Annotated in this window: 105 protein-coding genes, 2 pseudogenes and 1 other annotated feature (2 of these 108 only partly in view); of the genes and pseudogenes, 74 read left to right on the top strand and 33 right to left on the bottom strand. The window is 56.7% G+C overall.

What is annotated here, in order from left to right; genetic code table 11:
* The 38 genes and pseudogenes from tssB to K7H94_RS03405 form a co-directional block, all read left to right on the top strand.
* Positions 1 to 278, top strand: the 3' portion of a protein-coding gene (gene tssB / locus K7H94_RS03225; protein WP_222951636.1) for a type VI secretion system contractile sheath small subunit. The gene continues 250 nt to the left of window position 1, outside the view; the window shows 278 of its 528 coding nt (coding positions 251-528); its start codon lies beyond the left edge, outside the window; the stop codon is at positions 276 to 278.
* A gap of 2 nt (positions 279 to 280) precedes the next feature.
* Positions 281 to 1777 (top strand): type VI secretion system contractile sheath large subunit, encoded by a 1497-nt coding sequence (tssC, locus tag K7H94_RS03230; RefSeq protein ID WP_141496390.1) that lies wholly within the window; start codon positions 281 to 283, stop codon positions 1775 to 1777.
* Between the two features lie 313 nt (positions 1778 to 2090).
* Positions 2091 to 2573, top strand: coding sequence for an Hcp family type VI secretion system effector (locus K7H94_RS03235; protein ID WP_021313206.1), 483 nt, complete (start codon positions 2091 to 2093; stop codon positions 2571 to 2573).
* Between the two features lie 149 nt (positions 2574 to 2722).
* A complete protein-coding gene (locus K7H94_RS03240; RefSeq protein ID WP_222951637.1) occupies positions 2723 to 3715 on the top strand; it encodes a hypothetical protein in 993 nt (330 codons plus the stop codon).
* Positions 3712 to 4125 carry a hypothetical protein gene (locus tag K7H94_RS03245; protein WP_021506789.1) on the top strand — a complete coding sequence of 138 codons (414 nt, stop codon included), beginning with the start codon at positions 3712 to 3714 and terminating at the stop codon, positions 4123 to 4125. The genes K7H94_RS03240 and K7H94_RS03245 overlap by 4 nt, the downstream gene beginning before the upstream one ends.
* 67 nt (positions 4126 to 4192) lie before the next feature.
* A complete protein-coding gene (locus K7H94_RS03250) occupies positions 4193 to 4594 on the top strand; it encodes a hypothetical protein (RefSeq protein ID WP_141496388.1) in 402 nt (133 codons plus the stop codon).
* Positions 4595 to 4960: 366 nt separating this feature from the next.
* On the top strand, positions 4961 to 6781 hold the full coding sequence (tagH, locus tag K7H94_RS03255; RefSeq protein ID WP_222951638.1) for a type VI secretion system-associated FHA domain protein TagH: 1821 nt from the start codon (positions 4961 to 4963) through the stop codon (positions 6779 to 6781).
* The gene (locus K7H94_RS03260; protein ID WP_021506792.1) at positions 6778 to 7569 is read left to right on the top strand and encodes a PP2C family protein-serine/threonine phosphatase; all 792 of its coding nucleotides are present in this window, start codon (positions 6778 to 6780) and stop codon (positions 7567 to 7569) included. Before tagH ends, K7H94_RS03260 begins: the two co-directional genes overlap by 4 nt.
* Positions 7570 to 7579: 10 nt before the next feature.
* Entirely contained in the window at positions 7580 to 8557 is a 978-nt protein-coding gene (locus K7H94_RS03265) for a hypothetical protein (protein ID WP_058771450.1), read from the top strand.
* A 16-nt stretch (positions 8558 to 8573) separates the two neighbouring features.
* Complete coding sequence (locus K7H94_RS03270) at positions 8574 to 9398, top strand: type VI secretion system accessory protein TagJ (RefSeq protein ID WP_222951639.1); 825 nt, start codon at positions 8574 to 8576, stop codon at positions 9396 to 9398.
* Positions 9388 to 9963: a type VI secretion system baseplate subunit TssE gene (gene tssE / locus K7H94_RS03275; protein WP_021506795.1), complete on the top strand. Its 576-nt coding sequence runs from the start codon at positions 9388 to 9390 to the stop codon at positions 9961 to 9963. Before K7H94_RS03270 ends, tssE begins: the two co-directional genes overlap by 11 nt.
* Positions 9964 to 9965: 2 nt before the next feature.
* Positions 9966 to 11840: a type VI secretion system baseplate subunit TssF gene (gene tssF, locus K7H94_RS03280; RefSeq protein ID WP_222951640.1), complete on the top strand. Its 1875-nt coding sequence runs from the start codon at positions 9966 to 9968 to the stop codon at positions 11838 to 11840.
* On the top strand, positions 11837 to 12883 hold the full coding sequence (gene tssG / locus K7H94_RS03285; RefSeq protein ID WP_058771453.1) for a type VI secretion system baseplate subunit TssG: 1047 nt from the start codon (positions 11837 to 11839) through the stop codon (positions 12881 to 12883). Before tssF ends, tssG begins: the two co-directional genes overlap by 4 nt.
* A 54-nt stretch (positions 12884 to 12937) precedes the next feature.
* The gene (gene tssH / locus K7H94_RS03290; protein ID WP_166711076.1) at positions 12938 to 15547 is read left to right on the top strand and encodes a type VI secretion system ATPase TssH; all 2610 of its coding nucleotides are present in this window, start codon (positions 12938 to 12940) and stop codon (positions 15545 to 15547) included.
* A 29-nt stretch (positions 15548 to 15576) separates the two neighbouring features.
* Positions 15577 to 17034, top strand: a complete 1458-nt coding sequence (locus K7H94_RS03295; RefSeq protein WP_159377909.1) for a serine/threonine protein kinase — start codon at positions 15577 to 15579, stop codon at positions 17032 to 17034.
* A 16-nt stretch (positions 17035 to 17050) separates the two neighbouring features.
* A complete protein-coding gene (locus tag K7H94_RS03300) occupies positions 17051 to 19009 on the top strand; it encodes a type VI secretion system Vgr family protein (RefSeq protein ID WP_222951641.1) in 1959 nt (652 codons plus the stop codon).
* Between the two features lie 24 nt (positions 19010 to 19033).
* Positions 19034 to 20092, top strand: a complete 1059-nt coding sequence (locus tag K7H94_RS03305) for a PAAR domain-containing protein (RefSeq protein ID WP_222951642.1) — start codon at positions 19034 to 19036, stop codon at positions 20090 to 20092.
* A gap of 136 nt (positions 20093 to 20228) precedes the next feature.
* The gene (locus tag K7H94_RS03310) at positions 20229 to 20552 is read left to right on the top strand and encodes a hypothetical protein (protein ID WP_245001391.1); all 324 of its coding nucleotides are present in this window, start codon (positions 20229 to 20231) and stop codon (positions 20550 to 20552) included.
* A 20-nt stretch (positions 20553 to 20572) separates the two neighbouring features.
* Positions 20573 to 21637 (top strand): hypothetical protein, encoded by a 1065-nt coding sequence (locus tag K7H94_RS03315; protein WP_222951643.1) that lies wholly within the window; start codon positions 20573 to 20575, stop codon positions 21635 to 21637.
* A 308-nt stretch (positions 21638 to 21945) separates the two neighbouring features.
* Positions 21946 to 24426 (top strand): type VI secretion system tip protein TssI/VgrG, encoded by a 2481-nt coding sequence (gene tssI / locus K7H94_RS03320; RefSeq protein ID WP_222951644.1) that lies wholly within the window; start codon positions 21946 to 21948, stop codon positions 24424 to 24426.
* A gap of 11 nt (positions 24427 to 24437) precedes the next feature.
* On the top strand, positions 24438 to 24785 hold the full coding sequence (locus K7H94_RS03325) for a hypothetical protein (protein WP_245001392.1): 348 nt from the start codon (positions 24438 to 24440) through the stop codon (positions 24783 to 24785).
* A 216-nt stretch (positions 24786 to 25001) separates the two neighbouring features.
* Complete coding sequence (locus tag K7H94_RS22950) at positions 25002 to 25442, top strand: hypothetical protein (RefSeq protein WP_245001393.1); 441 nt, start codon at positions 25002 to 25004, stop codon at positions 25440 to 25442.
* A gap of 55 nt (positions 25443 to 25497) precedes the next feature.
* A complete protein-coding gene (locus K7H94_RS22955; protein WP_245001394.1) occupies positions 25498 to 25749 on the top strand; it encodes a hypothetical protein in 252 nt (83 codons plus the stop codon).
* Positions 25740 to 26141: a hypothetical protein gene (locus K7H94_RS03335; protein ID WP_245001395.1), complete on the top strand. Its 402-nt coding sequence runs from the start codon at positions 25740 to 25742 to the stop codon at positions 26139 to 26141. The genes K7H94_RS22955 and K7H94_RS03335 overlap by 10 nt, the downstream gene beginning before the upstream one ends.
* A gap of 60 nt (positions 26142 to 26201) precedes the next feature.
* Complete coding sequence (locus K7H94_RS03340; RefSeq protein WP_222951646.1) at positions 26202 to 27161, top strand: hypothetical protein; 960 nt, start codon at positions 26202 to 26204, stop codon at positions 27159 to 27161.
* A gap of 134 nt (positions 27162 to 27295) precedes the next feature.
* Positions 27296 to 27736, top strand: coding sequence for a DcrB-related protein (locus K7H94_RS03345; RefSeq protein WP_127834554.1), 441 nt, complete (start codon positions 27296 to 27298; stop codon positions 27734 to 27736).
* A 2-nt stretch (positions 27737 to 27738) separates the two neighbouring features.
* On the top strand, positions 27739 to 32181 hold the full coding sequence (locus K7H94_RS03350; RefSeq protein WP_222951647.1) for a glycohydrolase toxin TNT-related protein: 4443 nt from the start codon (positions 27739 to 27741) through the stop codon (positions 32179 to 32181).
* A gap of 2 nt (positions 32182 to 32183) precedes the next feature.
* Positions 32184 to 32549 carry a hypothetical protein gene (locus tag K7H94_RS03355; RefSeq protein ID WP_245001396.1) on the top strand — a complete coding sequence of 122 codons (366 nt, stop codon included), beginning with the start codon at positions 32184 to 32186 and terminating at the stop codon, positions 32547 to 32549.
* Positions 32550 to 32969: 420 nt separating this feature from the next.
* Entirely contained in the window at positions 32970 to 33212 is a 243-nt protein-coding gene (locus tag K7H94_RS03360) for a hypothetical protein (protein ID WP_222951649.1), read from the top strand.
* A 298-nt stretch (positions 33213 to 33510) separates the two neighbouring features.
* Complete coding sequence (locus K7H94_RS03365) at positions 33511 to 33717, top strand: hypothetical protein (RefSeq protein WP_222951650.1); 207 nt, start codon at positions 33511 to 33513, stop codon at positions 33715 to 33717.
* Positions 33718 to 33826: 109 nt separating this feature from the next.
* A pseudogene (locus K7H94_RS23285) lies at positions 33827 to 34030 on the top strand (RHS repeat-associated core domain-containing protein); the annotation flags it as partial.
* A 427-nt stretch (positions 34031 to 34457) separates the two neighbouring features.
* Positions 34458 to 34664 (top strand): hypothetical protein, encoded by a 207-nt coding sequence (locus K7H94_RS03375; RefSeq protein ID WP_222951651.1) that lies wholly within the window; start codon positions 34458 to 34460, stop codon positions 34662 to 34664.
* A gap of 426 nt (positions 34665 to 35090) precedes the next feature.
* A pseudogene (locus K7H94_RS03380) lies at positions 35091 to 35669 on the top strand (type IV secretion protein Rhs); the annotation flags it as partial.
* A 296-nt stretch (positions 35670 to 35965) separates the two neighbouring features.
* Complete coding sequence (locus K7H94_RS03385; RefSeq protein ID WP_222951652.1) at positions 35966 to 36232, top strand: hypothetical protein; 267 nt, start codon at positions 35966 to 35968, stop codon at positions 36230 to 36232.
* 29 nt (positions 36233 to 36261) lie between these two features.
* Complete coding sequence (locus K7H94_RS03390; RefSeq protein ID WP_222951653.1) at positions 36262 to 36516, top strand: hypothetical protein; 255 nt, start codon at positions 36262 to 36264, stop codon at positions 36514 to 36516.
* Positions 36517 to 36675: 159 nt separating this feature from the next.
* Positions 36676 to 36921: a hypothetical protein gene (locus K7H94_RS22960; protein WP_245001398.1), complete on the top strand. Its 246-nt coding sequence runs from the start codon at positions 36676 to 36678 to the stop codon at positions 36919 to 36921.
* Complete coding sequence (locus K7H94_RS03400; protein WP_222951654.1) at positions 36918 to 37403, top strand: hypothetical protein; 486 nt, start codon at positions 36918 to 36920, stop codon at positions 37401 to 37403. The genes K7H94_RS22960 and K7H94_RS03400 overlap by 4 nt, the downstream gene beginning before the upstream one ends.
* A gap of 249 nt (positions 37404 to 37652) precedes the next feature.
* Positions 37653 to 38141 carry a hypothetical protein gene (locus K7H94_RS03405; RefSeq protein WP_072209924.1) on the top strand — a complete coding sequence of 163 codons (489 nt, stop codon included), beginning with the start codon at positions 37653 to 37655 and terminating at the stop codon, positions 38139 to 38141.
* Between the two features lie 490 nt (positions 38142 to 38631).
* Here the strand turns inward: K7H94_RS03405 and K7H94_RS03410 are convergent, their stop codons facing one another.
* Positions 38632 to 39306: a YtjB family periplasmic protein gene (locus tag K7H94_RS03410; protein ID WP_021506808.1), complete on the bottom strand. Its 675-nt coding sequence runs from the start codon at positions 39304 to 39306 to the stop codon at positions 38632 to 38634.
* A gap of 107 nt (positions 39307 to 39413) precedes the next feature.
* Between K7H94_RS03410 and serB the strand changes: the two genes are divergently transcribed.
* The 3 genes from serB to nadR all read left to right on the top strand — a co-directional run bounded on the left by serB (position 39414) and on the right by nadR (position 43419).
* Entirely contained in the window at positions 39414 to 40391 is a 978-nt protein-coding gene (gene serB, locus K7H94_RS03415; protein ID WP_021506809.1) for a phosphoserine phosphatase, read from the top strand.
* Positions 40392 to 40404: 13 nt separating this feature from the next.
* The gene (gene radA / locus K7H94_RS03420) at positions 40405 to 41787 is read left to right on the top strand and encodes a DNA repair protein RadA (protein WP_021506810.1); all 1383 of its coding nucleotides are present in this window, start codon (positions 40405 to 40407) and stop codon (positions 41785 to 41787) included.
* A gap of 405 nt (positions 41788 to 42192) precedes the next feature.
* Entirely contained in the window at positions 42193 to 43419 is a 1227-nt protein-coding gene (gene nadR / locus K7H94_RS03425; RefSeq protein ID WP_058781598.1) for a multifunctional transcriptional regulator/nicotinamide-nucleotide adenylyltransferase/ribosylnicotinamide kinase NadR, read from the top strand.
* A 49-nt stretch (positions 43420 to 43468) separates the two neighbouring features.
* On the opposite strand, the gene ettA is transcribed toward nadR, so the two are convergent.
* The 10 genes from ettA to atzF all read right to left on the bottom strand — a co-directional run bounded on the left by ettA (position 43469) and on the right by atzF (position 57940).
* Entirely contained in the window at positions 43469 to 45136 is a 1668-nt protein-coding gene (gene ettA, locus K7H94_RS03430; RefSeq protein ID WP_071813584.1) for an energy-dependent translational throttle protein EttA, read from the bottom strand.
* Between the two features lie 116 nt (positions 45137 to 45252).
* Complete coding sequence (deoR, locus tag K7H94_RS03435) at positions 45253 to 46017, bottom strand: DNA-binding transcriptional repressor DeoR (protein WP_058757230.1); 765 nt, start codon at positions 46015 to 46017, stop codon at positions 45253 to 45255.
* A 113-nt stretch (positions 46018 to 46130) separates the two neighbouring features.
* Complete coding sequence (gene urtE / locus K7H94_RS03440) at positions 46131 to 46829, bottom strand: urea ABC transporter ATP-binding subunit UrtE (RefSeq protein WP_141496370.1); 699 nt, start codon at positions 46827 to 46829, stop codon at positions 46131 to 46133.
* 1 nt (position 46830) lies between these two features.
* On the bottom strand, positions 46831 to 47622 hold the full coding sequence (gene urtD, locus K7H94_RS03445) for an urea ABC transporter ATP-binding protein UrtD (RefSeq protein ID WP_152390462.1): 792 nt from the start codon (positions 47620 to 47622) through the stop codon (positions 46831 to 46833).
* Complete coding sequence (urtC, locus tag K7H94_RS03450; protein WP_152390463.1) at positions 47615 to 48691, bottom strand: urea ABC transporter permease subunit UrtC; 1077 nt, start codon at positions 48689 to 48691, stop codon at positions 47615 to 47617. Before urtC ends, urtD begins: the two co-directional genes overlap by 8 nt.
* On the bottom strand, positions 48691 to 50256 hold the full coding sequence (gene urtB, locus K7H94_RS03455) for an urea ABC transporter permease subunit UrtB (protein WP_152390464.1): 1566 nt from the start codon (positions 50254 to 50256) through the stop codon (positions 48691 to 48693). The genes urtC and urtB overlap by 1 nt, the downstream gene beginning before the upstream one ends.
* Positions 50257 to 50513: 257 nt before the next feature.
* Complete coding sequence (gene urtA, locus K7H94_RS03460) at positions 50514 to 51782, bottom strand: urea ABC transporter substrate-binding protein (RefSeq protein ID WP_031279577.1); 1269 nt, start codon at positions 51780 to 51782, stop codon at positions 50514 to 50516.
* Between the two features lie 30 nt (positions 51783 to 51812).
* A complete protein-coding gene (locus K7H94_RS03465; protein WP_021506818.1) occupies positions 51813 to 52514 on the bottom strand; it encodes a GntR family transcriptional regulator in 702 nt (233 codons plus the stop codon).
* Positions 52515 to 52523: 9 nt separating this feature from the next.
* Positions 52524 to 56141, bottom strand: coding sequence for an urea carboxylase (gene uca, locus K7H94_RS03470; protein WP_222951655.1), 3618 nt, complete (start codon positions 56139 to 56141; stop codon positions 52524 to 52526).
* Positions 56142 to 56143: 2 nt separating this feature from the next.
* On the bottom strand, positions 56144 to 57940 hold the full coding sequence (gene atzF, locus K7H94_RS03475; protein WP_211726654.1) for an allophanate hydrolase: 1797 nt from the start codon (positions 57938 to 57940) through the stop codon (positions 56144 to 56146).
* 256 nt (positions 57941 to 58196) lie between these two features.
* Here atzF and sltY point away from each other — a divergent pair, with 256 nt between their 5' ends.
* Positions 58197 to 60116 (top strand): murein transglycosylase, encoded by a 1920-nt coding sequence (sltY, locus tag K7H94_RS03480; protein WP_222952020.1) that lies wholly within the window; start codon positions 58197 to 58199, stop codon positions 60114 to 60116.
* A gap of 43 nt (positions 60117 to 60159) precedes the next feature.
* Entirely contained in the window at positions 60160 to 60468 is a 309-nt protein-coding gene (trpR, locus tag K7H94_RS03485; protein ID WP_021508685.1) for a trp operon repressor, read from the top strand.
* Here the strand turns inward: trpR and yjjX are convergent, their stop codons facing one another.
* Entirely contained in the window at positions 60469 to 60987 is a 519-nt protein-coding gene (gene yjjX, locus K7H94_RS03490; RefSeq protein WP_021508686.1) for an inosine/xanthosine triphosphatase, read from the bottom strand.
* 51 nt (positions 60988 to 61038) lie between these two features.
* Between yjjX and gpmB the strand changes: the two genes are divergently transcribed.
* Positions 61039 to 61686 carry a 2,3-diphosphoglycerate-dependent phosphoglycerate mutase GpmB gene (gene gpmB / locus K7H94_RS03495; RefSeq protein ID WP_021508687.1) on the top strand — a complete coding sequence of 216 codons (648 nt, stop codon included), beginning with the start codon at positions 61039 to 61041 and terminating at the stop codon, positions 61684 to 61686.
* Between the two features lie 331 nt (positions 61687 to 62017).
* Here the strand turns inward: gpmB and robA are convergent, their stop codons facing one another.
* Positions 62018 to 62893 (bottom strand): MDR efflux pump AcrAB transcriptional activator RobA, encoded by an 876-nt coding sequence (gene robA, locus K7H94_RS03500; RefSeq protein WP_021508651.1) that lies wholly within the window; start codon positions 62891 to 62893, stop codon positions 62018 to 62020.
* Positions 62894 to 63086: 193 nt separating this feature from the next.
* Here robA and creA point away from each other — a divergent pair, with 193 nt between their 5' ends.
* Positions 63087 to 63560 (top strand): protein CreA, encoded by a 474-nt coding sequence (gene creA / locus K7H94_RS03505; RefSeq protein ID WP_022548913.1) that lies wholly within the window; start codon positions 63087 to 63089, stop codon positions 63558 to 63560.
* A 50-nt stretch (positions 63561 to 63610) separates the two neighbouring features.
* Here the strand turns inward: creA and arcA are convergent, their stop codons facing one another.
* Positions 63611 to 64327: a two-component system response regulator ArcA gene (arcA, locus tag K7H94_RS03510; RefSeq protein WP_021508652.1), complete on the bottom strand. Its 717-nt coding sequence runs from the start codon at positions 64325 to 64327 to the stop codon at positions 63611 to 63613.
* A gap of 609 nt (positions 64328 to 64936) precedes the next feature.
* Here arcA and K7H94_RS03515 point away from each other — a divergent pair.
* The 5 genes from K7H94_RS03515 to thrC all read left to right on the top strand — a co-directional run bounded on the left by K7H94_RS03515 (position 64937) and on the right by thrC (position 70667).
* Positions 64937 to 65656, top strand: a complete 720-nt coding sequence (locus K7H94_RS03515; RefSeq protein ID WP_104093702.1) for a tRNA/rRNA methyltransferase — start codon at positions 64937 to 64939, stop codon at positions 65654 to 65656.
* 171 nt (positions 65657 to 65827) lie between these two features.
* Positions 65828 to 65899: a thr operon leader peptide gene (thrL, locus tag K7H94_RS03520; RefSeq protein ID WP_128601299.1), complete on the top strand. Its 72-nt coding sequence runs from the start codon at positions 65828 to 65830 to the stop codon at positions 65897 to 65899.
* Positions 65835 to 65958 (top strand) — a sequence feature (Thr leader region). Its footprint overlaps the gene before it by 65 nt.
* A 27-nt stretch (positions 65959 to 65985) precedes the next feature.
* The gene (thrA, locus tag K7H94_RS03525) at positions 65986 to 68448 is read left to right on the top strand and encodes a bifunctional aspartate kinase/homoserine dehydrogenase I (RefSeq protein WP_222951656.1); all 2463 of its coding nucleotides are present in this window, start codon (positions 65986 to 65988) and stop codon (positions 68446 to 68448) included.
* A gap of 2 nt (positions 68449 to 68450) precedes the next feature.
* Positions 68451 to 69380 carry a homoserine kinase gene (gene thrB, locus K7H94_RS03530; RefSeq protein ID WP_141496455.1) on the top strand — a complete coding sequence of 310 codons (930 nt, stop codon included), beginning with the start codon at positions 68451 to 68453 and terminating at the stop codon, positions 69378 to 69380.
* A gap of 3 nt (positions 69381 to 69383) precedes the next feature.
* Entirely contained in the window at positions 69384 to 70667 is a 1284-nt protein-coding gene (gene thrC, locus K7H94_RS03535; RefSeq protein ID WP_021508656.1) for a threonine synthase, read from the top strand.
* A gap of 119 nt (positions 70668 to 70786) precedes the next feature.
* Here thrC and yaaA read toward each other — a convergent pair whose 3' ends face one another.
* Positions 70787 to 71560, bottom strand: coding sequence for a peroxide stress protein YaaA (gene yaaA / locus K7H94_RS03540; protein WP_222951657.1), 774 nt, complete (start codon positions 71558 to 71560; stop codon positions 70787 to 70789).
* Between the two features lie 213 nt (positions 71561 to 71773).
* Here yaaA and tal point away from each other — a divergent pair, with 213 nt between their 5' ends.
* The 3 genes from tal to K7H94_RS03555 all read left to right on the top strand — a co-directional run bounded on the left by tal (position 71774) and on the right by K7H94_RS03555 (position 74863).
* Positions 71774 to 72727 carry a transaldolase gene (gene tal / locus K7H94_RS03545; protein ID WP_058757131.1) on the top strand — a complete coding sequence of 318 codons (954 nt, stop codon included), beginning with the start codon at positions 71774 to 71776 and terminating at the stop codon, positions 72725 to 72727.
* A 124-nt stretch (positions 72728 to 72851) separates the two neighbouring features.
* A complete protein-coding gene (mog, locus tag K7H94_RS03550; RefSeq protein WP_058771520.1) occupies positions 72852 to 73439 on the top strand; it encodes a molybdopterin adenylyltransferase in 588 nt (195 codons plus the stop codon).
* Between the two features lie 113 nt (positions 73440 to 73552).
* Entirely contained in the window at positions 73553 to 74863 is a 1311-nt protein-coding gene (locus K7H94_RS03555; protein ID WP_058757129.1) for an MFS transporter, read from the top strand.
* Between the two features lie 39 nt (positions 74864 to 74902).
* On the opposite strand, the gene satP is transcribed toward K7H94_RS03555, so the two are convergent.
* On the bottom strand, positions 74903 to 75463 hold the full coding sequence (satP, locus tag K7H94_RS03560) for an acetate uptake transporter (protein WP_136547120.1): 561 nt from the start codon (positions 75461 to 75463) through the stop codon (positions 74903 to 74905).
* A gap of 297 nt (positions 75464 to 75760) precedes the next feature.
* Here satP and dnaK point away from each other — a divergent pair, with 297 nt between their 5' ends.
* The 4 genes from dnaK to K7H94_RS03580 all read left to right on the top strand — a co-directional run bounded on the left by dnaK (position 75761) and on the right by K7H94_RS03580 (position 80685).
* The gene (dnaK, locus tag K7H94_RS03565; RefSeq protein ID WP_021508662.1) at positions 75761 to 77671 is read left to right on the top strand and encodes a molecular chaperone DnaK; all 1911 of its coding nucleotides are present in this window, start codon (positions 75761 to 75763) and stop codon (positions 77669 to 77671) included.
* 103 nt (positions 77672 to 77774) lie between these two features.
* A complete protein-coding gene (gene dnaJ / locus K7H94_RS03570; RefSeq protein ID WP_021508663.1) occupies positions 77775 to 78911 on the top strand; it encodes a molecular chaperone DnaJ in 1137 nt (378 codons plus the stop codon).
* Positions 78912 to 79286: 375 nt separating this feature from the next.
* Positions 79287 to 80060, top strand: a complete 774-nt coding sequence (locus K7H94_RS03575; protein ID WP_222951658.1) for a siderophore-interacting protein — start codon at positions 79287 to 79289, stop codon at positions 80058 to 80060.
* An 85-nt stretch (positions 80061 to 80145) separates the two neighbouring features.
* Positions 80146 to 80685 carry a PadR family transcriptional regulator gene (locus tag K7H94_RS03580; protein WP_021314062.1) on the top strand — a complete coding sequence of 180 codons (540 nt, stop codon included), beginning with the start codon at positions 80146 to 80148 and terminating at the stop codon, positions 80683 to 80685.
* A 5-nt stretch (positions 80686 to 80690) separates the two neighbouring features.
* On the opposite strand, the gene K7H94_RS03585 is transcribed toward K7H94_RS03580, so the two are convergent.
* Positions 80691 to 80978 carry an Rdx family protein gene (locus K7H94_RS03585; protein ID WP_021506610.1) on the bottom strand — a complete coding sequence of 96 codons (288 nt, stop codon included), beginning with the start codon at positions 80976 to 80978 and terminating at the stop codon, positions 80691 to 80693.
* Positions 80979 to 81319: 341 nt separating this feature from the next.
* On the opposite strand from K7H94_RS03585, the gene K7H94_RS03590 reads away from it, so the two are divergent.
* From K7H94_RS03590 to K7H94_RS03610, 5 genes are read left to right on the top strand one after another with little or no spacing between them, the layout of a single operon-like run.
* Positions 81320 to 83686 (top strand): TonB-dependent receptor domain-containing protein, encoded by a 2367-nt coding sequence (locus K7H94_RS03590; protein WP_222951659.1) that lies wholly within the window; start codon positions 81320 to 81322, stop codon positions 83684 to 83686.
* A 50-nt stretch (positions 83687 to 83736) separates the two neighbouring features.
* Entirely contained in the window at positions 83737 to 84768 is a 1032-nt protein-coding gene (locus tag K7H94_RS03595; protein ID WP_222951660.1) for a hemin-degrading factor, read from the top strand.
* The gene (locus K7H94_RS03600) at positions 84765 to 85589 is read left to right on the top strand and encodes a heme/hemin ABC transporter substrate-binding protein (protein ID WP_222951661.1); all 825 of its coding nucleotides are present in this window, start codon (positions 84765 to 84767) and stop codon (positions 85587 to 85589) included. The genes K7H94_RS03595 and K7H94_RS03600 overlap by 4 nt, the downstream gene beginning before the upstream one ends.
* A complete protein-coding gene (locus K7H94_RS03605) occupies positions 85582 to 86583 on the top strand; it encodes a FecCD family ABC transporter permease (RefSeq protein WP_132464509.1) in 1002 nt (333 codons plus the stop codon). Before K7H94_RS03600 ends, K7H94_RS03605 begins: the two co-directional genes overlap by 8 nt.
* Entirely contained in the window at positions 86576 to 87355 is a 780-nt protein-coding gene (locus K7H94_RS03610) for a heme ABC transporter ATP-binding protein (RefSeq protein WP_222951662.1), read from the top strand. The genes K7H94_RS03605 and K7H94_RS03610 overlap by 8 nt, the downstream gene beginning before the upstream one ends.
* Before the next feature lie 17 nt (positions 87356 to 87372).
* On the opposite strand, the gene acuI is transcribed toward K7H94_RS03610, so the two are convergent.
* Complete coding sequence (acuI, locus tag K7H94_RS03615) at positions 87373 to 88365, bottom strand: acrylyl-CoA reductase (NADPH) (protein WP_222951663.1); 993 nt, start codon at positions 88363 to 88365, stop codon at positions 87373 to 87375.
* A gap of 560 nt (positions 88366 to 88925) precedes the next feature.
* Between acuI and K7H94_RS03620 the strand changes: the two genes are divergently transcribed.
* Entirely contained in the window at positions 88926 to 91073 is a 2148-nt protein-coding gene (locus tag K7H94_RS03620; protein ID WP_222951664.1) for an ornithine decarboxylase, read from the top strand.
* Between the two features lie 68 nt (positions 91074 to 91141).
* On the opposite strand, the gene mltC is transcribed toward K7H94_RS03620, so the two are convergent.
* From mltC to mutY, 3 genes are read right to left on the bottom strand one after another with little or no spacing between them, the layout of a single operon-like run.
* Complete coding sequence (gene mltC, locus K7H94_RS03625; protein ID WP_021506619.1) at positions 91142 to 92221, bottom strand: membrane-bound lytic murein transglycosylase MltC; 1080 nt, start codon at positions 92219 to 92221, stop codon at positions 91142 to 91144.
* 54 nt (positions 92222 to 92275) lie between these two features.
* A complete protein-coding gene (locus K7H94_RS03630; RefSeq protein ID WP_010617014.1) occupies positions 92276 to 92548 on the bottom strand; it encodes an oxidative damage protection protein in 273 nt (90 codons plus the stop codon).
* A complete protein-coding gene (gene mutY / locus K7H94_RS03635) occupies positions 92548 to 93633 on the bottom strand; it encodes an A/G-specific adenine glycosylase (protein ID WP_104093692.1) in 1086 nt (361 codons plus the stop codon). Before mutY ends, K7H94_RS03630 begins: the two co-directional genes overlap by 1 nt.
* Positions 93634 to 93787: 154 nt before the next feature.
* Here mutY and trmB point away from each other — a divergent pair, with 154 nt between their 5' ends.
* From trmB to K7H94_RS03660, 5 genes are all read left to right on the top strand, one after another.
* Complete coding sequence (gene trmB / locus K7H94_RS03640) at positions 93788 to 94507, top strand: tRNA (guanosine(46)-N7)-methyltransferase TrmB (RefSeq protein ID WP_021506621.1); 720 nt, start codon at positions 93788 to 93790, stop codon at positions 94505 to 94507.
* Positions 94507 to 94833: a YggL family protein gene (locus K7H94_RS03645; RefSeq protein ID WP_021313105.1), complete on the top strand. Its 327-nt coding sequence runs from the start codon at positions 94507 to 94509 to the stop codon at positions 94831 to 94833. Before trmB ends, K7H94_RS03645 begins: the two co-directional genes overlap by 1 nt.
* Before the next feature lie 172 nt (positions 94834 to 95005).
* Entirely contained in the window at positions 95006 to 95722 is a 717-nt protein-coding gene (locus K7H94_RS03650) for a YggN family protein (RefSeq protein WP_222951665.1), read from the top strand.
* A 211-nt stretch (positions 95723 to 95933) separates the two neighbouring features.
* On the top strand, positions 95934 to 96779 hold the full coding sequence (locus tag K7H94_RS03655) for an Ig-like domain-containing protein (RefSeq protein ID WP_222951666.1): 846 nt from the start codon (positions 95934 to 95936) through the stop codon (positions 96777 to 96779).
* Between the two features lie 323 nt (positions 96780 to 97102).
* A complete protein-coding gene (locus K7H94_RS03660) occupies positions 97103 to 98188 on the top strand; it encodes a hypothetical protein (RefSeq protein ID WP_222951667.1) in 1086 nt (361 codons plus the stop codon).
* 70 nt (positions 98189 to 98258) lie between these two features.
* Here K7H94_RS03660 and hemW read toward each other — a convergent pair whose 3' ends face one another.
* Genes hemW through K7H94_RS03680 form a run of 4 tightly spaced genes read right to left on the bottom strand, consistent with a single transcriptional unit; the run spans position 98259 to position 101270 of the window.
* A complete protein-coding gene (gene hemW, locus K7H94_RS03665) occupies positions 98259 to 99389 on the bottom strand; it encodes a radical SAM family heme chaperone HemW (protein ID WP_059011655.1) in 1131 nt (376 codons plus the stop codon).
* The gene (locus K7H94_RS03670; protein ID WP_059011651.1) at positions 99382 to 99975 is read right to left on the bottom strand and encodes an XTP/dITP diphosphatase; all 594 of its coding nucleotides are present in this window, start codon (positions 99973 to 99975) and stop codon (positions 99382 to 99384) included. The genes hemW and K7H94_RS03670 overlap by 8 nt, the downstream gene beginning before the upstream one ends.
* A gap of 20 nt (positions 99976 to 99995) precedes the next feature.
* A complete protein-coding gene (locus K7H94_RS03675) occupies positions 99996 to 100550 on the bottom strand; it encodes a YggT family protein (RefSeq protein ID WP_021506626.1) in 555 nt (184 codons plus the stop codon).
* 12 nt (positions 100551 to 100562) lie between these two features.
* The gene (locus tag K7H94_RS03680; protein WP_222951668.1) at positions 100563 to 101270 is read right to left on the bottom strand and encodes a YggS family pyridoxal phosphate-dependent enzyme; all 708 of its coding nucleotides are present in this window, start codon (positions 101268 to 101270) and stop codon (positions 100563 to 100565) included.
* A 16-nt stretch (positions 101271 to 101286) separates the two neighbouring features.
* Between K7H94_RS03680 and K7H94_RS03685 the strand changes: the two genes are divergently transcribed.
* Positions 101287 to 102279: a type IV pilus twitching motility protein PilT gene (locus tag K7H94_RS03685; protein ID WP_222951669.1), complete on the top strand. Its 993-nt coding sequence runs from the start codon at positions 101287 to 101289 to the stop codon at positions 102277 to 102279.
* 66 nt (positions 102280 to 102345) lie between these two features.
* Here K7H94_RS03685 and ruvX read toward each other — a convergent pair whose 3' ends face one another.
* The 7 genes from ruvX to K7H94_RS03720 all read right to left on the bottom strand — a co-directional run bounded on the left by ruvX (position 102346) and on the right by K7H94_RS03720 (position 108054).
* The gene (ruvX, locus tag K7H94_RS03690; RefSeq protein WP_058757113.1) at positions 102346 to 102762 is read right to left on the bottom strand and encodes a Holliday junction resolvase RuvX; all 417 of its coding nucleotides are present in this window, start codon (positions 102760 to 102762) and stop codon (positions 102346 to 102348) included.
* Complete coding sequence (locus K7H94_RS03695; protein WP_021506630.1) at positions 102762 to 103325, bottom strand: YqgE/AlgH family protein; 564 nt, start codon at positions 103323 to 103325, stop codon at positions 102762 to 102764. The genes ruvX and K7H94_RS03695 overlap by 1 nt, the downstream gene beginning before the upstream one ends.
* 85 nt (positions 103326 to 103410) lie before the next feature.
* Entirely contained in the window at positions 103411 to 104355 is a 945-nt protein-coding gene (gshB, locus tag K7H94_RS03700) for a glutathione synthase (protein ID WP_222951670.1), read from the bottom strand.
* A gap of 96 nt (positions 104356 to 104451) precedes the next feature.
* Positions 104452 to 105183, bottom strand: a complete 732-nt coding sequence (rsmE, locus tag K7H94_RS03705; protein ID WP_222951671.1) for a 16S rRNA (uracil(1498)-N(3))-methyltransferase — start codon at positions 105181 to 105183, stop codon at positions 104452 to 104454.
* Between the two features lie 73 nt (positions 105184 to 105256).
* The gene (gene endA / locus K7H94_RS03710; RefSeq protein WP_021506633.1) at positions 105257 to 105964 is read right to left on the bottom strand and encodes a deoxyribonuclease I; all 708 of its coding nucleotides are present in this window, start codon (positions 105962 to 105964) and stop codon (positions 105257 to 105259) included.
* Between the two features lie 78 nt (positions 105965 to 106042).
* Positions 106043 to 106555: a SprT family zinc-dependent metalloprotease gene (locus K7H94_RS03715; protein ID WP_222951672.1), complete on the bottom strand. Its 513-nt coding sequence runs from the start codon at positions 106553 to 106555 to the stop codon at positions 106043 to 106045.
* Positions 106556 to 106659: 104 nt separating this feature from the next.
* Positions 106660 to 108054, bottom strand: a complete 1395-nt coding sequence (locus K7H94_RS03720) for a sugar porter family MFS transporter (protein ID WP_031279461.1) — start codon at positions 108052 to 108054, stop codon at positions 106660 to 106662.
* Between the two features lie 499 nt (positions 108055 to 108553).
* Between K7H94_RS03720 and K7H94_RS03725 the strand changes: the two genes are divergently transcribed.
* From K7H94_RS03725 to K7H94_RS03735, 3 genes are read left to right on the top strand one after another with little or no spacing between them, the layout of a single operon-like run.
* Positions 108554 to 109012, top strand: a complete 459-nt coding sequence (locus K7H94_RS03725; protein WP_159377984.1) for an Hcp family type VI secretion system effector — start codon at positions 108554 to 108556, stop codon at positions 109010 to 109012.
* 14 nt (positions 109013 to 109026) lie between these two features.
* Complete coding sequence (locus K7H94_RS03730) at positions 109027 to 109803, top strand: DUF3289 family protein (RefSeq protein WP_222951673.1); 777 nt, start codon at positions 109027 to 109029, stop codon at positions 109801 to 109803.
* Positions 109800 to 110255: a DUF943 family protein gene (locus tag K7H94_RS03735; RefSeq protein ID WP_222951674.1), complete on the top strand. Its 456-nt coding sequence runs from the start codon at positions 109800 to 109802 to the stop codon at positions 110253 to 110255. The genes K7H94_RS03730 and K7H94_RS03735 overlap by 4 nt, the downstream gene beginning before the upstream one ends.
* A gap of 160 nt (positions 110256 to 110415) precedes the next feature.
* Here K7H94_RS03735 and metK read toward each other — a convergent pair whose 3' ends face one another.
* Positions 110416 to 111567 carry a methionine adenosyltransferase gene (gene metK / locus K7H94_RS03740; RefSeq protein ID WP_058771539.1) on the bottom strand — a complete coding sequence of 384 codons (1152 nt, stop codon included), beginning with the start codon at positions 111565 to 111567 and terminating at the stop codon, positions 110416 to 110418.
* Between the two features lie 796 nt (positions 111568 to 112363).
* Here metK and speA point away from each other — a divergent pair.
* Positions 112364 to 114343 carry a biosynthetic arginine decarboxylase gene (speA, locus tag K7H94_RS03745; protein WP_071813582.1) on the top strand — a complete coding sequence of 660 codons (1980 nt, stop codon included), beginning with the start codon at positions 112364 to 112366 and terminating at the stop codon, positions 114341 to 114343.
* A 706-nt stretch (positions 114344 to 115049) separates the two neighbouring features.
* Positions 115050 to 115343: the 5' portion of an EAL domain-containing protein gene (locus K7H94_RS03750; RefSeq protein WP_058757107.1), read on the top strand. The gene runs 402 nt beyond the window's last position; only the first 294 of its 696 coding nucleotides appear in the window; its start codon is at positions 115050 to 115052; the stop codon falls past the right edge of the window.

The following is a 115343-nucleotide window of genomic DNA, read 5'->3' on the forward strand; positions in this document are numbered from 1 at the left end:
TTCAGGTGGATAACACGCTCAACGGCGAAGGCAAGCTTAACGTCGAACTGACCTTTAAGAGCATGGACGATTTCTCACCGGATGCGATTGCCCGCAAAGTTGAACCGCTGAGCAACCTGCTGGAAGCGCGTACCCAGCTTTCGAATCTGCTGACCTACATGGACGGCAAAAACGGTGCGGAAGAGCTGATCGGTAAGATTCTGCAGGATCCAACGCTGTTAAAAGCGCTGACCCATCTGCCGAAGCAGGATGAAAGCGCTGAAGGTAAGGAGGAGTAATCATGACCCAGTCTTCGCATCAGCAGCAACAGGGTGCCTTGCACTACAGCGAGAATGAACTCAGCGCCCTGCTGAACAAAGAATTTCGTCCAACCAGCGATCAGGCGCGTGCAGCCGTCGAAAGTGCCGTGAAGACGCTGGCGCAGCAGGCGCTGGAAAACACCGTCACCATCTCGAACGATACCTATCGTACCATCCAGGCGCTGATCGCTGAGATTGACGACAAGCTGTCGCAGCAGATCAACCAGATTATTCATCATGAAGAGTTTCAGCAGCTGGAGAGCGCGTGGCGCGGTCTGAGCTACCTGGTGAACAACACCGAAACCGACGAGATGCTGAAAATCCGTTTCATGAGCATCTCCAAGCAGGAGCTGGGACGTAGCCTGAAGCGTTTTAAAGGCGCTGGCTGGGATCAGAGTCCGCTGTTTAAGAAGATTTATGAGCAGGAGTACGGTCAGTTCGGTGGCGAACCGTTTGGTTGCCTGGTGGGCGATTACTATTTCGATCACAGCCCGCAGGACGTGGAGCTGCTGGGCGAAATGGCGCGTATCAGCGCGGCGGCACACTGCCCGTTTATCACCGGTACCGCGCCGACCGTCATGCAGATGGAATCATGGCAGGAGCTGGCGAACCCGCGCGATCTGACCAAAATCTTCCAGAACACCGAATATGCCGCCTGGCGCAGTCTGCGTGAATCGGAAGATGCCCGTTATCTCGGCCTGGTCATGCCGCGCTTCCTGGCGCGCCTGCCGTATGGCATTCGCACCAATCCGGTGGATAGCTTTGATTTTGAAGAGCAGACCGATGGCTCAAATCACAACGGCTACACCTGGAGCAACGCCGCCTACGCCATGGCAGCCAACATCAACCGTTCGTTCAAAGAGTACGGCTGGTGCACCGCGATCCGCGGCGTCGAGTCTGGCGGTGCGGTTGAAAACCTGCCGTGCCACACCTTCCCGAGTGATGACGGCGGCGTAGACATGAAATGCCCGACGGAGATTGCCATCAGCGATCGTCGTGAAGCCGAGCTGGCGAAAAACGGCTTCATGCCGCTGGTGCATCGCAAAAACTCCGACTTTGCTGCCTTTATTGGTGCGCAGTCGCTGCAAAAGCCTGCGGAATACCATGATGCCGATGCGACCGCCAACGCACGTCTGGCTGCACGCCTGCCGTATCTGTTTGCCTGCTGCCGCTTCGCGCACTACCTCAAGTGCATCGTGCGCGACAAGATCGGTTCATTCCGCGAGCGTGATGAAATGGAGCGCTGGCTGAACGATTGGGTGATGAGCTATGTCGACGGTGACCCGGCGAACTCGTCACAGGAAACCAAATCGCGTAAGCCGCTGGCTGCCGCCGAGGTGAGCGTGGAAGAGCAGGAAGATAACCCGGGCTACTACGCCGCGAAATTCTTCCTGCGTCCGCACTACCAGCTGGAAGGCCTGACGGTGTCACTGCGTCTGGTATCTAAACTGCCTTCACTCAAATCGAACGAGAATTGATTAACTGCATCAGGCCGTCATGTATGGCGGTCTGAATGCTCATAAAGCTTTGCAGTTAACGTGCAGACGCAAAACGCTTATTTGCGAGCCGGCTCCACGTTTCGATATTAATATCGAATAACTAAAGGATTCACTATTTTTATTGCTCCATCCAGTGGGACAATAAAAACACTCTCTGAATAAACCATGTAGCGATATTCAGAAAACGAGGCAGAGGTAAAATATGGACTGTTTTATTCAGCCCCATGCTTTCCTGTTTGCCATAACGATGCTTTATCAAAGCAGAACGTAAATCAAGCAAGAGAAGATAATTATGGCTATTGATATGTTTTTAAAAGTTGATGGTGTGACCGGCGAGTCTAAAGACTCCAACCACACCGGCTGGACTGATATTACCTCTTTCAACTGGGGTGCTAACCAGCCGGGTAATATGTCTGTTGGCGGCGGCGGCGGTGCAGGTAAAGTGAATTTTGCTGACCTGAGCGTAAATGCACTGATTGACAAATCCACCACTGCAATCCTGAAAAATTGCGCCAGCGGTAAGCATATCAGCAAAGTAGAGCTGTCCGTATGCAAAGCAGGCGGCACACAGATTGAATACGCACGTATCACACTGGAAGATGTGCTGGTGTCAAAAGTTGATTATACCGGTGCTGCTAATGGCGATACCCTGAGCGTGACTTACGCGTTCCAGGCTGCCAAAGTGAAGCAGCAATACTGGGAGCAGAGCTCTTCAGGTGGTAAAGGCGCTGAAAGCAGCGCTGGCTGGAACATCAAAGAAAATAAAGAAGCGTAATTGCTTTATTAAGCGGCCCTGTGGGGCCGCTATAAATATTTCAGAATACTTATCTGAAAATATAATTGAGCGGGATACAACTTACAGAAGAGATGTTAATAAGATTATCTTTTAACTAAATAAATATTTAACTGCAAAAGGAGATTGTGATGACAGGTAAAACTTCCATCGAACCGGGATTTTGTGTAGTGCAACGCCCTGGAAGCCTCACCGAGCAAGCGATGTGGCTGTACGGTACGCGCAACATGCCGGCGGCAAATTACTTTTTGCAGTTAAATGCTGATGTCGCATGGGCTAAACCGGGACAAATCCTGATCGTTGCTGATCCGGAAGGAAACAATCATCCTGCGGCAATGAGTGCCCTGGCAACGGCAAAAGCGACAACCAACAATAGTCTGGCGCATCTATCCGTTGATGAGGCTGACTTTTTCAACCGGCATTATGCTTCGATCGCTGCTATTACCAATTATATGGATCATGCTTCGGGTCTGATCGGTGATGCAGGCGAGAAATACTTCTCAGAAATAGCAAATAAACTTACTGCCATTGAAAATGCCTATCGCAACCAGTACCTAACGGCAGGCACACTATTTGGTGAGCAGTTTTTTGTTGAGCGTCGCCGTCTGTTTGGCGAACTCGAACAGCTGCTCAATCGCGTTTCGCGATTGATTCTGAATTTGAGACCCTACGATAAAATTAAACATGCATTGAATTTGTCCAGTTCATCCATTGTGCACGACTGGCAAACCGCTGGAGTGGGAGCAATTCGTGGCTACTCAACCTACGTAGATGGTGCAGCGAAAGCAGCTAAGTTTATGAAAGCCGGGGGGTTGGTAGCTGTAGGATTTGGTGCCTTAAATACGACGAATGAGGTCTATCAGGCTTGTACGGTGGACCGGAAAAATGAGTGTGCTAAAGTTGCCGTAACCGAATACGCTAAATTTGCAGCGAGTACAATGGCAAGCGTTTATGGTGGTACATTTGGTGCAGCCTCAGGTCAGTTTGTTTGCGTTGCTTTGGGAATAGGTACTGGACCGATAGGTTATCTTACATGCTCACTGGTTGGAGCTGCTGTAGGTGGATATGTTGCTGGCGAGGTAGGTGGTTGGCTGACAGGATTTACAATGGATAAAATTTTATGAATTTTCCTGATGCTTTAATTTTTCTATCTGTATTTTCTTTTCTTTTATCGATCGTTTTACAAATTTCTGGCTATGTGATTTTTAGAAGAAATATCAAGAAATTCGAAGTTATTTTGTCTGAATTTCGACAGAGAAATCTTCAGCTTGACATCACGACGAATATTTCCTCTTACTTTAGCGCATCCTTTCATCCGCTTAAAATAGCTTATTTTGCTTATCTTTATAAAGGTGTCATGCTTTATCATAAAAGGAATGAAAGGGTAAACAAGGAAACCTATGATTTCATTCAGTCCCTGCCTAAAGAAAAAATAAACTGGTTGCTGCGTCTGCATACTTTAAATCTGGTTACTGCCTTTTTCATGATTGGCGGAGGCGTGGGGTTTATAATCTGGAGGCACTATTATAGTTAATCAGTCGCAGCATCTGTGATGGACATAGCTCCTGAAGCTGGGGCAGTCATGATTATGGAAAACTACTGTGGACCTATTACTATCAATATCAGCTGCTTTGATAGGCTCGGGTTGCATTTTGCAAGTATGGGCATTTATCCTGTTCAAGAGTAATCAGCGGAAATTTGATTTTATAATGAGTGAGTTTCAGCGTATTAACCTGCAGAACGATATTATCACGCAGGTTGCTAATCATTTTCCATCATTATTTCATCATAACAAGGTCTCATATTTCGCACGGCTTTATAAAGGTGTGACCATGTATCATAAGAAAAATGAGCGGGTGAGTGCTGAAACATATAATTTTGTTCAAAATTTCCCATCTGAAAAGATAAAATGGTTGCTCATAGTGCATAACCTAAACTTAATCAGTGCGCTGCTATTATTTTTAGGTGCCGTAACTATTTTAATTTATAAGCGGATGCACTGATTTCTTCAGTATACTGAATGAAGTTTTCAGAATCATATATGTCTGCTTTCATTGTTTATATTGAATAAATCAGTTGTCGCTACATCCCGGCTAATCGTCTTGATCCGGTGTACTGACACTGCGCCACGCACATATTGTAGCGGCGCGATTCATCGCGCAATAAATGGTGCTGCTACAAAATTGCAATCATTTCTAAGCCAACGAAAATTCTAAATGGCAAATATGACACAACGCATCGCGTTTTAAAGCACAGCATCATTCACCTGATATCGCTCGCAGCATCGTATCACCCGCTTCCTATATTCCGCGTCTTTCCCGGAGAGCCGCGCAATATAGATGCCGAACCGCTAACCGCAGGAACCCGTTATGCGCTTTACGATAATAACGACTAAACCCGGCCACCAGCCGCCGCAAACCCGCTGTGACTTTATGCCGCCCGGCGGCACCATTGGCCGCGGAGTGGACAACAATCTGGTGCTGCCGGATGACGATCGCACCATTTCTCGCCTGCAGGCGATTGTGCACATCACCGCCGCGGGCGAATGCCGCCTCACCAACCGGGGCAACGTGACGCGCGTACTGCTCAATGACATCCCGCTGGAGCGCGGGCGTCAGGTGGAATTACAGGATGGCGACGTGCTGGGCATCGATGATTACCAGCTGCTGGTCAACGATCTCAACGGCGCGCAGCAGCCGCAGGCCGCCACGCAGGCACCGCAGCCGGTGGTGCAGGCGCCGGTAATGGCTGATGCGCCACCGGCGGAAAAGGATGCCAGCACCGCCGCGATCCCCAGCGAGATCTGGGACAGCCTCGCCAAAGAGTTCTCGATCTCTGACGATCTGTCGAAGCGCAAAGCAGCGGCCGAGGTGCTGCCGGAGGCCAATCCGCTCACCGCGCCGGCCAGCCTCGATCGCAACCCGGAGGATCCGCTGGCCCAGCTGGTGAACGATGCGCCGCTGGATATTGGCCAGCAGCCGAAAAACACCAGCCTGTTCGATGAAGGCGATGCGCTATTCGCGCAGGAAAGTATCTTCGACGATCGCACCCCCAGCACGCTGTCGGCGCAGCAGAATGCCGCCGCGCAGCCGCAGGTCGAAAGTGCCACCGAGCTCGATCCGCTCAGCCTGTTTGGCAGCCAGAGCAGCAGCGACGTGCGCAACCACGACGATCCGCTCGGCCTGATGATGGGCAATGCGGTTCCGCTGGCGCAGCCGGAGATCGCGCCGGCACAGACGATTCAACCGCAGCCCGTCGCCCAGCCGGAAACGCCCAGTGAACCCTCGCCGGAGACGGCACCGGTCGGGCTGGCGGATCTCAGCAGTTCGCCACTGTTTGATGACACCGAAACCCAGGCCACGTCGCCGCTGATCGAACCGCAGGCGGAGCAGCCAGAGACGGTCGCGCCGCAGATGGATTACGGCGGCATTACGCTGCCCACGCCGCAGGCGGTGCAACGTGTCCCGTCGCCGACGCCGAAAGGGCGGCTGCGTATCGATCCGGTGGCTTCCAGCCATCAGAACCCGGCACCCGCCAGCCAGGCGACAGCCAGCCACAACAGCGGCGACGCGCTGAAAGGCGAACTGCTGGATGCACTGCTGGAAGGCATGGGATTGCGCGATCTGCAGCCCACGCCGCAGTTCGACCGCGAGCAGATGCTGCAGTTTGGCCAGATGCTCAGCATGTTCTCGCAGGGCACCGTTGCGCTGCTGTCGTCACGCTCGATTCTCAAGCGTGGCGTTAAAGCGGATATGACGGTGATCCTCGATGACGCCAACAACCCGTTCAAACTGCTGCCGTCCGGCAAAACCGTGCTGATGCAGATGTTTGGCAGCCGCATGCCGGGCTTCATGCCGCCGCGTCAGGCGGTACGTGATGCCCTGATCGATCTGCAGGCGCATCAGCTCGGCATGATCGCCGGGATCCGCGCCATTATCGCTTCGATGCTGCAATCCTTTAATCCGGATCAGCTGGAAGAGGAAGCACGCCAGGCGGGATCGCTGTCGCGCCTCGGCCTGCCGGGCAGCCGCAAAGCCGCGCTGTGGGAGCATTTTGTTGAGCGCTACGGCGAGACGGCAGGCGAGATTGAGGATGATTTCCATACCCTGTTCGGCGAAGCTTTCCTGCATGCCTACGACCTGGAAGTTAATCAGTACAAAGATTCACAAACCCACACGGATGACGCATGAATATCACCATTGCTTCCACGTCGAATCAGGGCGATCGCGCCAGCAATCAGGATCAAACCGGTGAGGTAATCGGCGAACGCTCAGCCTGCTTCGTGGTGTGCGACGGCGTAGCAGGATTTCCCGGCGGCGACGTGGCCGCCCGCATCGCGCGCAGCAGCCTGATGGAGGCGTTCGACGGTAACGCGCACCTGGATGCGCAGTCGATTCGCAACTACGTCAACCACGCGAATCACGCGATTCGCCAGCAGCAGAAAGCCAGCAGCGAGCACAGCCGCATGGGCACCACGCTGGTCAGCCTGTTTGTCGACCGCGACTACGAGCTGGCCTACTGGGCGCACGCGGGCGACAGCCGGCTGTATCTGTTTCGCCGCGGCTACCTCTATCACGTGACTACCGACCACAGCCTGGTGCAGCAGATGAAAGATGCCGGCCACCAGACCGAAGGTATCAACAGTAACCTGCTCTATTTTGCCCTCGGCATGGGCGATGAGCAGCGCGACGCCAGCTACAGCGATGTGGTGGAAATAGAAGACGGCGACGCCTTTTTGCTGTGCACCGATGGCTTCTGGCACGGCGTGACGCTGGAGCAGATGCAGCAGTCGCTGCACATGGTCAATACGCCGGAAGAGTGGCTGACGCTGATGCAGCAAATCATCCGCAACGGTCAGCCGGATAACGGTCAGCAGGATAACTTCAGCGCGCTGGCCGTCTGGATTGGCTCACCGCAGGACACCACCTTACTGCACTCGCTGTCCGAAGCGGCGCAGTTTTTCCCTCTTCGAGATTGAGAACGCCAACATGAAACATGGATTACTGGGTCTGGCTGCGCTGCTGCTCAGCACGCACGCATTTGCTGAGAACTATCGCATCGTGCAGTCCCCGGCACAGAAACTGGATGTCTGGATTGATGACGTGAAAGATAACCAGCTGGCGAGCTGGTGTAAGCGCAATGTTGATCTGCGCATCGTCACCCACGGCGCGAAAAACGTCGCGGCGCTGGAGGATTTTCTGCCGCGCGTCGCCGGGCTGATGGCATCGCAGTGTAAAGCGCTGCAGCAGCTCAACTGGGCGCTCAATGATGATGACGGCAACCCGATCGCCAGCGGCAGCGCTGCCAAAGCGCAGCAGTGGCAAACGGTGGTAACGCCGCCGCCCGCGCCCGTGCAGCAGCCAGAGACCGCTGCGGTTGCCCCTGCCGCGCCGGTGCTCAACTCGCCGCAGGCCGATACCACGCCGTGGCTGCAGTTCAGCCTGCTCGACGGCTGTCACTTCCGCACCTGGTGGCAGCATCCGGCGCAGACCAGCGCGCTGTTCGTGCCGTCAAAACAGGGGCTGAGCTGCGGTCAGGATGGCTGGCTGAGCGGCCGCAGCAGCCTGACGCAGATGGGCAACGGTGCGGCGAAAAGCGTAGTGGTGACGTTCCTGCAGGGCTTCCCGATTGCCGGCCTGAATAATAAACAGCAGAGCGCCGAGCTCAGCATCACTACCGTCAACAGCGAACGCATGGTGCTGAGCAACGAGAAGTCGCCAGACAGCTGGCTGGTGCTGCCGTTCAGCAGCCAGTTCAACGGCTGGCAGGCACCGGATCAGGTGGTGGTGCAGATGCCCGCCAGCGATGCCGCCGATGAGAGCGCACTGCGCGCACGGCTGCAGGAAGTACGCAAAGTGTGGTCGCCGTGGCTGAGCGCCAGTGCACCGCTGAAAGTCCAGCTGGTAGAGCAGCTGCATCCGGAGCTGAAAGATCCCGCCGCCGCGGTTTACCGCACCATCAACTAACGCAAAAGGAGCTTGCATGGAGTCGTTACAATCGCGCCTGGCCAGTGCCTCACTGGCCGATAACCTCGCCGATATCACCCGCCAGATTCAGGCCAGCCCGGCCAATGCCGACCTGCGCGCGGCGTTTGTGCAGCTGCTGTGCCTGGCGGGCAACTGGACGCGCGCAAAAACCCAGCTGCAATCGTGGCTGGCGCTGACGCCCCAGGCGCAGCCGACCGTCACCTTACTGCAGCAGGCCATTGCCGGTGAGCAGCAGCGTGAAGCGGTACTGCGCGGCGAGGTGCAGCCACAGCTGCCGGGCAGCGCGTGGGCGTGGTGTGAAACCCTGCTGGCTGCGCTGACCGCCGACATCCGCGGTGACTTCGCGCAGGGTGCGGAGCAACGAGCTGCCGCGCTGGCGCAGGCCGAAGCCAATCCGGGCCAGCTGCAGCAGCAGGAACAGACGGCAGACTTCGCGTGGCTGATGGACGGCGACAGCCGCTTCGGGCCGGTGTGCGAAGCCATCGCCAACGGCCGCTATTACTGGATTCCGTTCGCCGCGATCCGCGAGATGGAATTTCAGGCACCCGCCAGCGTGACCGATTTGGTCTGGCGCCATACGCGCGTGCAGCTGGTGGATGGCAGCGAGCAGATTTGCCAGATCCCGGTGCGCTATCCGCTGCTGCCGGGGGCGGATGAGCGTTATCTGCGCGCCAGCGTCACGGAATGGCAGCCGCTGGGCCACGATGACAGCCAGTTTACCGGCCATGGCCAGAAGCTGTGGCTGAGCGACAGCGGCGAGTATCCGCTGCTGACGCTGCAGCAGCTGACGTTCCAGCCAGGCGGCAGCGATGAGCCGTGATAACAGCTCGCATAACGACGGCTATGCCCAGCTGCATGGCGGTTTCCGCGCGCGTAAAAATCGCGATGCGCTAACCGCGCGCGACAAGCTGCAATCCTCGTTACTCGATCGTCTGACTGACAACGCGCCGGACAAGCAGAGTGAAGCCAGCAATACCACGCTGATTTCCCACAGCACGCTGCGCCGCCACGTGCTGCGCGATTTGCAGTGGCTGTTTAACACCATTAACAACGAAGCCCAGCAGGATCTCAGCGCCTTTGGTGAAGTGCAGCGCTCGGTGTGGAATTTTGGCGTGGCGCCGCTGGCCGGACAGAACATCTCCGACATCGAATGGCAGGATATGCAGCGCAAAATGACCGATGCCATTCTGCACTTTGAGCCGCGCATTCTGCCGCAGGGGCTACAGGTACGCTGCGTCAGCGATCTGAAGTCGCTCAGCCTGCACAATGTGTTATCGATTGAAATAAAAGGCCGCCTGTGGTGCGTGCCTTATCCGCTGGAGTTTCTGTTCCGCACCCAGGTTGATCTGGAAAGCGGTCATTTTGAACTACTGGATGCAGGTTAATCATGGACAGCAAACTGCTCGACTACTACAACCGCGAACTGGCCTATCTGCGTGAGCTGGGCGCGGAGTTCGCTGCGCGCTATCCGAAAGTCGCCGGGCGGCTGGGAATGCGCGGCATCGAAGTCGCCGATCCTTACGTTGAGCGCCTGATGGAGGGCTTTGCTTTCCTCACGTCGCGCGTGCAGCTCAAAATGGACGCCGAATTCCCGCGCTTTTCGCAGCGGCTGCTGGAGATGATTGCGCCGTCTTATCTGTCACCTACGCCGTCGATGGCGATTGCACAGCTCACGCCGGACAGCCGCAAAGGCGACATCAGCAATGGCTTCCACGTGCCGCGCGGCACCATGATGGAGAGCCAGCACCTGAAAAAAAGTGGCGTCACCTGCAGCTACACCACGGCGCACGATGTCACGCTGCATCCGCTGCACATCAGCGACGTTTCACTCGGCGGCGTGCCGGGCGATCTGCCGCTGGGCGAACTGAGGCTCAGCGGTCGCGGTGCCGCCAGCGCGCTGCGCGTGCGTATCGCCTGCGAAGGCATTTCGTCGCTCAGCCAGCTGAATGTCGCCGATTTAATGCTGTATCTCAGCGGCCCGGACATTCAGGCACAGAAACTGCTGGAGCTGCTGATGCAGCACCGCGTCGGCATCGTGCTGCAATCGGTTGAACAGAAACCGCTGCGCCAGGTGCTGCCGGATGAAGCGTTACAGCAGGAAGGCTTTGCGCCAGAGCAGGCGCTGCTGCCGGACGATCTGCGTAACTTCGACGGCTACCGGCTGCTGCAGGAGTATTTTGCCTTTCCGGCGCGCTTCCAGTTCATCAGCCTGAGCCAGCTGGCACCGTTTCTGCGCCGCTGCGATAACGCGCAGGAATTCGACATTATCATCCTGCTGGATAAGGCTGACAGCGCGCTGGAAAGCGTGGTGGACAGCAGCCATCTGGCGCTGCACTGCACGCCGGTGATCAACCTGTTTCCCAAAACGGCCGAGCGCCTGAAGGTCAGTGACAGCCAGCACGAATATCATCTGGTGGTGGATAACATCCGGCCGCTGGACTACGAAGTGCACTCGGTGCAGCGGCTGTTCGCCACCGTTGAGGGCAAGCGCGAAGAGCAATTATTCCGCCCGTTCTGGAGCACCTTCAGCGGCGACGACGGCGATTACGGTGCCTATTTCTCGCTGCGCCGCGAGCAGCGCACGCTGTCTGAGCAGGCGCAGCGTTACGGCACGCGCACCGGCTATATCGGCTCGGAAGTGTTTTTGTCGCTGGTAGATGAGCATCACACGCCGTGGCGCGACGACATGCGCTACCTGTCGGCAGACGTGCTCTGCACCAGCCGCGACCTGCCGCTGATGCTGTTGCAGCAGGAGCAGGGCAATTTCGTCATGCCGGATTCGATCCCGGTCGGTCAGCTGAAGTTGTGTAAAGGCCCGACGCCGCCGCGTCCGGCGCTGGCCGAAGGGCTCTCCGCGTGGCGTCTGATCAGCCACCTGCAGATGAACTACCTGAGCCTGATGGACAGCAGCGACGGCCAGGGCGCCGCCGCGCTGCGCCAGCTGCTGAGCCTGTACGCTAATCTCGCCGAAGCGGCGGTGGCGCGCCAGATTGACGGTATTCGCCACTGCCAGCTTAGCGCGGTCAATCGCCGGGTGCCGGAACCGGGCCCGGTGGTGTTTGCGCGCGGCGTCAGCATCACGCTGGAGGTCGACGAGCAGGCGTTTTCCGGTGCCAGCCCGTGGCTGCTCGGCAGCGTGCTGGAACGGGTGTGCAGCCGGCTGGTGGCGCTGAATAGCTTTACCGAATTCACCCTCAACAGCCAGCAGCGCGGCGAGGTAGGCTACTGGCCGCCGCGCATGGGCAGGAAGGCGCTGCTATGAGCGAGGCGCAGATCATTCCGCTGCAGCGCGCCCAGCGGCTGCCGGACGATTTCTGGCAGGCAGTGATGGCGGCACCGTGGCGCTACGATCTGTTTCAGCTGCTACGCCGGCTGGATGCGCAGGGCGGCCAGCGCTATCCGCTGGGACGCGCGCCGCTGCCGAAGTTCGAAGCGCTGCGCATTGGTCAGCAACCGTCGCTGGCGTTTGCCCCGGCAACGCTGGCCAGCGTGCAGCCGCGCGCAGAGGACGCGCGCCATGACGTGGCGATTTACAGCTTTGGCCTGTTTGGCCCCAACGGTCCGCTGCCGACCCACCTGACGGAATATGTGCATGAGCGCATCGTGCACCATCAGGATCACAGCCTGGCGGCGTTTGCCGACATCTTTCACCATCGCGCCACGCTGCTGTTTTATCGCGCCTGGGCCGATGCGCAGCCGGCCGTCTCGCTGGATCGCGCCGATAACCGCCGCTTTGTCGATTACCTCGCCTGTCTGGCCGGCATCGGTTTACCGGCGCAGCAGCAGGCCAGTTCGCTCAGCCTGCATGCGCGGCTGATGCTGGTCGGCCATCTTAGCCGCCACGGTCACGACGCTGAAGGGCTGGTGCGCATTCTGCGTCACTACTTTGGCGTACCGGTGCAGCTGGCACAGAACGTGCCGCAGTGGCTGACGCTGGACGCGCGTGATCAGGCGCGGCTGGGGGCCGGACGCCAGATGCCGCGGCTGGGCGAATCGGCGTTCCTGGGTGTGGCGGTGCGCGATGTGCAGCACCGTTTTCGCCTGCGGCTCGGTCCGCTGAGCGCGCAGCAGTATGCCCACTTTCTGCCAGATGCGCCGGGCGCGCGGGAAGTGCGCGACTGGGTGCGTCACTATCTCGGCATCGAGATGCAGTGGGACCTCAGTCTGATCCTGGCGGCGGAAGAGGTGCAAAGCGTCACGCTGGGAGGCAATGCCCGGCTGGGCTACACCAGCTGGCTGGGACACGCGCCACAGCCGCAGGATCGCGAAGATTTCATGTTTGAGGTTGAGGCAGCCGCAAGCTAGCCCAATCGCTTTTCCCTGTTACACAGCCTGCTTCTTTCATTAAAGAGACCCGATATGTCAGAAATCAGCCGTGCCGTGTTATTCGGCAAACTGGATACGCTGTTATTTACCTCGCTGGAAAGCGCCACCGCCTTTTGTAAACTGCGCGGTAATCCTTATGTTGAGCTGGTGCACTGGCTGCACCAGCTGATGCAGCAGCAGGATGGCGACTTACAGCGGGTGATCAGCCATTTTTCACTGGATGAAAACGCGCTGACGCGGGATATCGTCGCGGCGCTCGACCGCCTGCCGCGCGGTGCGAGCGCGGTTTCCGATCTCGCCGAACACATCGACAGCGCCGTCGAGCGCGCCTGGGTCTACGCCTCGCTGAAGTACGGTGCGACGCGCATTCGCGGCGGCCATCTGCTGATTGGCATGCTCAAAACCTTCAACCTCGCCAGCGTGCTGAAAGGCATCTCCGGCCAGTTTGGCCGTATCAATGCTGATGCGCTGCTGGAGCAGTTCGACACGCTGCTCGCCAGCAGTAAAGAGGCACAGCAGGCGCTGGTGGCACAGCCGGGCACCGAGAGTGCCGCACCGGCAGCCAGCACCAGCACGCTGGCGCAGTACGCGCAGGATCTCACCGCGCGCGCGCGCGAAGGACGCATCGATCCGGTCACCGGCCGTGATGAAGAGATCCGCCAGATGGTGGATATTCTGATGCGTCGCCGGCAGAACAACCCGCTGCTGACCGGCGAAGCGGGTGTTGGCAAAACCGCGGTGGTTGAAGGCCTGGCGCTGCGTATTGCCGCTGGCGACGTACCGGCTCCGCTGCGGGATGTGCAGCTGTGGCTGCTGGATATCGGCATGCTGCAGGCCGGTGCCGGCATGAAAGGCGAATTTGAAGCGCGCCTGCAGGCGCTGATTAATGAAGTGCAGTCCAGCCCGACGCCGATTGTGCTGTTCGTCGACGAAATCCACACGCTGGTCGGTGCCGGCGGCCAGCAGGGCACCGGCGATGCCGCCAACCTGCTGAAACCCGCGCTGGCGCGCGGCCAGCTGCGCACCATCGGTGCCACCACCTGGGCCGAATACAAAAAGTACATTGAGAAAGATCCGGCACTGACGCGTCGTTTCCAGACCGTGCAGGTGCAGGAGCCGGATGAAGCCAAAGCGATTCTGATGCTGCGCAGCACCGTCAGCGCGCTGGAGAAGCACCATCAGGTACTGCTGCTGGATGAGGCGGTCAGCGCGGCGGTGAAGCTGTCGCACCGTTACATTCCGGCGCGCCAGCTGCCGGACAAAGCGGTGGCGCTGCTGGACACCGCCTGCGCACGCGTTGCGGTGAGCCAGGGCGCACAGCCTGCGGCACTGGAAGATTGCCTGCATCGTCTGGCCGCGCTGGAGATTGAAGCGGAGATCATTGAGCGCGAAAGCAAAGTCGGGCTGGGCGATGCGGCGCGTTCGCAGGCGGTTGCCGCCCAGCGCGCGACGCTGGAAACCGAGCGCGATGCGTTGCAGCAGCGCTGGCAGCAGGAGCGTGAACTGGTCGATGAGCTGATTGCGCTGCGGGCGCGCTGCGTGACGGAGGGCGAAGCCGCGCTGCGCGATGAGCTGGACGCGACGCAACAGCAGCTGCAGCAGGTGCAGGGCGAAGCGCCGCTGCTGTTTGCCGCCGTGGATGCCAGCGTGGTGGCCGCCGTGGTCGCAGACTGGACCGGGATTCCGCTGGGGCGCATGGTGAAAAACGAAATCGACGCGGTGCTCAATCTCGCCGATACGCTCAACCAGCGCGTGATTGGCCAGCGGCACGGTCTCGATCTGATCGCCAAACGCGTGCGCACCTCACGCGCGCGCCTCGACAATCCGAACAAACCGGTCGGCGTCTTTATGCTGTGCGGTCCTTCCGGCGTCGGCAAAACCGAAACCGCGCTGGCGCTGGCCGAGTCGCTGTACGGCGGCGAGCAGAACATCATCACCATCAACATGAGCGAGTTTCAGGAAGCCCACACCGTTTCCACCCTGAAAGGCGCACCGCCGGGCTACGTGGGCTATGGCGAAGGCGGCGTGCTGACCGAGGCGGTGCGGCGTCGTCCCTACAGCGTGGTGCTGCTGGATGAGATCGAGAAGGCGCATCCGGATGTGCACGAGCTGTTCTTCCAGGTGTTCGATAAAGGCTGGATGGAGGATGGCGAAGGGCGTCATATCGACTTCCGTAACACCATCATTATTCTGACCTCAAACGTCGGTACGCAGCTGATCAGCGCGATGTGCGCCGATCCGGAGCTGATGCCGGATCCGGAAGCGCTGAGCACCGCGCTGCGTAAACCGCTGCTGGAGGTGTTCCCGCCGGCGCTGCTGGGTCGCCTGCTGGTGGTGCCGTATTACCCGCTGAGCGACGCGATGCTGGCGGAAATCGTCCGGCTGCAGCTGGGCCGCATTGTTCAGCGCCTCGCCGATAACCACGGCATCAGCGCGCAGATTGACGATTCGGTCATCAGCCAGATCGTGCAGCGCTGCACGGAAGTGGAGTCCGGTGGCCGCATGGTCGACGCCATCCTTACCAATACCCTGTTGCCGCAGATGAGCCAGATGCTGCTCAGCGCCCACGCCCGCGATGAACGCTATCGTCGCGTGCAGGTACGCTGTGAGCAGGGCGAGTTTGTTTGCCAGTTCGATGTCTAAAGCCGTTAGTGATCAGAGAGTTTTCGAAAATGTCGGAACACGATAATCCCCTCAACGTACCCAACGCTCTGCCGGTGGGTTACCGTTTCAATGAGTTTGAAATTAAAGAAGTGATCGGTGGTGGCGGCTTTGGCATTGTTTATCGTGCCTGGGATCATCAGCTGGAGCGTGATATCGCCATCAAAGAGTTTATGCCGGCTTCGCTGGCGGTGCGCAGCGATGACCTGAATCTGGTGCTGCGCAGCGAACGCTTCAGCAAAACCTTTCATGCCGGGCTGAACAGCTTTATTCAGGAGGCGCGCCTGCTGGCCCGCTTCAACCATCCAAATCTGCTGCACGTGCTGCGTTTCTGGGTGCAGAACGACACCGCTTACATGGGCACGGTGTTTTACAGCGGCACCACCTTATCGAACCTGCGCGAGCGCAATCCGCAACTGGTGGATGAAGCCTGGATTCGTCGCCTGCTGCCGCCGCTGCTGGGTGCGATCAAAACCATCCACGACGCCGGTTACCTGCACCGCGATATCTCGCTGGATAACATCCAGATTCAGAGCAGCGGCGAGCCGGTGCTGCTGGATTTTGGCTCTGCGCGTAAAACCATTGGTAACCTCTCGGATGAGAGCGAAACCATGCTGCGTCCGGGCTATGCGCCCATCGAGCAATACAGCGATAACGACGAGAGCGAACAGGGCGCGTGGACGGATATTTACGCGCTGGGCGCGGTGCTGCACACACTGATCACCGGGGCGCCACCGCCGGTGAGCGTGGTGCGCAGCATCGAAGATAACTACCAGCCGCTGGCCGCGCGCCGCCTGCCGGGCTACTCCCAGGCCTTGCTGACGGCGGTGGACCGCGCGCTGGCGCTCAAACCGGAAGATCGGCCGCAGGATATTGATGCCTTTGCCGGGCTGATGGCGCTGCCAGAGCGCGAACCGGAACCGCTGCTGAGCGCCAAAATCAGCGGCCCGGGCACCATGCTGGTGCCGGTGGAAGAGGCGAACGAAGCCGAAACGCTTTCGCCGGTGAAATCGCTGCTGCGCCATCGCTTTGCGCTGCCGGGGCTGGTGGCCGCGGGCGTGCTGGTAGGATTGTGCGTGGGGCTGCTGATGTCCGGGGGCGACGAGCCTGCGGCGCCGGCAGAGACGGTGCAAAACAGCGCGCCAGCTGCTGATCCGGCAGTTTCACCTTCAGCGTCGTCAGCGCCAGCCGCAACGGCAGCGGTAACGCCGGAAAAACCGCGCGAAGCGGAGCCGCAGCCTGCTCCGCCGCCGGAGCCGGTCGCGCAGGTTTACATCAAGCTGCAGCAGGGCGAACGCGTCCAGGTGAATGGCAAACCGCAGGCGCTGGTGCCTGCCGCCAACGGTTTTGCCGCGCTACAGCTGGCGCCAGGCAACTATACCTTTGCCATCAGCGGCCAGGGCGGCACGCGCGAGCAAACGCTGACCATCAGCGAAGAAGGCGTCTGGTTGCTCGATCCACACAGTTAATCATCAGGGATTTATTATGTTCTCACGCATCACCGCGCAGCTGCCGATGGACGGCCTGCTGTTCTGGAAACTCACCGGCGCCGAGGCGCTGTCGCAGTCGTTTGAGCTGAACGCCGAGCTGCTGGCCACGGACGCGCGCATCGACCGTCACGCGCTGCTGGGGCAGCCGGTCACGTTCACGCTGCCGACGCAGAGCCTGCTGTCGCCGCGCTACCTCAACGGCAAAATCACGCGGGTGGCGGTGCGCAGCGAGGAGCTGAGCGGAACGCGCTACGCGGTGTACCAGCTGCGGGTGGAGCCGGACCTGTGGCCGATGCGCCGTGACCGCAACCTGCGGATATTCCAGGGTCAGACGGTGCCGCAGATAGTGCAGACGCTGCTGCAGGAGAACGGGGTGAACGTGGAGACGCGGCTGGGCAGCAGCTACCGGGTGTGGGAGTACTGCGTGCAGTACCAGGAGAGCAGCTTCGACTTCATCAGCCGGCTGATGGAGCTGGAGGGGATTTACTACTGGTTCCGCCACGAGGCGGAGCGCCACGTGATGGTGCTGTGCGACGGGGCGGACCAGCACGAGGCGTTCGCGGGGTACGAGACGATACCGTACCACGTGACGGCGTCGGGCGGGAGCGTGACGGAGGAGGGCATCAGCCAGTGGTCGCTGTGCGAGAGCGTGACGCCGGGGATGTACAGCACGGACGACTACGACTTCCGCAAGCCGAACGCGTGGATGCTGCAGGCGCGGCAGAACCCGGTGTCGCCGGTGCCGGGGGCGGTGGACGTGTACGACTGGCCGGGCCATTTTGTCGACCACAGCCACGGGGAATTTTACACGCGCATCCGCCAGGAGGTGTGGCAGGTTGCGCACCACAGCGTGAGCGGAACGGGGACGGCGACGGGCATCGCGCCGGGGTACCGGTTCGGCATCGTGAACGCGCCGCACTTCAGCGACAACGGGGAGTACCTGGTGACGTCGGCGCGGTACGACTTTGAGGAGAACGGGTACGCGAGCGGCGGCGGCGGGGCGCGGCACAACATCGCGTTCACGGTGCTGCCGTCGTCGGTGACGTACCGCGCGGAGCCGGCGACGGCGTGGCCGAAGACGCACGGGCCGCAGACGGCGAAGGTGGTGGGCCCGGCAGGAGAGTCAATCTGGACGGACCGCTACGGCCGGGTGAAGGTGAAGTTCCACTGGGACCGCCTGGCGAAGGGCGACGACACGAGCTCGTGCTGGGTGCGGGTGTCGAGCGCGTGGGCGGGCCAGGGGTACGGCAGTGTGCAGATCCCGCGCGTGGGCGATGAGGTGGTGGTGGACTTCATCAACGGCGACCCGGACCGGCCCATCGTAACCGGTCGTGTCTACAACGATGGCAATATGCCGCCGTGGGCGCTGCCGGCGGCGGCGACGCAGATGGGCTTTTACAGCCGCAGCAAAGATGGTCACAGGGACACGGCGAACGCGCTGCGCTTTGAGGATAAAGCGGGGCATGAGCAGATTTGGATCCACGCCGAAAAAAATATGGATACGGAAGTGGAAAGCTGTGAGACGCACCATGTTGGGATGGATCGGCATAAAACTATAGGCCGTGACGAGAAGGTCTCAATAAAGCGTAATCGTCAGGCAGACGTGGGTGAACATGCGCTAAGCAATACGGGCGTCCAGCACGTTATTAATGTTGGCGAAGGCGAAACGGTGCTTACTATGGATAAAGAGGGCAATGCGCTGCTTGAAGCCAACACAAGCATCAAGTTAAAGGTGAAAGAGAATTACCTCCTGATCACCCCCGACGCCATTGAAATCCAGGTGAATACGGGAAATATCCATGCTGAGAGCGAGTTGCAGGCATTGTTTAAGGGCAATGAGCTGACCACTTTAGGTACTGGTAAAGATGCTGAATTAAAGGCAAATGATACGGTAAGCATTACCGGCACGAACATTACCGACATCAAAAGCGCGGTCGTCAAAATTAACAGTTAATCGCTTATTGGAAGGAACATCGGTATGGGTATGCCTGCGGCCAGAGCTTTTGTGGATAAAGCGGCTCACGATGGCCCAATTCAGTGTGGCAGTCCTGACGTTATCATTGGTGGATTTCCCGCTGCACGAAAAGGTGATGAATTTTCCTGTAAGCAACACGGTGGCGGTATTATCGTCAGCGGCTCCGGCAGCGTATTCGTTAACGGTATGGAGCTGGCCCGTCAGGGTGATAAGACGCAGTGTCATGCAGGCGGGGCGTCGGCACCTGCGAAATGTAAACCTGCGCCCCCGCAATACTGGGGGGGCTCGTTGGCGAAGAAGGCTGGTGAGGATGGGATGTTGCATGGTGAGCACTACGATGCGCGAATTTTAGGAGCGTATGCCAGCCTGAAAGACAGTACTAATGATGGCAGTTATGACACTGTGTCGACAGGGTTTTCACTTGAAAACCTCACATTAGCGAATATGAAAAGTGACACACTCTTAAAAGGTGAGCTGCGGAATAAAATAGCGGATGCCAATGCAACCGGGTCATTTTACAACGGCGATAGCGGAATCTATGGCATTAATGGTAAAGCTGCAGCAACGGGTATGCAATATGGCGCTACGGGCTCAATAGGAACAGAGAATACATTGTATGCCGTAGCTACCGGTGATGTTACGCTTGGCACTGCTGATGCAAAAGCGGTTGCAGAAATATATACCGGCAATAAGGGCCGATATGGGTTCAGCTTGGAAGGTGGCGCAGGTGCGGCGGCAGTGAAAGAAAGCATTACGGGGAAAGTAAGCCTGTACGGTATTTTAGTAGCAGATGCAAAAGGCGGAGTGCATCTAGGGGGAGTAGGTACATCAGTAGGTTTTACTGCTTATGCGGATGAAACCGATTACTCAGCCACAGTAAAGCTCTCAGCTAGGTTAGCTATCATATTGGGTTTAACAGGCGAAATTAATGTGAAAATTGCATTAAAACCACTACGAGACCTGTTTTTTGGTAAAAGGGATAATGCAGATAAATCTGGAAGCAATGGTGGGGGAGATGGTGCTATTATCAACGGTTGCGCCACGGTTTTAATTGGCGATTAAATAAGCATAGGATTAATTTTAACATGAACTTTTTAGCATTTTTCTTTTTTGGATCGTAACAGTCTATTATGTCTGGAATGGGAAAGATTTTTATAATAAAAAAGAATGGGCAGGGTTTGGTAAGAAATTTATAGGTGTGCTGGTTGGTATTGTAGTGCTTGCCTTTGTGCTTAAAGGATTAGTGTTGGTTGTTCCCGGGTTCAGCAATAATCTTGCTGGGGATTTGATGGAGGAAGTAGGCATTTCTTTTATATTTATTCTTGGTATAAAGTTTATGATTATAATGATTTGCACTTTATTTAGTGGTATTGTGGGTTTTCACAAGAAATATAATGCTGATAATTATGCCCGATTTTCACCGGCTGCCAGTAAGTTGGTGCCTGGCATGCTCATCTTTGCAAAATGCGTGGTTTCTCTTGGCTCTATAGTGATTTATTACGGTATTTGGCTGGCGAATTAAATTAAGGAGGGAAACAGGCTATGAATATTGATACGGACTATGCTTTCCCCCTTACACCGGGTTTCTCTAAAGAAGAGATCGAACAGCGCTTCTGGAAATGCCTTTATACTTCAGCCAGAGAAGAAATGCTGCATTACTGGGTTGTGCTGCCAAAAAGCCTCAAGCCAGCGGAACTGGAGCCGGTTGCCTTCCCTGATGTTGATTTAACCAATATCGGACGCTACTTAACCATGGATGACTCACCCTATCTGGAAGTTTGGGTCGCGTATGAACGCTGCCAGTGGGAGATGAATGCGTCTGACTGGTTGTTTAAAAAACTTGCTATAATGGGCGAAAAGGTCTTGCATCGCCGTCTTGTCGGTAAGGCATCAGAAAACGGTATTTTCGCGGATGTATTAACCCTAAGAACGCACGCTTCCGGTGACGACGTGATCTCACGATACACCGTCCAAAAAGATTACAACCGGGACAGCGGCGGTGGAAACTATTTCTTATTAAAAGCGTCGTGTGCAGCACGCGACTATCCTTCGCTTGCCAATGACATCTATTTTACAGTGGTTAACTGGGATCTGCTGCATCGCAGTAACTTAGCCATGGCGGAGTTGCTAACCTCGGTAAACCTGGATGGGGAAAGCGCTTTTAGAATACCGGTTTCATGGAATGCCAAGATTATTACTGAGAACAGACTTATCGTTGATCATACTATAAATGGCGTAAACTATGGGGTCATTAATTTTTACTTTTATTCTGGCGCGGTATGCCATTCCGCAGAAGATGCTTTTGAAAAATCGACGCTACGTTTCCAAGAGCATGAGCATTCCGTCACGCTGGCGGCAAACGAGCTGGAACCCATTCCTAATGATATTAATGCTGCGCTAGGTTCGATATTGACCTGTACAGGTGAACTCTACAGCGACGAAGAGAAAATGCGTGCCTTTTACCAGAGCTACATATTCAATTGTTCAGGATTGTGGTGCTACGTTGAGCTGGTGGGGCAGCACAGGAATGATAAAAATTATTACTATGAAGCGAATAAGCGCTGCCTGGAAATTATTCTGGCAACACTAAGAATCAATGTGAAATAATGACATTTGCTGTCGATTAATCATGTTTTAGCTGGTATTTCGCCTCGTAGCAATAAGTATAACGGCACCTTTTTTAAAATCGTCATGTGATCCGCTGCAACAGTAAAAGACGCTTGTCTGACCCGTGGGTATTACCTGGTAGCGGTCAATACCCTGATCATCGAACACTTCCCGAATATGAAATAAGAAAAAAGCACTACAAGACTGCTCGTTAATTTTTAGCGTAATGCTTATATGCTGCATTTCACTCCCTGGCGTTTAACCTTCCCCGATGACTCAATCACTTAAATAAGTTACGGAATCTGCTTATGTTCTCACGCATTACCGCGCAACTGCCGATGGACGGCCTGCTGTTCTGGAAACTCACCGGCGCCGAGGCGCTGTCGCAGTCGTTTGAGCTGAACGCCGAGCTGCTGGCCACGGACGCGCGCATCGACCGTCACGCGCTGCTGGGGCAGCCGGTCACGTTCACGCTGCCGACGCAGAGCCTGCTGTCGCCGCGCTACCTCAACGGGAAAATCACGCGGGTGGCGGTGCGCAGCGAGGAGCTGAGCGGGACGCGCTACGCGGTGTACCAGCTGCGGGTGGAGCCGGACCTGTGGCCGATGCGCCGGGACCGCAACCTGCGGATATTTCAGGGTCAGACGGTGCCGCAGATAGTGCAGACGCTGCTGCAGGAGAACGGGGTGAACGTGGAGACGCGGCTGGGCAGCAGCTACCGGGTGTGGGAGTACTGCGTGCAGTACCAGGAGAGCAGCTTCGACTTCATCAGCCGGCTGATGGAGCTGGAGGGGATTTACTACTGGTTCCGCCACGAGGCGGAGCGCCACGTGATGGTGCTGTGCGACGGGGCGGACCAGCACGAGGCGTTTGCGGGGTACGAGACGATACCGTACCACGTGACGGCGTCGGGCGGGAGCGTGACGGAGGAGGGCATCAGCCAGTGGTCGCTGTGCGAGAGCGTGACGCCGGGGATGTACAGCACGGACGACTACGACTTCCGCAAGCCGAACGCGTGGATGCTGCAGGCGCGGCAGAACCCGGTGTCGCCGGTGCCGGGGGCGGTGGACGTGTACGACTGGCCGGGCCATTTTGTCGACCACAGCCACGGCGAGTTTTACACGCGCATCCGCCAGGAGGTGTGGCAGGTGGCGCACCACAGCGTGAGCGGAACGGGGACGGCGACGGGCATCGCGCCGGGGTACCGGTTCGGCATCGTGAACGCGCCGCACTTCAGCGACAACGGAGAGTACCTGGTGACGTCGGCGCGGTACGACTTTGAGGAGAACGGGTACGCGAGCGGCGGCGGCGGGGCGCGGCACAACATCGCGTTCACGGTGCTGCCGTCGTCGGTGACGTACCGGGCGGAGCCGGCGACGGCGTGGCCGAAGACGCACGGTCCGCAGACGGCGAAGGTGGTGGGCCCGGCGGGTGAGTCAATCTGGACGGACCGCTACGGCCGGGTGAAGGTGAAGTTCCACTGGGACCGACTGGCGAAGGGCGACGACACGAGCTCGTGCTGGGTGCGGGTGTCGAGCGCGTGGGCGGGCCAGGGGTTCGGCGGCGTGCAGATCCCGCGGGTGAACGACGAGGTGGTGGTGGACTTCATCAACGGCGACCCGGACCGGCCGCTGATCATCGGTCGCGTGTACAACGAGGCGAGCATGCCGCCGTGGGCGCTGCCGGCGGCGGCGACGCAGATGGGGTTTTTGAGCCGTTCGAAGGACGGCACGGCGGATACGGCAAACGCGCTGCGCTTCGAGGACAAGGCGGGCGAGGAGCATCTTTGGATCCAGGCGCAGAAAAACATGGATACGCACGTTAAAAACGATGCCAGCCACTCGGTCGCCAACAACCACAGCCATTATGCTGGCGGCAATGAGCTGTACCGCGTTGAGACCAACCGTGTACACGGTATCAAAGGCGGCGAGGAGCTCCTGACCGGACAAGGCAAGCTGGACGCGGCAGTTGATACCTATGTTCTGGGATCCGGCACCAAACTGCGTCTGGAGTGCGGTGAAAGCGCTATTGAACTCAACGCTAACGGTCACATTAATATCGTCGGTAAAGGCTTCAATATTTTCGTGCAGGGTGATGGCCATATTACAACATCCGGCGGCAAGCTGAACCTGAATACTGACGGTGCAAAGCCCGGCACCGGTGCGCCTGGTGCCGATCACAAACAGAATATCAGTAAAGCGGTGGAGAACCTGTTCCCCCCTAAACAGAAAGGACAGGCGGCTCCGGCTGCGCCGAAAGCTGCGGTCTCTGCTGCCGCTAAGCCGACCGCTGCACCTGTAGCAAATCACCCCGCTCGCAAAGCACGCCCGTTACCAGCAGATAAACAAGCTTTTTTTGATAAGGTCTATGCTGCAGCTAAGATCAGTGAAAAGAAAACGGGCGTTCCGGCAGAAGTCACTACGGCGCAGGCGATCCTTGAATCAAGCTGGGGAGACTTGGTTCCATTTGATAAGAAAACGAATATAAGTAGTAACAATATTTTTGGAATAAAATCATTTGGTTCTAAAAATGCTGCGGAAACCGTAACGCATGAGTATGTCAACGGTAAGAAAATCAAAATTGTTGATAGCTTTGCAACTTATGGATCGGTTGAAGAGAGTATTGAACAGCATGGTCAGTTTTTGATGGATAATAAACGTTACAGTAGTCTTTTCAAATCTTCAGACCCTGTTGAATGGGCGAAGGGGCTACAAGAGAAAGGCTATGCAACAGATCCGGAGTATGCTAAAAAACTTATCGGGATTATGAAAGGTAGAGGGATGATATGATTAGGTTTTTAATGGCGATGATTATTGCCTTGCCCCTGGCAGCTTCAGCTAATGATTTTTGTGCAAAGTTAGATAAGTCAGGGATTTCTAACGGGGACCGGTTTGATAATACTGATAATCTGTACAAAGTCGGAGGGAAAGGACATTTGCAGTTTTATTCAGCGCCTGATGAAAAGTGTTTATTAAAAGGGACATTTGTTGTGCCAAATGATGATCTTTATGCCTATGTTGAGCAGAATGGATTTTATCGGGTCATGTACCTCACTAACGATGGTGATCAAATCATGGGCTGGGTTAAAAAAGACAGATTGCTTGCAACCCACAAGGGTTTGGCTCCTGACTATAACAACCCCAATTAATTATTTTGCTCAACCTCCTGGGCTGCCAGGGGGGAGTGTTATGTAATCAATTGTCCATACGATAAAGTGCGCTGGCCATCATAGAGGTTTTTCTATTTTTGGTGATTTATATAGCTACAATAACCCCGATAATTACTGCAATATAAACTTCTCTATGCGTTGGAGATCAGCGTACAGATTGAATTTCGAAGCCAAGGTTAGCTGGAGCCCCTATTAATGTCGCTTCCGAATATGATTAAGAAATATATTTTTTCAAAAAAAGCCTGCTTTTTCTCAATGATATTGCTTTCTTTTGCGGCTCCTGTATGGGCTGCGATAGATTTCAACGGTGAGTGGTCTGGTACTGCGGGTAATGAAAATAGCTCCGATTATTCCACGTTAAATATCAAGCTCAGACAAGTTGATGGGAAGGTTGTTGGGCGCTACTGCTACATTAAGAATAGTGGTAATCGTATTGATTGCCCTGATGGTGATGAGAATAACTTACATGGCGTTGTGAAGAATAATAAAGCTAATGTGAAATTTGACTCTGTCTTTGGTGGTAAAAATGGAGAGGCTGAGTTGACATTAAATAATAACGCCATGCTTTGGCATTTAATTGTACTGCCGAGCCATGGTGAGTTTTATGCTCCCAAGGATTTTTCCTTAAAAAGATAGAGCCAAATAGAAATGTAATGTTAAAAAGTAGGTTTTTTCGACATCAGGATTCACCGTGACTCTTGTAAATAACTGTGGGGATTTTTATACCAGTTGTAAAAAAGTAAAGTATTATGGCATGAGAAATAGCGATGGTAGCCAGATTTCACTTACCGGCCACACAATTGATTCCCCTGATGCAGCCAAAGCAGTTGGTATGATTTTCAATAATGGAAATATAGAGTATGGCATTAATTTTGAGCCGTTGACGCTGACGGTATCAAGAGACAAAAAGGTATTGCTATCACAGGATGATAAGTGGGAATAAAAATGTTCAGACGGTATTGCTTAAAGTGTATCTTGTTTTTTTCTTGTGCCGTTTTTAGTTATTCTGTTCTTTCAGCTAAAAGCAATATCCATTATGACACTAAAAATGTAACTCAAACTGATGAAGATATTGCTGTCCTGACGGTACATAAAGCTATCAGGGATAATAAGCTATCGTTATTACGCGATCATTGTTTAGCATATGATTATGATGATGTCTCTGACAGTAAATATTTCATTATCGATGTTCGAGAGGATAAACGCTATGCTATTTGTGGTGGAGACCCAAATACTTCTGTACATCTTTTTCGTTTTAAAGTCGATAAGAAAAATTATTCTTTGTTAACTGATGCAGGATCTGATAACGGAGTTTTTCATCCAGTTAAAAAGTAATTCCTACGGGGTTTTATTGCTCTTTTAGTCGGCTTTATCATCCGGAACGAACATCTGTGAGTGTTATTAAAAGTTGGCTTGTCGGGTAAGTTGATGCGTATAAAATTAGCTTTATTTAGTGTTGTGGCAGTTATGGCTTTCGGCATGATGTCAGCCAGAGCAGACGTAGTGATGTCTGATTATAATAGCCTTGATAAAGTTTCATCCGTTTTTAGCAACAAAGATGTACTGCTGAAGCTAAAGACCATTTTGGGTCCTGATTACGATACCTTCAGTCAAAACTTTGATGTGTATGGTGAACCGCACCTGACATCAGCAGGCGGATTGTTTGTGGAAGGCTGGTTAAGAGATCTCTACCTGGAACAGGCTTCAGCCTTTGTAATACAACCTGATGGCAGGATCTATGCTGCATGGACAGATGCTAAAATGGGCAAAATAAGTTATCGATGTAATGATAATACTGAGAAAACTTTGCAGCCTGATATTGCTGCCTGGGCAAAGCGTTTCAATAGCGACCCTGCGGGGGATTCTGCAGGTAACTTACAAGCAAACTGTACCAGTAAACCTCTTTCAGCCTCCGACTTCAGTGTGGAAATCAATCATTATCGTGTCTCGCTGGGAGACGAATGGGATAATCTGACAAAGCGGCCCGCCGGAGTGCCGATTGCTGAAAGCTATGCGGGCGACAGACCTTCAGAAGCCGGAAATTATCATTATTATCAGTATAACTATCCAGGTTTTGATATTTACTCTTCCAATTTGAACTGGGAAAAAGAGCATCGCGACAGCGATAGTTATATCATAGCGCAAATCACCCTTAATTCGCCGGGTATCAAAACGTACAGAGGTGTTTCAGTTGGTGACGGCGAAAGCGCTCTGCAACGTCGTTATGGCAAAGGCGCTGTTGATGACAGTGATGATCAATACTGGATTTATTACGAGGGTGATGGAAAGCGTCTCTTATTTCAGATTGAAGAACATCGCATAAGTCATATTATGATGGTTTTTAATGATGCGTAATACGTCACTGTCAATTACTAGCTAATATACAAATGAAATTATCTACTGGCGATGGAACAGCTTAATTAAATTCGTTTCGCTAAAGTGATTCTACATAGATCCATCCTCATTTATTCCTCAAACGGATATCCAACATGCACTACCAATTCAACGAGGGCGCGTTCGCCCTGTTTCCGGCTGGCTGGCAGGACACCAGCATGAATATTCTGCGCGATGAGGCCACCGGGCTGGCGCTGATCGTCAGCCGTGGGCCAATCGCCGAAGGCAGCGATTTTGAGCAGGAATTTCACCGTCAGTGGGATACGTTGCGCAGCCAGATGGGCCATGTAGAGCAGAGCGAATTTACACGCGTGCTGGCGGGAGCCGACAACACATTGCGCGCCATCGAAGTGGAAACGGCTTTTGATCGCAACGGGCAGGCTCTGTGGCAACGTCAGCTGGCAGTAAACGTGCCAGAAACCAATATGTTGATGATATTTACTTTTTCAGCCATGCGGCCTTTTGATGAAGAAGACGGGGCACGCTGGCATGCCTTCAAACAGAGCCTGACGCTGAACGCCCCACGGAAGGGATAATTATGGATAAGCACGCGGCCCGCCAGGGCGATGACATCATTCATTCCAGTATTTTCGCCGATATCACCAGTATCGTCGCTGAAGGTGCGGTCTACGCCGCGATGGGCGCGATTGTTGCCGGTGTGGCTACCGTAGCCGCTCCGCTGGTTGGCGTGGGTGCGCTGGCGGCGGTAGGCAGTAGCTGTCTGCTGAGCGGTATCATCGCGGGTGCGGTGGCGAATGTGGCAGGCATCACGGACGACATCAGCGCGGCTGCGGATGGCATTGGCGACATGCTGTTCCCGCCGTCGCCTGCAGGTGTCATTGCCAGCGGTTCGGATAATGTGATCATCAATGGCTTAGCGGCGGCTCGCGCGGCAGGTGAACTGACGGCAGGCGATACGCCGCCACCGGAAGCGCAGTCGGCCGGATTTTTTGCCGACTATGCCGGCAAACTGCTGGCGGTTGCCGACCAGTTCGCCGGGGCGATGTGGCAGCCGACGATTGCCTCTGCTGCCGCAGGTACCTCGCCACTGGAACAGGATAAAGTTGCGTGCGAGAAACACAGCGGACCACAATATCTCGCTGAAGGATCTAAAAGCGTATTCATCAACGGCCAGCCGGCGGCACGTGCTAAAGATCGCACCACCTGTGGCGCGACCATCAGCGATGATGTTTCAGCCAACGTCATCATTGGCGGTGAAACGCTAACGGTGCGGGATATCAAAAGCGGCAAACAGCCCGGTCTGGCGCTGGCGATGATCGGCCTGTCGCTGATCCGCGGTCGTCCCGGTCAGATCCTGAAAAATATGCCGTGTGCGCTGGCAATGGCGGGCGGCGGCATGCTGGCCGATATGTCTATCAACGCGATATTCTCCGCGCTGCACCCGGTACATGCCGCTACCGGCGTGAAAGTGCTGAATGATGATGCCGAGCGTGATTTCTCGCTGCCGGGACGTTTTCCCCTGCGCTGGCAGCGCAGCTATAACAGCCTGACGCAGCGCGCCGGCCTGTTTGGCCGTGGCTGGTCGACGGTGTTCGACAGCTATCTGACGCTGGAAGGCAATCAGGCCACCTGGTTTGATGACAACGGCCGCGAACTGCGTTTTGCCTTGCCCGGTGAAAAAGAGGTGCTTTACAGCATCAGCGAAGGACTGATGGTGCGACGCAATGCGCACGGTGACGTGGCCATCGCTGACGATGACGGCGCGGTCTGGCGCTTGTACAAACCCACCGCCAGAAACCCGCAGCTCTTGCGTCTCGCCTCGCTGAGCGACGAGTACGGCAACGCGCTGGAGATGGGCTGGGATGAGCAGAGCCGGCTGGTGCGCATCCATGATGAACCGCTGGCGATTGACGTGACGCTGCACTACAACGACGAACGCCATCCGCAACGCGTTACCGCTGCCAGTCACTTTGACGGTGAACAGCACTGGCCGCTGATGCGCTGGAGCTTTGATGATCACGGCCAGCTGGCCAGCGTCACCGATGCGGCAGGCATTGAGACGCGCCGTTTCCGTTATAACGTGGATGGCCTGATGGTATGGCACCGCCTGCCGGGCGGGCTGGAGAGCGAGTATCGCTGGCAGCTGTTTGATCACTGGCGGGTGATAGAAAACCGCACCAGCAGCGGCGATGGCTGCCGTATGCAGTACGATCTCGCGGCGGGCATTACCCGCGTTTCTACTTACGATGGGCAGCAGCGCGAGCATCACTGGAATGCACAGGGATTAATTACCTGCTTCATCGACGAGCGCGGCGAGCAATGGCGCTACGAGTGGGATGACAATGAACTGCTGACGCGCCGAATTGACCCGCTCGGCCATGCGGTGAACTTTACCTACGACGAGCTCGGCAACCGCATTGAAGAGCAGGATGCCGATGGCAATGCGCAGACCACAGAGTGGTTAACGCATCGTGCCCTGCCCAGCGTCATCACCCAGCCTGGCGGCGCTACCATCCGTTATTACTACGATATCCATCACGGACTGGAACGGGTGGTCGATGCGCTCGGGCACAGCACGCGTTATCTGCGTGATGAGTTTGGGCTGATCACAGAAGAGATTGATGCGGCGGGCAATCGCTATCGCCGTGAGTATAACGATGCCGGGCAGGTCATTCGCGAGACGGACTGCTCCGGCCAGACGACGCGTTACCGTTATCATCCGCTGGGCTGGCTGAGTTGTGTTACAGCAGCCGATGGCGAAGAAACGCGATACTACTATGATGCCGCCGGGCGGCCCCGGCAGATGGAACGTGCTGAAGGCTGGGAAGAACGTCTGGAGTGGAGCGAACGTGGTCTGCCAGTGGCGTATGCCTCGGCAGACGGTAAACGCAGCGAATTCGCTTACGACCAGGCCGGCAGACTGACTCTCTCGCGAAACGCGCAGGGCGAAGAGGTGCAGCGCCGCTGGGACAGCCGTGGACGTTTAATCTCGCTGCAAAATCAGAACGGCGAAAGCTACCACTTCGAATGGGGCGCAGATTCGCTGCTGCTGGCGCAGATCGGGCTGGACGGTGTGGCAACACGCTACGACTACGATGCCACCGGACGCGCAGTTGTCCGCACTTTCGCCGCCGGTCACCCGCAGGCCATTACGCACCGCTTCGCCTTCAGCCCGGCAGGGCAACTAATGGCGCGCATCACCCCGGAAGGCCAGACGCGCTATGACTATACCGCGGCGGGCCAGCTGGCAAGCGTGGCGCAGCATCTGCCACTGGGGGAAAACCAGTGGAGCCGTGAAGCCGAGCAGGCGATTACTTTCGCGTATGACAAAGCTGGTCGCGTGATAGCGGAGCAGGGCGATCAGGGCAGCCTGGCGTGGCAGTATGACGCGCTGGGCAACTGCACTGCGCTGACATTGCCGGATGGCCGCCAGCTGAAACAGTTGTATTACGGCAGTGGCCATCTGCTGAGCATCGCGCTGGATAACCTGCCGGTCAGCGAATTTACGCGCGATACGCTACACCGCGAACTGAGCCGCAGCCAGGGCGGACTGACCACGCGCAGCGATTACGATCGGCTGGGTCGGCTGGTGCGTCGCGATGTGTTCGACGGTGAGGCACAGCGCCCGGCACCGCGCCGCTGGTCACGCCGGCGTGATTTCGACTACGGCAACAACCTGATTCGCGAACAGCGCGACGACAATCCTTTCAGCCAGACGCTCTGGCACTACGACAGCGCGGGCCGTCTGCTGGCGCAGGAAGGTGTACAGCCCGGTAATGATACGTGGCAGTGGGATGGCGCGGGTAATCCGCTGGACCGCAGCGCGGCAGCAGCGGTAACGCACAACCGTGTTACGCAGCTGAACGGCATCCGCTGGCGCTATGACGTGCACGGTCGCACCAGTGAAAAGGATGACGGTCAGACGCGCTGGCGCTACCGCTATGATGACGAGCATCGCCTGATCGAAGTCGTCAGCGAACCGCGCGATCGCAACAAGCCTCAGGTGCAGGTGAGTTTCCGCTACGATCCGCTCGGGCGCCGCATCAGCAAGCGCGTGCAGCGTTTGCTGCACGGCAAGCCGGCCGGAGCAGCGACCCTCACCCGCTTCGTCTGGGACGGTTTTCGTCTGCTGCAAGAAATACACGACGATGTGCCACTGACCTACGTATACAGCGACGCAAACAGCTATGAACCGCTGGCGCGTATTGACGGCAATGAGGGCGCGGAGATTTTCTGGTTCCACAATGCCGCTAACGGCATGCCGGAACGCCTGACAGACAGCGAAGGCCGCATCAGCTGGGAAGGCATCAATAACGCATGGGGCAAACTGCTGCGCGAAACTCATCAGCAACTGCCCGGCTACGATCAGAACCTGCGTATGCAGGGCCAGTACCTGGACCGTGAAACCGGACTGCACTACAATCTGTTTCGTTACTACGATCCAGACAGTGCGCGGTTTACGCAGCAGGACCCGATAGGGCTGGCGGGTGGGCTGAACCTGTACCAGTATGCGCCGAATTCGTTCAGCTGGATAGATCCGCTGGGGTTGAGTAAGTGTAAAAACGAGTGGAATGATTTTCAAAAAAAATCAAATAAGCGGCAATTTTCATCAAGAACGCAAGCATCTAAAGCTTATGCTTTGTGGAGAAAGCAAGACTGGCCAGCCTTGGAAAAATTTATGGGAGAAGGTGCGTGGCCTCCAAATCGAGGTTTTGTTACTGCTACGAAAACGACACTTATACCTGGAACTAAAGTTGATCGCTATGGTGGGTGGATGGATGCCACAGGTTTTCATGATACGGGGACTTTTATTTCTCCTGCTGGTTCGTCATTTGAAGGTAGAGCTTTACAAACCAGTACACTAAATAAGCCATATACAACTTATGAAGTCTTAAAACCATTACCTGTTGATGGTGGCCCTGCTATCCCATGGTTTGGTCAACCAGGTTATGGTATTCAATATGAAACGTCTGTAGGTATTGAAAAGCTAATTAAGAATGGATTTTTGAGGAAGGTGTGAAAATGATTAATTACCAGAGGAAAAAAGTATTAATTCATGATGGGCCTGAAGATTCCTTTTTAAATAATAGTGTAAAAATAACCTGTCCATTATGTGGAGGCGCTATATTTTTTGGTTTATATAATTCCCTTGATTTTGATATGATAAATGAAGATAAAAAAAATAAGATGTTAGAAAAAATGAGAGGTGTGAAGCTAGCTGGAGATGAAATTAAGGAATATAAATACAAAGAAAGTCCACTAAGGATTATAGACAGAAAGTGCGCAAATGGGATGCATGATATTACAATTGTCTTTACCTACAAGGAATTACAACCTTCCCGTTATGAATCATATCTGATTGGAGTGTTTGATAAAAAACAATTTTAGATTTGATTGCGTTTTATAGCCTTGGTTTGTTATTAAGCTGCATTCGTTTTGATGCAGGTTTAATACATTAATTTTGCGTCATTAGCATTAGAATAAGAGAGCTACTTTAAAAAATTATTTTAAATTTTTCATGATGATAAAACATTAAAATAACTATCTAATGATTTGCAGTATTATGACGGAGCTCAATTAGATTAAGGTGTAAACATGTATCTATCTTATGGCGGCTCATAAGTTGGAATGGCAGCGTCCCCGCAGAGTGTATGGGTTATTTGAAGGTTATTGACGATTCCTGACTTAAGCCATAATTATTGAGTTGAAAATGAATAATAATTTAATTTGCATCAAAGAAAATAATCAATTGCATTGGATATGCAATAAAAAAAGATCACTTTTATTATAGATTATTTGGATCTGGCAATGATGGATGAAAAGCGGAATTTAGTATTCGCGTTAAGCAAATTATCGCCTTTACCAATGTTATTAACGGTTGTAAATGATGATGGGACTTTATTTTCATGTTTTCCGCCTCCAGAAGGAGCATCTTTTTATTACTTGACGCTAAATGATGAAAAAGAGGTTTTGATTGTTTTCTCTTTTTCCCAAAAAGTAAATGGCTGGTATGATTGGCACTACTCTTTAGATTTAGGAAAAAAGAGATAACGAGAATATCACCTTCTTATTAGTATCAGGTGAAGCCATTCCCCGCTGATAATTGTATGGCGAGATTTGATGCTATAGATATTATTGATTGGGGTGGTTTAAAACCCTACAGCTTTACAAGAATGGTGTTCCACAATTTAAGGTTTCGCTTGCCAAAAGTGACACAGGGCACGGATATACGCTTTTTTACCAGCGTACATCCAGAATGTAATAGATGCGGTGTATTAAATTATTATCAACATAAAAAGGCTATGCTATTATCCTTCGATAAAGTCAATGTTCTCAAGGAGTTAATGCGATGACAGATAAAGAATTAAGAGGAAGCCTTCTTTATTTGATAAATAAATATGTGCCTAAGAGTGAAAGAGAAAATTTCTATGTATATTTATCAAGAGATGATGTCCCAGTAAAAGGGATACTGGCCGACTTAAATAAATTTAAAGCAGTAACTGTAGAACAGGCTGATGGTGATTTAATAAGTGATATATATTTCTATTATTGCTGAGAATAGTCTGAAGTAATCTTAACTGTCTTTCCGGCTTTTTTCTCTTTAGCCTCCTAATGTCAGGATCAGGTAATCCCTTTCCACCTTTACTCATCAGCAACTGCCCGGTTACGACCAGAACCTGCGTATGCAGGGCCAGTACCTGGACCGTGAAACCGGACTGCACTACAATCTGTTTCGTTACTACGACCCGGACAGTGCGCGGTTTACGCAGCAGGACCCGATAGGGCTGGCGGGTGGGCTGAACCTGTACCAGTATGCGCCGAATGCGTTCAGCTGGATAGATCCGCTGGGGTTGAATAGGTGTAAACCTGATTTTTATGTCGGGCCAGATGGACCAAGTGCGACGATGCCCTCGACTGCTTATCATTATATGAATAGTTCAGATTCATACGCTGCTAAAACAATGGCATCTAAATCAGCGCCATTAAGTTATTTTGGTTATACAAAATATAAAACTGGTAGTGAGGCTAGGGATGCTTATCAAATTTTCTATGAAAAAGGTAATGTTAAATCATGGAGTGATGCTCGCCTGTTGGGAGAATTTGATACTTTACAGCTTTATAAGAATGGTGTTCCTCAGGTTAAAGTTCCGCTTGCAAATGGGGGGATGGGCCTGGTTATGAATTATTTACAAGTGCTTATCCTCAATATGGGAAAGGTGGTGCTGTTCAGCTACTGCCAATTGAGAAAGGAACTCCTGTGATTTTCAATAAAGTTAGCGTGTTACCGGAGTAATTGTGAGTCGTGATGAGTTGGTTAATTATTTAAATTATTTAATTGATAAATATGTTCTCCCGGAAAAAAGAAGTGTTTTTTCGTCTCGTTTATTAAAAGATGACGTACCAGTAAAAAGTATCTTAGCAGACTTTAATGATCTTGCGGTCGGCTCTATTGAAGAAGCAGATGGCGCACTGATCAGAGAGATATATTTTAATTTTTGTTAAATAATAAGCCGGAAGCGATCTGAATCATCCTTCCGGCTTTTTATTTTAGTCGCCCGCCGTCAGGACCAGACAGCCCTCTTCAACCTGCATGGTTAACTTCTTACCGACCCCGAACCCGGCCACATGCAGCCGCTACCCCCGGTAAATCCAAGTGGTAGTGGCATCACCAGTGGGCTCTGTGCCGGCCGTGCCCGGCGAACAGCAAGCTGCCCGTGCACGGGTTGCCGTTCAAAGCGTGGCTGGTAGTATTTAGGGGTACAGACAGGGAAGGTCATGACTGGGCGGTAGCGTGGGCAGGGCAAAATTACGCGTCCAGGTTCATCGTGTTAACAGCCTGCTGAAAGTGGGAAAGGCCCCCATGAAAAGATAATAAAAGCAGCATGTTAATCCCACTAAAAGGTATGACGATGTTAGAGTCCTCCCTATGACCAGATAGGACTGGCGGGTGGGCTGAACCTGTACCAGTATGCGCCGACTTCGCTAGGGTGGGTGGATCCGTGGGGGGTGAGAAAGTGCAGCAACAATGGAAATAAAAGTAAGCCTGATTTTTATGTTGGTCCTGATGGGCCTAGTGCAACAATGCGAGCGACAGCGTATCGGTTTGTACGATATAAGAACGATGATGGCAGCTTAAATGAGTGGGGACAAAAGCTGCTCTCTGATAAGAGTGCTCTGTTCACCTATTTTGGTTTCGATAAATTTAATAGTGGAAAAGCAACAAGAGATGCTTTTCAAATAAAAGGTATTGATAAAGTTAATCCTCTTAATCCTGAAGATATGTCCTGGAGTGATGGTAGGTTGAGAGGGCAATTTGATACTCTTCAATTATTTGAAAATGGCATTCCTCAGGTTCGGCACCCAACAATGTTTGGAAATGAACCGGGTAAACCATTAGAGCTTTTTACTAAAGCATATCCGCGATATGGAAAAGGTGGTGTCGAGCAATTATACGCAGACAAGCGAGTTATAAATTTCGATGATGTTAATATTCTTCCTGAGGAGTAAGAATGAACTATGAGTCCTGTAGTGAAGTGCTTGATTTCCTTGATAATTACTTTGCGGGGAGAGTGAGGGATCCGTATTACCTGCATAAGCTTAAGAAAATAATTGAGGATTCAAGGTATGAAAGGAATGTCCCGATCAGGTCTATTCACCAAACTTTTATTGATTACACAGAAGAGTTCAATGACTACTCTGTACAAGGTGAAAATATGAGAGATGTATGGAGCAAACTGTTAGACATATGGCAGTAATGTTATCTCTATTTTTTACTGAAAGGAGATGAGTGATGTAATAATGTTATGAAAAAAACCGAAGCATTAAATATATTAAGGAAAACTCTTTCGGATCTGGAAAAAGAAAGATTGGTTTTTCATAAGGTGGAACTCAATAATATTATTGATAAATATAAGAAAAGAATTCATGATATTGAAATGGATGTTTTGACGTACAACGAAATACATAACTCAGTTAAAGCTTATTTAGGAATATATAATGATTATGATAATCCTCTTCTTTATCAAATGTCTGATGCTGAAGAAGTAGTGAAGAGTTATCTTTCCTTATGAGGAATATTAATCTTGTATAAAAATCCCTCTTGTCTGAAATAGATAGAGCAATTGATAATATTGAAGCTGTTATAAAAAATGAGCGCAAAGAAGATTTGCGGGCTTTTATTAATGATCTTGAAAATTTAAAAGTGGAAGTTATTAATGATGAAGTAAAGAGTAATATCTTAAGAGGCTTTGCCCGTCGTTATGCAGACATGTATAACGACTACCTTAACCCAATTACTAATGTTTTGGATAGAATGGAAAAAGCAGTCGATAGTTATTTAGAAAAAGAAATATAGTTAAATAAGCCGGAAGCGATCCCCGTGGCAGACAATGGCAAGGTCATGGTATTTATAAGGGGCGCGATAAATGGTCAAATACTTTCTTAAAAGAAGGGGATATTGTCTATGGCGGAGCACCCGGACAATCTGGTTTCTATTTCGACAAAGCCACTTTAGATGCTGCTGATGGTAGCAGAACAAAATTATGGCAGAGTCTGCAGGTTCTTCCCCACCCAACATAAGGTTATAGAAAAATGGTACAGGCTTACCGAGTTAAAAAAAACTACAGTTGCAGGTACTGGCCAGGCGTTATCACAAGATCCTTCTCTTGGTTTTGGTAAAGGTGGCGGAACGCAATTCTTTATCTCTAATTATAAAATTGTATTAGAGCCAATAGGATCTCCATTTGGTTTAGGAGTATGATTTTGCAAATATCGTGTAAGGCTGACGTTATAATCTTTGATGAGAATATAAAAATATCTCTTTTCCAGAAGAAAAAAGAAATTATTACCAATCTGCATCCATGGGAGGATTGGCTAAGAAACGATGATGGGGAAGTTGTATCCTATAGATTGAAATTAGGTAATAAACATGATGGTTTTGTTTATTTAATTGTTACTTTTAAACCGCCAGTTAACGAAAATGCACTCGTTGCTACATGGTTTATTGCTCCAGAAGGACTGATAGAAGGTCAGCAAAAAAAAGCATCAGGGAAAGTAACAAAGCGTTTAAGGGATTGGTTTTTTAAAAAAACGCAAGTTTTATTACCTACAGGAGGAGAATGGGGGCATATTGATGCTTCATATGATCCATGGAATAGTGTAGGAATGATTGTTTGTAACTATAAAACAGCATTCGAAGATCAGGAGAAGTGGCGTGAATATAGGCGGAGTAATTTATTCTAACAGTTAATTTTTTATATTTTAGAAGCTAGCTTGCTCGGTATTATATACTATAGCGCAAAATACTGCGCTGTTTCGTTCTGAAAATTTATTTTTAGGTTAGTTATTCTCAAATAGCATAATCGTTACCCCGCTAAACCCTCCCAGGATATTGGTAGTTTGGGAGCAGTTGTGTGACGAAATTCTTCATATCTAATCGTAAAATAGTCCTGGAAACCTTAGGTTTATCATTTGATATTGGAGTGTAAGGTTATGTTCGACTTAGAGAAGGGAGTTATTACATTTAAAAACTCATTGATGTTGGGTCCAGAGGTAACGAAAAAAAATTTATTTGATAACTTTCATGTAAAGTGGGAGGGGTGGCCAGAAAAAAAAGAAAATAAGACTGTATCGTATAGAACCATACTTAAAGGTGACAGGAAGTTTGGTGATATTTATCTTATAGTTGATTTTTTGCAGCCTAATGACATTAATTCTCAACTTAGTAGTTGGCGATTCTCACCTGAAAAGCTTTTGATGGGTGAACAAAAAAAACCTGAAGGTAATGTTACCCGAGGGTTAAGAAAATGGTTTAGTGATGAATTTACGGCTGAGCTTCCAGTGTCAGGGGCATGGGGGCATGTTGATGCTGCTTATGATCCTCATAATCGTACAGGGACGATTGTCTGTAATTATCGAAAAGGGTTTGAAGATAAAAAATGGGTTGAGTATTGCGAATGGAATAACATCAAGGGGAATTAATCCATTCGCTCCTGAAGTAAGGTGGCTAAAAATTATTTCATCACCATAGTATTCATCATGTAACGGATGATTTCGGCTTGTGCAAAAATATTATTTATTTTAAAAATTTGAAATGAATAAGCTGATTAGAGATGATGACGGTAATACGATGAATGCAGTATTTTATAGATAGACCTTTTCTAATAACACTATTGAGCGAAGAAATGATTAAGATAAAGGAGCCAAAGGTTTATATGCCAGGTTATCCACTGTTCATTTTTGATTGGCCAGATGAGGATGGACTGATAAAGGTATTAGTCGATGTTGCCTATCGGTATGAAAAAATAAGAAAGAATTAGAATAAGCCGAAAACGTTCTTAACGATCCTCCGGCTTTTCTCTTTAGTCGCCCGCCGTCAGGATCATGCAGCCGCCTCTATCCTGACTGCCATCGCCTGACCGGTGTTAAACCTCGTTTCAGCAAGCGATCAGACCGCACCTCCCATATGAACTCAACCCTCTTTCCTCTCAGTCTCCACACTCTCCGCCGCCGTCTCTTCCTCTTTATCCTCTTTCACCGTTCTGCTGGCCGTCAGCAGGAACGGTGATTGCTGCCAGCGGGTGCGGCGGTCGCGCAGCAGGGTACGGGTCAGGATAATGCCGATCGCCAGCGCCAGCAGCATCATCAGGCGCAGAATATTGGTGGTGTTATCCACCTGACGCGATTCCGTCACCAGCACATGCGTATCCAGCGTGATACGCAGAAAACCCTGCGGACCCTCTTTCCCTTCCAGCGGCTGGACAATCTGATGATTAAAATAGCTACCGGCACGTTTACCGTCGAGCGCCAGGCGGTCGCGCACATTAATACTCTCGCCGCTGTGGGCCACCAGGCTGCCGTCGTCGGCATAGACCGAAGCGTCCAGCACACGGCTGTTATCCGTCATCTGATTCAGGATGGCTTCAATCTGCGTGCGGTTATCGTCGCTGTTATCCATGAGCGGTTTCAGGCTGAACGCCACCTGGCGCGTCAGCGTGTGCGCCAGCTCCTCGACCTGTTCGGAACGGGCCATCTGATGGCCAAGACTAAACCATGATGCGCCCTGCATCAGCACCACTAACAGCGCCAGCGAGATAAGAACGATCACCGTGCGATGCAGGCGAAATTTCAGTGCGGTTTTGACCATCAGAAACCCGTGTGACGTAACAGCAGAAAGGCTGGCAATTATGTTGCCAGAACCCGCGCAGACAAGGTAGCCTCTTGCGTGGTTTTGTTGTCCCTACAGGAGCTGTAATGCCAAATCGTCTTACCTGGTGCGATCTGCCCGCCGATGTCTCTCTTTGGCCGGGTTTACCCCTTTCCCTGAGCGGTGATGAAGTGATGCCGCTGGATTACCGTGCCGGTCGGACTGGCTGGTTACTGTATGGGCGCGGGCTCGATAAACAAAAACTGACCGATTATCAGCATCAGCTGGGCGCGGCGATGGTGATCGTCAGCGCGTGGAATGTCGATGAGTATCAGGTAATCCGGCTGGCGGGCTCGCTGACACCGCGTGCCAGCAAGCTGGCGCATGAGGCTGGCTTTGATGTGGCGCCGCTTGGCAAAATTCCCCATCTGAAAACGCCAGGGCTGCTGGTCATGGACATGGATTCCACCGCCATCCAGATCGAGTGCATCGATGAGATCGCCAAACTGGCGGGCTGTGGCGAGCAGGTGGCGGAAGTGACGGAACGCGCGATGCGCGGCGAGCTGGATTTTAAAGCCAGCCTGCGCGAGCGCGTGGCGAAGCTGGCCGGCGCTGACGCCAACATCCTGAAGCAGGTGCGCGACACGCTGCCGCTGATGCCAGGCCTGACCACGCTGGTGCACAAGTTGCAGGCGCTGGGCTGGCAGGTGGCGATTGCCTCGGGCGGTTTCACTTTCTATGCCGATCACCTGCGGCAGACGCTGCATCTGGCCGCTGCGGTAGCCAACGAACTGGAAATGCGTGACGGTAAGCTGACCGGCGAAGTGCTGGGGCAAATCGTCGACGCGCAATTTAAAGCCGATACCCTGAACAGTCTGGCCCAGCGCTTTGACATCGCACCGGAACAAACCGTGGCGATTGGCGATGGTGCTAACGATCTGCCGATGATTAAAACGGCGGCGCTGGGTATCGCCTATCATGCTAAACCCAAAGTGAATGAGCAGACGGAAGTGATTATCCGCCACGCTGACCTGATGGGAGTGTTCTGCATTCTCACCGGCAGCCTGATTCACGAAGAGCGTTAACTGAGGATTTGATTTGGCCAAAGCGGCAAAACGCGCCTTCGTCTGTAACGAATGCGGCGCTGACTATCCGCGCTGGCAGGGGCAATGCAGCGCCTGTCACGCCTGGAATACCATTACCGAGGTGCGCATTGCCGCCTCGCCTGCGGCCGCGCGCAATGAGCGCCTGAGCGGCTATGCCGGTAGCGCCGGCACCAGCCGGGTGCAGAAGCTGTCGGAGATCAGTCTGGAAGCGCTGCCGCGTTTCTCGACCAGTTTCAAAGAGTTTGACCGCGTGCTGGGCGGCGGCGTGGTGCCAGGCAGCGCGATACTGATTGGCGGTAACCCTGGCGCCGGTAAATCAACGCTGTTGTTGCAGGTGATGTGTAAGCTGGCGGAAGGGATGAAAACCCTATACGTCACCGGCGAAGAGTCGCTGCAGCAGGTGGCGATGCGCGCCCATCGTCTGGGATTGCCGACGGAAAACCTCAATATGCTGTCGGAAACCAGCATCGAGCAGATCTGCCTGATCGCCGAGCAGGAGCAGCCGAAGTTGATGGTGATCGACTCGATCCAGGTGATGCACATGGCGGAGATCCAGTCATCGCCGGGCAGCGTGGCGCAGGTGCGGGAAACCGCCGCTTACCTGACGCGCTTCGCCAAAACGCGCGGCGTGGCGATCATCATGGTCGGTCACGTCACCAAAGATGGCTCGCTGGCCGGGCCGAAGGTGCTGGAGCACTGCATCGACTGTTCGGTGCTGCTGGACGGCGATGCCGATTCGCGCTTCCGCACGCTGCGCAGCCACAAAAACCGCTTTGGCGCGGTGAATGAGCTGGGCGTCTTTGCCATGACCGAGCAGGGCATGCGCGAAGTCAGTAACCCGTCTGCTATCTTTTTGTCACGCGGCGATGAGATTACCTCGGGCAGTTCGGTGATGGTGGTCTGGGAGGGCACGCGCCCGCTGCTGGTTGAGATTCAGGCGCTGGTGGACCATTCGATGATGGGCAATCCGCGCCGTGTGGCGGTTGGGCTGGAGCAGAACCGTCTGGCGATTCTGCTGGCGGTGCTGCACCGTCACGGCGGCCTGCAGATGGCCGATCAGGACGTGTTTGTGAACGTGGTCGGCGGCGTCAAAGTCACCGAGACCAGTGCAGACCTGGCGCTGCTGCTGGCGATGGTGTCGAGCCTGCGCGATCGCCCGCTGCCGCAGGATCTGGTGATTTTTGGCGAAGTCGGGCTGGCCGGGGAGATTCGTCCGGTGCCGAGCGGCCAGGAGCGCATTTCCGAAGCGGCCAAGCACGGCTTTAAGCGCGCCATTGTGCCGGCAGGGAATGCGCCGAAGAAGGCGATTGACGGTATGAAGGTGTATAGCGCGAAGAAACTGGCGGACGCGCTGGCGATTCTTGACGAGCTGTAAGGTGGGTTGTTGGGGAGGGGGTTTGGCTTGTGGTTCCACCTTTTCCCTCACCCTAACCCTCTCCCGCTAGCGGGAGAGGGGACCGATCGGAGAGGTTTGGTGGTCAGTAACCTGACCAGGCACCTCCCATGCCAGCCGCACTAATTTTCCTCCTCTCCCGCAGGCGGGAGAGGGAACCGATCGGAGCGGCGGGAAGTACGGCGTTGATCTGCCATTTATCGCTCTGTTCAGGATTTCCCCCTCTCCCGCTGGCGGGAGAGGGAACCGTTCGCAGAGGCGGGGAGTACGGCGTAGATCTGTCATTTATCGCTCTATCCAGGATTTTCCCCCTCTCCCGCGGGCGGGAGAGGGCCGGGGTGAGGGCCCGCGCGCACCATCCCTCTAATTCCATGCAGGAGGCACCACATGTCATCGTTTGACTATCTGAAAACCGCGATTCGCCAGCAGGGACATACATTGCAGCAGGTGGCTGATGCCAGCGGGATGACCAAAGGCTATCTGAGCCAGTTGCTGAATGCCAAAATCAAAAGCCCGAGCGCGCAGAAGCTGGAAGCGCTGCACCGTTTTCTCGGGCTGGAATTCCCGCGTCGCGACAAAACCGTGGGCGTGGTGTTCGGGAAGTTCTATCCGCTGCACACCGGTCACATCTACCTGATCCAGCGCGCCTGTAGCCAGGTCGATGAGCTGCACATCATCATGGGCCATGACGATCCGCGCGATCGCCAGCTGTTTGAGAACAGCGCCATGTCGCAGCAGCCCACCATCAGCGATCGTCTGCGCTGGCTGCTGCAGACCTTTAAGTACCAGAAAAACATCCGCATCCATTCGTTCGACGAAGAGGGTATCGAGCCCTATCCGCACGGCTGGGACGTGTGGAGCGCTGGCGTGAAAACCTTTCTCGCGGAGCAGGGCATTGAGCCCGACTGCGTCTACACCAGCGAAGAACCGGATGCGCCGATGTATCAGCAGCATCTGGGCATTCCGGCGGTGGTGATCGATCCGCATCGATCGTTTATGAACATCAGCGGCAGCCAGATTCGTCAGGATCCGTTCCGCTACTGGGAGTACATCCCGACTGAAGTGAAGCCGTTCTTCGTGCGCACCGTGGCGGTGCTCGGCGGTGAATCGAGCGGCAAATCGACGCTGGTCAACAAGCTGGCCAACATCTTCAACACCACCAGCGCGTGGGAGTATGGCCGCGATTATGTCTTCTCGCACCTCGGCGGCGACGAGATGGCGCTGCAATACTCCGACTACGACAAAATCGCGCTCGGCCAGGCGCAATACATCGATTTCGCCGTCAAATACGCCAACAAAGTGGCGTTTATCGACACTGACTTCATCACTACCCAGGCGTTCTGCCTTAAGTATGAAGGGCGCGAGCACCCGTTCGTGCAGGCGCTGATCGATGAGTACCGCTTTGACCTGGTGATTCTGCTGGAAAATAATGTGCCGTGGGTGGCCGACGGCCTGCGCAGCCTCGGCAGTTCGATGGATCGCCGTGAGTTCCAGTCGATGCTGGTCACCATGCTGCGTGAAAATCACATTGAATATGTGCACGTCAAAGAGGATGACTACGACACACGCTTCCTGCGCTGCGTCGAGCTGGTGAAGCAGATGCTGGGCAGCTAGCGCAGCACAACAAAAAAGGCGCCGCGGCGCCTTTTTGTTATCACAGCGATTACTTCGCCATGCGCTTGTACTTGATACGCTTCGGCTCCAGCGCTTCGGCGCCGAGGGTGCGTTTCTTGTACTCTTCGTACTCTGTAAAGTTACCTTCGAAGAACTCCACTTTACCTTCATCCTGATAGTCGATGATGTGGGTGGCGATACGGTCGAGGAACCAGCGGTCGTGCGAGATCACCATCGCGCAGCCCGGGAACTCCAGCAGGGCGTTTTCCAGTGCGCGCAGGGTTTCGATATCCAGGTCGTTGGTTGGCTCATCGAGCAGCAGCAGGTTGCCGCCCACCTGCAGCAGTTTCGCCAGGTGCAGACGACCACGCTCACCGCCGGACAGTTCGCCGACGCGTTTGCCCTGATCGGTACCCTTGAAGTTAAAGCGACCGACATAAGCGCGGCTTGGCATTTCGGTGTTGCCGATGCGCATAATGTCCTGACCGCCAGAAACTTCTTCCCACACGGTTTTTGAATTATCCATCGCATCGCGGAACTGATCGACCGACGCCAGCTTCACGGTTTCGCCCAGCTCAATGCTGCCGGAATCCGGCTGCTCCTGGCCTGACATCATGCGGAACAGCGTCGATTTACCGGCGCCGTTAGGACCGATGATACCGACGATGGCGCCTTTCGGCAGCGAGAACGACAGATCGTCAATCAGCACGCGATCGCCATACGCTTTGCTCAGATTCTTCACTTCCAGCACTTTGTCGCCGAGGCGCGCGCCAGGTGGAATGAACAGTTCGTTGGTCTCGTTACGTTTCTGATAATCGGTGTTGTTGAGCTCTTCAAAGCGCGCCAGACGGGCTTTGCCCTTAGACTGACGGCCTTTCGCGCCCTGGCGCACCCACTCCAGCTCTTTCTCGATCGATTTGCGACGCGCCGCTTCCTGAGAAGCCTCCTGCGCCAGACGCTGATCTTTCTGCTCCAGCCATGAAGAGTAGTTGCCTTCCCATGGAATGCCTTCACCACGGTCCAGCTCCAGAATCCAGCCGGCAACGTTATCGAGGAAGTAACGGTCGTGGGTGATGGCTACCACGGTGCCTTCGAAGTCGTGCAGGAAACGCTCCAGCCACGCGACGGATTCGGCATCCAGGTGGTTGGTCGGTTCGTCGAGCAGCAGCATGTCTGGCTTTTCCAGCAGCAGACGGCACAGCGCGACGCGGCGGCGTTCACCACCGGACAGGTTGGCGATTTTGGCATCCCACTCCGGCAGACGCATGGCATCGGCGGCGCGGTTCAGCTGGGTTTCCAGGTTGTGCCCGTCGTGTGCCTGGATCACTTCTTCAAGACGACCCTGCTCAGCGGCCAGCTTGTCGAAGTCGGCATCCGGATCGGCGTACAGCGCGTACACTTCGTCGAGACGCTTCAGCGCGCCAACCACTTCCGCGACGGCTTCTTCCACCGACTCACGCACGGTGTGTTCCGGGTTCAGCTGAGGTTCCTGCGGCAGATAGCCGACTTTGATGCCCGGCTGCGGGCGAGCTTCCCCTTCGATATCTTTATCAATGCCGGCCATGATGCGCAGCAGGGTCGATTTACCCGCGCCGTTCAGGCCGAGTACGCCAATTTTGGCGCCAGGGAAAAAGCTAAGGGAGATATTCTTCAGAATGTGACGCTTCGGCGGAACCACTTTGCCGACGCGATGCATGCTATAGACGAATTGAGCCACGTTGTGATGAGCCTCTTGGTCTGTAATGGGTGGAACGTCAGATGCTGAAGTTTAGCCGTTTTCACCCGGCAATCACAGCCGCATTGCGCGCAATCTTCCGCAGCGGCGGAATAATGCTAGCCGCAATGCAGGGTGAGCCTGGCCGCCTGCAGCACGGCAAGCAGCGCGGGCGGAGGCGGGCTGTCGCTGACCAGCATATCAAACAGCGAGAAGTCACCAATGCGCGCCGGCAGTACCTTGCCGTACTTGCTGCTGTCGCCGACCACGATTTTGGTCTGCGCCCGCTGCAGCGCCAGATGCTTGATGGGCAGTTCATTGAGGTTATAACAGGTGGCACCCTGCGCGGCGTCCATGCCGGCGGCAGAGATAAAGGCTTTATTGGGGCAGAGCGCATCCAGCACCGTGACCTGCTCGAGCGGGGTAAACACGGCGTTATCGGCGTGGAATTCGCCGCCGCACAGAATCACTCGACAGTGCGGCTTCTCTTTTAACGCCAGAAAGGTGTTGATCGCGCTGCAGATGGCGGTGAAGGGCAGATCATTATCAATCGCTTCGATCACCAGCGGCAACGTGGTGCCGCAGTCGAAAAACACCGTGTCGTTGGCCTGTACCAGCGCGGCAGCCCGCTGTGCCAGCAGACGTTTCTTGCTGACGTTGAGGTTTTGCTGGTCGCTGACAAAATAGTGCGCCACGTTCTGCCGCGGGTCGCGCATCACATAGCCACCCAGCAGCACCACGCCCTGCGTCGCGCCGGTTAAATCGCGGCGGATGGTCATTTCTGACACGCCCAGCAGTTGCGCGGCCTGTTTTAAGTGCAGGGTGTCGCTGTGTTTCAGCGCCTGCGCCAGCTTATTGATTCGTTCGTCGCGGCGGGTTTCCATCAGTAACTGTTCGCTCAACCTTCGCTGCGGCCGGAATGGCCGGGTGGAGGGTAAACATAAGTTTTTTCTTGCAGATTAACAACCTGTCTTCTGCCTGCCCGCCCGCCGCGCGGCTAAATCGCCACCAGCCCGCGCACGCCCTCGCTCTCCATATTCACCCCTGCGCCGCGCTGCACAATTTCGCCGCGCGACATCACCAGATAACTGTCGGCCAGTTCGGCGGCGAAATCATAAAACTGCTCAACCAGCAGGATCGCCATGTCACCGCGCTGCGCCAGCTGGCGGATCACCGCACCGATCTCTTTGATCACCGACGGCTGGATCCCTTCGGTCGGCTCATCGAGGATCAACAGCTGCGGCTGGCAGGCCAGCGCCCGGCCGATCGCCAGTTGCTGCTGCTGGCCGCCTGACAGATCGCCACCGCGCCGCGTTTTCATCTCGCGCAGCACCGGAAACAGCTGGTAGATCTCCTCCGGTACCCGGCTGGCCTGGGCGCCGGAGAAGCGCGCCAGCCCCATCAGCAGGTTCTCTTCCACCGTCAGACGCGGAAAAATTTCGCGCCCCTGCGGCACATAAGCAATGCCGGCCTGCACGCGCTGGTGTGGCTTGCGCGTGTTAATCAGCTGGTTTTGCCAGCGAACCTCGCCGGATTTGACCGGAATCAGCCCCATCAGACACTTCAGCAGCGTGGTTTTGCCCACGCCGTTGCGCCCCAGCAGGCAGGTTATCTCGCCCGGGCGAGCCTCAAACGACAGACCGCGCAGGATATGGCTGCCGCCGTAATATTGATGCAGTTCTGCTACCTGTAACATCTCAGCGCCCCAGATATACGTCGATAACCCGATCGTCCGCCTGTACCTCGCGCAGCGATCCCTCAGCCAGCACCTGGCCCTGATGCAGCACCGTCACGTGGTCGGCAATGGTTTCCACAAAGCCCATGTCATGTTCCACCACCATCAGTGAGTGCTTGCCCGCCAGGCTGCGGAACAGCTCGGCGGTGTAGTCGGTTTCGGCATCGGTCATGCCGGCTGCCGGTTCGTCCAGCAGCAGCAGGTGCGGCTCCTGCACCAGCAGCATGCCGATTTCGAGAAACTGCTTCTGCCCGTGCGACAGCAGACCCGCCTGCCGCTGGCGTTCGCCGCCGAGCCGCAGCAGTTTCAGCACCTCGTCGATGCGATCGCGCTGCTCGCCGCTAAGCCGGGCGCGCAGGCTGGCCCACACCGATTTATCGTTTTTCAGCGCGATCTCGAGGTTTTCAAACACCGTCAGCGCTTCAAACACCGTGGGTTTCTGAAACTTGCGGCCAATGCCGGCGCGGGCGATTTCGACCGGCGACAGCTGGCGCAGATCGGTATCCTGGTCGTAGATCACCTGGCCGCTGTCCGGCCGGGTTTTGCCGGTGATCACGTCCATCAGCGTGGTTTTTCCCGCGCCGTTCGGGCCGATCACGCAGCGCAGCTCGCCGACGCCAATCTGCAATGACAGATCGGTCAGCGCGCGGAAGCCGTCAAACGAGACGTTGATGTTCTCCAGCAGCAGCACCGGATCGGTTTGCTGACGATGGCGATCCGCCGGCTGCGGTTGGGTAAACAGTTGCTCAGTCATGACGCCTCCGGCGCAGCAGGCCAATTACGCCACGCGGCAGGAACAGCGTGACCAGGATGAACATCAGGCCCAGGAAAAACAGCCAGTATTCCGGGAAGGCGACGGTGAACCAGCTTTTGGCACCGTTGACGATGGCCGCACCCAGCAGCGGGCCAATCAGCGTGCCGCGTCCGCCGAGCGCCACCCAAATCGCCGCTTCAATCGAGTTGGTCGGCGACATTTCACTCGGGTTGATAATGCCGACCTGCGGCACATACAGCGCACCAGCCAGCCCGCACAGCACGGCAGAGAGCGTCCAGACGAACAGTTTGAAGCCCTTCGGATCGTAACCAATAAACATCAGACGGTTTTCCGCATCGCGCACCGCCGTCAGTACGCGACCAAACTTACTGCGCGCCAGGGCAAAGCCCAGCGCCAGGCTGAACAGCAGCAATAGCACGGTCGCGATAAACAGTGCGATACGCGTGCCGGTGGCGGTGACGCTGAAACCGAGTAGGGTAGTAAAACCGGTAAAGCCGTTGTTGCCGCCAAAGCCGGTTTCGTTGCGGAAAAACAGCAGCATGCCAGCGTAAGTCAGCGCCTGCGTCATGATGGAAAAGTAGACGCCTTTGATTCTGGAGCGAAAGGCGAAGAAGCCAAACAGCAGCGCCAGCAGGCCCGGAACCAGTACAATCAGGCACAGCGCCCAGAGAAAGTACTGGCTGCCGGCCCAGAACCACGGTAGCTCATTCCACGACAGAAACGACATAAACGCCGGCAAACCGCTGCCTGCAGCCTGGCGCATCAGGTACATGCCCATGGCATAGCCGCCGAGGGCAAAAAACAGCCCGTGGCCGAGCGACAGCAGCCCGGCGTAGCCCCACACCAGATCCAGCGCCACCGCGACAATCGCATAGCAGAGGATTTTGCCCACCAGCGTCAGCGTATAGGTGGAGATCGCCAGCGGATGGCTGGCGGGCAGCAGGGCGCAGAACGGCAGCACCAGCAGCAGCGCGAGCACGATGACGCCGAGAATCAGGCTCAGGCGCGGCGCTTTGCGCACCGCGCGTAAGGTCAGTGGCTGGCTCATCAGTCAATCACCCTCCCTTTAACGGCAAACAGACCCTGGGGACGTTTCTGGATAAACAGCACAATCAGCACGAGGATCAGGATCTTGCCGAGCACCGCGCCAATCTGCGGCTCCAGCACTTTGTTGAGGATGCCGAGACCAAAAGCCGCCACCACGGTGCCGGCCAGCTGACCGACGCCGCCGAGCACCACCACGAGGAATGAGTCGATGATGTAGCCCTGACCCAGTTCCGGCCCGACATTGCCCAGCTGCGACAGCGCGACGCCGCCGAGTCCGGCAATGCCGGAACCGAGTCCAAACGCCAGCATGTCGATGCGCCCGGTCGGCACGCCGCAGCAGTCGGCCATGGCGCGGTTCTGCGTGACCGCCCGCACATTCAGCCCCAGCCGGGTTTTATTCAGCAGCAGCCAGGTGAGCGCCAGCACCGCGATGACAAACAGGATCACCGCGATGCGGTTATACGGCAGCACCAGATTCGGCAGCAGCTGCCAGCCGCCGGACAGCCAGCCCGGGTTGGCCACTTCGAGGTTCTGCGCGCCAAACAGCATGCGCACCAGCTGAATCAGCATCAGGCTGATGCCCCAGGTGGCGAGCAGCGTCTCCAGCGGGCGACCGTATAAGTGGCGGATGATGGTGCGTTCCAGCAGCATGCCCATTACGGCGGTGACGGCGAAGGCCACCGGCAGCGCCAGCAGCGGGTACCACGCCAGCCACTGCGGCGCAAATTGCTGGAACAGATTCTGCACCAGCCAGGTGGCGTAGGCGCCGAGCATCAGCATCTCGCCGTGCGCCATGTTGATTACGCCCAGCAGGCCGTAGGTGATCGCCAGGCCAAGCGCGGCCAGCAGCAGAATGGAGCCGAGCGACAGGCCGGTAAACGCCTGCCCGAGCCAGTCGCCCCACATCAGGCGCTGCTGTATGTGCTGCAGGCTGGCGGCCGCAGCGGCGCGCACCTGCGCATCGGGTTCGTTACTGGCCTGGGTTAAGCGCGTCAGGCTGGCCTGCATCGCCGGATCGCCCGATTCTCCGAGCAGCGTGACCGCTTTCAGGCGCAGCGCGGCGTCCGGGCTGGCGAGCTGCAGATTCGCGGCGGCCATCGCCAGCACCGCGCGTACTTTGCTGTCCTGTTCGGCGGCAAGGCGCTGTTCAATCAGCGGCAGCTGGTCAGGCGCGGCATCGTTTTGTAACTGCTGCGCTGCGCGCAGGCGAGTCGCCGGATCGTCACTCACCAGCTGGTGGGCGGCGAGGGCGCTGGCAATCAGCACGCGCAGCCGGTTGTTCATGAAGAGTTTTTTGGTTTCGCCGTCCGGCTGCCGGGCGCTGTCGAGCGGCAGAAGCTGGTCAGCCTGTTTGCTGAACGGCTGCTTGTTCTGGTCGATAACCACGCTTTCATTGCGCAGCGCCTGCAGCAGCGGCAAGCGGCTGGCCTGCGGCGCCGCAGCCCACTGCTGCAGCAATGTCGCCTGCTGCGTACGGCTGGCAGCGGCGAAGTCAGCGCCATCACCGGCCTGCGCCAGCCACGGCAGCAGTAACAGCAGGCAGCTGAGAATACGGCGGAGTGTCATGGTGATCATCCTGTTATGGTTACGTTGGGTGCGGTGTGGCCCTCATCAGGGTTAGGGCGTTGTCTGGCCCTCACCCTAACCCTCTCCCGCAAGCGGGAGAGGGAACCGATCGAGCGAATGAAGAGCGCCTCACTCACATGCAGCAGCGGCTCACTCACATGCAGCAGCCCTCACATGCAGCAGCGTCTCCCTCTCCCCCTGGGAGAGGGCCGGGGTGAGGGCCCGCGGGCCATAGGGCGAGGACCATCAGCCTCCCCTTACTGCGCCGACTTCACCGGATAGTCCGGCTTCTTATCATTCCCGGCGATATACGGGCTCCACGGCTGGGCGCGCACCGGCTGTTCGGTCTGCCACACCACGTTGAACTGGCCGTTCTCCTCCACCTCACCAATCATCACCGGCTTGTGCAGATGGTGGTTGGTTTTGTCCATGGTCAGCGTAAATCCGTCCGGCGCTTTAAACGTCTGTCCGGCCATCGCGGCGCGCACTTTATCCACATCGGTGGTGCCGGCTTTCTCTACCGCCTGCGCCCACATGTGCAGGCCAACGTAGGTGGCTTCCATCGGATCGTTGGTCACTACGGTGCTGGCGTTCGGCAGGTTGTGCGCTTTGGCGTAAGCGCGGTAGTCGGCCACGAACTTCGCATTAGTCGGGTTATCCACTGACTCAAAGTAGTTCCACGCCGCCAGCTGACCGACCAGCGGTTTGGTGTCGATGCCGCGCAGCTCTTCTTCCCCCACCGAGAAGGCGATCACCGGAATGTCGGTTGCTTTAATGCCCTGGTTCGCCAGCTCTTTGTAGAACGGGACGTTGGAATCGCCGTTGATGGTGGAGATCACCGCGGTTTTGCCACCGGCGGAGAATTTTTTGATATTCGACACGATGGTCTGGTAATCGCTGTAACCAAACGGCGTGTACACCTCTTCGATATCCTTATCCTGCACGCCTTTGCTATGCAGGAAGGCACGCAGAATCTTGTTGGTGGTGCGCGGATAGACATAGTCGGTGCCGAGCAGGAAGAAGCGTTTCGCGCTGCCGCCATCTTCGCTCATCAGATATTGCACCGCCGGGATCGCCTGCTGGTTCGGCGCGGCGCCGGTGTAGAACACGTTTGGCGACATCTCTTCGCCTTCGTACTGCACCGGATAGAACAGCAGGCCGTTCAGCTCTTCAAACACCGGCAGCACCGATTTGCGCGAGACCGACGTCCAGCAGCCAAACACCACCGCCACTTTGTCCTGAGTCAGCAGCTGGCGCGCTTTTTCGGCGAACAGCGGCCAGTTCGAGGCCGGATCGACCACCACCGGTTCCAGCTTCTTGCCCAGCACACCGCCTTTGGCGTTGATCTCATCGATGGTCATCAGCGCCACATCTTTCAGCGGCGTTTCGGAAATCGCCATGGTGCCGGACAGCGAATGCATAATGCCGACTTTGATGGTGTCTGCCGCCTGTGCGGTAAAGGCGAAGCCCATGCTGGCAACGGTAGCGGAGAGCGCGAAAGCTTTAAGCAACGAACGTCGTTTCATCATTTAAACCCCTAACTGTGTTATCTGTTGTTATTCAATGGGTTGAAGCCGAGCCTGCTGTAACATGTGCAACGTAATCTTCCTGACCTCGGCCTTACTGACGGCAATGTGGTCGGTTAAAATGCGCTGTGCCTCCTCGGTGTGTTGCTGAAAAATCGCCCGTAAGATCTGAGCGTGCTCGCGGTACGTGGCATCGACCCGGTCATCCCGCGTGAAGTCGAGACGGCGAATGATGCGGATTTTTTCTGTCAGCTCGGCGTGGATGCGCGCCATCTCCTGATTGCCCGCCGCGGCCACCAGCGCCATGTGAAACGCTTCGTCGTGCGCTGATACCGCTTTGCCATCTTCCAGCCGGGCATCGTCGATCCAGAAGGTTTTCAGCGCGGTCAGGGTTTCCGCGCAGGCCAGCGGCGGCAGCGCGCACAGGCGGCGCACCGCTTCGCGTTCCAGCACGGTGCGGAAGTCGTACAGCTCCTCGAAGTAGGCGAAATCGAACGGCCGTACCTGCCAGCCGCTGCGAAACCACACCTCGACGTAGCCTTCGCGCTCCAGCCAGAACAGTGCCTGACGCACCGGCGTGCGGCTCACCGCCAGCCGCTCGGCAATTTCGTTTTCGCTGAAGCGGTCACCCGGCATCAGACGGAATTCAAAGATGTCCTGCTTCAGCGCCTGATAAACCTTTTCGGCCAGCGCTTCGGGACGGCCTTTGCTGCGGGGCGCGCTACTGTTCATACCTGCTCCTTAAGCCAGCCACAGCAGGGTGTCGCCCGGACTTACCGGACGGCCCGCCTGGCAGGCAATGCGTTTCACCGTGCCGGCCTGCGGCGCGACAATCGCCAGCTCCATCTTCATCGCTTCCACGATGATCAGCGTCTGGCCGGCCTGCACCGTATCGCCCGGCGCAACCAGCACTTTCCAGATGTTGCCGTTCATGTCAGCGCACACCGCCAGCGCATCGTCCTCTGCGTCGGCGACCACCAGCGTCTCTTCACTGGTGAGCGGCGCTTCCTGCTCTTCCTGCGCCCACAGCGTGACTTCCTGCTCAAACGCTGCGGCCTGACGCTCACGGAAGGCACTGATTTCCGGTGCGTTGTCGGCGAGGAACTGCTGATGCGCCGCGAAATCAAACTCGCTCTGCTCGATGCGAATGCGGGCGCGGCCGGCGCGGAAATCGTCACGCAGCTGCGTTAGTTCCGCTTCGCTCACCGGATAGAAACGCACCTGGTCAAAGAAGCGCAGCAGCCAGGGTTCGCCGGCGGCAAACTGATCGTTTTGCAGGAACTTGTTCCAGATGGGCAGCGTGCGCCCCACCAGCTGATAGCCGCCCGGTGAATCCATGCCGTAGATGCACATGTACATGCCGCCAATGCCCACCGTGCCTTCGGCGGTAAAGGTGCGCGCCGGGCTGTATTTGGAACTCAGCAGGCGATGGCGCGGATCGATCGGCACCGCGCACGGCGCGCCGAGATAGACATCGCCGAGACCGAGAATCAGATAGCTGGCGGCAAACAGGGTGTCGCGTACCGCTTCGCGGCTCGCCAGTCCATTGATGCGCTGAATGAAGTCAACGTTGTTCGGCAGCCACGGCGCGCTGGCGCGAACCGTCTCTTTGTAACGCTCCACCGCGCCGAGCGTGGCGCTGTCTTCAAACGCCATCGGCAGCCAGACGATGCGCGACGGCACTTTCAGCGCGCTGACGTCGCCCAGCCCGGCTTCCAGCTCCAGCAGCAGCGTCATCAGCTGCTGCTGACCGATCACCAGGCTGTCATAGCGCACCTGCAGCGAGCGCACGCCGGGCGACAGCTCTTCAATGCCGGGCTCTGCACGCTGGCGCAGCGCCTGCATCAGCAGGTGTACGCGCAGGCGCAGCGCCAGGTCCAGCACGTTATCGCCGTACTCAATCAGCACATATTTGTCGCCCGCCTGGCGGTAGACCGCCGCAGGCGTGGTGGCGGTCGCCGGCAGCGCCGCTAACAGGGTGGCAGAACCGATGTCGCTCGCCGCCAGCGAAGGCACCGCGAAGGCCGGTGCGTGCTGGCTGCGCAGCGTGGTTACGCTGTGCGCCTGGGCTTTCTCCAGCGCGACCGCTTCGTCGGCGCTGATCGGGTGGAAGCGGATGCGATCGCCCGGTTTGACCTGGCCGACTTTCCACAGCTCGGCTTTGGCGATGGTGACCGGGCAGACGAAGCCACCAAGGCTTGGGCCGTCGTGCGTCAGGATCACCGGGAAGTCACCGGTAAAGTTCACCGCGCCGATGGCGTATTCGCAGTCGTGTACGTTAGACGGATGCAGCCCGGCTTCACCGCCGTTAGCGCGCGTCCAGCTGGGTTTAGGCCCGACCAGACGGACGCCCAGCCGGTTGGAGTTGTAATGCACCTGCCAGTCGCTGGCAAAGAACTCATCGATGGCAGCCTGGGTGAAGAAATCCGGTGCGCCGTGCGGGCCGTACAGCACGCCAATGCGCCATTCGCTGCCGTAGTGCGGCACCAGCGCGCGATCCAGCGCTTCGGGGTCGCTGACCGGGGCTGGCGTGGTGCAGGCGGCGAGCGCTGGCTGGGAGATCGGCAGCATGTCGGCGACGCGCAACGTGCGTCCGGCGTGGCCGCCAAACTGGCCCAGCGAGAAGGTGGCGCGGCTGCCAAGATACTCCGGCACATCGAAACCATTACGCACCGCTAAATAGGTGCGGCAGCCGCTCTGCGCGCGGCCCAGCGTCAGGGTTTGTCCGGCTTTCACCGCCACCGGCTGCCAGTAGTCGACCGCGCTGCCGTCGAGATCGGCCGGACAGTCGGCACCGGTCAGCGCAATCAGTGCATCGCTGTGGAAACGCAGCGTCGGGCCCTGCAGGGTGAACTCCAGCCCGGCGGCACTGGCGTGGTTGCCGACGATACGGTTGGCCAGGCGGAAGGCGAAGTCATCCATCGGGCCGGACGGCGGCACGCCGATGTCCCAGTAGCCCAGGCGGCCGGGAAAGTCCTGAATGCTGCTGAACGTCCCCGGCTGCAGCACTTCGATGACGCTGGCCGCCGGCGTAAAGCCGTCAAGGAAGCGCGTCCAGACGTTGCCGCTGCGGAAGGCGTCGGTCGCCACGATCTGACGCAGATAATCGAGATTGGTGGCGATGCCGTGCAGTTGGGTAGCGTCGAGCGCCTGCTGCAGCTTCGCCAGCGCGGCGTCGCGCGTTTCGCCATGCACGATCAGTTTGGCCACCATCGGATCGTAAAACGCCGTCACTTCGCTGCCGGTCTCGATCCAGCCGTCGACGCGCACCGCCGGCGGGAAGCTGACGTGGGTTAACACGCCCGGGCTCGGCTGGAAGTTTTTCAGCGGATCTTCGGCGTACAGCCGCACCTCAATCGATGCGCCGTGCGGTGCCTGCTGCAGACGATCCCAGTCGATGGCATCGTCCGCCGCCACCTGCAGCATGCACTCCACCAGGTCAAGGCCGGTGACGCACTCGGTCACCGGATGCTCCACCTGCAGGCGGGTGTTCACTTCGAGGAAATAAAACGCGTCCTGCGCGGCGTCATAGATGTACTCCACGGTGCCGGCGCTGCGGTAATTAACCAGCTCGCCCAGCCGCACCGCTGAAGCCAGCAGCGCTTCACGCGTGGCCTGCGGCAGATTAGGAGCCGGCGTCTCTTCCACCACCTTCTGATTGCGGCGCTGCAGCGAACAGTCGCGTTCGCCCAGCGCAATCACCTTGCCCTTGCCGTCGCCAAAAATCTGTACTTCCACGTGGCGCGCACGATCGATGCAGCGTTCAAGAAATACGCCGGCATCGCTGAAAAACTGCTCGCCCAGACGGCGCACGCTCTCCCACGCGTTTTCCAGTGCCGTGGCGTCGGCGCAGCGGGTCAGACCGATGCCGCCGCCGCCGGCGGTGCTTTTCAGCATCACCGGATAGCCGATATCTTCCGCCGCGCTGAGTGCGTCCTGCAGCGAACTGAGCAGCGGCGTGCCCGGCGTCATCGGCACGCCGGCGCTGGCGGCCAGCTCACGGGCGCGATGCTTGAGACCAAATTCGCCAATCTGCTGCGCGGTCGGGCCGACAAACGCGATGCCGGCCTCTTCGCAGGCGGCAGCGAACGGCAGGCTCTCCGACAGAAAACCGTAGCCGGGCCAGATGGCCTGCGCGCCGCTTTGCTGCGCGGCGGCCAGAATTTTGTCGATGCGCAGATAGCTGTCGCTGGCTTTGTCACCGCCAAGAGCGATGGCCACATCGGCTTCGGTAACGTGACGCGTATTGCGGTCGGCATCCGAATAGACCGCCACGCTGGTTACGCCGAGGCGCTTCAGGGTGCGGATGGCACGACAGGCGATTTCGCCACGGTTAGCAATCAGAACGGTGCTGAACATGATTAGTGATTCCCCTGTGACGTCAGCCAGTTGCGCCAGCCGCCGAATTCAGTGATTTCCAGCGCCTGCGTCAGCGCTGCCGGTTCGCAGATAAAGCCTTTCACGATGCGCCCATCCGCCAGCGTCAGCGAACCGATGCCGAGCGGCGCCGGGATTTCCGCGACGAATTCGCCAAAACGCGCCAGCGGGATGTCCCACAGTTCGACGGTGATGGCGGCACCGCTGTCGCCGCGCAGCAGGCCGGGCTTTTTGATCGGGCCATCAAGCAGGGCGAACAGGCGATAGTGGCTGGCGGTTTGCGTCTCTTCGACCCACACCGCCTGACGCGTGGTGAGCTGGAAATTCAGCGGCATGCCGGTGAGATGGGCGCCGACCACCGCCACGCGCACGTGGTCAGGCGACGGCGGCAGCGCGGCGGGCTGCGGCGGCAGCGCTTTGCCGGTGGCCCCGAGCGGCAGCGCCAGCTGCTGCTGCCAGCGCAGGCCAAACGTCGCCAGCGCGCGGTCGTGCCACGCCGGGGCGATCAGCGTGATGCCCGCAGGCAGCCCATCGGCGCGGAACGGGCCAGGCAGCGCCAGCGCGCTGAGGTCAGCCAGGTTCGTGAAGTTGGTATAGGTGCCGAACTGCGAGTTGTAGTGCACCGGCTCCTGCTGCATCTCTTCCAGCGTATGAATGGTGGGCGAGGTCGGCACCACCAGTGCATCGAACCGGGCCAGCGTCTGCTGGATCTGGCGCGTCAGTTCGGCACGCAGGTATTCCGCCTGATACGCCTCGACGGCGCTGTACTGGCGGCCGCTGCTGACGATGCCGTACACCACCGGATCCATCTCTTCCGGGCGGTCGAGCATCTCGCCGACCGCCACGGTGCGCTCGGCGACCCACGGGCCGTAATAGAGCTGCTCTGCCAGCTGGTGGAAAGGGGCGAAGTCGATAGGGTGCAGCGTCGCACCGCTCGCCGTGAGCTGCTCCAGCGCGCTGAGCCACGCCGCTTCCGCCTGCTGGTCACCGTAAAACTGCGGCGCGGCAGGGATCGCCAGCGAGGGCTGCGGCTGGAAACTGGCCGGTGCGCTGCGTGGCGACTGGCGCGCGTAGGCGTCACCGGCGTCGTAGCCGCCCGCGATGCTGGCGACGCTAAAGGCATCGGCAACCGTCAGGGCGAACACCGAGATGGTGTCATTGAGACGGCAGGCCGGTACCACGCCGCTGGCCGAGAACCAGCCTTTGGTCGGCTTCAGTCCGACGATATTGTTAAAACCTGCCGGCACGCGGCCGGAGCCGGCGGTATCGGTGCCGAGCGAGAAGCCGACCAGGCCGCGCGCCAGCACTGACGCGGAGCCGGAGCTGGAACCGCCGCTGACGTAGGCCGGGTTAAAGGTGTTGCTCACCGCGCCATACGGCGAGCGGGTGCCAACCAGACCGGTCGCGTACTGATCGAGGTTGGTTTTACCGATGACGATAGCGCCTGCCGCTTTCAGCCTGGCCACCACGAAGGCATCGGCTGCGGCCTGATACGTCAGCGCCGGGCAGGCGGCGGTGGTCGGCCAGCCTGCTACGTCAATATTGTCTTTGACGGCAAACGGCACGCCAAACAGCGGCAGGGCGGCCGGATTGCGCTGATACGCCGCCAGCAGCGGTTCAACCTGCGCCAGCAGCTGGGCCGGCGAAGCGAGGTACAGCCAGGCATTATCCTGGTTATCGAGTGCGTCGAGATGTGCGGCCAGCAGTGCAGGGATCTGCTGTGCATCCTGCTGTGCGCAACGTTGCCAATCCTGAAGCGTAAAACCGAAGGTCGATGCCATGAGTGAATTCCAGCTGGTATACAAGATGGCATTCAACAGAGCAAAGCACGTGCCAGAGTTGTAACTGAATGAAAACGCGTAGCTATTTGATGGGTAATAAGTTTTTCTGATGATTATTTGCACAATTGCGGCGCAGGCGCTGAACAATCACGGTGCGCCTGGGTAAATTTTGTGAAGAACGTGGCAAGAGCCGGTTGGCCTGGTTAGCATGAAGGGAGTCCGGCATAAGCTGGAGCGCAGCAATGAGGAGAGCGGAGTGGAGAAGTGGCGTAACTGGATGATAGGGATCTGTCTGGTCAGCACGGCCGGCAGCGTGTGGGCCGATTCGCTGGATCAGCAACGACAGCGCTATGCGCAAATCAAACAGGCCTGGGACAACAAACAGATGGACCAGGTTGAGCAGCTGATGCCAGCGCTGCAGGATTATCCGCTCTATCCGTACCTGCAGTACCGCCTGCTGGCGCAGGATCTCGATCAGGAGACCGGGCTGGCGGTGAAAAACTTTATTCAGCAGTATCCGACGCTGCCGCCGGCGCGCTCGCTGCAGACGCGCTTTGTTAACGTGCTGGCGCACCGCCAGGACTGGCCGGGCGTGCTCAGCTTCAGCCCGGATGAGCCAAAGCCGGTGCAGGCGCGCTGTAACTGGTACTACGCCAAATGGGCGACCGGTCAGCAGCAGGCGGCGTTTGACGGGGCCAAAGCCATCTGGCTGCGCGGGACCGCGTTACCAAACGACTGCGACAAGCTGTTCTCGGTGTGGCAGGCGTCAGGGCAGCTGTCGCCGATCACCATCCTCGAACGCATCCGCCTGGCGATGAAAGCCGGCAACGACAGCCTGGTTAATTATCTGGCGAAAATGCTGCCGGCGGATTATCAAACCACCGCCAGCGCGCTGATTGCGCTGCAGCAGAATCCCCAGACCGTCACCACCTTTGCCAGCACCCTCGGCCCGACCGACTTTACCCGCATGGCCACCAGCTACGCCTTTGCCCGCGTGGCGCGTCAGGATATGGACAACGCGCGCATGATGATCCCGCAGCTGGTTCAGGCGCAGAAGATGAGCCCGGCGGAAGAGCAGGATCTGAAAGAGACGGTGGTGTGGCGCATGATGGGTGCCGATCTCACCTCGGAGCAGGCGCGCTGGCGCGATGCGGTGGTGATGAACAGCGAATCCACCGCGCTGATTGAGCGGCGCGTGCGGCTGGCGCTGAGTGAAAACGACCGTCGCGGCCTGAACACCTGGATTGCCCGTCTGCCGGTGGAAGCCAAAGAGAAAGATGAGTGGCAATACTGGCAGGCCGATTTACTGATGGCGCAGGGGCGTAAAGAGGAAGCGGAAGAGATTCTGCGTAAGCTGATGCAGCAGCGCGGCTTCTATCCGATGGTGGCGGCGCAGCGGCTGGGCGTCGAGTATCCGCTGCAGGTGGATCAGGCCCCGGCGGCGGACAATAGCGTGGTGCAGGGGCCGGAGATGGCGCGCGTGCGCGAGCTGATGTACTGGGGGCTGGATAACCTGGCGCGCAGCGAGTGGGCCAACCTGATCAGCAGTAAAACCCGCACCCAGCAGCAGATGCTGGCGCGCTACGCCAATGAACAGGACTGGTGGGATCTCAGCGTACAGGCCACCATCACCGCGAAAATGTGGGATAGCCTGAAAGAGCGTTTCCCGCTGGCGTGGCGCAATCTGTATCAGCAATACACCAGCGATAAGGGCATCACGCCAAGCTACGCCATGGCGATCTCTCGTCAGGAGAGTGCGTGGAACCCGAAAGCGCGCTCACCAGTTGGCGCCAGTGGCCTGATGCAGGTGATGCCGGGCACCGCCAGCCATACCGTGAAGATGTATAACATTCCGGGTTACGTTAACAGCAGTCAGCTGCTCGATCCGCAGACCAATATTCAGATTGGTACGCAGTATCTGGAGTATGTCTATCAGCAGTTTGGTCAGAACCGCATCTTCTCTTCTGCCGCCTATAATGCCGGCCCGGGGCGGGTGCGCAGCTGGCTGAATACCAGCGGCGGCAAACTGGATGCGGTGGCGTTTATCGAAACCATTCCCTTCTCGGAAACCCGTGGCTACGTGAAAAACGTGCTGGCCTACGATGCCTATTACCGCTACTTCATGGGTAAGCCGGATAAGATTCTCGCCGACGGCGAGTGGAATCGCCGTTACTGACTGTGTTATGCTTCCGTACTCGTTAATGAGTACGGAAGCCTTCATGAGCCAACCCCTTTCCCCGCAGCCGGTTGAAGACAACTGGCTGCGTTTCATCGATCTGATGCACAACGCGTTTTCCGATGACGTAGCGCTGCCACTGCTGCAGCTGATGATGACGCCGGATGAGCGCGAAGCCTTAGGCACGCGCCTGCGCATTATCGAAGCGTTGATCAACGGTGATATCAGTCAGCGCGAGCTGAAAAACGAATTGGGCGTCGGGATTGCCACCATCACCCGCGGATCCAATAGCCTGAAAGAGGCGCCGCCCGAGCTGAAACGCTGGCTGGAAGCGCGCCTCGGGCGCAGCTGATTACTGCTGATACAGCGGGTGGGTGAACGGACAGAGCGCCAGAATCAGGGCCTGATGATAGACGCTGGAGCGGCTCAGCAGGCCGTGGGTGAAGGCGCCAATCGCACCGCCCTTGTGTTTGATATTCTCCACGCCGGTTAAGCGCGCCATTTCGTCACCGAGCTCATGCCCGGCAGCCAGACCGGCCATCACCACCGGCGGCAGCGTAAAGCTGGCAGAGCGGGATTCACCGCGTTGCTGCGCATTCTCCACCACCATCCAGGCAAAGGCGCAGTCGCCCTCAATGCCCGCTTCAATCGCCACCCAGTAATCCGCCTGTGGCCGCACATGACGCGCATTCGCCACGCGCTGTCGTGCGCCAGTTCGCGTTTCGGCATCGCTTAAGGGCTGCGCGGCGACGCCGCTCTCGACCTCGACCCCTTCAATATGGCAGGATCCTTCGCCGAAAACGTCGTTGAACGCCTGAGCAATTGCGCGGATTTTTGCCGGATTGATGGTGGCTGCGACAACATGGTACATAATTACCTGAACCCTCAAGACAAATTTGTCGCAGTATAACGGAAATTAAGCATGTTACAGGTCTATCTTGTTCGTCACGGTGAAACGGTTTGGAATGCGGCCCGACGCATTCAGGGGCAGTCCGACAGTCCGCTGACGGATAAAGGTGAGCAGCAGGCGCATCAGGTAGGCGAGCGCGTGAAATCGCTGGGCATTACTCACGTGATTGCCAGCGATTTAGGACGTACCCGGCGCACCGCGGAGATTATCGCTGATGCCTGCGGTTGTACGGTGACGCTCGATGCCCGCCTGCGCGAGCTCAATATGGGCTGTCTGGAGCAGCGTCCGCTCGACGGCCTGACGGCGGAAGAGGAGAGCTGGCGTAAAGCGCTGGTGGATGGCACCGAAGGCGGCCGGATTCCGGGCGGCGAATCGATGGAAGAGATGGCGACGCGCATGCATGCCGCGCTCAATGCCTGTCTCGATCTGCCGGCGGGTAGCCGTCCGCTGCTGGTGAGTCACGGCATGGCGCTGGGCGTGCTGGTGAGTACCATTCTCGGGCTGCCGGCCCATGCGGAGCGCCGTTTGCGTCTGCGTAACTGCTCGATTTCGCGCGTCGATCATCAGCAAAGCGCCTGGCTCGCCGCCGGCTGGGTGGTGGAGACGGCAGGCGATGTGTCGCATCTGGATGCCCCGGCGCTGGATGAGCTGCAGCGTTAAGCGCGGTAGCACATGACGCAGAATGACCGCGTATCGGTGCGTATCAATGATCGCGTATCGGTGCGCATCAATGCGCACCCTACGAGGGCATGGGCAATGCGCATCAACAACAAACGGTGGGGGTTGTTGCTGCGGTTGAATCGGTGCGCATGAATGCGCACCCTACGGGAGCATGGGCAATGCGCATCGGCGACAAACGGTAGGGGTTGTTGCTGCGGTTGAATCGGTGCGCATGAATGCGCGCCCTACGGGAGCACGGTCAGTACGCATCGGCGACAAACGGTGATGCTTCTGTAGGGTCGCCATTCATGGCGACCGTCGACAACGCCCGTTACTGCTGCGGACGAATTGGAATCAGATATTCGCAGCGAATCTCCATTGGCGGCTCGCTGCGCTTCTTGCCACCGTGCGTATAGAAACGCTCAATATCCTGGCCCTGACGGCGCACCAGGCCGAGGGTTGGCATACAGGTGCCGTACAGCAGCAGAATAAACTCCTGCAGCGCAGTGCGCGGTCCCTGATAGCTGAACTGCACATAATCCCCGGCTTCCAGAATCACGCTCTGGTTTGACTGCATGCTCAGCGCCTGCTGGTCGGCCGGCACCGCCGTGGTGTACAGAATCTCCTGCTCATCATCCTTCTCATGGCTGGCGCGTACCTGATGCAGGCCGTACAGCACCGGCGGCACGGTATCGGTCTCCAGCAGGAACTGCTTCCAGAAGTGGATGCGCATCTCGTCGCGGTAGCTGGAGATCTGCTCCAGCGTACAGGTATAGCTCTGCGTTTGCCCCACCAGCACCGTTTCCGGCAGCGTGACGAACTGCGCCTGCGGCATCGGGTAATCATCGAGGCGAATCGGCGGGCGAATGCCGTACGAATTCCACTCCGACGAGCGGCGATACCACGCAGGTGTCTGATTGAACTGCTTTTTAAACGCGCGGGTAAAGGTTTGCTGCGAATCGAAGCGATACTGCAGCGCAATGTCGAGGATCGGCCGGCTGGTGAGACGCAGCGCGACGGCGGCCTTGGACAGCCGGCGGGCGCGGATATACGCGCCGATGGCGTGGCCAGTAACTTCCTTGAACATTCGCTGCAGGTGCCACTTGGAATAGCCCGCTTTTAGCGCAACGTTATCGAGCGAAAGGGGTTGATCCAGATGGCTTTCCAGCCAGACAAGCAAATCGCGAATGATACCGGCTTGGTCCATAAAACATCCTCATAACTCTCTGGTGGCGCAACGATGAAGTCACCGAATAGTAGCACGAATTGCACAACGGCGCGGGGGTGGTTTGCCAGTTAACTGTGCTACATCAATGCGGGTTGAAACCCGTTAGGTTTGGTTCTCGGTTCGATTAACAGTACATTACATTCACATCTATTCCGTTTGCAATGGTAACTCAATGACAATAGCTCGCAATCTTATAGTCACGCTGGCAACATTTATGTTGAGTCAGAGCGTGCTGGCCGAGGAGATCGGCTCCGTTGACACCGTATTCAAGATGTTTGGCCCCGATCATAAGATCGTGGTGGAAGCCTTCGATGACCCCGACGTTAAAAATGTAACCTGTTATATCAGCCGGGCAAAAACCGGCGGTATTAAGGGCGGACTGGGTCTGGCGGAAGATACTTCCGACGCGGCCATCTCCTGTCAGCAGGTGGGACCGATAGAGCTTAGCGATAAAATCGCGCAGGGCAAGGCGCAGGGTGAAGTGGTGTTCCGCAAACGCACTTCGCTGGTGTTTAAAAAGCTGCAGGTGGTGCGCTTCTTTGACCAGAAACGTCATGCGCTGGTGTACCTGAGCTATTCGGATAAAGTAGTTGATGGCTCACCGAAAAATGCGCTGAGCGCGGTGCCGATTATGCCGTGGCACTGAGCCGATAAAAAAACGCCCTGACGGGCGTTTTTTTGTTTCGCGACGGACGCTTAATCCTGCAGCTCGCCGCAGAAGCGGTAGCCTTCGCCGTGGATAGTGGCGATGATTTCCGGCGTATCCGGCGTCGACTCAAAGTGTTTGCGGATGCGGCGAATAGTGACATCCACCGTGCGGTCATGCGGCTTCAGCTCGCGACCGGTCATTTTCTTCAGCAGGTCAGCACGCGTCTGGATTTTGCCTGGGTTTTCACAGAAGTGCAGCATGGCGCGGAACTCACTGCGCGGCAGCTTGTACTGATCGCCGTTCGGGCTGATCAGCGAGCGGCTGTTAATATCCAGTTCCCAGCCGTTGAAGCGATAGCTCTCGACCTGACGGCGCTCTTCGCTCGGCATCGCCAGATTCATGGTACGCGACAGCAGGTTGCGCGCACGAATCGTCAGCTCACGTGGATTAAATGGCTTGGTGATGTAGTCGTCGGCACCGATCTCCAGACCGAGGATTTTATCCACTTCGTTATCACGGCCAGTGAGGAACATCAGGGCGACGTTAGCCTGTTCGCGCAGTTCACGCGCCAGCAGTAGACCGTTTTTGCCCGGCAGGTTGATATCCATAATCACCAGATTGACGTCGTTATCGGTCAAAACCTGATGCATCTCGGCGCCGTCGGTGGCTTCATAGACCACGTAACCTTCGGCCTCAAAAATACTTTTGAGGGTGTTACGCGTGACCAGTTCGTCTTCAACGATAAGAATGTGCGGGGTCTGCATGTTTCGCTACCTAAAATTTGCCAACAAATCGAAAACAGGGCGTACGGCGGTTGCCATAACTGTTCCACTGAACAGTGGGCCGTTCGCAACCGGTGTACGAAATGATCTTCGGAATACACCATCCATCTACGTCAACTTCAGTGTTAGCTCAGCCAGTCAGGATGAATATTTGCGTGCCCCGTGGGTATCGGACTGGCGCTTATCCTAACCGTATTAACAGCAACCTAACAGCACCAACAACAACCGATAAGCATAAAAACAACGCTTCGTTGACTTATATCAAATGCAAGTGTAGCACGTTAACACTTTTATGAAAAACTTCTACTGGAATGCCAGCTTAGCTCACAAAAAGCAGCATTTTCGCTACATTTCAGCTGCATCAGCGCAAAAGTAAAACCTGCAGGTAATAACTTTTTAATTGCATGAAAAATAATGTTTTAATATGGGTTTAGCGCATAAATTTTGCTTATTACGCATAATTACGCCTGCCCGGCATTTTTGCCCTGTTTTAACATCCTTAACATCTTATTTTCTCAGGCCCGTGCGGTTGGTATTTTGTCGCCTGCATGCCAACATAGGTCGGGTTATTAACCGTTCGATGGAAAAATCATGCATTTCCCCCTGATCCTTGTCTCACCCGCTCGCCCGGAGAATATCGGCGCGGCCGCCCGCGCCATGAAAACCATGGGATTTAGCGAGTTGCGTATTGTCGCCAGTGACGCCTGGCAGGATCCGGCCGCGCGGCGTGTGGCCCACGGCGCCGGTGAGATTCTTGACCACGTGAAAACCTATGACACGCTGAGCGCCGCGCTGGCGGATGTCGATTTTTCCGTGGCCACGACCGCCCGCAGCCGGGCGAAGTTTCGCTATTACGCCACGCCGGCGCAGGTCGAAACCATCCTGCAGGAGAAGCGTCAGTGGCTGAACCGCATCGCGCTGGTGTTTGGCCGTGAAGACAGCGGGCTGACTAATGAGGAGCTGGAACAGGTTGATCTGCTGACCGGCATTCCGATGGCGCAGGACTATCCTTCGCTGAATCTCGGCCAGGCGGTGATGGTGTACTGCTATCAGCTGTCGGCGCTGCATCAGGTGGCGGCCGCGCCGGTTGAGGCGGCTAACGCGCAGCAGCTGCAGGCGCTGCGCCAGCGTTTTCATCAGCTGCTGGTGACGCTGGACGTCAGCAATGATGCCAAGCTGGCGGACTGGATCGATCAGCGCATCGGTCTGCTTGAGCAGCGCGACAGCGCCATGCTGCACCGTTTGCTGCACGACGTAGAAAAAAAACTTATAGATAATTGCTCGGGAAAACCGGCTCCGGACAGTGAGTGATCGGGCGTCTGTGACGCTGCCTGAACGATCGCAATCCGTTTCGGCGTCTGCGGCGCAGCACTGCGCAGCAGCACCATTCGGGTGCAAAGACAAATTCGTTGACTTAACGTGCGCTTTGCTTTACTTCTGGAAGGCAGACGGACAAGACAAAGACAGACAGAAAAAATCTCAATGCGTAACCACAGCCTGAACACCACCATTATTATTACCACCACCATTACCACAGGTAACGGTGCGGGCTGACGCATACAGGAAAAACAAAAGAAAGAAGCCCGCACCTCAACAGTGCGGGCTTTTTTTTTCGGCAAAAATTCAGGAGAGCTTCAATCATGCGAGTGCTGAAATTCGGCGGAACCTCGGTAGCCAATGCGGAACGTTTTCTCCGCGTGGCAGACATTCTGGAAAGCAATGCGCAACAGGGACAGGTTGCGACCGTGCTCTCTGCGCCGGCGAAAATCACCAATCATCTGGTAGCGATGATTGAGAAAACCATCAGCGGACAGGATGCGCTGCCGAATATCAGCGATGCCGAACGCATTTTTGCCGAACTGCTGCAGGGGCTGGCCGACGCTCAGCCTGGTTTCGATTACGATGGCCTGAAAACCCGCGTTGAGCTGGAGTTTGCGCAGCTGAAACAGGTGCTGCACGGTATCAGCCTGCTGGGTCAGTGCCCGGATGCCGTGAACGCCGCCATTATCTGTCGTGGCGAGAAGCTGTCGATTGCCATCATGGAAGCGCTGCTGCAGGCGCGCGGCCACAAAGTGACGGTGGTCGATCCGGTCGAGAAACTGCTGGCGGTGGGCCACTATCTTGAATCGACCGTGGATATCGCCGAATCCACCCGGCGTATCGCGGCCAGCCAGATCCCGACCGACCACATGATCCTGATGGCGGGCTTCACCGCCGGCAATGAGAAGGGCGAGCTGGTGGTGCTGGGGCGCAACGGCTCCGACTACTCAGCGGCCGTGCTGGCGGCGTGTCTGCGCGCGGACTGCTGTGAAATCTGGACCGATGTCGATGGCGTTTACACCTGCGATCCGCGTCAGGTGCCGGATGCGCGTCTGCTGAAGTCGATGTCCTATCAGGAGGCGATGGAGCTCTCCTACTTTGGCGCCAAAGTGCTGCACCCGCGCACCATCGCGCCGATTGCCCAGTTCCAGATTCCGTGCTTAATCAAAAATACCGCCAATCCTCAGGCGCCAGGCACTCTGATTGGCGGCGAAGGCGAAGTGGATGAAAATCCGGTAAAAGGCATCACTAATCTGAATAACATGGCGATGTTCAACGTCTCCGGTCCGGGCATGAAAGGCATGGTGGGCATGGCGGCGCGCGTGTTTGCCGCGATGTCGCGCACCGGCATTTCCGTGGTGCTGATTACCCAATCCTCCTCCGAATACAGCATCAGCTTCTGCGTGCCGCAGAGCGAGCAGGCGCGCGCGCGTCGCGTGCTGGAAGAGGAATTCTACCTCGAACTGAAAGATGGCCTGCTCGATCCGCTCGACGTGCTGGAGCAGCTGGCGGTGATTTCGGTGGTGGGCGACGGCATGCGCACGCTGCGCGGCATCTCCGCTAAATTCTTCTCGGCGCTGGCACGCGCCAACATCAATATCGTGGCGATTGCTCAGGGCTCCTCTGAGCGCTCCATCTCGGTCGTGGTCAGCAACGATGACGTCACCACCGGCGTGCGCGTGGTGCATCAGATGCTGTTCGCCACCGATCAGGTGATCGAAGTGTTTGTGGTGGGCGTCGGCGGCGTCGGTGGCGCGCTGCTTGAGCAGCTGCACCGTCAGCAGGCGTGGCTGAAGGGCAAGCATATCGATCTTCGCGTGTGCGGCATTGCCAATTCGCATGCGCTGCTGACCAACGTGCACGGCATCGACCTCAGCAACTGGAAAGCGGCGCTGGCGGAAGCCAAAGAGCCGTTTAACCTCGGCCGGCTGATTCGTCTGGTGAAAGAGTACCATCTGCTCAACCCGGTGATCGTCGACTGTACCTCCAGCCAGGCGGTGGCCGATCAGTACGCGGACTTCCTCGCCGAAGGTTTCCATGTGGTCACGCCAAATAAAAAGGCCAATACCTCGTCGTGGAATTACTACCAGCAGATGCGTGCGGCGGCGGCGAAATCGCGCCGTAAGTTCCTTTACGATACCAACGTCGGTGCCGGTCTGCCGGTGATTGAAAACCTGCAGAACCTGCTGAACGCCGGCGATGAGCTGATCAAGTTCTCCGGCATCCTGTCGGGCTCGCTGTCGTTTATCTTTGGCAAGCTGGATGAGGGCGTGACGCTGTCCGAAGCCACCCGCATGGCGCGCGAGCTGGGCTTTACCGAACCGGATCCGCGCGACGACCTGTCCGGTACTGACGTGGCGCGTAAGCTGCTGATTCTGGCGCGTGAGGCGGGTCATCAGCTGGAGCTGAGCGACATCGACATCGAACCGCTGCTGCCCGCCAGCCTGACGGACATCGCCGACGTCGATCAGTTTATGGCGCGGCTGCCGGAGCTGGACAACGCCTTTGCCGCGCGCGTTGCCAAAGCGCGTGATGAGGGTAAAGTGTTACGCTTCGTCGGCGCGATTGAAGAGGGCGGCGCCTGCAAAGTTAAAATCGATGCGGTGGACGGCAACGATCCGCTGTACAAAGTGAAGAACGGCGAGAACGCACTGGCGTTTTACAGCCGCTATTATCAGCCGATTCCGCTGGTTCTGCGCGGATATGGCGCGGGGAATGATGTCACCGCGGCGGGTGTGTTTGCCGATTTGCTGCGCACGCTGACGTGGAAGTTGGGAGTTTAATGATGGTAAAAATTTATGCACCGGCCTCGATAGGTAACGTCAGCGTCGGCTTTGATGTGCTGGGCGCGGCGGTTTCGCCGGTGGATGGCTCGCTGCTGGGCGACTGCGTGTCGGTCGAAGCGGCAGACCAGTTTAGCCTGCAGAATAAAGGGCGCTTTGTCAGCAAACTGCCCGCCGATCCGCAGGAAAACATCGTTTACCAGTGCTGGCAGCGTTTCTGCCAGGCGATTGGTAAGGACGTTCCGGTGGCGATGACGCTGGAGAAAAACATGCCGATTGGCTCAGGCCTCGGTTCCAGCGCCTGCTCGGTAGTGGCCGGCCTGATGGCGATGAATGAGTTCTGCGGCCAGCCGCTTAACGACACCGAGCTGCTGGCGCTGATGGGCGAGCTGGAAGGGCGCATCTCCGGCAGCGTGCACTATGACAACGTCGCGCCGTGCTTCCTCGGCGGCGTACAGCTGATGATTGAAGAGAACGGAATCATCAGCCAGGAGGTGCCGTGCTTTGATGACTGGCTGTGGGTAATGGCTTATCCGGGCATCAAAGTCTCCACGGCGGAAGCACGCGCCATTCTGCCGGCGCAGTATCGCAAGCAGGATGCCATCAAACATGGTCGTCTGCTGGCCGGCTTTATTCACGCCTGCCACACCCGTCAGCCGCTGCTGGCGGCTAAACTGATGCAGGATGTGATCGCCGAGCCGTATCGCACCAAACTGCTGCCGGGCTTTGCGGAGGCGCGGCAGGCGGCCAGCGACATTGGCGCGCTGGCCTGCGGTATTTCGGGCTCTGGCCCGACACTTTTCGCCGTTTGCAACGAGATGGCAACGGCACAGCGGATGGCGGACTGGCTGAGCCAGCACTATCTGCAGAATGAGGAAGGCTTCGTCCATATCTGCCGTCTTGATACGGCTGGCGCACGTAAACTGGGATAACGCATGAAACTCTACAACCTTAAGGATCACAACGAGCAGGTTAGCTTCGCGCAGGCCGTGAAACAGGGCCTCGGCTCGCAGCAGGGGCTGTTTTTCCCGCTGGAACTGCCGGAATTCGAGCTGACCGACATTGATGCGATGCTGGAGATGGATTTCGTCAGCCGCAGCAGCAAGATTCTCTCTGCTTACATCGGCGATGAAATTGCCGCGCACCAGCTGGCCGAGCGCGTGAAGAACGCCTTTGCTTTCCCGGCACCGGTGAGCCAGGTGAGCGACGATGTGGCCTGTCTCGAACTGTTCCACGGTCCGACACTGGCGTTTAAAGATTTCGGCGGGCGCTTTATGGCGCAGATGCTGTCATACGTGTCTGGCGCGGATGAGCAGATCACCATTCTGACCGCGACCTCCGGCGATACCGGCGCAGCGGTGGCGCACGCATTCTACGGCATGGAAAACGTGCGCGTGGTCATCCTCTATCCGCAGGGCAAAATCAGTCCGCTGCAGGAGAAGCTGTTCTGTACGCTGGGCGGCAACATTGAAACCATCGCGATCGACGGCGACTTCGATGCCTGTCAGGCGCTGGTTAAGCAGGCGTTTGATGACGAAGAGCTGAAAAAAGCCATCGGCCTGAACTCGGCTAACTCCATCAATATCAGCCGTCTGCTGGCACAGATTTGCTATTACTTCGAGGCGGTGGCGCAGCTGCCGCAGGAGAAACGTAATCAGCTGGTGGTGTCAGTGCCAAGCGGCAACTTTGGCGATCTCACGGCCGGCCTGCTGGCGAAATCGCTCGGTCTGCCGATCAAGCGCTTTATCGCCGCGACCAACGCCAACGATACCGTGCCGCGCTTCCTTGCCGACGGTCAGTGGCAGCCGAACGCGACCGTGGCAACGCTGTCGAACGCGATGGATGTCAGCCAGCCTAACAACTGGCCGCGTGTGGAAGAGCTGTTCCGCCGCAAAACCTGGCGCCTGACCGATCTGGCCTACGGCGCGGTGTCGGATGAGACCACCAAAGCCACCATGCGCGAGCTGGCAGAGCTGGGTTACCTGTCAGAACCGCACGCGGCGATTGCCTATCGTCTGCTGCGCGATCAGCTGCAGGAAGGGGAGTTTGGCCTGTTCCTCGGCACCGCGCATCCGGCGAAGTTTAAGGAGAGCGTGGAAGAGATTCTCGGCCAGCCGCTGCCGCTGCCGGAAGCGCTGGCCGCGCGCGCCGATTTGCCGCTGCTGTCGCATGCCATGAAGGCGGATTTCGCCGCGCTGCGGGCGTTTTTGCTGAAGTAAATATCTTACGGGCCGGTCACATCGGCCCGTTATGCATTTTTCTGGCGGCGCGATTTAACGCGCGGGTTTTTAACAGACGCGCAATGATTTGCGCCGCTACGATTCAGGTGAAGCTGGCGTTATTGCTCGCGGCGCTTAAATACCAGCTCGTTACCCTTACTCTCCGCCGCATCAAAGAAATAACCGTCAACATCAAACTTCTTCAGCTGCGTCGGTTTCGTCAGGCGCTTCTCAATCACATAACGGCTCATCAGGCCACGCGCCTTCTTGGCGTAGAAACTGATCACCTTGAACTTACCGTTTTTCTCATCGAGGAACACCGGCTTAACCAGCTCGGCATTCAGCTGCTTCGGCTTGATGGCTTTAAAATACTCATCGGAGGCGAGGTTGATCAGCACGTCATCGCCCTGTTCCGCCAGCGCGTCGTTGAGCTTTTGCGTCAGCAGGTCGCCCCAGAAGCTGTAGAGATCTTTGCCGGCCGGATTCGCCAGTTTGATGCCCATCTCTAAGCGGTACGGCTGCATCAAATCCAGCGGGCGCAGCAGGCCGTACAGGCCCGAAAGCATGCGCAGGTGTTTTTGGGCAAAATCAAAGTCGGCTTCGCTGAAGGTCTCTGCCTGCAAACCGGTATAAACATCACCTTTGAAGGCCAGAATTGCCTGCCGCGCATTATCGGGTGAGAAGGGCGGCTGCCACTGGCTGAAACGGTCGGCGTTGAGGTGCGCCAGTTTGTCGCTGATGCCCATCAGCGAAGCGATTTGCGCCGGGAAAAGATCGCGCGCCACGTCAATCAGCTGCTGTGATTTTTCTAACAGCGCCGGTTGGGTAAACCGTGACGTTGCCAGCGGGCTTTCATAATCCAGTGTCTTGGCTGGCGAGATAACCATCAGCATTGTGTCTGTCCTCGTTGACCCGCTGTTTTCAGGGGATAGATGGGGAAAAATGTCGCGACGAGTGTAGCAAAAAAGCTGCACGGATCGGCAAATCGCTCCCATTTGTTAGCGCTATCGTAAAGGGCACGCGGCGATGTTGCGCCGCTTAGCCTGCGTGATATTATCGCAACAGCCTTTTACACCCTGACAGTCAACTTAAGAGAAAAGAGAACCATGACGGACAAACTTACTTCCTTGCGTCAGCTGACTACTGTGGTCGCCGACACCGGTGATATCGCGGCAATGAAACTCTACCAACCGCAGGATGCCACCACTAACCCTTCTTTGATCCTCAACGCTGCGCAAATCCCTGAATACCGCAAACTGATTGACGAAGCCATTAGCTGGGCACGTCAGCAGAGCAGCAACAAAGAAGAGCAGCTGGCGCTGGTTTCTGACAAGCTGGCCGTTAACATTGGTCTGGAAATTCTCAAACTGATCCCGGGACGTATCTCTACTGAAGTTGACGCGCGTCTCTCTTACGACACCGAAGCGAGCATCGCGAAAGCACGCAGCCTGATCAAACTGTACAACGATGCCGGCATCAGCAACGATCGTATCCTGATCAAACTGGCCTCAACCTGGCAGGGCATCCGCGCGGCGGAGCAGCTGGAGAAAGAAGGCATCAACTGTAACCTGACGCTGCTGTTCTCCTTCGCCCAGGCGCGTGCCTGTGCCGAAGCGGGCGTGTTCCTGATTTCGCCATTTGTTGGCCGTATCCTCGACTGGTACAAGCAGAACACCGACAAGAAAGAGTACGCAGCGCATGAAGATCCAGGCGTGGTATCCGTGTCTGAAATCTACAACTACTACAAGCAGCACGGCTATGAAACCGTGGTGATGGGCGCCAGCTTCCGTAACGTCGGCGAAATCATCGAGCTGGCCGGTTGCGACCGCCTGACTATCTCTCCGGGCCTGCTGAAAGAGCTGGCCGAGAGCGAAGGCAGCGTAGAGCGTAAACTGAGCTACAGCGGCGAAGTGAAAGCGCGTCCGGCTAAAATGACCGAAGCGGAATTCCTGTGGCAGCACAACCAGGATCCAATGGCGGTGACCAAACTGGCCGAAGGTATCCGCAACTTTGCCATCGACCAGGGCAAACTTGAGAAGATGATCGCCGAACTGCTGTAAGGTGATGTGCCGTGGCGGCTGCCGGTCGCCACGGTTTTCGCGTTTCCCTCGCTGATGCTTTGTATTATCCTTTCTGCCATTCCCCTTTTTCTCACCGCCCCGCGGTCAACACAGCGATAACTCTATGGATACTTTACGTATTGGCTTAATTTCCGTGTCCGATCGGGCCGCTAACGGCATCTATCAGGATCAGGGCATTCCGGCGCTGGAAAGCTGGCTTAGCGCTGCGCTGGCGACACCGTTTGAGATTGAAACCCGCCTGGTTCCGGATGAACAGCCGATGATTGAGCAGGCGATTTGCGAGCTGGTCGACGAACGTTTTTGCCACCTGGTGCTGACCACCGGCGGTACCGGTCCGGCCCGGCGCGACGTCACGCCGGATGCGACTCTGGCGGTAGCCGACCGCGAGATGCCCGGCTTTGGCGAGCAGATGCGGCAGATCAGCCTGCAGTTTGTGCCGACCGCGATTCTGTCACGCCAGGTGGGCGTGATCCGCAAGCAGTCGCTGATCCTCAATCTGCCGGGACAGCCGAAATCGATTAAAGAGACGCTGGAAGGGTTGAAAGCGGATGACGGCACGGTGAAAGTACCAGGTATCTTCGCGGCTGTACCCTATTGTTTACAGCTGCTGGAAGGGCCTTACGTCGAAACCCACCCGGAGGTGGTAGCAGCTTTTCGCCCGAAAAGCGCACGACGTGAGACAAACGTCTGAAAATTGCCGTTTTCAGGCATAAAATGCAGAGTGACTGGTGTGGCAAAATATTGACGGTATAGTAACCGCAGCTTTACAACTATACTGACATGGCCTCTGGATACCGCACTCTTATGGATTCGCTGACAACGCGTCGACTCAACCGCCAGGACTACAAAACCCTGGCGCTGGCTGCCCTGGGCGGGGCGCTGGAATTCTACGATTTTATCATCTTCGTCTTCTTCGCTGCGGTGATTGGCGAGCTGTTCTTTCCGCCAGACATCCCGGAATGGCTGCGTCAGGTGCAGACGTTTGCCATCTTCGCCGCCGGTTATCTGGCGCGCCCGCTGGGCGGCATCATCATGGCGCACTTTGGCGACAAAGTCGGGCGCAAGAAGATGTTCAGCCTGAGTATTCTGCTGATGGCGCTGCCGACGCTGGCGATGGGCGCGCTGCCCACCTACGCCAGCATTGGCATTGCCGCACCGTTACTGATGCTGCTGATGCGCGTGCTGCAGGGCGCGGCCATTGGCGGCGAGGTGCCGGGCGCGTGGGTGTTTGTTGCTGAGCATGTGCCGGAAAAGCGTATCGGCTTTGCCTGCGGCACGCTGACTGCAGGCTTAACCGCCGGCATTCTGCTCGGTTCGCTGGTGGCGACGGTGCTGAATACTTCGCTCTCGCCGGCGGCGATACGCGATCACGGCTGGCGCATTCCTTTCTTCCTCGGCGGCCTGTTTGGCCTGCTGGCGATGTATCTGCGTCGCTGGCTGCATGAAACCCCGGTATTTCGTCAGATGCAGCAGCGCAAAGCGCTGGCGGAAAAGCTGCCGTTACAGACCATTCTCGCCAGCCATAAGCGCGGCATTGCGGTGTCGATGCTGCTTACCTGGCTATTATCAGCCTGTATTGTGGTGGTGATCCTGATGGCGCCGACGCTGATGCAGAAGCAGCATGGCGTGCCGGCGGCGCTCAGTCTGCAGGCCAACAGTTTCGCGACCGTGATGCTGCTGATCGGCTGCGTGCTGGCGGGCTGGATCGTCGATCGCTACGGTGCGGCGCGTACCTTACTGATTGGTTCGCTGCTGCTGGCGCTGTGCAGCTGGAGCTTTTTCCAGCAGCTTGGCGGTACGCCGCAGATGCTGTTCATCTGGTACGGTCTGGCGGGACTGAGCGTGGGCGTGGTCGGCGTGGTGCCGTTTGTTATGGTGCGGGCGTTTCCGGCGGCGGTGCGCTTCACCGGCATTTCCTTCTCTTACAACGTGTCGTACGCCATCTTTGGCGGCCTGACGCCGATTAGCGTGACGCTGATGATGTCGCTGACGCCGATGGCGCCGGCCTGGTACGTGCTGGCGCTGGCGCTGATCGGTATGCTGGTGGCGCTGTGGTTATGGCATGACAGCCGCCAGGCTAATGCGCAGCTGGATGTCTCGCTGCATTCATCGTAATGACAGCGCGCGGAGCGGCACGGCTCCGCGCGCCGTTGATTACTCGCCAATCGGCAACACGCTGCGCTCAAACTTCTCGTTCAGCACTTCGCCCATCGCCAGATAAAAGGCGCTGGCACCACAGACGATGCCCACCCAGCCAGCGATACGCAGCAGCGCCGCGTGATCCAGCAGATGACCGATAGCCAGCAGCGCAAACAGCAGCGTCAGGCTGGCAAACACAAACTGCAGCATTTTTGCGGCCCGCAGCGTGCCAAAGAACAGAAACAGCGTGAAGATACCCCACAGCGCCAGATAAGCGCCGAGGAAATGGCCATCGGCGGCCGCGGCCAGTCCCATTTTTGGCAGCAGCAGAATCGCCACCAGCGTCAGCCAGAAGCTGCCGTAGGAGGTAAAGGCGGTCAGGCCGAAGGTGTTGCCTTTTTTATACTCCAGCAGCCCGGCAAGGATTTGCGCGATGCCGCCGTAAAAGAGGCCCATCGCCAGGATAATCACATCCATTTCAAACAGACCGGTGTTGTGTAAGTTGAGCAGGATGGTGGTCATACCAAAACCCATCAGGCCCAGTGGGGCGGGATTCGCCAGCGTGGTGTTGCCCATAATTCCTCAGCAGCAGCGTTATTGTTTATTGGTTTAACACCCGCGCCAACAGCGGTGGGGCGCGGGGCGCTGCATCATAATCAGGTGGCTTTTGCCGCACTTTGATCTCACGCGGTAAGAGAATCTAAATTTTTTTTAGTTTTAACCCTTGATGCGCTTCGAAGCGGCCCCATTTAGTTGTCATCAAGCATTGTGAGGCAGCAAAAAAATCTGCCGCAGCAGTTGAAAGTGGTCAGCGTGACCGCATCTCTGCTTCACAACCCAATTTGGCAAAGAATTTAAGTGGGAGACGTTTAGATGGGTAAGATTATTGGTATTGACCTGGGTACAACCAACTCATGTGTGGCGATTATGGACGGTGGCAAAGCACGCGTGCTTGAAAACGCCGAAGGCGATCGCACCACACCGTCAATCATTGCATATACCGGGGATGGCGAAACTCTGGTCGGTCAACCGGCTAAACGTCAGGCGGTGACCAACCCGCAGAACACCCTGTTTGCAATCAAGCGCCTGATCGGCCGTCGTTTCCAGGACGAAGAAGTGCAGCGTGATATCAAAATCATGCCGTACAAAATCATCGGTTCTGACAACGGTGACGCATGGCTGGACGTGAAAGGCCAGAAAATGGCACCGCCGCAGATCTCTGCAGAAGTGCTGAAAAAAATGAAGAAAACCGCGGAAGATTTCCTCGGTGAGCCGGTAACCGAAGCGGTTATCACCGTTCCAGCTTACTTCAACGATGCGCAGCGTCAGGCGACTAAAGACGCCGGCCGTATCGCGGGTCTGGACGTAAAACGTATCATCAACGAACCGACCGCAGCGGCACTGGCTTACGGCCTGGATAAAGGTCAGGGCAACCGCACCATCGCGGTATATGACCTGGGTGGCGGTACCTTCGACATCTCTATCATTGAGATCGACGAAGTCGACGGCGAGAAAACCTTTGAAGTACTGGCGACCAACGGTGATACCCACCTGGGTGGTGAAGACTTCGACAGCCGTCTGATCAACTACCTGGTTGCCGAATTCAAGAAAGATCAAGGCATCGATCTGCACAACGATCCGCTGGCGATGCAGCGCCTGAAAGAAGCGGCAGAGAAAGCGAAAATTGAGCTCTCTTCTGCGCAGCAGACCGATGTTAACCTGCCGTACATCACGGCGGATGCGACTGGTCCTAAGCACCTGAACATCAAAGTGACCCGCGCGAAGCTGGAATCACTGGTAGAAGATCTGGTTACCCGTTCAATTGAGCCGCTGAAAGTGGCGCTGAACGACGCTGGCCTGTCGGTTTCTGACATCAACGACGTGATCCTGGTCGGTGGTCAGACGCGTATGCCAATGGTGCAGGCGAAAGTGGCGGAGTTCTTCGGTAAAGAGCCACGTAAAGACGTGAACCCGGACGAAGCGGTCGCTGTGGGTGCTGCGGTACAGGGCGGCGTGCTGGCTGGTGAAGTAAAAGACGTTCTGCTGCTGGACGTGACCCCGCTGTCGCTGGGTATCGAAACCATGGGTGGCGTGATGACGTCGCTGATCAGCAAGAACACCACGATCCCAACCAAGCACAGCCAGGTGTTCTCGACTGCTGAAGACAACCAGTCTGCCGTGACCATTCACGTGCTGCAGGGTGAGCGTAAGCGTTCAGCGGATAACAAATCGCTGGGCCAGTTTAACCTCGACGGTATTCAGCCTGCGCCGCGCGGTATGCCACAGATCGAAGTGACCTTCGACATCGATGCTGACGGTATTCTGCACGTGTCTGCGAAGGACAAAAACAGCGGTAAAGAGCAGAAGATCACCATCAAAGCTTCTTCTGGCCTGAACGAGGAAGAGATCGAAAAAATGGTTCGTGACGCGGAAGCTAACGCCGAGTCAGACCGTAAATTCGAAGAGCTGGTGCAGACGCGTAACCAGGGTGACCAGATTGCGCACAGCACGCGTAAGCAGCTGGACGAAGCCGGTGACAAACTGTCAGCGGAAGACAAAGCACCGATCGAGTCTGCCCTGAACGAGCTGAACACCGCGCTGAAAGGCGAAGATAAAGCAGAAATCGAAGCCAAAATGCAGGCGCTGATGGAAGTGTCCAGCAAACTGATGGAACTGGCGCAGCAACAGGCTCAGGCCGGCGCAGCGGATGCCGGCGACGCTTCGGCGAAGAAAGATGACGACGTTGTCGACGCTGAATTCGAAGAAGTGAAAGATAAAAAATAATTGCCCCTGACCGGGCGCGACGGCTGGCCTGACAGCCGTTGAAACCAGCACGGGCGTCGGAGATCTCTCCACGCCCGTGCGATCATGTTAAGGGCAGAGAAAAATGGCTAAGAGTGATTTTTACGAGATCTTAGGCGTCTCAAAATCCGCCGATGAGCGCGAAATCAAAAAGGCCTATAAGCGCCTGGCGATGAAGTATCACCCGGACCGTAATCCGGGCGATAAAGAGGCCGAGACGAAATTCAAAGAGGTCAAGGAAGCCTACGAAATCCTCACCGATGCGCAGAAGCGTGCAGCTTACGATCAGTACGGTCATGCGGCGTTTGAGCAGGGCGGTGGTGGCGGCTTCGGCGGCGGCTTTGGTGGCGGCGGTGCCGACTTCAGCGATATCTTTGGCGACGTGTTCGGCGATATCTTTGGTGGTGGTCGCCGTCAGCGCGCCTCACGCGGCGCCGATTTACGCTACAACATGGAACTGACGCTGGAAGAAGCGGTACGCGGCGTGACCAAAGAGATCCGCATTCCAACGCTGGAAGAGTGTGATGTCTGCCACGGCAGCGGCGCCAAAGCGGGCACCCAGCCGCAGACCTGTCCGACCTGTCACGGTGCGGGCCAGGTACAGATGCGTCAGGGTTTCTTTACCGTGCAGCAAGCCTGTCCGACCTGTCACGGTCGCGGCTCGGTGATTAAAGATCCGTGCAACGCCTGTCACGGCCACGGCCGCGTTGAGCGCCAGAAAACGCTGTCGGTGAAAATCCCGGCGGGCGTCGATACCGGCGACCGTATCCGCCTCAGCGGAGAAGGTGAAGCGGGTGAGCATGGCGCACCGGCTGGCGATCTGTACGTGCAGGTTTCGGTGAAGAAACACCCGATCTTTGAGCGTGAAGATAACAACCTGTACTGCGAAGTACCGATCAACTTTGCCATGGCAGCGCTGGGCGGTGAGATTGAAGTGCCGACGCTTGACGGTCGCGTGAAGCTGAAAGTGCCGGCAGAAACCCAGACCGGCAAGCTGTTCCGCATGCGCGGCAAAGGCGTGAAGTCGGTGCGCGGCGGTGCGGTCGGCGATCTGCTGTGTCGCGTGGTGGTGGAAACCCCGGTCAGCCTCAACGACAAGCAAAAAGCGCTGCTGCGCGAGCTGGAAGAGAGCTTCGGCGGACCTACCGGCGAGAAAAACAGCCCGCGTTCGAAAAGCTTCTTCGACGGCGTAAAGAAGTTCTTTGACGATCTGACCCGCTAATCGGGTGCGCAGACAGTAACAAGCGGAGAGGCGACTCTCCGCTTTTTTTTATGCGCAGTTCTGCCGTGCAGATATTCAACGGCATTGTTTTTCGTCATTCACATCCCCGACAGCCGTTACCTTTCAAAAATACGCGGACACGCTGTAGGGGCGCCATTTATGGCGACCTCAAGCCGTGAAAATCCCCGCCAAAAAACGCGTCCTCACCTTGCAAAAACCGGTTCCGTTTTGCCAATAGCATTTTTCGGCATTGCGCCGAAAATATATCATAGGTATCTTGCAAGGCGTTTAATGAGAATGATTTTCGATAACATGCACCATCAGCGGTGTGCGGTAGCGCAGTAGCGCGGGACCGTCGCTGCAGGGAGAGAAACGTTGCCAAACCCGACTCACCACCGCGCTCCACAACGCGTGCGCAATGAATTACGCTTCCGTCACATCACCGTCGCCAGCAAAACGCGGGTGGCCGATGCCTTCTGGCGCATCGTCTTTAGCGGCAGCGATCTGGCGGGTTTTCACTCGCCCTCTTTTGACGACCACATCAAAGTGTTTTTCCCGGATACGCCGGGCGGTGCGCTGGCGCTGCCACACATGACCGACGAAGGCATCGTCTGGCCTGACGGCGTGCGTCCGGCGGCGCGCGACTATACGCCGCTGGCCTTTAACGGCAGCGATTCGCTGACGCTGGATTTTTACATCCACGACGGCGGCGTCGCCAGCAGCTGGGCGAGTGCCGCTCAGCCGGGCGATCGCATTGCGATGGGCGGCCCCCGCGGCTCATGCGTCGTGCCGGTGGATTATGCCTGTCAGATTTATGTGTGTGATGAGACCGGTCTGCCGGCGTTTAAGCGCCGCTATCAGGAAATGCAGGCACAGCAGATTCATCTGCTGGCCTGTGTTGATGAGCCAGTCGGCCGCGCGTATCTTGGCGACCTGCCGGATGTCACGGTGAGCTGGCTCGGCAGCGGCAAGATGCAGGCTGAGGCGCTGACGCCGCTGCTGGACCCGATTGTGCTGCCTGCTGATGACTACTTCATCTGGCTGACCGGCGAAGGCGCTGCGGTGAAACAGCTGAGCGATTACTTTACTCAGCAGCGCGCGGCGCACAGCGACCTGGTGCGCGCCGTCGCTTACTGGCATCGGAAATAACCGGCGCCCGCCCGCTGCCGCCTGTGTTGAATTTTACCAGGCACCAGACTACTATCAACCTCCCTCAACTGACCCCGGGAAGGCGATGAAACAGCAGCGGGATGTTCCAGAGCACGCCGATGCGGCACAGCGTGCCAGCTGTGCCGGCGCACGCAGAAAGCGGCGCGAAAGGATGCTGGATGCCAGTGATATTCGCCTGCTGATGCTGCACTTTCTGGCCAGCGGCGCGGCGCACGGTTATGAGCTGATCAAATCGGTGGAAGAGTTGTCGAAAGGCGAATATTCCCCCAGCCCCGGCATTATTTATCCCAACCTGACGCTGCTGGAAGAGATGGACGCCATTCGCGTGGTGGATGCCCAGGCCACGCGCAAAGCCTACGCGCTCAACGATGCGGGCCGCGCGCTGCTGGCGGAAAATGGCGAAAACGTGGCGGTGATTATCGGGCGGCTCACTTCGCTGGCGATCCTGGTCAACAACCGCAGCATTCCGCAGGTAGAGCAGGCGATCCATACGCTTCGCTATACGCTCAATCACCGGCTGTCGCAGGAGCAGATTTCACCGGCCACGGTGGAGATTGTCGTGGCGGCGCTGCAGGACGCGGCAGAGAAGATCGCCAACAGCTAAGCGCGTTACGGTTTCTTCTTGTCCACGTGCCCCAGTTCGCGATCCGGCCAGCAGACATCGCGCACCCGCTGCTTCAGTGCTGCCGCATCGGGAAAGCCGCCTTCCTGTTTGCGTTCCCAAATTACCTGACCATCAATGCTGATCTCGAACACGCCGCCGCTGCCGGGCTGGAGCGTGACCGCGCTGAGATCGCCGGCAAAGGTATGCAGCAGCTCCTGCGCCATCCACGCCGAACGCAGCAGCCAGTTACATTGGGTACAGTAGTGAATGGTTACTGCCGGTTTATCTGCCATCCTATCCCTCCTGTTAGTGCCTGATTAATCATGGGTTAACAAATTGTGCGCACAAAGATACATCCTGATGCAAATGATATTGATAATGATTAGCAATTGCATTAAATTGTTTTCGCCATCATTTACTCTCTATAAATCCCACAGGCATCCCTGCGGCACCGCGGCCAGTTTTACACGGCAGCTGTGCACTGAAGCGCGCATGACACTGTGCCACAGGTGCCGGGATCGATAACATTATCTGGCCAGCGTGACGCGCTGTTTCACGGTTTTTAGCATAAAGCCGTGGTTTTCTGGCAGCAAATAAGTGAGCGAATACTAACAATTAACCAGGTATTTCGCGCATGTCTTTCAACCTTCAGGGAACTGTTCAGCAGCGTCTGTGTAAAGTCGCTGTTCTTGCTTCAGCCATTCACGCAGCCTGCAGCTATGCCGCCAGCGACAGCAGTACGCTGGCGCGTTCCGCAGAGAACAACAGCAGCAATGAACCGGTAATGACCGTTACCGCACCTAAGCAGCAGGCCGGCAGCAAAACCACACTCACCGCCAGCGATCTGCAAAAACGCGGCGCCAATGACTTCGGTTCGATCATGCGTTATGAGCCGCTGGTCAGCGCCACTGGTGCGGCGGGCGGTTCGTCAGCCGGTAAAAGCGGCTTTGACCGTGCAGGCTACACCGGCTACAACATTCGCGGTCTGGAAAGTAATCGTGTCGGTCTGGATATTGATGGCATTCCGGTACCGGACGCCACCGGTCGTCCGTACGTCAGTCGCGCCGGTAACAATACCTTCGGTATCGGTCGCGACTACATCGACCCGTATATGTTTGGCAGCGTCGAAATTGAGAAGGGCGCTACATCGGTGGAACAACCTAACACCGCAATCGGCGGTAACGTATCGTTTCATAACAAGTCGCCGGACGACTATCTCAGCAGCGATAAAACCCACTATTTCGGTTATCAGAGCGACTACAGTTCGGCAGACCGCAGCTGGCACAACGGCATCACCGCGGCGGCAGGGGATGATGAACTGCGCGGCCTGTTTGTCTACAGCCGCCGCGACGGCCAGCAGACGCGCAACAACAGTGGCGTAAAAGACGCCTACCCGGCCAACTGGCACTCGGATGCCTTTATGACGTCGGGCATCTGGCAGCCAAACGATCAGCACAAGCTGAGCGCCACCTTCGACTACTACCACAAAACCAATCACACCCACTACGATACCTGGGACAGCAGCAGCGGCAACACTATTTGGGGCACTGCGCAACAGCAGAGCGATTCGCGCCGCTGGGGCATTAACCTTGCCGACGAGTGGACGCCGTACAACGAGATGATCGATACGCTGACCACGCGAATTTACTGGCAGCAAACCGAGGCGCACGACACCACCTGGTTACCGACCAGCGCCAGTCAGTACGGCTTCGTCTACTCTGACTACAACGTCGATACCTTAGGGTTTGACACGCGCGCCAGCAAAACCCTCGGCCGCCACGAGCTGAGCGGCGGCGTCAACGCGCGTGTGGAGAACAGCGAGCGTCCGTTCCGCCAGGAGCCGAACCCGGGCACCTTCGGCACCATCACCCAGCCACAGTCGGACAGCCGTTCCTGGACCGTGGCCGGTTATCTGCAGGATAAAATCAATTTCGATCTCGATAGCCACAATTTCGCGGTGATTCCCGGCGTGCGCGTTATTCATCAAAGCACCAAACCGAAGAACCTCGGCGATCTGACCAACGGCAGCACGGTGCTGACTGAAGAGCAGGTGGAAAAACTGTACGGCAAGACCAATTCAGACACCGAAGTGCTGCCGTCACTGACCTTCCAGTACGATATCAATCCGGCGCTCACCACCTGGCTGCAATATAAGCGCGGCGTGGAGTTCCCGACCACCAGCCAGCTGTACGGCTCGTGGAACCTTGGTTCAAGCTACGCCGGCAGCGCGCAGTATGCGCTGATTGGTAATGCCGATCTGAAAACCGAGACCAGCAACAATTTTGAGTGGGGTCTGAAAGGACAGCCGACCGACGGCATCACCCTCAATACCTCGGTGTTCTACAACACCTACAAAAACTTTATTGCCTACACCCGCTATCGCCGCGCCACCAATCCAGCGATGTTCGTCAATGTTCCGGCCAACATCTACACCAGTTATCAGGCTGAGAACCGCGACAAAGCCTACATTTATGGGGCGGAGATCAGCACCCGCGTCAACTACGGCAGCTGGTTCCCGACCGTGGATGGCCTGAGCAGCACGTTCGCGCTCGGCTACAGCGAGGGGAAAGCGAAATCCCGCTATCTGGGCGACAAATACATCGATCTCGACAGTGTCGCGCCGCTAAAAGCGATTGTCGGCGTCGCGTGGGACGACAAAGCGCGCGGTTACGGCGCGGCGCTCACCGCCACCTTCGTCAAAGGCAAACAGGCCAGCGCCACCAACCGTGAGAGCTACAGCAACAGCGGGGCGGCCATCAGCGATGCCAGCAGCGAATACATGCGCGTGCCGGGCTACGGCCTGATCGATGCCACCGCGTACTGGCAGCTGACGAAAAATGTCAGGCTGAGCGGCGGTGTCTACAACATTACCGATCGTAAATACTGGGATTACCTCAGCAGCCGCACGCTGACCAGCGCCAGCGCGCAGGAGCGCAACGACATCAATCTGGCCGTGATGCCAGGACGCACCTGGCAACTGGGCGTGAACGTCGACTTCTAATCACTTTTCGCCCTGCGCTAGCGCAGGGCATTTTCACGGGAGCAAGCGCAATGCATCAACGCTATCAACACTATCTGGCGCTGAAAGGCCAGCAGCCAAAAATGTACGCGCGTGATTTAGCCGCGCTGATGGGCATAGGGGAAGCACAGCTGTGCGAAGCGCGCGTGGGCCACGACGCGCAGCCGCTGCGCGCCGATTTTCCGGCGCTGCTGACGGCGCTGGCGGCAGTGGGTGAGACCAAAAGTATTACGCGCAATGCCTGGGCGGTGCACGAACAGCTGGGAACCTACAGCAATCTGCATCTCGGCGAACATGGCGGGCTGGTGCTTAATCCGCGTGCGCTCGACCAGCGTCTGTTTCCCGCGCAGTGGCACAGTGCTTTCTTCCTGCGCGAGCAGACCGCGCACGGCGAACGACAGAGCATACAGATTTTCGATCGTCACGCTGATGCGGTGCTGAAAATTTACACCACCGCGCAAACGGAGATGCCGGCGTGGCAGGCGTTGATTGAGCGCTTCCGGCTGGCGCACGCGCCTCAGCTGCAGCCGCAGCCGGTCAGCGCCACGCCGTTCAGCGACAGGGTGGAAGCCGGCACTGTCGAAGCGGAGTGGCGTGCCATGACCGATGTGCATCAGTTCTTTGGCCTGCTGAAGCGTCACCATCTCTCGCGGCCGCAGGCGTTTCGCGCGGTGCCGGATGATTTAGCGCGTCAGGTGAGCAACACCGCGCTGGCAACGCTGCTGGCCCAGGTTCAGCAGGATAGCAATGAAATTATGATCTTCGTCGGCAATCGCGGCTGTACCCAGATCTTTACCGGCACTATCGGGAAAGTGGTGCCGCTGGATAACTGGATTAACGTTTTTAATCCCACGTTCACGCTGCATCTGATGGCGGATCGCATTCACGAGAGCTGGGTGACGCGCAAGCCGGGCGGCGATGGCTTCGTCACCAGTCTGGAGCTGTTTGCTGCCGATGGCACGCAGATTGCCCAGCTGTACGGCCAGCGCAGCGAGGGCACGCCGGAACAGGCACGCTGGCGCGAGCAGGTGATGGCGCTGACGCCGACAGGAGCCGCCGCATGAAAGCGCTGATCCTGACACTGCTTGCTCTGCTGACGCTGCCGGCGTGGGCGGCGCAGCGCATCATTACTATCGGGGGCGATGTAACGCAGATCGTCTACGCGCTGGATGCGCAGGCGCAGCTGGTGGCGCGCGACAGCACCAGCCAGCATCCGGCGGCGGCCACCAGGCTGCCGGATATCGGCTATATGCGCCAGCTCAACGCGGAAGGCATTCTGGCACTGAAACCGACGCTGGTACTGGCCAGCGCGCTGGCTAAACCGTCGCTGGTGTTGCAGCAGGTGGCGGACGCCGGGGTAACGGTGGTGGAAGTCAGTGGGGATAACCGCCTCGATGCCATCACGGACAAAATCGCCACTATTGGCAAAGCGCTGCAGCGTGAACAGGCGGCCCGCGCGTTGATCGACAAGGTCAACAAACAGCGTGCGCAGCTACCGCAGCAGCCGCTGCCGGTGAAAGTGCTGTTTATCATGGCGCACGGCGGCTTACGCACCCAGGCGGCTGGTGCGCAGACCGGCGCTGACGGCGCAATTCGCGCTGCCGGCCTGGTCAATGCCATGGGCGCGGTGCCGCACTATCAGCAGCTGTCACAGGAGGGCGTCGTGGCGGCAGCACCGGATTTGGTGGTGGTCGGCGAAGAGGGGCTGCGCACGCTGGGTGGCGAACAGGCGGTGTGGGCGCTGCCGGGCCTGCAGCTGACGCCGGCCGGCCAGCATCACGCGCTGCTGGTGATTGATGAGATGGCGCTGCTGAGTTTCGGCCTTGATACGCCGGGCGCGATTTTGCGTCTGCGCCATGCGGCGGAAGCCGTGCAGCATGATTAACCGCCTGATGATGCGCTGGCTGATGTTAATGAGTTTCAGCATGCTGGTGTGCATGCTGCTGGCGGCCAACCTCGGCGCGATGCCGCTGTCGCTGCGCACGCTGTGGCAGGCGCCGCTTAGCGATCTGGCCTGGCAAATCTGGCTCACAATTCGCCTGCCGCGCGTATTGCTGGCGGTGCTGACTGGCATGGCGCTGGCGGTGTCCGGCGCGGTGATGCAGGGGCTGTTTCGTAATCCGCTGGCCGATCCCGGACTGCTGGGTATCAGCAGCGGTGCCGGGCTGGCGGTGGCGCTCTCAGTGGTGTTGCCGGTCAGCCTGCCGCCGCTGCTGGCGCTGTGGCTGCCCTCGCTGGCAGCGTTTGCCGGCAGCCTGGTAGTAACGCTGCTGATCTTCAGCTTTAGCCGGCTGGCGCAGGGCCAGCTGGCGCGCCTGCTGCTGGTGGGCATTGCGATTAATGCGCTATGCGGCGCGGCGGTTGGCGTGCTGTCGTGGCTGAGCAACGACCAGCAGCTGCGTCAGCTGTCGCTGTGGGGCATGGGCAGCCTGACGGGTGCCCAGTGGCCGAGCCTGCTGGTGTGTGCGCTGCTGATCGTTCCGGCGCTGCTGCTGGTGCAGACGCGCGCGCGTCGCCTCAATCTGCTGCAGCTGGGCGAAGAGGACGCGCACTATATGGGCGTCGATGTTAAACGCACGCAGCGCCAGCTGCTGGTGCTGAGTGCGCTGCTGGTGGGCACGGCGGTGGCGGTCAGCGGCATTATCGGTTTTGTCGGGCTGGTGGTGCCGCACGTGATGCGTTTTTGTCTCGGCAGTGACCACCGCTGGCTGCTGCCGGGCGCGGCGCTGGCGGGAGCGATTCTGCTGTTGCTGGCGGATACGCTGGCGCGCACCGTGGTGATTCCGGCCGAAATGCCGGTCGGGCTGCTAACCAGTCTGCTGGGCGGGCCGTGGTTCCTGTGGCAGATTCTGCGCCAGCAAAGGGGGCTGAATGAGTGAGCAGTTGCAGGCGCGCGGACTGCGGTTTTGCCGGGGAACGCGTACCTTAATCGATGATGTCTCCCTGACGCTGCCGCCGGGCGAAATGGTTGCCCTGATCGGTCCTAACGGTGCCGGTAAGTCGACGCTGCTGCGGCTGCTGACCGGCTTTCTGCACGCGGACGCTGGCGAATGCTGGCTGGGCGATCGTCCACTGGCGGCCTGGCCGCGCGAACCGCTGGCGCAGCGCCGCGCGGTGATGCGCCAGCAAAACAGCGTCACCTTTCCGCTGCCGGCTGCCGACGTGGTGGCGATGGGGCGCGCACCCTGGCCGACCGGTAACTGCCAGGCGGTGGTGCAGGAGGTGATGCAGTTAACCGGCAGCGCGCCGCTGGCGCAGCGCGACTATCGGTCGCTGTCGGGCGGGGAGCAGCAGCGCGTGCAGCTGGCCCGGGTGCTGGCGCAGCTGTGGCATGACGACGGCCCGCGCGGCTGGCTGCTGCTGGATGAACCCACCTCCGCGCTCGATCTCTACTGGCAGCAGTCCACTCTGCGCCTGCTGCACCGGCTGACGCGCAATGGCCGTTTTAGCGTCTGCGCGGTGCTGCACGATTTGAATCTGGCCTCACTGTGGTCGGATCGGGTGTTGTTGTTACACCACGGCCAGCTGGTGGCGCAGGGCACGCCGCACGCGGTAATGACCGAACCGATCCTGACGCGCTGGTATCAGGCCGACCTGCAGGTGGTTACGCCGCCAGCGCAGGATCGGCCGCAGATACAGTTGCGGCCATAACTGCACCCTGCACCGGGTCAGGGCGCCTGGCGGCAATCGACAATCAGCCGCCCACGCACCTGGCCCGCCAGCAGCTGTTCTGCGCCTGCGCGCGCCTCACTCAGTGGAATCACTTTGGTCATTTGCTCCAGCAGCGCGCCGTCAACCAGTTCCGCCAGACGCTGCCACGCCTGCTGACGCAGCGGTTTGGCGCACATCACGCTGTCCACGCCGGCCAGCGTAACGCCACGCAGAATAAACGGCGCGACGCTGGTGGGCAGATCGAGGCCCTGCGCCATGCCGCAGGCGGCGACCACGCCGTCGCGCTGGATCCCGGCTAACACATTGGCCAGCGTGTGGCTGCCGACGCTATCGATCGCGGCGGCCCAGCGCTCTTTCGCCAGCGGTTTGCCGGGCGCGCTCAGTTCGTTACGGTCGATAATCGCGGAGGCGCCGAGCGTATCGAGCAGGTAGGCGCTGTCGCTGGCGCGGCCGCTGGATGCCACGACCTCATAGCCGAGACGCGCCAGCAGGCTCACGCTGAAGCTGCCCACGCCGCCGCTGGCACCGGTAACCAGTACCGGACCGTGCTGCGGTGTGATGCCCTGTTTTTCCAGCGTCAGCACGCACAGCATCGCGGTAAAGCCGGCGGTGCCAATCGCCATGGTTTGCAGCGGGCTGAGCGCCGCCGGCACCTTGACCAGCCAGTCGCCGGAGACGCTGGCTTTCTGCGCCAGCCCGCCCCAGTGTTTTTCACCCACGCCCCAGCCGGTGAGCAGCGCAACATCGTCCTGCTGCCACTCCGGATGACGGCTGTGGATCACCCGGCCAACAAAATCGATGCCCGGCACCATGGGAAACTGGCGCACAATCGGCCCTTTATTGCAGATGGCCAGCGCGTCTTTGTAGTTGAGGGTGGAGTAGCTTACTTCGAGGGTAACATCCTGATCGGGCAATTGTTGCTCTGACAGATCCTGCAGGGATGTGCGGTATCCCTGTTCATCATTTTCAATGACCAGTGCCTTGAACATGCAGCCTCCGGCTGGTTGGGAGAAGTGCGCTCCATAGTACGCTTCTGCCGCAGGGAGTGCCAGGCGGATGGGCGCGGCAGGCGGTCGCTATCGCACCGGTGTTACATTCTGCATAACTTTGCGTAATCTTCGACTATTCAGGCAGTTAAAAATAGACGCCTTAACTATTATTCATGTAAATCAATGAAGTAGCACATTGGTGTTCTGCATCAAAATTCCGCCCTGATTGGTTGTCCCCGGTAAAAAAAGATGCCATCATGTCGCCCGAATTTCTTCCCCATCTTCATCGCTGAGGACGCCGCCATGTCCGGTACAATGCACATCTGCACTTGTCGCCGTGCGCTTCATGACAAGCGCGCCTCTGTCATCTGTTGTTCTCATTTCCCGCTCACCATGCGGTGAGGCTACGCCCCGTTCGCTGTTGGATATGAGTAAAGACAGACGCGATCTGGCTTTACTGATGTCTATCGGTTGCGGCCGCCGGACGTTATTCGCCGGGGAAATTTCCTCATTGCTGTGCCACTGGCACCCACTCATCCTTCATTACGGGGATTTGTGTTATGAACCCATTGAAAATTGCTGCCAGCGTAGCGGTAGCGCCAAGCCTGAGTCTCAACACCGCGCGCGACGTGGTGACGCTGGATAATACCGATTTCACCGACGTAGCCGCGGTAGTGGTCTCGCTGGCCGATACACGCAGCGGCGTGCTGACGCTGCTGCGCCAGACCGGCTTCAATCTGCCGGTGTTTGTCGCGAACGCCTTTGATGACGCAGTGCTGACGCTGCCGGGCGTGACCGGAGAGATCAACGGCGCAGCGGAAGAGTGGCAGGCGCTGGAGCAGGCGGCGCAGGCGTACGAGGCGGAACTGCTGCCGCCGTTTTTCGACACCCTGACGCGCTATGTCGATATGCAGAACAGCACCTTTGCCTGTCCGGGCCATCAGGGCGGGGCGTTTTTCCGCCGCCATCCGGCTGGACGTCAGTTTTATGAGTTCTACGGCGAGAACGTCTTTCGCTCCGATATGTGTAACGCGGACGTCAAGCTGGGCGATTTACTGATCCACGAAGGCTCGGCCAAGGATGCGCAGAAATATGCCGCGCGCGTGTTCAACGCCGATAAAACCTACTTCGTGCTGAACGGCACCTCCAGCGCCAACAAAGTGGTGACCAATGCGCTGCTGACGCGCGGCGATCTGGTGCTGTTTGACCGCAATAACCATAAATCTAACCACCACGGTGCGCTGATTCAGGCGGGCGCCACGCCGGTTTATCTGGAAGCGGCGCGTAACCCGTTTGGCTTTATTGGCGGCATCGATGCGCACTGTTTCGACGAGACGTATCTGCGCGAGCAGGTGCGCCAGGTCGCGCCACAGCGCGCGGATCAGCCGCGCCCGTTCCGGCTGGCGATCATCCAGCTTGGCACCTACGATGGCACGGTATACAACGCGCGCCAGGTAGTGGATCGCATCGGGCATCTGTGTGACTACATTCTGTTTGATTCGGCATGGCTGGGTTATGAGCAGTTTATTCCGCTGATGGCCGGCTGCTCGCCGCTGACGCTGGAGCTTAACGAGAACGATCCGGGGATCTTTGTCACCCAGTCGGTGCATAAGCAGCTGGCGGGCTTCTCGCAGACTTCGCAGATTCACAAGAAAGATAACCATATTCGCGGCCAGAAACGCTTCTGCCCACATAAGCGGCTGAACAACGCGTTTATGCTGCACGCCTCAACCAGCCCGTTCTATCCGCTGTTCGCTGCGCTGGATATCAACGCCAGAATGCATCAGGGCGAAGCGGGGCGCAGCATGTGGCACGACTGCGTCACGCTGGGCATTGAGGCACGCAAAGCAATCCTCGAGCGCTGCAGCCTGATTCAACCCTTCCTGCCGGAGCAGGTGCACGGCAAGCCATGGCAGGCGGCAGAAACCGCCACCATCGCCGCCGATCCGGCGTATTTCAGCTTCGAACCGGGCGCGAAGTGGCACGGTTTTGCCGGTTACGATGCCCGACAGTATCTGGTGGACCCGTGCAAGCTGCTGCTCACCACGCCAGGCATCGATGCCACCAGCGGCGAATACACCCGCTTTGGCATTCCGGCCACCATTCTCGCCAACTATCTGCGCGAGAACGGTATCGTACCGGAGAAGTGCGATCTCAACTCAATCCTGTTCCTGCTGACCCCAGCGGAAACGCCGGAAAAAATGGCGCATCTGGTGGCGATGCTGGAGCAGTTTGAACAGCACGTGCGGGAAGATGCGCTGCTGGCCGAAGTGCTGCCGAGCGTGTATCGCAGGCACGTCGAGCGCTATCAGGGCTACACGCTGCGTCGCCTGTGCCAGGAGATGCACGATTTGTACGTCAGCTACGACGTTAAGGATCTGCAGCGCGACATGTTCCGTCAGGCGTGTTTCCCGAAAGTCGAGGTCAATCCGCAGGATGCGCATCAGGCGTATATTCGCGGTGACGTTGAGCTGGTGCCGATCGCCAGCGCCGAAGGGCGTATTGCCGCCGAGGGGGCGCTGCCGTATCCGCCGGGTGTGCTGTGCGTGGTGCCAGGCGAAACCTGGGGCGGGGCAGTGCAGCGCTATTTCCTCGCCCTGGAAGCGGGTATTAATCTGCTGCCGGGCTTTTCACCGGAGTTGCAGGGGGTTTACACCGAGGAGGATGACGGCGGGCACAAGCGGTTAGTGGCGAATATGATGTTGTAGGAGGGGGCTGTTCCCCCACCGCACGGCACCTTCTCCCGCAGGCGGGAGAAGGTGGCGATGAGCGCTAATCAATAACGGTGGTAGCTGCGCTGTGCCTGGCTCACTTTGTACAGATAGCGGCGCGACTCGGCCGACGGATGGTTGGTGGTCAGCGTCTGATACACCTGGCTCGGTGACATGCCGTTGATGGTGGCGAAGGCGCGGTCTTTATCGCTGGAGAACACGCGCAGCACGCTGCCCGCCCCGCCGTTATAAGCGGTGATCACTGCGTAACGGCGCGACAGCGGATCCTGAATCCCGCCGAGATAGCTCTTCTGCAGCAGCGACAGATATGCGGTACCGGCATCAATGTTATTGGCCGGATCGAGCAGATAGCTGCGGCTCGGTTTACCCCATTTGCCTTTCATGCGGAACACATCGACCCCGGCAGTATGCTGTACCACCTGCATCAGACCCAGCGCATCGGCGTTGCTTACCGCATAGGGGTTAAAGCTCGATTCGGTCTGCATGATCGCCAGAATCAGCGAGGCATCAACGCCATACTGTTCGGCCGCTTTGCGCACCAGCGGCAGATATTTGTGCGCACGTTTGTCGAGGTGGTTAGGCACCATCGGAATGGTCACCGACCAGATAACGTGCAGCCCGGAGGTGCGTTTCTGCAGTTTGTTCTGAATCAGGTAATCAGCAAAGTTACCGGCGCGTCCCTGCCAGCGGATCGGCTGACCGGTATTATCCAGCACCTGGCCGTACAGCAGCGGCTCTTTACTGATCTGAATATCGTTGGCGTCGGAGTAGAGATCGACGTTGCCCGGATCGTCACCAATCAACAGCGTGGTGATGATGGCCTGACGCAGGCTGGCCATCGGATCGGTGCCGGAAATGGTCTCAATGGTGATGCTACCGCTGTCGAAGTTGATGTGACTGCGGGTGTAATAGTTATCGCTGTATTTGACGTAGTCCTTGGGGCCGGCGATCAGAACCTCATTGATTCCCCAGATATTCTCGATGTTGGCGGCAAACTGCCCCATCAGAATGTCAAAACCGTTGGTGTCCTTAACCCACTCTTCATGGTACTGCGATTTTTTTTGTCCGGAGCAGGAGACTAACAGGGGTGCGATGACCAGCAGTGCTATCAGTTTTTTATTCATTGTGAATGCGTGCCTGACTCGAAAAAGAGGGCCTCAAAGGGAGGCCCTGAACGTTTATTTTTCTGGCGGGGTGTAACCTTCAATGTGCACATCTTTGCCTTCGAACAGGAAATTCACCATCTCCTTCTCCAGCACTTTGCGATCTTCCGGGTTCATCATGTTGAGCTTCTTCTCGTTGATCAACATGGTCTGCTTGGACATCCACTGCTGCCAGGCTTCTTTGGAAATCTCATTGTAGATGCGCTTACCCAGTTCGCCAGGATAGAGCTGAAAGTCCTGGCCTTCAGCGTCGCGTTGCAGATAAGTACAAAAAATGGTGCGGCTCATTACTCTTCCTCTTCGGTCAAACTGGTTCGCAGTTGAAGCTGCCGGGGATGGCGCAGCTCATGCAGCAGGCGCTCTACCGGCGCGGCCAGCCCCACTGACGGTGGTTGCGCTAAGTTATACCAGAGACCGCCGGCTTCATCCATCAGCGACCCGGAGGAAGGCCACGCCAGCCACATAGGCACAATATCTAAGTGGAAATGGCTGAAGGTGTGGCGAAACGCGGTAAGCTGCTGCGGCTTCGCGTGGATGCCGCGCGCCGCCAGCCAGTCAGTCAGCGCTTGCTCACTGGTGAACTGCGGGAAGCAGAACAGGCCGCCCCACAAACCCACCGGCGGACGCTGTTCCAGATACACCTCGTCGCCGTGCTGCAGCATCAGGAACCAGCCGCTGCGCTCTGGTAGCGTGACTTTCGGTTTCTTACCGGGATAATCAGCCCAGTTGCCTTGTGCATAGGCCGCGCAGCCGCTATTCAGCGGGCAGATTTCGCATTTCGGGCGGGAGCGAGTACACACTAACGCGCCGAGATCCATCATCGCCTGATTGAACTGGCTGACGCCTTCCGCTGGCGTGACGTCTTCACTGATCTGCCACAGCCGCTTCTCCACCTCTTTTTTGCCCGGCCAGCCGCTCACTGCATAGCAGCGCGCCAGCACGCGTTTTACGTTGCCGTCGAGGATCGGGAAATGCAGGCCGAGCGACAGCGACAGGATCGCGCCCGCCGTGGAGCGGCCGACGCCCGGCAGCGCCGCGACATCATCGAAATGAGGCGGGAATACGCCGCCGTGCAGCTCAACCACCTGTTTAGCCGCCTTGTGCAGGTTACGCGCTCGTGCGTAATAGCCGAGGCCGGTCCACAGATGCAGTACTTCATCAAGCGGCGCGGCGGCCAGGTCGGCAACCGTGGGGAAGCGCGCCATAAAGCGTTCGAAATAGGGAATAACGGTGGCAACCTGCGTCTGCTGCAGCATCACTTCAGAGAGCCACACCTTATAGGGCGTTTTCTCCAGCTGCCACGGCAGAGTTTTACGGCCAAAGCGTTGGTACCACTCCAGCACCTGTTGCGCGAACTGCGGCGCCTGCATCATAAGAAGGAAATTTTCCGTGTTTACTCTACAATCAGGCAGGAATTCCAGCACAGAGACTTCAGGGTGTAAACCGGAAGATTGCAAAGGCTTGCTTCTGTTACTTAACTTTGCATAATGCCCGTTTCCCTGAACAGGCTAACCAGCAGGTTTCAACATGATTAATGACGTCATCACCCCGGAATTTGATGAGAACGGGCGGCCTTTACGCCGTATCCGCAGTTTTGTGCGCCGCCAGGGGCGCTTAACGAAAGGACAGCAGCTCGCGCTCGACAATTACTGGCCGGAGATGGGCGTCGAGTATCAGCCGCAGCCGCTGGACATGGTCGCGCTGTTTGGTCGCGAAGCGCCGCTGGTGCTGGAGATTGGTTTTGGCATGGGTGCCTCGCTGGTGACCATGGCGCAGAACAATCCGCATCAGAACTTCCTCGGCATTGAAGTGCATGCGCCAGGCGTCGGTGCCTGTCTGGCCTCGGCCAAAGAGGCTGGCGTGCAGAATCTGCGCGTGATGTGTCACGACGCGGTGGAAGTGCTGGAAAACATGGTGCCGGACAATTCGCTGCGCATGGTGCAGCTGTTTTTCCCGGATCCATGGCATAAGGCGCGCCACAACAAGCGCCGCATCGTCCAGGTACCGTTTGCCGAGCTGGTGCTGCGCAAGCTGAAGCTGGGCGGCGTGTTCCACATGGCGACCGACTGGGAAGAGTACGCCACGCACATGCTGGAAGTGATGAGCAGCATCGATGGCTATAGCAATCAGTCGGAGAGCCAGAATTACGTGCCGCGTCCGGAAACGCGTCCGTTAACCAAATTTGAGCAGCGCGGGCAGCGACTGGGCCATGGCGTATGGGATCTGATGTTTGAGAGGGTGAAATAATGGCTGTAAAACGTAGCCGCCGTTTACGTAAGAAGTTGCATGTTGATGAGTTTCAGGAGCTGGGCTTCTCTGTTGCCTGGCGTTTTGCCGAAGGCACCAGCGAAGAAGAGGTGGATGCCACGCTCGATCAGTTCATCAATGAGGTGATCGATCCGAATGGTCTGGCCTATGACGGCAGCGGCTATCTGGTGTGGGAAGGGCTGGTGTGTCTGCAGCAGACCGGCAAATGCACCGACGCGCACCGCGAGCTGGTGCGTAACTGGCTGGAAAAGAAAAATCTCGCCGATATTCAGGTCACTGAACTCTTCGACGTTTGGTGGGACTAAGTATCATCATTGGCGATAACTTCGCGCGATGAATCGCGCCGCTACACATTCAGTGCGTGTTGGTTGATTCGCTTGTCCAATGCACCTTTCGTAGCGGCGCAATTTATTGCGCATCGCCAGACGCAGCACAATGCCACCGCTTATCAGACTATTCACATCTGCAGGAGATTTCATGGTTCGTAAGGCTCTTCTCGCCGTGCTGCTGCTGACGGCAGCTCAGGCGCATGCTGACTATCAGTGCAGCGTCAATCCAAAGGATGATGTGATCATCAAACCCCAGAGCGTGCAGGTGGTGGGCAGCAACGGCAACCTTGAAATCACGCCGCAGGGCGATGTGCAGTTCAACGGCAAGGCGGTGAGCGTCGATAACGCCACGCGCCAGCAGGCGATTGACTACCAGAACGCGCTGCGTCGCGATCTGCCGTGGGTCGACAGCGGCGCAACCACCCGTCTGGAGCGGGGCCGCGTGGCGCTGGATAAAGTGATCGTCGAAAAACTCGGGGCGGACAGCAATGTGCGCAATCGCCTGACCACGCTGAACGGTCAGCTGAAGCAGCAGATGAACCGCATCATCGAGCATCGCCCGGATGGCCTGACTTTCCACCATCAGGCCATTGAGCAGGTGCGCGCCGACGGCGAGAAGCTGGTGCAGAGCACGCTGGGCGGGGTGTTGCAGGATAGCCTGAACGAGATGGGCACCAAACAGGCCGCCAGCGGCAGCAATCCGCTGCAGGCGCTGATGGGCAACCTCGGCGGGCTACAGCAGTCGATTCAGACTGAATGGAACAATCAGGAGCAGGATTTCCAGAACTTCGGTCATGAAGTGTGTAACCGGGTGACTGCACTGGAGAGCCAGCGCAAGACGCTGATGCAGAACGTAAAGGGCTAAGCCAGCCGCGTTGCCGCTGAATGCACGGAACATCACGGCGTCATTGTTCTTCTGAACAGTGGCGCCTTTTTTTATCCCCGCAGCTTTTAAGCCATGATTTAACGGGTTGTCTTAGATTCGGGACGAATCTGATAACGGCAAAATTTCCGCATTAATAACTATATCAACGGGCATTCAGCCTATTGAAATTATTAATTTCTAAGGAAATTTTATGTTATTTTCTGACACCTCTGCTTCCAGTTCACACCCGGTTTTATCACCCCCTGTGGTTATCGTTGCCGAACGCGGCTGGTACAACGATCCGCAAAAACGCTGGCAGGGAACGGTGCAAACGCCGGACGCCGTTGAAGTCATCCTAACGGTTAACGGTGGCAATCCGCTACGCGTGCCAGTGATCAATGGCCACTTCGAGTGGATGCCGCCGCAGCCGATGGCCGATGGTGAATACCAGCTAACCTTCACCGCCGTGGATGCCGCCGGCAATCACAGCGCACCTACGCGCGTGGATTACAATATCGATACTCATCCGCCCGCCAGACCGATCATCGAAGCGATAGAGGATCACGTTGCCGGCGGCGTGGAGGACGGTAACAGCATCCGCCGTAACGGCTATACCAATGATGATCAGCCGGTGGTACGCGGGCAGGCGGAAGCCAACGCGCTGGTTTATCTCTATAATGGCAACCAACTTCTCGCCTCTGTGCGTGCCGATGCGCAGGGTAACTGGCAGGCGCAGCTCGATCTGCCGCAGGACGGAACCTATAACCTGACGGCGCAGGCCGAGGACCGCGCCGACAACCGCAGTCAGCCGTCGCCGAAGTGGACCTTTCATCTCGATACGCTTACCCCGGAAACGCCAACGTTTAGCTATTACGACGACAATCGCGGGCTGTATCAGGGCCAGTTTGGCCGCGGCCAACCCACCGATGATGTCCGGCCGGAACTGCACGGCGAAGCCGAGCCCGGCAGCGTGGTGCGCATTCAGTATGCCGCACCAGGCGGTAAGTGGATTGTCGGCGGTACGGCCACCGTCGACAGCATTGGCCATTGGCACTAGACGCCGCCGCAGGATCTGCTGCCGGACGGCGACTGGCGTTTTCGCAGCCGCAGCAGCGATAAAGCCGGCAACGTCAGTCAATGGAGCGACAGCTGGACGCTGACTATCGACACCCGTATCAACACGCCCGCCATCCTGCAGGCTATCGATGACGTCGGCACCATCCAGCCGGTGCTGCCGGGTCAGACCACCGACGATAAGCGGCTCGATTTTTCCGGACAGGCCGAGCCTTACAGTCAGGTGACGCTGTACCAGAACGGCGTGGCAGCCGGCAGCGCGACGGTGGGGCCGATGGCCGCTGGCAGATTACCCCGGACCGCGACATGCAGACGGGTAGCAACAACTTTACGGTAAAAGCGGTCGATGTGGCGGGTAACGTCAGTGACTATGCGCCCAACTGGGCGATTAATTATGACTCTGGCGTGAAGCACAGTTCTGGTGAAGAGAACTGGAACTGCCGCGCCAATACCAGCTGGCAAACCGGCCGGGTGTATCAGTACGGCGGGTTGAAAGTCACCGAACTGAAACATGGCACCAGCAACAACTGTTTCTATACCGGCATCATGAACCGGCCGGATGGCTATGAAAGCAAAGCGATTGAGATGCTGGATCATTCGATCGTGCAGTTTGATTTTGGTGCCACCAATTACGTGGAGTTCAATTATGGCTATCTCCACAATTACGATACCTACGTGGATATCTTCTCCCCCAGCGGTGAGCTGCTGGGGCGCGAATACCTGCAGCCCGGTGGCGCCAGCCGGTCTGAGCAGGGCCTGAACACCTTTATCTGGCAGGCTCCGGCGGGCCAGCAGATTGGCTATATTGACGTCCATTCGGGCGAAGATCCGGATACCTATAAAAAAGTGCTGTGCTGGAACGTGCTGGTGAAGCGCGATGTGGGCTGGATTATTGATACTGTGCGCTGGGGCAAAGACGAGAGCCTGGTACAGCACCATACGCTGCCGGAAACGCTGGAACAGGAGGGCGCGCAGCTGCATCTGAATGATGTGCAGCAGTGGCTGGCGGCGCACAGCGGACAACTGCTGCAGGGCTTCTCTGCGCTGGTGCTGGAAGGAGAACATCAGCAGCTTGATTATCAGCAGCTGATGCAGCATATCAGCGGCCTGCAGCATATCGATCTCACTGGCTCAGGGGACAATCTGCTGCAGCTGGATGCGCAGCAGCTGTTACAGCAGGCGCACCAGAATGTGCTGCTGCCAGAGCGTACGCGCAGCTGGCTGATTGATGGTGATGCCGGTGACGTGGTGCAGCTCAGCGATAGCACGCAATTTTATCAGCAGTGGCAGCAGCAGGGGACGCAGCAGAGCGGTGGCAAAGTGTGGCAGGTGTTTGAGAGTGTCGACCACAGCGCAACGCTGTTAATCAATAATGAGGTGATGGTCGCCTGAGCGTAACAGATGCAGCCGTGCTGCACAGCACGGCTGCCAGCGGAAAAGGTGCGCGCCTTCTCCGCTGAATTTACATGAACAGCTCCAGCAGCGAATTGAGGAACAGTTTGCCTTTTTCGGTGATCTGCCAGTGCTCTGGCTGTTCCTGCACATAACCGGCGGCAATGGCTGCGTCGATCTGCGGGCGAATCACAGCCTCGTTCAGCCCGGTATAGCGCTGAAAGTCGGCGCGCGGTGCGGCTTCCAGCAGGCGGAAACGGTTCATAAAGAACTCGAACGGCTTGTCCTCGTCCGGCACGTCATGCTGCTTATCCAGATAGTTGCCCTTCATAAAACCGCGCGGATGACGGGTTTTCACCGTGCGCACGATGCGCCCGTCCGGCTGCGTCAGCTTGCCGTGCGCGCCACAGCCGATGCCGAGGTAATCACCGAAGCGCCAGTAGTTCAGGTTATGCTCGCAGCGATAGCCCGGTTTGGCGTAGGCCGAGGTTTCATACTGCTGATAGCCTGCGGCGCTCAGCAGCTGATGACCCTGCTCAAAGATATCCCACAGCGCATCGTCATCCGGCAATACCGGCGGGCGTGAACCAAACAGCGTGTTGGGCTCGATGGTCAGCTGATACCACGACAGATGTGGCGGATTGAGGGCAATCGCCTGGCGCAAATCGTCCAGCGCCTCTTCCAGCGACTGATCCGGCAGGCCGTGCATCAGGTCGAGGTTAAAGCTGCGCAGGCCGAGACCGGCCGCCAGCTGTGCCGCGCGGACCGCCTCGTCCGGACCGTGGATGCGGCCCAGGCGCGTCAGCTTTTGCGGACTGAAACTCTGCACGCCAATCGAAATCCGGTTAATGCCCGCCCGCTGATAGCCGCTGAAGCGATCGGCTTCCACCGTGCCCGGATTGGCCTCCATGGTGATTTCGGCGTCCGCCGCCAGCGGCAGGCGCGCACGCACGCCATCCATTAGCTGCTGCATCGCTTCGCTGCTCAGCAGGCTGGGCGTGCCGCCGCCGATGAAAATGGTGCGCACTTCGCGCCCGGCGGTCAGCGGCAGATCCTGGTCAAGATCGTTGAGCAGATGCTGCACATACTCGCTGTGCGGCACTTCGCCTTTAAGCGCGTGCGAGTTGAAGTCGCAGTACGGACATTTCTGCACGCACCACGGGATGTGGATATAAAGGCTTAACGGTGGTAACTCAGGCATTGCGCATCGCTTCCAGCAGCAGCGTCAATGCTTTACCCCGATGCGACACGGCACGCTTTTCATCCTTGCTCAGCTCGGCGGCGGTTTTACCCAGCGCCGGCACGTAGAAGATCGGATCATAACCGAAACCGCCTTCACCGGCGGCCGCGCGGGTAATCTCCCCGGCCCAGCTGCCGTGGAACACCAGCGGCGTCGGGTCGGCGGCGTGACGCACGTACACCAGTACGCAGTGGAACTGAGCCTGGCGCTCGCCGTCCGGCACCTGCTCCAGTGCCTGCAGCAGTTTGTCGAGGTTCTGCTGATCGCTGGCATCAACGCCGGCATAGCGCGCCGAGTAAATGCCCGGTGCGCCGCCCAGCGCATCGACCGCCAGCCCGGAGTCATCGGCAATCGCCGGCAGGCCGGTGATCTGCGCCGCGTGACGCGCTTTCAGGATGGCGTTTTCGATAAAGGTCAGCCCGGTCTCTTCGGCAGACTCTACGCCCAGCTCGGTTTGCGCCACGATATCCAGGCCGAAGGCCGCTAACAGATCGGCCAGTTCACGTACTTTGCCCGGATTACCGGTGGCGAGCACAACTTTTTGCATAACAGTTCCAGATTAACGAATTACAGCAGGTACCAGAGACCCGGGAACAGATCCATACCGAGGAAGTTCAGCGCATACAGCACCAGAATCACGATCATCGCCGAGAAATCAATGCCGCCCATCGCCGGCAGGATACGGCGAATCGGTGCCATCAGCGGTTCGGTCAGCTGGATCAGCACATAGTCCATCGCACCGCGTCCCTGGCTGATCCAGCTCATCAGCGAGCGAATGATGATCACCCAGAACACCAGATAGCCGGCGGATTTGACCAGTGACAGCAGGCCCACCAGCAGGTTGGTCGGATCGACGGAGAACACCCCGACCTGAATCAGCAGCAGAATCGGATATTTCAGCGTGGTCAGCACGAATGCCAGCAGCAGCGACGCGGTGTCAATCGGTCCCAGCGCCGGCAAAATGCGGCGCAGCGGTTTAACAATCGGCTGGGTGATCTTCACGACAAACTGCGCCAGCGGATTGTAAAAGTCACAGCGTGACCACTGCATCCAGATGCGCAGCAGCAGCACCATCACGTACAGATCAATCAGCGTTTTGACTAAAAACGTCAGTGTTAACATGAGGTTCCTCAATTATTGTTGTGAAGGGCGTGCATAATCCCGCGCGCCAAATACCGCGGTGCCGATGCGCACCATCGTACTGCCTGCGGCTATCGCCGCATCCATATCGTCGCTCATTCCCAGAGAAAGCGTATCGACGCCTGGATAGTCCTGTTGCAAGGCGCGAAACGCGCTGGCCATCTGCTGGCACACCGCCAGCTGGCGTGCGTAATCCTGCTCGGGCGCCGGAATCGCCATCAGTCCACGCAGGCGCAAACGCGGTAGGGCGGAAATCTGTTGTGCCAGCCCGGCGACGGCCTCCAGCATGATGCCAGATTTGCTGTGCTCGTCACTGATATTTACCTGAATTAACACGTTGAGCGGCGGCAGCGCGGCCGGACGCTGATCGTTCAGCCGCTGCGCGATACGCAGGCGGTCAACGGTGTGGCACCAGGCAAAGTTTTCCGCCACCAGACGGCTTTTATTGGATTGTAACGGCCCGATAAAGTGCCATTGCAGATCAGGATGTGCGGCCAGTTCGGCAACTTTTTCAACCCCTTCCTGCACGTAATTTTCACCGAAGGCGCGCTGTCCGGCGGCAATGGCTTCTGCGATAGCGCTCGCAGGTTTGGTTTTGCTCACTGCAAGCAGCGTAATTTCTTCTGGCGCGCGGCCGCAACGCGCGGCGGCAGCAGCGATCCGCTCGCGCACTTGCTGTAAGTTGTGCTCAATGGAAGTCATAGTCAGGAGAAGTTAAATGGATTTGGATGACGTTGTGGCGCTTAGTGTAAAGCATAATGCGGCCGATCTGCACCTTTGCAGCGGACATTTACCGCACTGGCGCCGGCAGGGCGTGCTGGAGCCAATACCGCAACAGCACACCTTGCCTGAGCGCTGGCTGCAGGCCTTTAGCGAGCAGTGGCTTAGCGCCGCGCAGCGCAGCGAGTTAGCCGGCAGCGGTCACGTCGATTTCGCCATCACGCTCGGCAATGGCAGCCGGCTGCGCGCCAATCTGTTCCGCCAGCGTCACGGACTGGCGCTGGCGCTGCGGCTGATTGCCAGTCAGCCACCGGATATAGCGCGCCTGCAGCTGCCGGACGTGGTGCGCTCGCTGCTGCAGCAGGAGGAAGGGCTTATCCTCATCACCGGCGCGACCGGCAGCGGCAAATCCACCACGCTGGCGGCGCTGGTGGATAGCCTCAATCGTCAGCAGGCGCGTCACATTATCACGCTGGAAGATCCGATCGAGTTCGTCCACCACAGCCAGCGTTCGCTGATTCAGCAGCGCGAAATCGGCGCGCACTGCGCTTCGTTTCAGCTCGGATTAAAAGCGGCGCTGCGTGAAGACCCGGATGTGATCCTGCTGGGTGAGCTGCGCGACAGCGAAAACATCCGGCTGGCGCTGACCGCTGCCGAGACCGGCCATCTGGTGCTGGCCACGCTGCATACGCGCGGCGCGACGCAGGCGGTGGACCGGCTGGTGGATGTGTTTCCGGCCGAGGAGAAAAACCTCGTGCGCACGCAGCTGGCCGGCAGCCTGAAAGCGGTGCTGGCGCAGCGTTTAGTCGCTGCCAAAGCCGGCGGCCGCATTGGCCTGTTTGAAGTGCTGGTGGCGACGCCGGCGGTCGCTAACCTGATCCGCGAAGGCAAAATGCATCAGCTGCCCGGTGTGTTGCAGACCGGCGCGCAGGCAGGGATGCAGACTTTCGCCCAGAGCGAGCAGGCCCGGCGTGAGGCGGGATTAATTTGAGCAGGGACGTGCCCTGAGAACCGCCGACACGGCGGGGCGAAACCGCGCGGCCGCGTCCGGGCTGATTTAATGCGTCTCGAACCAGTCCTGCAGGATAATCACCGCGGACTGCGAATCGATATGGCCTTTTTGCAGCGCGCGATAGCCGCCGCGTTCGAACAGGTCGGCACGCGCTTCTACGGTGCTCAGGCGCTCATCCTGCAGCTCCACCCGCACGCCGAAGCGGCCGTGCAGCCGGTTAGCAAACTTGCGCGCGCGCGCCGTCAGTGGCTGTTCGCTGCCGTCCATGTTGAGTGGCAGGCCAACCACCACATAATCCGGCTGCCACTCTTTCAGCAGCTTACCAATGAGCTCCCAGTCCGGCGTGCCGTCCTGCGCTTTCAGCGCGGTGAGCGGGCGCGCAGTGCCGGTCAGCTGTTGCCCGATGGCAACGCCGATGCTTTTGGTACCGAAGTCAAAGCCGAGCAGCGTTTCACTGGCCATCAGGCGTGCCCTGCATCGCTGGTCATGTTGTGGATGTCCACACCCATGCTGCGCGCGGCTTCACGCCAGCGTTCGGCAATCGGCGTCTGGAACAGGATTTGCGTATTGGCCGGCGTGGTCAGCCAGGCATTCTCCAGCAGCTCATTTTCCAGCTGATCCTTCTCCCATGCGCAATAACCCAGCGCTACCAGCACGTTCTCTGGCTGTTCACGCGTGCCGATCGCTTCCAGCACATCGCGTGAAGTGGTGATCACCGTATTGTCAGAAATACGGATACTGGAGGAGAATACGCGCTGGGCCGAGTGCAGAATAAAGCCACGATCTTCCGCCAGCGGACCACCGGCAAACACCGGTTTGTCCAGTTTGATGGCAGGATCGCGTTCTGATGGGCTGATCTTAAGTTTTTTCAGGATGCCTTCGACCGTCAGGTTGTCCATCGGCTTGTTAACGATCAAACCCATGGCACCCTCTTCGTTATGCTCGCAGATATACACCACCGAGCGTTTGAAGAAAGGGTCCTGCAGCGACGGCATCGCAATCAAGAAATGGTGCTGTAAATTCATTCTCACTCGTTTACCAAAAATAGCCGGTGCTGAACGGCTGCACCGACTTTGGGTGGTTCACGGAGCTCTCACTCCTGCGGCATCCTCAGCCCAAACGTTTTTCAATCGCGTCCATCAGCATGCCGGTGATGGAGACCGGGAACGCCGCCTCGATTTCGCGGATGCAGGTTGGGCTGGTGACGTTAACTTCTGTCAGTTTATCACCGATAATATCGAGGCCGACAAAAATCAGCCCTTTGGCTTTCAATGTCGGACCTACGCGGCGGGCAATTTCCCAGTCGCTGTCGCTCAGCGGACGGGCTTCGCCGCGGCCACCGGCGGCGAGGTTGCCACGGGTTTCGCCGCCCTGCGGAATGCGTGCCAGGCAGTATGGCACCGGTTCACCATCGACCACCAGCACGCGCTTATCACCGTCTTTGATCGCCGGCAGATAATTTTGCGCCATGCAGAAGAACTGACCGTGGTTGGTCAGCGTTTCAGTGATCACGCCGAAGTTGGCATCATCTTTTTTGATGCGGAAAATCGACGCGCCGCCCATGCCGTCGAGCGGCTTGAAGATCACATCGCCATGCTCCTGCCAGAACGCGCGCAGCTGCTCTTTGTTGCGCGTCACCAGCGTGTCTGGCGTCAGGTCGGCAAACCAGGCGGTGTAGAGTTTTTCGTTGCAGTCACGCAGGCTCTGCGGTTTGTTAACGATCAGCGTGCCTTGCTCTTCCGCGCGCTCCAGCAGATAGGTTGCGTAAATGAACTCGGTATCAAACGGCGGGTCTTTACGCATCAGCACCACGTTAAGATCGGCCAGCGGGATAGTCTGCCCGCTGCCAAACGTATACCACTGATCGTAGTTCTGCTCGACGCTCAGCAGCCGGGTGCGCGCGTAAGTCACGCCACCACGCAGCGACAGATCGCCCATCTCCATGTAGTGAATTTCATAACCGCGGCGCTGTGCTTCCAGCAACATGGCGAAGCTGGAGTCTTTTTTAATGTTGATGGACGAAATCGGGTCCATAACGATGCCAAGCTTAATCATTATTCTCTCCTCAAAGGGGAATTCAGCCACCCCGTTCCGTGCGAAAGCGTTGTGCTGGTCAGTTATCTGCGTGTGTCTTCGGGCTGAAAGTATCCCTTAACCGAGGTCACCAAACCTCACCTGAAGTGCCGTGATGGCGGTGAGCGCCGTGGTTTCGGTGCGCAAAACGCGCGGACCGAGCAGGATATCGGTAAAGCCGTGCTGCGCCGTCATGGCAATTTCCTCTGCCGACAGGCCGCCTTCCGGGCCAATCAGCAGCCGTATGCGCTCAACCGGCTGCGGCAGCGTATTGATGCTGTGGCTGGCGCGCGGATGCAGGTTGAGCTTCAGGCCGTCATCCGCTTCGGCACACCAGGCTTCGAGCGTCATCGCGGCGCGGATTTCCGGCACGCGATTGCGACCGCACTGCTCGCAGGCGGCGATGGCAATTTTCTGCCACTGCTGAATCTTTTTCGCCAGGCGTTCGGCATCCAGCTTTACGCCACAGCGTTCAGAAAACAAGGGCGTAATCACATTCACGCCCAGTTCGATCGATTTCTGGATAGTGAATTCCATTTTTTCACCGCGCGACATCACCTGACCGAGGTGTAAGTGCAGCGGAGATTCGCGATCATCAGGCTGGCTGGCAAGGACCTTTACTTTTACACGCTTTTTGTCGGCCTGGGTGATTTCGGCGCTAAAAGTCAGATTACTGCCATCAAACAGCTCGATCTGCTGTCCGGCGCTCATGCGCAACACGCGGCCGACGTGGTTGGCGGCATCCTCATCAAGCAGAACTTCACTGTTAACGGTTAGAGCTTCGGGGTGATAAATGCGGGGTATGCGCATGCGGTTCCTGCCTGCGTTATGCCGCATCGCGCGATGCGGCCCAATCGAAAAAAGCTAGTGTAGGGTAGCGCTTTCAGCGCTGGCAAGCCTGCTGTACCCAGGAATTGTGATTTCCCTGCACCGTGGCGATGCGCTGGTCACGTTCGCACTCCCACGGCGTGACCGGATACTGCTTGTTCCACGCGGTGAACAGCTGGGTTTGCTGGCGTGACAGGCGCAGATGATACTGGTCGCGCATATAGAAGTAGGTGCGGGCGATGGCGCCGCGCGCGCGCTCGGGAGGCTCGGCGCGCTTCTGCTTAAAATCGATCTTCATGCTGCACTGACCGTACTGCTGCTCGCCACCGTTCCACTGGCTGTACTGGAAGTTATTGCGGTCACCGTTCACTTCGCCGATGGCTGGCTGCAGGTTGTGCAGATCGCTTTCGATGCGGCGGTAGTCTGCGTCTTTGCTGCAGTTTTTCCGTCCGCCATTTTGCCAGCACTGACGCTGATGACCAAACTCCCACGCCGGCATGACGTGTTCCCACTCGATGCGTTCCGCGCGGTTGGCGTTCTTGCGCACGCTATAGCCGCAGCTGCTCAGATCCGGCACGCCTTTTTTACCGTGCCAGCTGATTTTGCAGCCGCAGTAAAAATCCGCCGGCGCATCCGCGTTGATCTTTGCCGCGACCACTTTCGCCTGCTGAAAATTGTTCTGGTTGTAATGGGTGAGACTGAGGCTGTACGCGCTGAGCGGCGCGACCAGCAGAGAGAGTAATAACAGCGTTTTGCGAGACATATTCCAAAAAGTAACCTGGTACCGAAAAAGGGCGGCAGGGTAACAGAATGGTCGGGCGCGGGGAATGAGAATCGCGGACTAATCCGCTGCGTATTCACCGGGTTGCAGCATCGTACCGCAATGCACGCAGCGATATTCGCTCTCACCACGCACCACGCGGTTATGGCGGCGTACCGTCAGCTGATGTTGCTGGCAGCGACAGCGATAGGGGAAGGTATTGCTACGCACCGAAGTGATTGCGAACTGGTGGGTGCGGCGGGCGGGCACGCCCAGCACGTCCTCCATCATCCATTTCCACTCTTTGCCGTGCGGCGGTACGCGGCCGAAGGTTTTCCACACCAGCAGATGCGCCAGCTCATGCGGCACCACTTCATCAATAAAAGCCTGCTGGTTTTCCAGCAGCAGCACCGGGTTGAGGCGAATTTGCCACTGCTCCAGCCACGCGGTGCCTGCGGCCGTGCCGCGCTGCTGATAAACCAGCGTTGGCTCTTCGAAATGACGTTCGAGTTTTTGCTGAGCCAGCTGCAAAAAATGGCGCAGCGAGCGCATGACGGCTTGTTGCAGGGCGATGGGCAGACGTGGCGTTTTCATGTGCGGCAGCATAAGGCGTTGCAGCGGGGTACGCAACTGCATGCGCACAGGCGGCAGATAAAAAAAGGGCCGCCCTGCGGCAGCCCCGGTTAACGCGTCTGGCCTTACTGCTGGCCGATATCGCGCAGTTTTTTGCCCGACATCAGGTTGCGCTCGATGTGCTCCAGCGAGACGTTTTTGGTCTCCGGAATCAGCGCGACCGTCAGCAGAATAAAGAACACGTTCAGCGCGGCGTAGACCCAGAAAGTCGGCGCGTTGCCCAGCGAGTTCAGCATGGTCAGGAAGGTGGCACCAACGATCATGTTGGCAATCCAGTTGGTCGCGGTAGAGACGGTGATACCAAAATCACGCCCTTTCAGCGGCTGGATTTCAGAACACAGTACCCAAATCAGCGGACCGGCTGACATCGCGAAGCCAACAATGAACATCAGCAGCATGGCGATGGCAAAGTACTGCTCACCGGCAGAGTTAATGCCAATGTGCAGCATGGTACCGAGGATACCCATGCCGGCTGCCATCACCAGGAAGCCCAGCACCAGTGTTGGTTTACGGCCCCAGCGATCCACCAGACCGATAGCGATAAAGGTGGCCAGCACGTTCACCAGACCCACGATCACGGTGCCCCACATTTGCTGCGTGGTATTGGCGAAGCCGGCGATTTCGAAGATTTTCGGTGCGTAGTACATGATGACGTTCATGCCGGTGAACTGCTGCATCACCTGCAACAGCACGCCGAGGAACACCGCGCGGCGGAAGTTGCTGTTGCTCTGGAACAGCTGCCAGCCGGACTGTTTGATCTTCAGGCTTTCGCGGATCTCATCCAGCTCGCGTTTCGCCTGCTCGCTAGTGTCACGCAGGCGATCCAGCACGCGCTGTGCATCGCGGAAGTCACCTTTCGCCGCCAGCCAGCGCGGGCTGTTTGGCAGGAACACCACGCCAACCAGCAGCAGCACCGCCGGAATAGTGATGATGCCCAGCATCCAGCGCCAGTCGCCCGAAGCACTGAACGCGGTGTCAGAAAGGTAAGCGCCGAGAATACCGATGGTGATCATCAGCTGATACAGGGAAATCATACTGCCGCGGATCTTCTCCGGTGCGATTTCCGAGAGATACAGCGGGGCGGTATAAGAGGCAACGCCGACGGCAAGGCCGAGCACCACGCGTGCGGCAATCAGCATTTCCGGGTTTGGCGCCATCGCCGACCACAGTGAACCGATAACGAACAGGATGGCACCGGCCATCAGGCTCTTTTTACGGCCGAGACGCGAAGACATCCAGCCGCTGCCCACAGCACCGACCGCAGCACCGAACATCATTGAGCTGACGATCCACTCCTGCTGATGTGCGGTAACGTTGAAATCTTTCGCGATGAAGGGCAGAGCACCGGCGATAACGCCGATATCCAGACCGAACAGCAGGCCCGCCAGAGCGGCCAGAAAGCAGACAAACAGGGTCATCGCCTTGTTTGAGGTTCTGCTTTTGTGAGTATTACCAGGCATATTGCCTCCGAAGTTTATCCATCTTTGTTTTTATCAATGTTAAGTAAGCTGCCTGCGGGAAAAAGTGAGTGCGATCACATCGATGTAATCGGTTACACACGCTGAAACCCTGTAATCCAGCATTTTTTGCCCGAATCAGTCACATAACCAGTAAGGTATAGCACCCTTTAAGTTTCTGACATCACTATAAATATCGGCTATCAGACGACGCTGAAAATAACGCATTTTCATCACCGTTACTACGCTGAAAAATCTCTAAATTGAAGATATTAAAAGGATTTCAAAATGTAATCGTTAACACTTTGTTGTAAGCGCAGTGCTAACAGTGTAGACAGCGCTGAAAAATGCGCCTGCGGTGGTATAGACAAAAAGTGTGATGATGCAGAGGCGCGTTGGATTGGTTCGGAGATATAGTAAATAACCACTTTATTTGAGTGGTTATTGTTCATTTATGATACTATCGGTGCCAGGAACAATTTCTTTCGGAAAGGGAAATCGAATAATGAGTAGCTTATTTCTTCAGGTTGATGGTGTTGCAGGGGAGTCAAGAGACGCCACGCATATGGGCTGGATTGATATTGATAGCTACAACTGGGGGGCCTGGCGATCCGGCAGAGAAGCCGGTATGGGCAGTTATCGCAATCTGGTGGTCAAGGCAAAAATTGATAAGGCTACTCCCGCAATGCTGTTGTTAACGTCGAGTGGTCGAAAGCTAAGAAAAATCATCGTATCGGCTTGCAGAGCAGGAACGGGCCAGCAGGAATACTATCGTATAACACTGGAAAATGTGCAGGTGTTCGAAGCTCAGCTTAATGATAATGATGTAGTTGCGTCAGTCGAGTATGAATTTCAGGCTGATATCGTCAAAATCCAATACTGGGAGCAAACGGCTGCAGGGGGCAAAGGCGCTGAAACGCGTTCAGGCTGGAACATTAAAGAGAATACTTCAGCGTTTTAATAAGGAAGATATTCATGGAAGACATTACTAAATCGATCCTGCTATTTTCATCACAAAAGAAAGAAAATGATTTTCGCGCAGATGACATGCTTTGTGGGGACTTGACAACAGAAATATGTATAAACAAATACGGCCTTAATAATGTTTCTGCAAAGTTGAATCCTTACACACTTGAACCAACTTCAGTCTTTAATCGTAAAAAGCTAAATAAATATGAAGCGGCTAAAATACTTTTTTCTGAGTTCAGGGAGTTGGCTAGATTTCATTCGTTCTATGGTCCATATAAAGAGATAATATTTCAAATTATAAATCATATGGAGTTAAACTCTGGCAGGCCTTATCAATCACTATTACTCAATTCAGCATTTAAAGAAATGCTATTAAAACAGGCGCCAGAAAGTAGCATGCTCAACAGAATCAAACTGGCGTTACAGGATAGCTTGTTAAACCACTCAGAGTTCGACCCTGAGAGGTTAAAAGCTGATATGATGAAAATGTCTAAGCCTAAATTTTCCAGAAAAGTGGACAATTTTAACGGCCTGGGCATTAGCATCCATGACATTCATCATGTCAGCATCACGCTGGAAAACGTCTGTTATTCTCAGCATAGATATTCTGCTAAGATCAAAGTAAAAGGTCAGGATCATTTTGGACTAGACGATAGAGACATCTTGCATCCACTCTATAACAAGCTCAGAATATTCAACATATGGTTTATCCTGCAAAGACATAAGGATTATGCTTACAAGCCTTTCTTCACGAATATGGAGGCAACAATAGAGTTATCATGAATAAAAAGCCCCGAATTGTAATAATTCTTTTGTCTTTTAGTCTCATCTTTTTATCCATATTAATTTGGGTGGGCGCCTCTTCTGAACCTGAAATTAAAGATGCTTTTTTTGAGAATGGCGCATTAATGGTCGTTGTTCAGCATCCCCCCTCATCAGGTAAAGCACTTGAGAATTGGTGGATGAATAAACTTAAGCCAATGATTGATCAGCTACCGAACCCGCAGCAACACGATTTAAAATCCATATTCGTGGTGAATTTTAACGGCGGATATAAATCTTTATCGTTTTCTGAAAAGGATTTCTCTGGCGAAAGTGATGAGGATTACATTTGTTTTGAGAAAATAAAAAGCAAAAAAAGATGCTTATTAAAAGACTATCCGGTTTTTATAAATGTTGGGAGTGTTTATTATTCATTGCATATGGGTGAGTTGACTATAAACCTAAAAAAATAGCTTTTTTAATGGTCTTCTAGTGAGTGTACGGAAAAGTAGTACATTCAGCGTATTAAAATAAAAGTTTGCTGTTATAAAAAAGCCCGCTTGCGCGGGCTCGATTTCACCTTCTCCGCTAAGAGAAGATCGGGGTGAGAGCCGTTGCCCGCACCCGCGTTGATTACAGGCCTGCGGCCTCGCGCAGCTGGGCGGCTTTGTCGGTCTGTTCCCACGGGAAGTGTTCACGACCAAAGTGACCGTAGGCAGCGGTTTCTTTGTAGATTGGCTTCAGCAGATCCATCATCTGAATCAGACCGTATGGACGCAGGTCGAAGAACTCACGCACCAGCAGCGTCAGCTGTTCGGTTGAAACTTTCTCGGTACCGAAGGTTTCCACCATGATTGAGGTCGGTTCTGCCACACCAATCGCGTAAGAAACCTGGATTTCGCAGCGATCGGCCAGGCCAGCGGCAACGATGTTTTTCGCCACGTAGCGCGCAGCGTAAGCCGCTGAGCGGTCAACTTTCGATGGATCTTTACCGGAGAACGCGCCGCCGCCGTGACGGGCCATGCCGCCGTAGGTATCGACGATGATTTTACGACCGGTCAGGCCGCAGTCGCCCATCGGGCCGCCGATCACGAAACGACCGGTTGGGTTGATGTGGTATTTGGTGCTGGCGTTGATCCACTCGGTCGGCAGTACCGGCTTGATGATCTCTTCCATCACCGCTTCACGCAGATCGGCCTGAGAAATCTCTTCTGAATGCTGAGTTGACAGCACTACCGCATCGATACCGACAATCCTGCCGCCGTCGTACTGGAAGGTAATCTGGCTTTTGGCATCCGGGCGCAGCCATGGCAGCGTGCCGTTTTTACGCACTTCAGCCTGACGCTGCACCAGACGGTGCGCGTAGGTCACCGGTGCCGGCATCAGCACGTCGGTTTCATTGGTGGCGTAACCAAACATCAGGCCCTGGTCGCCCGCGCCCTGTTCCAGCGGATCGGTACGGTCTACGCCCTGGTTGATGTCCGGCGACTGTTTACCAATCGCGCTTAGCACCGCACAGGAGTTAGCATCAAAGCCCATATCGGAATGAACATAGCCGATTTCACGTACGGTATTGCGGGTGATCTCTTCGATATCGACCCAGGCGCTGGTGGTGATCTCACCGCCAACCAGCACCATACCGGTTTTTACGTAGGTTTCGCAGGCGACGCGTGCTTTGGGATCCTGTTCAAGGATGGCGTCCAGCACGGCATCGGAAATCTGATCGGCGATTTTATCAGGATGTCCTTCTGATACGGACTCGGATGTAAAAAGGTGTTTAGCCATTCTGTTCTTTACCTTGCAAATGGTTTGAATTCGACTGCATAGCGTAAGCGGGATGATGCCAGCTCGACGCCCCTTCAGGCAAAGCCGCAAGCAGTAGGAAGTGTCAGCGTACCAGGCTCACACCGCCTGGATGTTAATCAGTTTAGATGGAAAACCATCTGGACGGCTATTTTAGGTCACTCAGTGCGCGTTTTTCCAGTGCTTTTTCGCCATCCGCATTTATCGCTACAGATCAACTGGAATATTTTCCTGACACCCGCCGCAGCGCGCCGACAAAGATTTTGCATTTTGCCGCGTCAGACTGTATAAAACGCCGCAGTTGTCCCATGGATGACGCCCCCGTGCGTCGCGCTGTCAGAGGCTGTTGATCTGATTTTCATCCACTCCGTTTCCGCATGCTGTTAGCAGGCGCTGGAGGTGATAAAAACAATGAACCACATTTTCGCTCTCTTCGGTTCACGGCGCCGTTCTGGCGCGCTGGCACGCCTTTCCATTTCCAGTTCTGCTCTTTTCTCTCGTCGAAGTTTTCTGCGCTGCGGTAATTATCCCGACACGAGCGCCGGCTAAGCTATTCCCCCAGTTTCTCTGCTGTGTTTCACTCGCCTGTGGTGAGGTGATGCGGGACGATTTTGCCCCGGTGTTCACCGCTTCCGGCACGGTGTTTTACACTTAACCTCAGTAAGGCGCACGGTAACCTGCTGAGGCAAGATAAGCAGAATGAGGAAATTTCCATCCGGCGCAGTAGCAGCAAAATCCGGCAACTTTTTCATATTTCAACGGAAAATTGAGGTTCGTGATGTCTGACGACATGAAGAATATCAAGGGTTCGTCAGCTGGCGAACAGGGTGTACTCCGCTCGATGCAGGAGGTGGCGATGAACGATCAGGACGCAAGCAGAATGCTGCGCACCTACAACATTGCCTGGTGGGGAAACAACTATTACGACGTCAACGAACTCGGCCACATCAGCGTCTGCCCGGATCCGGATCAGCCGGAGGTGCGCGTTGACCTGGCGAAGCTGGTTAAAGAGCGCGAGGCCGACGGCCAGCGCCTGCCTGCGCTGTTCTGCTTCCCGCAAATTCTGCAGCACCGTCTGCGTTCGATTAATGCCGCCTTTAAACGCGCGCGTGAATCTTACGGCTATAAGGGCGACTACTTCCTGGTTTACCCGATCAAAGTTAACCAGCATAAGCGCGTGATTGAATCGCTGGTCAACTCCGGCGAGCCGCTGGGGCTGGAGGCGGGTTCCAAAGCTGAGCTGATGGCGGTGCTGGCGCACGCCGGAAAAACCCGCTCGGTGATTGTGTGTAACGGCTACAAAGACCGCGAATATATCCGTCTGGCGCTGATTGGTGAAAAGCTCGGCCATAAAGTCTATCTGGTGATTGAGAAGATGACCGAAGTGCGCCTGGTGCTGGAAGAAGCCGAGCGGCTTAACGTGGTGCCGCGCCTCGGCATCCGCGCCCGTCTGGCATCGCAGGGCTCCGGTAAGTGGCAGTCGAGCGGCGGCGAGAAATCCAAATTTGGTCTGGCGGCATCGCAGGTGCTGCAGCTGGTCGATATCATGCGCAAAGCGGGTCGTCTCGACAGCCTGCAGCTGCTGCATTTCCACCTCGGCTCGCAGATGTCCAATATTCGCGATATCGCCACCGGCGTGCGTGAATCGGCGCGCTTCTATGTTGAGCTGGCGAAGCTGGGCGTCAACATCAAGTGCTTTGACGTCGGCGGCGGGCTTGGGGTTGACTACGAAGGCACACGTTCGCAGTCAGACTGTTCAGTCAACTACGGCCTGAACGAATACGCCAATAACGTGATCTGGGCCATCGGCGACGCCTGTGAAGAGCACGGTCTGGAGCATCCGACCGTGATTACGGAATCGGGGCGTGCGGTGACCGCGCACCATACCGTGCTGGTCTCCAACATCATCGGCGTTGAGCGCAATGAATTCAGTACGCCGGTCGCACCGGATGCCGACTCACCGCGCCCGATTCAGAGCCTGTGGGATACCTGGCAGGAGATGCACGAGCCAAGCGTACGCCGTTCGCTGCGCGAATGGCTGCATGACAGCCAGATGGACCTGTTCGACATCCATACCGGTTATTCGTCAGGCACCTACGATCTCGGTCAGCGCGCCTGGGCAGAGCAGCTGTATCTCAGCATCTGCCACTATATTCAGCAGCACCTTGACCCGAGCAACCGCGCCCATCGGCCGATCATCGATGAGCTGCAGGAGCGCATGGCGGACAAGATTTACGTCAACTTCTCGCTGTTCCAGTCGATGCCGGATGCGTGGGGCATCGATCAGCTGTTCCCGGTACTGCCGCTGGAAGGGCTGAACAAAACTCCGCAGCGTCGTGCGGTACTGCTGGATATCACCTGTGACTCCGATGGCACCATCGATCACTACGTTGACGGCGACGGTATTGCCACCACCATGCCAATGCCGGAGTACGATGTGGATAATCCACCGATGCTGGGCTTCTTTATGGTCGGGGCGTATCAGGAAATCCTCGGCAATATGCACAACCTGTTTGGCGATACCGAAGCGGTTGACGTTTTCGCCTTCCCGGATGGCAGCGTAGAAGTGCAGCTGTCTGATGAGGGGGATACCGTGGCGGATATGCTGCAATACGTGCAGCTCAATCCTAACGATTTGATGACGTTATTCCGCGATCAGGTAAAACAGCAGCAGGATATTGACGAAGAGCTGCGGGCGCAGTTCCTTGAAGAGTTTGAGAGTGGGCTTTACGGCTACACCTATCTCGAAGACGAGTAAGTGTATTTCCCGCAACGGGCTCCGGCTGGAGCCCGTTATTATCACCTTCCCTGTCAATCCTTCCTGCCATTTATTCAATTCGTGATCGCTATCACTCTGAAATTATCCCGGCCGAAACAGCAAATTCAAACCGTTTATTAACAAAAGCTATCTGCTTAATTCAGCAGCGAAAGCGCATCGGCAGCGAAAAAAACATTTCTTAAATCTGTGGTTTAGTGTTGCACCTGCCCGCTAATGACCAATATTTCTTTTATGATTTTCTGGCTATCTATAATAAAAATTTAAGCATAAGGCGTTAGGTGAGCGATATGTAGGCTATCGGTTTTTTGACGCTTTCTGGAATCCCGCTTTAAGCAGTGCAATATCCCATCTTAAGGACAAAGCCAGAATTTATACCAATGACGTATAATTTATTGCTTACCAATCAATTGATTATGTATTTTATTTTTTGTCAAGGCCGCCAATCAAAAATCCTGAACCTAAGAATTATCTGATCTTTATATGAAACATGCAGTGAAAATGAAGCTTTATTGATTGGTTTAAACGATTAAAGTTCACGCTGTTGTTCACTGAAATCTATTTTTCAAAATGTAAGTTGTAAGTTAACCTTCAGTTAAGGTGTTAAGTTTTATCGATGTTTCCCTTACGAATCACATGAGAAAAGCTGACGGTTTAACGCGCTATCAGCCAGTGTAAGGATCGTAAAATGCGCTGCAAATCCGACTACATTCTGATGCTGGAGCCGGTTCACGCTATTTCCGGTGAAGTGGTGGCATGGGAATTGTTGACGCGTTTCGCAGATGATGCAGATACCAATAATAAGCGTAACCCTGACAGGGATGCAGGGTTCTTCAGTCGGCTTTCTGCTGACGAAAAATGGCAGTTATTCCTCCACCAGGTCGAAAAACTTATTCAGCTTTACCATGCGGGGTTTGAGCAGGTCATCAGCGTTAATGTAGACAGAGATATTGTTTCAGGCATTTTTAAAGATGCTGAAATA

The sequence above is a fragment of the Pantoea dispersa genome, from assembly GCF_019890955.1.
GTDB lineage: Bacteria > Pseudomonadota > Gammaproteobacteria > Enterobacterales > Enterobacteriaceae > Pantoea > Pantoea dispersa.

Coding starts and splice junctions, on each gene's coding strand:
- mltC (WP_021506619.1), bottom strand. CDS start 92,221: ATGAATAAAAAACTGATAGCACTGCTGGTCATCGCACCCCTGTTAGTC.
- K7H94_RS03695 (WP_021506630.1), bottom strand. CDS start 103,325: ATGAATTTACAGCACCATTTCTTGATTGCGATGCCGTCGCTGCAGGAC.
- mog (WP_058771520.1), top strand. CDS start 72,852: ATGGATACTTTACGTATTGGCTTAATTTCCGTGTCCGATCGGGCCGCT.
- speA (WP_071813582.1), top strand. CDS start 112,364: ATGTCTGACGACATGAAGAATATCAAGGGTTCGTCAGCTGGCGAACAG.
- urtB (WP_152390464.1), bottom strand. CDS start 50,256: ATGACACTCCGCCGTATTCTCAGCTGCCTGCTGTTACTGCTGCCGTGG.
- K7H94_RS03300 (WP_222951641.1), top strand. CDS start 17,051: ATGTTCTCACGCATCACCGCGCAGCTGCCGATGGACGGCCTGCTGTTC.
- tssE (WP_021506795.1), top strand. CDS start 9,388: ATGAGCCGTGATAACAGCTCGCATAACGACGGCTATGCCCAGCTGCAT.
- thrB (WP_141496455.1), top strand. CDS start 68,451: ATGGTAAAAATTTATGCACCGGCCTCGATAGGTAACGTCAGCGTCGGC.
- K7H94_RS03345 (WP_127834554.1), top strand. CDS start 27,296: ATGCACTACCAATTCAACGAGGGCGCGTTCGCCCTGTTTCCGGCTGGC.
- K7H94_RS03555 (WP_058757129.1), top strand. CDS start 73,553: ATGGATTCGCTGACAACGCGTCGACTCAACCGCCAGGACTACAAAACC.
- yaaA (WP_222951657.1), bottom strand. CDS start 71,560: ATGCTGATGGTTATCTCGCCAGCCAAGACACTGGATTATGAAAGCCCG.
- dnaJ (WP_021508663.1), top strand. CDS start 77,775: ATGGCTAAGAGTGATTTTTACGAGATCTTAGGCGTCTCAAAATCCGCC.
- K7H94_RS03675 (WP_021506626.1), bottom strand. CDS start 100,550: ATGTTAACACTGACGTTTTTAGTCAAAACGCTGATTGATCTGTACGTG.
- K7H94_RS03360 (WP_222951649.1), top strand. CDS start 32,970: ATGATGGATGAAAAGCGGAATTTAGTATTCGCGTTAAGCAAATTATCG.
- K7H94_RS03515 (WP_104093702.1), top strand. CDS start 64,937: ATGCATTTCCCCCTGATCCTTGTCTCACCCGCTCGCCCGGAGAATATC.
- rsmE (WP_222951671.1), bottom strand. CDS start 105,183: ATGCGCATACCCCGCATTTATCACCCCGAAGCTCTAACCGTTAACAGT.
- K7H94_RS03730 (WP_222951673.1), top strand. CDS start 109,027: ATGGAAGACATTACTAAATCGATCCTGCTATTTTCATCACAAAAGAAA.
- urtC (WP_152390463.1), bottom strand. CDS start 48,691: ATGAGCCAGCCACTGACCTTACGCGCGGTGCGCAAAGCGCCGCGCCTG.
- K7H94_RS22950 (WP_245001393.1), top strand. CDS start 25,002: ATGTCGCTTCCGAATATGATTAAGAAATATATTTTTTCAAAAAAAGCC.
- arcA (WP_021508652.1), bottom strand. CDS start 64,327: ATGCAGACCCCGCACATTCTTATCGTTGAAGACGAACTGGTCACGCGT.
- urtE (WP_141496370.1), bottom strand. CDS start 46,829: ATGTTACAGGTAGCAGAACTGCATCAATATTACGGCGGCAGCCATATC.
- tssF (WP_222951640.1), top strand. CDS start 9,966: ATGGACAGCAAACTGCTCGACTACTACAACCGCGAACTGGCCTATCTG.
- gshB (WP_222951670.1), bottom strand. CDS start 104,355: ATGATTAAGCTTGGCATCGTTATGGACCCGATTTCGTCCATCAACATT.
- deoR (WP_058757230.1), bottom strand. CDS start 46,017: ATGGAAACCCGCCGCGACGAACGAATCAATAAGCTGGCGCAGGCGCTG.
- serB (WP_021506809.1), top strand. CDS start 39,414: ATGCCAAATCGTCTTACCTGGTGCGATCTGCCCGCCGATGTCTCTCTT.
- K7H94_RS03610 (WP_222951662.1), top strand. CDS start 86,576: ATGAGTGAGCAGTTGCAGGCGCGCGGACTGCGGTTTTGCCGGGGAACG.
- metK (WP_058771539.1), bottom strand. CDS start 111,567: ATGGCTAAACACCTTTTTACATCCGAGTCCGTATCAGAAGGACATCCT.
- trpR (WP_021508685.1), top strand. CDS start 60,160: ATGAGCCAACCCCTTTCCCCGCAGCCGGTTGAAGACAACTGGCTGCGT.
- nadR (WP_058781598.1), top strand. CDS start 42,193: ATGTCATCGTTTGACTATCTGAAAACCGCGATTCGCCAGCAGGGACAT.
- mutY (WP_104093692.1), bottom strand. CDS start 93,633: ATGATGCAGGCGCCGCAGTTCGCGCAACAGGTGCTGGAGTGGTACCAA.
- thrA (WP_222951656.1), top strand. CDS start 65,986: ATGCGAGTGCTGAAATTCGGCGGAACCTCGGTAGCCAATGCGGAACGT.
- creA (WP_022548913.1), top strand. CDS start 63,087: ATGACAATAGCTCGCAATCTTATAGTCACGCTGGCAACATTTATGTTG.
- tssI (WP_222951644.1), top strand. CDS start 21,946: ATGTTCTCACGCATTACCGCGCAACTGCCGATGGACGGCCTGCTGTTC.
- yjjX (WP_021508686.1), bottom strand. CDS start 60,987: ATGTACCATGTTGTCGCAGCCACCATCAATCCGGCAAAAATCCGCGCA.
- tagH (WP_222951638.1), top strand. CDS start 4,961: ATGCGCTTTACGATAATAACGACTAAACCCGGCCACCAGCCGCCGCAA.
- uca (WP_222951655.1), bottom strand. CDS start 56,141: ATGTTCAGCACCGTTCTGATTGCTAACCGTGGCGAAATCGCCTGTCGT.
- hemW (WP_059011655.1), bottom strand. CDS start 99,389: ATGCCTGAGTTACCACCGTTAAGCCTTTATATCCACATCCCGTGGTGC.
- K7H94_RS03680 (WP_222951668.1), bottom strand. CDS start 101,270: ATGACTTCCATTGAGCACAACTTACAGCAAGTGCGCGAGCGGATCGCT.
- K7H94_RS03295 (WP_159377909.1), top strand. CDS start 15,577: ATGTCGGAACACGATAATCCCCTCAACGTACCCAACGCTCTGCCGGTG.
- K7H94_RS03735 (WP_222951674.1), top strand. CDS start 109,800: ATGAATAAAAAGCCCCGAATTGTAATAATTCTTTTGTCTTTTAGTCTC.
- tssH (WP_166711076.1), top strand. CDS start 12,938: ATGTCAGAAATCAGCCGTGCCGTGTTATTCGGCAAACTGGATACGCTG.
- tssC (WP_141496390.1), top strand. CDS start 281: ATGACCCAGTCTTCGCATCAGCAGCAACAGGGTGCCTTGCACTACAGC.
- K7H94_RS03355 (WP_245001396.1), top strand. CDS start 32,184: ATGATTAATTACCAGAGGAAAAAAGTATTAATTCATGATGGGCCTGAA.
- K7H94_RS03645 (WP_021313105.1), top strand. CDS start 94,507: ATGGCTGTAAAACGTAGCCGCCGTTTACGTAAGAAGTTGCATGTTGAT.
- dnaK (WP_021508662.1), top strand. CDS start 75,761: ATGGGTAAGATTATTGGTATTGACCTGGGTACAACCAACTCATGTGTG.
- robA (WP_021508651.1), bottom strand. CDS start 62,893: ATGGACCAAGCCGGTATCATTCGCGATTTGCTTGTCTGGCTGGAAAGC.
- K7H94_RS03720 (WP_031279461.1), bottom strand. CDS start 108,054: ATGCCTGGTAATACTCACAAAAGCAGAACCTCAAACAAGGCGATGACC.
- K7H94_RS03385 (WP_222951652.1), top strand. CDS start 35,966: ATGAAAAAAACCGAAGCATTAAATATATTAAGGAAAACTCTTTCGGAT.
- K7H94_RS03620 (WP_222951664.1), top strand. CDS start 88,926: ATGAACCCATTGAAAATTGCTGCCAGCGTAGCGGTAGCGCCAAGCCTG.
- K7H94_RS03305 (WP_222951642.1), top strand. CDS start 19,034: ATGGGTATGCCTGCGGCCAGAGCTTTTGTGGATAAAGCGGCTCACGAT.
- acuI (WP_222951663.1), bottom strand. CDS start 88,365: ATGTTCAAGGCACTGGTCATTGAAAATGATGAACAGGGATACCGCACA.
- K7H94_RS03315 (WP_222951643.1), top strand. CDS start 20,573: ATGAATATTGATACGGACTATGCTTTCCCCCTTACACCGGGTTTCTCT.
- K7H94_RS03240 (WP_222951637.1), top strand. CDS start 2,723: ATGACAGGTAAAACTTCCATCGAACCGGGATTTTGTGTAGTGCAACGC.
- K7H94_RS03365 (WP_222951650.1), top strand. CDS start 33,511: ATGACAGATAAAGAATTAAGAGGAAGCCTTCTTTATTTGATAAATAAA.
- endA (WP_021506633.1), bottom strand. CDS start 105,964: ATGTCTCGCAAAACGCTGTTATTACTCTCTCTGCTGGTCGCGCCGCTC.
- K7H94_RS03590 (WP_222951659.1), top strand. CDS start 81,320: ATGTCTTTCAACCTTCAGGGAACTGTTCAGCAGCGTCTGTGTAAAGTC.
- K7H94_RS03685 (WP_222951669.1), top strand. CDS start 101,287: ATGGATTTGGATGACGTTGTGGCGCTTAGTGTAAAGCATAATGCGGCC.
- K7H94_RS03260 (WP_021506792.1), top strand. CDS start 6,778: ATGAATATCACCATTGCTTCCACGTCGAATCAGGGCGATCGCGCCAGC.
- K7H94_RS03245 (WP_021506789.1), top strand. CDS start 3,712: ATGAATTTTCCTGATGCTTTAATTTTTCTATCTGTATTTTCTTTTCTT.
- K7H94_RS03400 (WP_222951654.1), top strand. CDS start 36,918: ATGATTTTGCAAATATCGTGTAAGGCTGACGTTATAATCTTTGATGAG.
- trmB (WP_021506621.1), top strand. CDS start 93,788: ATGATTAATGACGTCATCACCCCGGAATTTGATGAGAACGGGCGGCCT.
- urtA (WP_031279577.1), bottom strand. CDS start 51,782: ATGAAACGACGTTCGTTGCTTAAAGCTTTCGCGCTCTCCGCTACCGTT.
- atzF (WP_211726654.1), bottom strand. CDS start 57,940: ATGGCATCGACCTTCGGTTTTACGCTTCAGGATTGGCAACGTTGCGCA.
- K7H94_RS03600 (WP_222951661.1), top strand. CDS start 84,765: ATGAAAGCGCTGATCCTGACACTGCTTGCTCTGCTGACGCTGCCGGCG.
- thrC (WP_021508656.1), top strand. CDS start 69,384: ATGAAACTCTACAACCTTAAGGATCACAACGAGCAGGTTAGCTTCGCG.
- K7H94_RS03410 (WP_021506808.1), bottom strand. CDS start 39,306: ATGGTCAAAACCGCACTGAAATTTCGCCTGCATCGCACGGTGATCGTT.
- K7H94_RS22960 (WP_245001398.1), top strand. CDS start 36,676: ATGCTGCTGATGGTAGCAGAACAAAATTATGGCAGAGTCTGCAGGTTC.
- satP (WP_136547120.1), bottom strand. CDS start 75,463: ATGGGCAACACCACGCTGGCGAATCCCGCCCCACTGGGCCTGATGGGT.
- K7H94_RS03630 (WP_010617014.1), bottom strand. CDS start 92,548: ATGAGCCGCACCATTTTTTGTACTTATCTGCAACGCGACGCTGAAGGC.
- K7H94_RS03325 (WP_245001392.1), top strand. CDS start 24,438: ATGGCGATGATTATTGCCTTGCCCCTGGCAGCTTCAGCTAATGATTTT.
- K7H94_RS03265 (WP_058771450.1), top strand. CDS start 7,580: ATGAAACATGGATTACTGGGTCTGGCTGCGCTGCTGCTCAGCACGCAC.
- tal (WP_058757131.1), top strand. CDS start 71,774: ATGACGGACAAACTTACTTCCTTGCGTCAGCTGACTACTGTGGTCGCC.
- K7H94_RS03580 (WP_021314062.1), top strand. CDS start 80,146: ATGAAACAGCAGCGGGATGTTCCAGAGCACGCCGATGCGGCACAGCGT.
- ruvX (WP_058757113.1), bottom strand. CDS start 102,762: ATGGCCAGTGAAACGCTGCTCGGCTTTGACTTCGGTACCAAAAGCATC.
- K7H94_RS03585 (WP_021506610.1), bottom strand. CDS start 80,978: ATGGCAGATAAACCGGCAGTAACCATTCACTACTGTACCCAATGTAAC.
- K7H94_RS03595 (WP_222951660.1), top strand. CDS start 83,737: ATGCATCAACGCTATCAACACTATCTGGCGCTGAAAGGCCAGCAGCCA.
- K7H94_RS03660 (WP_222951667.1), top strand. CDS start 97,103: ATGCAGACGGGTAGCAACAACTTTACGGTAAAAGCGGTCGATGTGGCG.
- K7H94_RS03235 (WP_021313206.1), top strand. CDS start 2,091: ATGGCTATTGATATGTTTTTAAAAGTTGATGGTGTGACCGGCGAGTCT.
- K7H94_RS03350 (WP_222951647.1), top strand. CDS start 27,739: ATGGATAAGCACGCGGCCCGCCAGGGCGATGACATCATTCATTCCAGT.
- K7H94_RS03405 (WP_072209924.1), top strand. CDS start 37,653: ATGTTCGACTTAGAGAAGGGAGTTATTACATTTAAAAACTCATTGATG.
- K7H94_RS03715 (WP_222951672.1), bottom strand. CDS start 106,555: ATGAAAACGCCACGTCTGCCCATCGCCCTGCAACAAGCCGTCATGCGC.
- urtD (WP_152390462.1), bottom strand. CDS start 47,622: ATGACTGAGCAACTGTTTACCCAACCGCAGCCGGCGGATCGCCATCGT.
- K7H94_RS03605 (WP_132464509.1), top strand. CDS start 85,582: ATGATTAACCGCCTGATGATGCGCTGGCTGATGTTAATGAGTTTCAGC.
- K7H94_RS03270 (WP_222951639.1), top strand. CDS start 8,574: ATGGAGTCGTTACAATCGCGCCTGGCCAGTGCCTCACTGGCCGATAAC.
- gpmB (WP_021508687.1), top strand. CDS start 61,039: ATGTTACAGGTCTATCTTGTTCGTCACGGTGAAACGGTTTGGAATGCG.
- K7H94_RS03465 (WP_021506818.1), bottom strand. CDS start 52,514: ATGAACAGTAGCGCGCCCCGCAGCAAAGGCCGTCCCGAAGCGCTGGCC.
- tssG (WP_058771453.1), top strand. CDS start 11,837: ATGAGCGAGGCGCAGATCATTCCGCTGCAGCGCGCCCAGCGGCTGCCG.
- K7H94_RS03650 (WP_222951665.1), top strand. CDS start 95,006: ATGGTTCGTAAGGCTCTTCTCGCCGTGCTGCTGCTGACGGCAGCTCAG.
- K7H94_RS03655 (WP_222951666.1), top strand. CDS start 95,934: ATGTTATTTTCTGACACCTCTGCTTCCAGTTCACACCCGGTTTTATCA.
- K7H94_RS03670 (WP_059011651.1), bottom strand. CDS start 99,975: ATGCAAAAAGTTGTGCTCGCCACCGGTAATCCGGGCAAAGTACGTGAA.